Source organism: Streptomyces sp. NPDC014889 (genome assembly GCF_043081205.1).
Classification (GTDB): Bacteria; Actinomycetota; Actinomycetes; order Streptomycetales; family Streptomycetaceae; genus Streptomyces.
On record NZ_JBIBWH010000003.1, the window covers coordinates 57672 to 169936 of the forward strand.

The window sequence follows — 112265 nt, forward strand, 5'->3', positions numbered from 1 at the left end:
CGGCGGCAACTCCTGGGGCAACCAGATGCGCTCCTACGTCCTGCACCCGTACCAGATGGTCAAGGACCTGCGCACCGAGCACGAGGTCGGCAACCCCGAGGCCGTGTTCAACGGCGAGATCGACGGGTTCCTTGAGGCCGGGATTCGCTGGCGCAAGCAGCAGGACCAGGGCAAGTAGCAGTCCGGGACACCGCAAACAGACCCTATGTCGACAAGGCAACTGCCGCTTCTCCAGCGGCAGTTGCCTTTTCTGTTGCCCAATGTCCGGGTTCTACGTCACGCTCACATACTTCAACCCCGTCCAAACAGTGCGCAGTTGGACATCACGTCCGCAAACGACCTTGACGGCCCTTCAAAAAACGGCAAAGGTGAAACGTGGCATGCGCATTTCTGGGGCGCATGTGAACCGGGGGGATCTGCAACTGCGCCAACCACCCCCGTTGATCACTGCCCCGCGCGCCGCTCGAAGACGATTCAGCTACTGGGGGTAGCAACCATATGACGAAGAAGACGCGGGTTCGTGTCGCGCGGATCGCGGCCGGTGCCGTGATCGCCGCCGGCGCCTCGCTGACCGCCGCGGGCGCGGCCTCGGCCCTCGACCTCGGCATCAACGCCGGCGTCGGCGGCACCGGCATCAAGGCGAATGTCTCCCTGACCGCCGGCGATGACGACAACCAGGGCGGCGACGGCGAGGGCGACCCCTGCGACATCGGCGCCGGCCCGGAATGCAACCCGGACGACCCGGGCGACGGCGGCACCGACCCGGGCGACGGCGGTACCGACCCTGGTGACGGTGGCACGGACCCGGGCGACGGTGGCACGGACCCGGGTAACCCCGGTGACGGTGGCACGGACCCCGGCAACCCCGGTGACGGTGGCACCACCCCCGGCAACCCGGGCGACGGCGGCACCACCCCCGGCAACCCCGGCGGTGGCAGCACCCCGGGCAACCCCGGTGGCGGCAGCAGCACCCCCGGCGGCAACGGCGGCGGCAACGGCACCACCCCCAACGGTGGCGGCAACCACACCGTCCCGCAGGAGCAGGGCTCCTCGGCGCTGACCGAGACCGGCTCGGACAGCAAGCCGACCGCGCAGGGCAACGGCCAGGAGCTCGCCGAGACCGGTGCCGCGGAGACCACGTTCCTGCTGATCGGTGCCGCCACGATGATCGCCGGCGGTATCGGCTTCCGGTTCCTGCCGCGCCTCATGGAGGGCCGCGGCGGCGCTGCTGCCTGAGGTGCGGCGGGCCACGTACGCATGGTAAGCACGCGCGCGCGTACGGGTGAGTGAACGACGAGGGGCCCGGAGCGGCAAGCTCCGGGCCCCTTCGCGTTCGGCGTCCTCGGGGTGCGCCCTACACCGTCTGGTGGGCCAGCAGCGCCACCGCGGCGATCAGCGCCACCAGCAGCGCGACCAGCGCCAGCGGGTTCAGGCCCGCGAGGAAGTTCTCCTGCTGCAGCCGCTCGCGGTTCGCACGGCACACGGGGCACCGGCCCTCGCTCACGGGCGCCGCGCAGTTCGCGCACACCAGCCGGTCGTACGTCATGCGCCTCGCCCTCCTCGCACCGGTCCTACTCCGTCAACGCCCACGCGCGCGCGAACGTTCCCTCCCCACAATGCCAGGTTCGCCGGGGCGGCGCGCGGGTCGCTCCACAAGCGCGGGCCCCGCGCGGGCCACGCACCGACTCCGCGCGGCACCGGCTCCGCGAGAATATGCCCCGCACAAAAACACACAACCCACACCCAACCGTGACCGGCGACTGCGCACCCCTACCCGGTTCGCGTAAGGTCACGCTCACCTACCCCCGGCGATCCGTGGTGCATCCGTGATCCGATTCGACAATGTCTCCAAGGTCTACCCCAAGCAGACCCGCCCGGCCCTCAGGGATGTCTCCCTGGAGGTGGAGAAGGGCGAGTTCGTGTTCCTCGTGGGGTCCTCCGGCTCCGGAAAGTCCACCTTCCTGCGGCTGATCCTCCGCGAGGAGCGGTGCAGCCACGGGCAGGTGCACGTCCTGGGCAAGGACCTCGCACGCGTCTCCAACTGGAAGGTCCCGCAGATCCGCCGCCAGCTCGGCACGGTCTTCCAGGACTTCCGCCTCCTGCCCAACAAGACGGTGGCGGAGAACGTCGCCTTCGCGCAGGAGGTCATCGGCAAGTCCAAGGGCGAGATCCGCAAGTCCGTGCCGCAGGTGCTCGACCTCGTCGGGCTCGGCGGCAAGGAGGACCGCAGGCCGGGCGAGCTGTCCGGCGGTGAGCAGCAGCGCGTCGCCATCGCGCGCGCCTTCGTCAACCGGCCCAAGCTGCTCATCTGTGACGAGCCCACCGGCAACCTCGACCCGCAGACCTCCGTCGGCATCATGAAGCTGCTCGACCGCATCAACCGGACGGGCACCACCGTGGTGATGGCGACCCACGACCAGAACATCGTGGACCAGATGCGCAAGCGCGTCATCGAGCTGGAGAAGGGCCGTCTCGTCCGCGACCAGGCGCGCGGCGTCTACGGCTACCAGCACTGACCAGTCCACGACGGAAAGGCTTGACCAGACGCCATGCGCGCCCAGTTCGTCCTGTCGGAGATCGGTGTCGGTCTTCGTCGCAATCTGACGATGACCTTCGCCGTCGTCGTCTCCGTCGCCCTGTCTCTCGCCCTGTTCGGCGGGTCGCTCCTGATGAGCGACCAGGTCAACCAGATGAAGGGCTACTGGTACGACAAGATCAACGTCTCGATCTACTTCTGCAACAAGAGCAACGCCCAGAGCGATCCCAACTGCGCCAAGGGCGCGGTCACCGAGGACCAGAAGAAGACGATCCTCGTCGACCTGAAGAAGATGTCGGTCGTCGAGAACGTCACCTACGAGTCCCAGGACGAGGCGTACAAGCACTACCAGGAGCAGTTCGGCGACAGCCCGCTGGCCAGCACCATCACGCCGGACCAGATGCAGGAGTCGTACCGGATCAAGCTGAAGAACCCGGAGCAGTACAAGGTCATCGCGAGCGCCTTCAACGGCCGGGACGGCGTGTACTCCGTGCAGGACCAGAAGGGCATCCTGGACAACCTCTTCGGGCTGCTGAACGGCATGAACTGGGCCGCGCGGGCGGTGATGTCGCTCATGCTGGTCGTGGCCCTGATGCTGATCGTCAACACCGTGCGCGTCTCGGCGTTCAGCCGCAGGCGTGAGACCGGGATCATGCGTCTGGTGGGCGCATCCGGCTTCTACATCCAGGCGCCGTTCATCATGGAGGCGGCGGTCGCCGGACTGATCGGGGGCGGGGTCGCCTGCGGATTCCTGGTCACCGCGCGGTACTTCATCATCGACCACGGTCTCGCCCTGTCCGAGAAGCTGAATCTGATCAACTTCATCGGCTGGGACGCGGTGCTGACGAAGCTGCCGCTGATCCTCGCGACCAGCGTGCTGATGCCGGCGTTGGCCGCGTTCTTCGCGCTGCGCAAGTACCTGAAGGTGTGACGCACGCCAAAGAGGTCGTACGGTCGAGCAACCGTGCGGCCTCCGGGCGTTGTCCTAGACTCACCGCCATGTCAGGCCGTGACCTGTTTCGTCAGCCCCGCCGCGGCCGCGCCGGGGCCGCCCTGACATTGGTCTTCGCGAGCGTGCTGGTGGCGGGCGCGGCGACGGGCTCCCTGCCCGGCCACGACGACCGCAAGTCCCGGCCGGACCAGGCCCGTTCGGTCCGGCCCGTCGGCCGGCCGGAGGAAGTGACCCGGGCGGCGGCCGAGGCCATGGCCGACGGCGAGTCCCCCATGCAGGCCGCCGAACGCGCCGTCAGCCGCAGCGGCGACCGCTGGGGCGCCGTCTACTCCCGCGGCGAGTACGAGGAGTTCCAGGAGGCCCTGGACGGCCAGTACACCGGCGTCGGACTGTCGACGCGGCGCCGGCAGGACGGCCGGGTCGAGGTGGCGAAGGTCCAGGCGGGCTCGCCCGCGGCGGCCGCCGGCATCCGCCGGGGCGACCGGCTGCGCACTGTCGACGGCGAGCGGACCGACGGGCTTCCGGTCACCGACGTGGTCGCGCTGCTGCGGGGCGACGCCGAGGAGGCGCCCGCCGGCACCCCCGTCACCCTGGGGCTGCAACGCGGCAAGCGCGCGTGGTCCCGGATGCTGCGCCGGGCCCGCCTGTCGACGGACCCGGTCACGGTACGGCGGTCGGCGGACGGTGTGACCGTCATCAGGATCGCCGCGTTCTCGAAGGGCGTGGGCGAGGAGGTCCGCACCGCCGTACGCCGCTCCCCGGCCGCCGGCGGGATCGTCCTCGACCTGCGCGGCAACTCCGGCGGCCTGGTCACCGAGGCCGTCACCACCGCCTCCGCCTTCCTCGACGGCGGCCTGGTCGCCACCTACGACGTCGACGGCGACCAGCGCGCCCTGCACGCCGGCTCCGGCGGCGACATCACCCGGGCGCTGGTCGTGCTCGTCGACGGCGGCACGATGAGCGCGGCCGAACTGCTCACCGGCGCCCTCCAGGACCGCGGCCGCGCGGTCGTCGTGGGTTCCCGCACCTTCGGCAAGGGCTCGGTGCAGATGCCGAGCCGGCTGCCCGACGGCTCGGTCGCCGAACTCACGGTCGGGCACTACCGCACCCCCGGCGGTCACACCGTGGACGGCCACGGCATCACCCCGGACCTGGACGCCGGGCAGGACGCGCTGCGGCGCGCGCAGACGGTCCTGACGGGCCTGGGCGACTCGACCTGAGGCTGTTTTAATGCGCTTCCCACACACCGCCTCCGTAGTGCGAAAATGGGCTGCACTATGGCTAAGGAAAAAGGGCGCAAGCTGATCGCGCAGAACAAGAAGGCGCGGCACGACTATCACATCATCGACACCTACGAGGCCGGTCTGGTGCTGATGGGGACAGAGGTGAAGTCGTTGCGTCAGGGGCGGGCGTCGCTGGTCGACGGCTTCGTACAGCTCGACGGGCACGAGGCGTGGCTGCACAACGTGCACGTGCCGGAGTACAGCCAGGGCACCTGGACCAACCACAGTGCCCGCCGCAAGCGGAAGCTGCTGCTGCACCGGGCGGAGATCGACAAGCTGGAGTCGAAGTCCCAGGAGACGGGTCACACGATCGTGCCCCTGGCGCTGTACTTCAAGGACGGCCGGGCCAAGGTCGAGATCGCGCTGGCGAAGGGCAAGAAGGAGTACGACAAGCGGCAGACGCTCCGCGAGAAGCAGGACCGCCGCGAGACGGACCGCGCGGTGGCGGCGGTGCGGCGCAAGCAGCGGGCGTAGCGGTAGGTCCGGGACGCGGTCCGCGACGCGGGGAATACGCTGGCACGGACCTGCGTTGGTCACGTACGATGACACCAGCACCGCGAGGCCGGTGCGGATCCCTCCTCGGAGGGCTTTGAAAAATCCACATGGGGATGATCGGTTTCGACAGCGGCTGTCGAAGCAGGGGAAGCGTGTCGAGGAAGCGGCCATGATCTCGTAAACCACAGGCCGAAAAAATAATCGCCAACACCAAGCGCGATTCCTCCCAGCAGGCCTTCGCCCTCGCTGCCTGATCTCAGGTAGCAGAGCGAGCCTCCTACTAAGGGAGTGTCAGCCCGGGGCTGTTCCCGACCCGGATCCTGGCATCAGCTAGGGGACTAAACCTTGATCCCGGTCACGGGGTGAAGAGGGAAACCAAACAGTGACTGAGCCCGTCGGAGACTTGTCCGCGTGATCTCCGGGGCCGAGAAAATCGAAGCGGACTGCACACGGAGAAGCCCTGGTTCCGCACCGTTGGACGCGGGTTCGATTCCCGCCATCTCCACTCATCCCATGCGGGCAGAGCCCCGTCGCTTCGAGCGGCGGGGCTTTTCTCGTTGCGCGCCTGGCCGGCCGCGGTCGCGCGGTCAGTCAGGCGCGAGGACCGTCGTGCACATTGTGCTGGCTCAGTTCCACCGCGAACCGGGCCGCCGTGACGAAGTCGGCGTCGTCATGGAGCACGACGAGTCCGTGGTGCGCGGCCGTCGCGCAGATCTGGAGGTCGACGGAGGACAGAGCCCTGTGTGCCCCCTGATCCGCCGCCCGTTCCTGGAAAGCACTGATCCACAGGCACGCGCTCTTGGGCAGGGAGACGTCGTCGTAGAGATCGGTGAACATGTCGCTGAACGCCCTGTACTCCTTGGCGTCACGCGCGGACCGGAGGAACTCGGCCCGTTGCGGGTAGCACGAGAGCACGTAGCCGTCCGTGACCACCGGTCGCCACGCCTCGTGCAGGTCGCGGTCCCGGAGCAGGCGCCACAGCGCCGACGAGTCGAGCAGGTAGCGCATCACCGGCGTGCCGCGTCCTTGTCCGCTCGATGCGCCTCTTCGGCTCTCTCGATGTCCCAGCCCTGGGCCATCTCGAAGTACTTGTCGTAGGCGGCGTCGCGAGCCAGGCGCTTGTTGTACATCTCGAGCGCCGCCGCGACGGCGGCCGTCTTGGTCCGATGTCCGCCCAGGCGCTTCGCCGTATCCAGGGCTTCGTCGTCGATATCGATGTGGGTGAGTGACACCGGGTCCTCCCGGATGTACATAGCGGCGCATGAATCAGATGCATTATTGTACATCCCGCTGCTTCTCACCTGGCGGAGAGGCCTGCGCCCGTGGCGGCCTCAGGGCAGCAGGGGCAGGGTGGCCGTCACGGAGAAGGTGCGGTCCTTCGGGGTGGTGTGGAGGGTGCCGCCGAGGGCGACGACCCGGCCTCTGAGGCCGGACAGGCCCGTGCCGCGGCCTGGTGCGGCAGAGGGCGAGGCGGTGGGGACGCCGTCGTTGCGGACGGTCAGGCGGATGTCGTCCGGGTCGGCGTGGAGTTCGATCTCGCAGAACGTGGCACGGCTGTGTTCCAGCAGGTTGCCCACCGCCTCGTGGAGCACCGACCGCAGGCACTCCGTCACCGCGTCGTCCAGTTCGAGGCGCGGCGGCAGCGAGGCGTGCACCCCTATCCCCGAGGTGGTCAGCAGTCGCTGTGCCCGGGCGAACTCGTCGGCCAGCGAACGGATCGCCCCGGGGCTGCTGATGCGCCGTACGTCCTCCTGCGTCCGCCGGGCCATCTCGACGACCTCGGTCAGCGCCGCCCTCGCGGACTCGACGGAGGCCTCCCCGCGCAGGGCGTTCTCCGCCCGCACCACGATGGCCACCAGCGACGAGCCCACCAGATCGTGCAGGTCCTGGCGCATACGCGCCTGGGCGCGCTGCTCGGCGAGCCGGGCCGTCTGCTCCTTGCTGCCGTGCAACCGGGAGGAGAGCAGGGCGAGATGGGTGACCGCGAAGACCGTGCTCGCCGTGATCGCCGCACTGAGCAGGGCGACCAGCGAACCGCGACTGCTCTCGACCACTCCCGTGTGAATGAGCAGCGGCCCGCTGGCGACGACCCCCACGGCGACGGGAACGGAGTTGGCGGGAGGCAGGGTGAGCATCACGGCGCCGGCGAGGAAGCCGAGCAGTGTGAACCACCGGTGCTGGAAGACCACTAAGGGCACGTAGGTGAGCACGGCCTGCACCAGCAGCAGGCCCCACCTCCACCGGTACGGCAGCCGGTAGGGCGGAGGCGCGTACTGGCCGAGCAGCACGGCCGGCGTCAGCACCAGCACGGTCAGACCGGCGGCGACGGTGCGCTTGTGGAACGGCGAGGCGGCGACATCCAGCGCCACCAGCCCCAGTGATCCGATCACCACCACGGCCAGCGCGCCCAATGCGACCCGCGCTCCCGGTGGAGCCGTCACGCCCTTCACTGCTTTGCTGCGCATCCCTGCCCCGCTCCATTTTCGATCATCAACGGTCGATTATGGACCGGTCCGGGAGAGGTGATCGGACCCCGCCAGAGGCGTCAAAGCGCGCTCTGACCTGCATATTCGAGCAGTTTCACAAGATCTTTGCAGCTTGTGAACTCTTCACTTCTTCGGCCGTGGTGCCCCTGATTTGATCACGTCTGCGTCATGTCCATACCAAGGAGAGATGACTGAACGTGTCGAAGAGAACACGCCCGACCGGCGGGTGGGAAAGTTCGACGGTCGCCCTGCAGAGGCACAGACGGTTGCTGCCGCGGATCGCGGTCTTAACCGCCATGGTGCTCGCGGCGGAGACGGCGCTGGTGGTTGCCAACACCGGCCAAGCGGTGGCACTCACGCGCGAGAAGATACAGCAGACGGCCGCCAAGGACACGCCCAAGAGCCCCGACACCGCTGCGGACATCCCGTCGGCGAAGGTCGCGGCCCGGCTCGGCGGCAAGCGTGTCGAGGCGCTCTCGGAGCGTACCGAGACCTCGACGACCTGGGTGAACAAGGACGGCTCGCTCACCACGGAACTCGCCGCAGGGCCGGTACGGTTCACGGACGAGGAGACGGGAGAGTGGCGCGAGGTCGACCTGGACCTCGTCCAGGGCGCCGACGGGACCGTCGAACCCAAAGCCCACCCGGGCGGGCTGCGCCTGTCCGGCAGGTCCGGGACGCCGGCGAAGTCGCTGACGGCCGCTCAGCAGGCCGAGGCCACCGACCTGGTGACCCTGGGCGAGGGCGATGAGCAGATCACCCTTCAGTGGAAGGGCGGCCTGCCCAAGCCGAAGCTGGACGGCACCCGGGCGGAGTACGTCGACGCCTTGCCCGGCGCGGACGTGGTCGTGGAGGCGACCAGGACCGGCTTCGAGCAGTACGTCGAACTCAAAGAGCGTCCCGGGACCGGTGACGCGGGCGACTACTCCTACACCCTGCCGCTGAAGGCCGAGGGCCTGAAGGCAAAGCAACTCGCGGACGGCAGTGTGCTGTTCACCGACAAGAAGAACAAGAAGCGGGCCGTGATGCCCGCGCCGGTGATGTGGGACGCCACCGTCGACGAGCGCTCCGGCGAGCACACCCGCAAGGCCGCGGTCGGCCTGAAGGTGGTCCAGAAGGGCGCCCTGGTCGACCTGGTGATCACCCCGAACGCCGAGTTCCTCGCCGACCCGGACACCACGTACCCGGTCACCATCGACCCGTCCACCTCCTCGCTCTCGAACGTCTTCGACACCTACGTGCAGCAGGGCGTGACGGTCGACCAGTCGACCGACACCGAGCTGGACTGGGGCAACCCCGGCACCAAGAACGCCGACGGCACCCCGCGCACCGCGCAGACCTTCATCTCCTGGAACACCACGCCCATCCAGGACGCGCTGGTCCTCGACGCGAAGCTGTCGCTGTGGAACTTCCACTCGGGCAACAACGTCGACTGCAAGGCGTACCCGTGGGAGGTGTGGTCCTCCCCGGCTGCCTCCACCTCCAGCCGGTGGAGCAACCGTCCCACGATGACGGCGAGGAAGGCCACCTCCACCGAGACCCGCGGCAACAGCGACTGCACCACTCAGCCCAAGGGCTGGATCAACGCCAATGTGACCACGCTGGTGCAGGAGTGGGCCTCGGCCAAGACCACCCGCGGCCACATGGGCATCCGCGCCACCGACGAGTCGGTCGTGGCGCAGTGGAAGCGCGTCAACTCCGCCAACGCGGCCACGAACCCGCCGAAGCTGGTGGTCAACTACAACTACCGCCCGCGCACCGGCACCAAGCAGGAAGCCGGCCCGCCGTACTTCTCCTACGGCGGCGACTACATGGTGAACACCACCACGCCCACCCTGCGGGACACCTTCGTCGACCCCGACGGTGACAAGGTCAACGGCACCTTCCAGATCTACGACAACGCCACCAACACCCAGGTCGGCAACGTCCTGGTGTCGAAGTACGTGGCATCGGGCCAGCCCGCCTCGGTGACCGTCCCGGCCGGGCTGCTCGCGGACGGCAAGACGTACAAGTTCCGCACCAGCCCCTACGACGGCACGCACTACAACACCGGCTGGTCGGCGTGGAAGACGTTCACCGTCGACACCAAGGCGCCCTCCGCTCCCACGAAGATCGTCTCCACGGACTACCCGTCGGACAAGTGGGTCAAGGGCACAGGCAAGGCGGGCACCTTCACCGTCACACCCCCGGCTGCCGACCACAACTGGCTCGAGTGGTCGCTGGACGGCGTCACCTGGACCAAGGTCGCCACCGGCGGTGCCGCCGGCGACAAGGCCCTCTCAGTCACCCCGCCCAAGGACGGCACCCACACCCTCCAGGTACGGGCCGTCGACAAGGCCGACAACAAGTCCGAGCCCATCGAGTACACGTTCCACGCCGGCCCCGGCGGCTTCGTCCAGCCGTCCGAGGGCGAGCGCACCGCCCGTCGCCTGCCGCTGGCCGTCGAGGTCGAGGCGGCCAAGTACAACGCGGTGTCCTTCTCCTGGCGGCGCTCTGAGGCGGACCCCTGGGTGAAGATCCCGGTCGGTGACGTCACTTCGGGCGGCAACCGGCTGACCGCCTGGCCCGTCCCACTGACCAACGGCAAGAATGCCCCGCTGGTCTGGAACGCCACTGACACGGTCGACCCGGACGGCACGATCCAGATCAAGGCCGACTTCACCGGACCGGGCAGCGCGGCCGGCAGCACCGAACCGCTCACGGCGGTCGTCGACCGCAACGCGTCGGGCGCGGCATCGAGGGAGGTGGGCCCCGGCACCGTCAACCTGCTGACCGGCGACTTCCTGCTGTCGGAGGGCGACGCCTCGTACTTCGGCCTCTCCGTGGGCCGTACCGCCTCCTCCCGGGAGCCCAACGCGCAGACCGACGGCCAGGTGCCGATCTTCGGCAAGGAGTGGTCCAGCAGCGCCGTAGCCGACAATGCCGGATCGGACTACGTCCAGATCGAGAAGGTCTCGGCCACGGCCCTCTCCGTCGTCGAGGAGGGCGGCAAGGCGATCGCCTTCACCGCCAACGCCGCGCAGAACGGCTGGATTCCGGAGCCGGGCTCCGAGGATCTGACCCTCAAGGGCACTTTCGCCACCAGCTTCACGCTGACCGACAGCGACGGCGTCGAGACCCTCTTCACCAAGCCGGACGCCTCGGCGACCACCTGGGTCGTCGACACGTCCAAGCTCAACGGCCTGGCCTCCAGCACCTCCAACGTCGTCTCCGAGACGGTCGTCGTCGGCGGCAAGGTCCTGGCCCGCCCGAAACGCATCATCGCACCGACCTCGGCCGTGTCCAACGCCACGTGTGCGGCGACCCCGGCCACCGTCGGCTGCCGCTCACTGGAGTTCGTCTACGCGACCTCGACCACCGCCACCGCCGCCTCCGACGGCGACTACAGCGGTCAGGTCAAGGAGATCCGGCTGTGGGCCACCGAGGCCGGCGCCAACGTGGCGACGTCCAGGGCGGTACAGAGCTACCTGTACGACACGGCCGGCCGTCTGCGGCAGGTGTGGAACCCGCAGATCACGCCGTCCCTGAAGACGACGTACACCTACGACGCCGCAGGCCGGGTCACCCAGTTGACGCAGCCGGGTCAACTGCCGTGGACGCTCACCTATGGCAAGGCCGGAAACGCTGCCACCGCCGGTGACGGCATGCTGCTCAAGGCGAGCCGGCCCGGCCTGAAGCGTGGCACGGCCGACGTGGCCGAGGACACCAACGCCACCACGCTCGTCTATGACGTCCCGCTGACCGGGTCGGCCGCCCCGTACAAGATGGGCGCGTCCGATGTACGGGCCTGGGGCCAGACCGACGCGCCGACCGACGCCACGGCCGTGTTCCCCGGTGACGTCACTCCGCCGTTGAACTCCGGCTCCGGCCTCGCCGCCGCCGACTACAAGCGCGCGGACGTGTACTACCTCGGCGTCTCGGGACATGAGGTCAACACGGCGCAGCCGGGCGGTCACATCAGCACCGAGGAGTTCGATCGCTTCGGGAACACGGTTCGCAGCCTGACCGCCGGTAACCGCGCATTGGCCCTGGGCACGGCGCCGGGGGCGGCCGAGACGCTCCTCGACCTCGGCATCAACGCCCTCACCACCTCCGAGCGGGCCATGGAGCTGTCCAAGCTCACGTACTACAGCGCCGATGGCTTGCGCGAGACGGAGAGCTTCGGCCCGCTGCACCGGGTCGAACTCACCCAGGACCTCAAGAACGGCTCGACCGTCCTGGTGCCCGGCGGCGATTCGGTCCCGGGCCGCGAGTGGGCGGTCAGCGAGTACGACACCGGGCGTCCCACCGACGGCAGCGCCGTCGTCAAGGACCAGCTCACGCTCACCGTCAGCGGTGTCCGGGTCCGCGGTTACGACTCGAACATGGGCGAGAAGTACGTCAACGAGACGCTGTTCGACTGGGCCAAGGGCCTGCCGAAGATGTCCATCACGGACTCGGGGGGCCTCAACCTCGTCACCTCCACGGCGTACGACGCCCAGGGCCGCGTCACCGATGTGAGCCAGCCCGGATCCACCGGCTCCGACCCGGCGACCCGTGTCTCCGTCTACTGGTCGGGTTCCGGTACCGGCTGGTGCAAGGGCCGCCCGGAGTGGGCCGACGCGGTGTGCTGGACGGGTCCCGCGGGTGAGATCACCGGCGGCGGCTCGGAGCCCAAGCAGGTGGTTGACAATAGCTACGAGTACGGCTTCTTCGGTCAGAACACCAAGCGGATCGAAACGGCGAACGGGGCGAGCCGCACCACCACTGTCACGTTCGACAACGCCGGCCGCCAGCTGAAGACCACGGTGACCGGGCCGGGCCAGGCGGTCCCGGACTCCACCCGTGTGTACGACTCGGCCACCGGCCTCCCGGCCGGTACGACCTCGTCCACCGGGGGCACGACCACCAAGGCGTACGACAAGCTCGGCCGTCTCATCTCCTACACGGACGCCGACGGTGGTGTCACCAGGACCGAGTACGACCTGCTCGACCGCCCGGTCAAGGTGTCCGACTCCGTCCCGTCCTCCGTCACGTACACCTACGACACGACGGCCGAGCCGCGCGGACTTCCGGTCTCCACCACCGACTCGGTGGCGGGCACCTTCTCCGCCGGGTACGACGCCGACGGCACTGTGATCAGCCAGAGACTGCCCGGCGGTTACACGCTCGCCCAGGAGGTCGACACGGCCGGCGCGATCACCAGCCGCGTGTACACGCGGAACAGTGACGGTGCCACGGTCATGTCGGACAGCGTGAGCAAGTCCGCACACGACCAGGTCGTCCGGCACTCCGGCTGGTCAAGCCAGACCTTCGGGTACGACAAGGCCGGCCGCCTGACGTCCGTCGACGACATCGCCTCGGACGTCTGCACTCGCCGTACCTACACGCTGGACAAGCGTTCCAACCGGACTTCGGTCACCAGCGCCACCGCGGTTTCCGGCGCCGACTGCCCGACGACCGGTGGCACCGCCAGGACGAGCGCGTACGACAGCGGCGACCGGATGGTGGACAGCGGCTACGTGTACGACGCCTTCGGCCGCACCACGGCACTGCCGGGCAGCACGGTCGGTTACTACGCCAACGACCGTGCCTACCAGCTTACTTCCGGCACCCAGCGGCAGACGTGGCAGCTGGACTCCGCCATGCGCTTCCGCTCCTGGAAGACCGAGAGCGGCAGTGGCAGCACCTGGACGCAGACCGGGTCCAAGCTCAATCACTACGACGGTGACGGCGACAGCCCCCGCTGGATCGTGGAGGATACCGGTACCGGCGCTCTCACCCGCAACGTCACGTCCCTCGGCGGTGATTTCCTCGCCACCACGAGCAAGACCGGTGAGGCCGTCCTGCAGTTGGCCAACGTGCACGGTGACGTCGCCCTTCAGCTCCCGCTGGACAGTGAACAGCCCCCGGTGGTGCTGGACAGCGATGAGTTCGGCAACGCCCGCGTCGGTCAGGAGCCTGCCCGGTACAGCTGGCTGGGTGCCAAGCTGCGTTCCGCCGAGACCGTGGCGGGCCTGACCCTGATGGGCTCGCGTCTGTACAACCCCGTGACCGGGCGCTTCCTGAGCCCGGACCCGGTGTACGGCGGCAACGCCAACCCGTACGTCTACCCGGCCGACCCGGTCAACGCCTACGACCTCGACGGCAACAAGAAGCAGAAGAAGCCGCGTTCCTGTAACTTCTGGTGCTCTCTCTTCATTGACGGCCTCGGTATCGTCGTTGCCGCGGTCTGCACCCCGGCCCTGGGGCCGGTCGTTTGTGGTGGCATCGGCGGCGGTCTCGCAGGCTTCGCCAAATACTGGTGGACCCACCGCGGCGGTCACGGGTACACCCACAAAGGCGCTGCCTGGGCGACCCTCCAGGGTGCCGCGATCGGCGGATTCGGCGGAGCGGTAGGAAAGGGCATCCTGAAAATCGGAGGCAAGGTCTTCCGGGGCTACGGTGACCGCGCCTCCATCAAGGCGTGGGACAAGTTCCAGAAGGCCATGAAGAAGTAAGGCCTCGCTTCTCCGGTGCCTGGTGGCTGTCTTGCCACCAGGCACCGGACCCAGTCCGGTTCACCCCTCACACAGAAAACGGGATTCCACCCATGTTCAGCTACTGGCTCGCGGTCGTACGCCGTGCCGCCGGGACCATCGCCGCGATCTTCGTAATCTGTGGCGGTGCCATGGCCGGTGTAACACTCTGGGACGGCGGGACGTGGGCGACCGTGCTGTTCCGGGGGGCGCTGGCCGGCTTCGTGCCTGGCGCTGTCATGGCCGTCGTGGGAGCCACGTCGAACACGTGGAAGGCCGCGCGTGCGGCTTCGCGGCACGGCCTGACGTTGTCCGCGGAGGCCGTGCCCCTGCCATGCACCGCGGAGATCCGTGTTCCCATACGTCCCGGCATCACCGCCTACCAGCTCACCGACAGTGTGCTGCACGCCCTCAAGCAGCTCCCGGCCCCCGAGATCGACGAGGTGAAGGAATTCACCCACGGCAAGCTCACCCTCATCTGCAGGAAGTCGCTGAGCGGACCGGTGAGGTTCCATGTTTCCATCACCACAGACCAGGACTCCGCGACCGTTGCGATGGACGCGCGCCCCACGGCCACCTGGAAGCTCCTTGATGACGGCGCCAGTTGGAGCGTCCTCAAGGCTTTCGAGCCGCATGTCGGCAAGGCCGTCAAGGACGAAGTGGACGGCATGACCGCGACGTGATCGCTTCGGCTCGGTGAGGGACAATCGGTCGGTGATCAGAGTGCTGGTCGTCGAGGACCATGCCGTCGTGCGGTCAGGGCTGACGGCGTTGCTTTCGGGGGAGTTGGGCATCGGTGTCGTCGGCGAGGCCGCCGACGGCTCCTCGGCGCTCACGGAGGCCGAACGACTGCGGCCCGACGTGGTTCTCCTCGATATCGACCTGCCCGTCGTGGACGGCATCGCCGTCGCCTCCGCGCTCGCCGAGCGACTGCCCGAGTGTCGCACCCTGATGCTCACGGCGCTGGACCGGCCCGGGCATTTGGGGCGTGCCATGAGTGCCGGAGCCTCTGGCTACCTCCTCAAGTCCGCGACCCCCGCCGAGACCGCGGATGCGATTCGGCGGGTCGCTGCCGGGGGGAGGGTCATCGACCCACGGATGCGGGGCGGTCGGGCCGACGAGGTCAGTCCTCTGACCGAGCGGGAGGCCGAGGTGTTGCGGCTGGCGTCCTCGGGAGCCCACGCCCGTGAGATCGCCGCCGAACTCTTCCTGAGCCTGGGCACGGTGCGCAACCGGCTCTCGTCCGCAGTCGGCAAACTCCACGCGCGCACCCTCGTCGACGCCGTCCGCATCGCCGAACACCACGGCTGGCTGTAGGCCGTGGGACCGAAGAAATGGGAAACCCATCATGATCAGCTATTGGGGCGCGGTCATACGCCGTGGCGCCGTGGGCCTTGCCGCACTCGTCGTTCTCTGCGGGGGTGCCATGGCCGGTGTCATGATCTGGGACGATGCGACCGCCTGGGTGGCCGCGCTGCTTCAGGGGACGCTCTTCGGGCTTGCGGTGGCTGCCGTCCTGGCTGTCGCCGGCTCCGCGTCGAACGTATGGCAGGCCGCGCGTATGGCTTCGCGGCACGGCCTGACGCTCTCCCCCGAGGCCGTGCCTCTGCCGTGCACCGCGGAGATCCGTGTTCCCATACGTCCCGGCACCACCGCCTACGAGCTCACCGACCGTGTGCTGCACGCCCTCAAGCCGCTCCCGGCCCCCTACATCGAGAAGGTCACGGAATTCACCCACGGCGAGCTCACCGTCATCTGCAGGGGACGGCTGAGTCTCCCGGTGAGGTTCCATGTCTCCATCACGACGGACGGGGACACGGCGACCGTGACCATGGACGCCCGCCCCAAGGCCACCTGGAAAGTCCTTGATGAAGGCTCCAGTTGGTGCGTCCTCAAGACCTTCGAGCCGTACGTCGGCAAGGCCGTCCAGGACCAGGCGGACGGCGCGAGCGCAGGTACGTGAAGATCTCACTTCCGGCATCCCCCGCCGCATGATCGGATCAAGGTCGACCGATGCGCGCCCGCCGCCGCTCGGGCACGGCGCGGCAGGCGTGCGCAGTAGTTGGGGAGTGCACGGTTTCAATGGCGGGGCGGCTGAGCAAGGCGGGGCGCGCGCGGGCCGAGATGATCGGGGTTTGCGCCCTGGCCGTTCTGGTTCACGGATCGGCCGTGGTGGGCTTGGTGATCGGTGGGCTGTGGACGCTCGTATGGTTCCTGCCGGCCATGCTGGGTTCCCTGGTGGCGATCTGGTTCGTCCGTGAAGGCATCCGGGGGGACCAGCAGTGACATCACATCTCTGTCTGTGCGTGCGGGTCCCGGGCGAGTTCGAACCACACCGTCTTGCCGATGCCGCCCTGGCGGGGTTCCGCGCCCCAGTCGTTCGCCAGTGTCTCCACCAGCGCCAGGCCCCGGCCCGACTCGTCCTCCGGTGACGCCTCGCGGGCCGTCGGCAGCGTGCCGTTCGCACTCCAGCTCCCGCTGGACGCGGGCAAGGCGCCAGTCGCCCTGGAATCGGACGAGTACGGCAACTCGCGCCCCGGCCTGGAGCCCACACGCTACAACTGGCTCGGCGCCAAGCAGCGCTCTTCGGAGACTCTGACCGGCGTGGTCCTGATGGGCGTACGCCTCTACAACCCCCAGACCGGCCGTTTCCTCTCCGCCGACGCGGTCTACGGCGGCAATGCCAACGCGTACGACTACGCCCACGCCGGCCCGCTGAACCGCTTTGATCTGGACGGCAAGTGGAGCTGGCGTAAAACGTTGCGAAGGGCGTCGACCATCACAGACTTCGTCGCTGTCGGGGCCTGTTTGGTGGCGACGGCTGGTCTGTGCGGCGTAGCGGCCGGAGCCGCCCTGGCGGCGAGCACGGCATGGAACGGCCGTGGGTACCCGGTTCCGGGGAATCCGGGGAGCTTACAAATACCGTCCCGTCCGCAGGCTTCCGAGCCATCGTGCGCATGGTCGGTATCGGGCCTCGCGTCCCAAGGTGATCACCAGCCCTCGGGTCGGCGTGGCGTCGCCATCCGGCTCGCTCTTCTTTCCGTACCGGAGTCCAGGCCTACTACGGATACAGAGCCTATGACAACGGCTGGTAAGTCCCACTGAGCTGAGCCGCTGTTCCTGCTCGAGCCGGGGGGTGATTCCCCTTCACCACCCCGGTGAGCCCCCAGAAGGAGTACACCGGTGGAAACGGAAGACTGGGGCCTGACTTTTCTGGCGTTGGCAGCATTTGCTGCGGCGTTTGCGCGCGCGGGTCAACCGTGGCGCTACAAATGGATCTTGCCGACCGGATTGCTGGCCGCCGTGGCGGTTGGGCTGCTCTCCGGAAATTCCGACTGGAATTGGTACGGAATTCCTTTCCTGCTCATCGCCGTCGGAGGAGTGCTGGACGGCCTGTGGATATCCGGGATCTGGCGTCCTGGGGGCAAGAGTTTCCGATCGAACGGAAAGCGGCGCCGTCAGGGCTGATCGGACCGGTAGTGACGTCACAACTCTGCCTGTGCTTGCGGGTCCCGGGCGAGTTCGAACCACACCGTCTTGCCGATGCCGCCCTGGCGAGGTTCCGCGCCCCAGTCGTGCGCCAGTGTCTCCACCAGCGCCAGGCCCCGGCCCGACTCGTCCTCCGGTGACGCCTCGCGGGCCGTCGGCAGCGTGCCGTTCGCGTCCGTGACCGAGACGCGCAGGCGGCCCTCCTCGGTCAGTACGCAGCGCGCCCGGATCTCCCTTCCGGGCGCCTTCGCATGGCGGTAGGCGTTCGTCATCAGCTCGCTGAGCAGGAGCACCGCCGTCTCCGTCACCTCGTCGGGCAGCTTCCACGACGTCGCCTGTTCGCGCAGGAGCAGCCTGGCCCGGCCCACGCTCCGCGCGTCGCGGGGGAAGCGGAACTCGATGTCCTGGGGGAGCGCGGTGGGTGAGCGGTGCGGTGTCGGCATACGGGCTGGTTCCTTGCGTGTGATTCTCCGTCGTTCGGCGGGAAAATGCTGCTGGCCTGTGCCTAGCCTCGGAAGTATCGGGTCGGGTACGCAGCGTGGCTGTACACGGTGCGGCGGCGGGAGGCGGGTGAGGGCGCGTGGTTACGGGGGACTCCCAGCAGGCGCAGCAGAACTGGCGTTACTGCGGTGCGCAGATCAAGCTCTGGCGGGAGGAGGCCCAGGTCACCCGGCAGGCCCTGGCCGAAGAGGCCGGTTACGACTACGAGTACGTCAAGTCGATGGAATGCGGACGCCGTCGGCCGACGCTGAGGTTTTTGCAAGTCGCTGATCAACTGTGCCGGGCGGGTGGGAAGTTGGTCGCCGCGCATGAGTTCCTGAAGCCTGAGCCGTTCCCGCAGCGTACACAGCAGTACGTGGCGTTGGAGGCCGAGGCCATCACAGTGCAGTGGTACGAGCCCCTGTTGATCCCCGGTCTGTTGCAGGTCGAGGAGTATGCACGCCAGTTGATCGGCAGTGACTGCCCGCCGCTGGACGAGGAGACTGTGGAGGAGCGCGTAACTGCCCGGCTCAAACGGCAGGAAAAGCTGGTCAGCAAGCCGCTTGCGCAGTTCACCTTCGTCATGCATGAGGCTGCTTTGAAGGCGGTGATCGGTGACAGGGCCGTCATGCGAAGGCAGCTTGAGCACCTGCTGGAAGTCGGCGGACTGCGCAACCTGACGCTCCAGGTGCTGCCGTTCGCGCTGGCTCCCACTGTGGCGCTCAGCGGAGCCCTCATTCTTGTCGAGACTGCCGAGCATGATGTGTACGCACATGTGGAAGGCCAGGAGACAGGGGCGTTGTACGCGGACGGAACCAAGATCAGCGCGCTCGCACAACGCTATGGCATGATCCGCTCGCAGGCGCTTAGCGTTGACGAGTCGGCCCGGTACATCGAGAAGTTGGCGGAGGAGCTATGAGCGAGCAGCTGTCTTGGTTCAAGTCCAGCTACAGCGATTCCTCAGGCGGCGCCTGCCTCGAAGTCGCCGCCTCCCCCCGCACCGTCCACGTCCGGGACTCCAAACTCGACGCCGACAGCCCCCGCCTCGCCGTGGACGCCGACGCCTGGTCAGAGTTCGTCGCGTACGCCGCTCACTGAGATCAGCAGCGCGACCGCCGCCGCCGTCACCGGGACCGCGTAACCCGCCGTCGCCGAGACGTGTTCGACCGTCCAGCCGCCGGTCGCGCTGCCGCAGGCGATGCCCCCGAGCAGGCCGGTCACCGCGAGCGTCATGCCCTCGTTGAGGCGGCCCTCGGGGGAGCGCTGCTGGACCAGGGTCATGTTGGTGACCATGGTGGGCGCCGTCGCCGTACCGGCGACGAGCAGTGCCGCGGACAGCGCGAGCAGGGAGCCGGTCAGGGCGGCGGCCAGCAGCGGCAGGGTCATGAGGGCCGTCATCGCCGCCACGCACCACGGCAGCCGCCGTCCGGCCGGGCCCGCCGGTCTCAAGGAGCCGTACATCAGCCCGGCCACACAGGAACCGGCCGCCTGGAGGCCCAGCGCCACACCCGCCACCGACCGATGGCCCCGCTCGTCCGCGAACGCCACGGTGACGACCTCCATCGCGCCGAACACCGCGCCCATGGCGAGGCACACGGCGAGCTGGGCCGGCATTCCGGGGGCGCGCAGGGGAGCCCGCGCGGGCGTGCGGGGACTCGGCGGCGGCTCGGTCGAGCGCTGCGCGGCGAACAGGAGGATGCCGGTCAGCAGCAGTACGGCGCCGACCAGCGTGCCGGCCTCCGGGAAGAACGTGCCGGTGAGGAAGGCCGCGAGGACCGGGCCGAGCATGAAGCACAGCTCGTCCGCGGCCTGTTCGAAGGAGTTGGCGGTGTGCAGGGCCTCGGGGGCGGACTTCAGCAGATGCGCCCAGCGGGCGCGGGACATGCCGCCGGTGTTGGGGGTGGTCGCGGTGGCGGCGTACGCGGCGAACAGGGTCCAGTCGGGGGTGTCGTAGCGGACGCAGAGCAGGAGGGCGAGGCTGCCCAGGACCGCGCAGACGGTGGCGGGCACGGCGATCCGGGCCTGTCCGTAGCGGTCCACCAGCCGGGCGACCCAGGGGGCGGTCACCGCGGTCGCCGCGAGGCCGGTCGCGGTGACGGCGCCGGCCAGCGCGTACGAGCCGCGCGCACCGGCGATCATGACGACCGCGCTCACGCCGAACATGCCCGACGGCAGCCGGGCTATCAGGTTCCCGGCGGTGAAGGCACGGGTGCCGGAGAGGGCGAACAGGCGGCGGTAGGGGGCGAGGAGGGAAGTACGGCCTTCCACGGCGGCGGCCGGGGCGGGAGGTTTCGGCATGCCGTCACCGTCGCCCCCGCACCGACCTGCGGTCCAACACCTGATCGGATGCGATTGACGCACCAGCGTTGTAAGTTCGGCCGATGCCTGCCCAACCCGGACCGCCGTCCCTGCCGGCCGAGGAGATCGCCCCCCGCCTGCTGCGCGCCTTCGTCGCCGTCTCCGAGGAACTGCACTTCACCCGCGCCGCCGCGCGGCTGTACGTCGCCCAGCAGGCCCTCAGCCGGGACATCCGGCGGCTGGAACGGGAGTTGGGCGCCCAGTTGTTCGTACGGACGACGCGGCAGGTGACGTTGACCGCGGAGGGCACCCGGCTGCTGCCGTACGCCCGCCGGGTGCTGGAGGCGCAGCGCGCGCTGCTCGACGCCTTCGGCCGGGGCGAGCCGGAGCGACCGCTGCTCGTCGACGTCAACAGCCCGGGTCTGTTCGGAGAGCGGGTCCTCGACCGGGCCCGGTCCCGGGTCCCGCACCTGGAACTGATGACCCGCTTCGAGAGCGGCCTGACCGGGGCCGCCGCCGAGATACTGGCCGGCCGGCTCGACGCGTCGTTCGGACGGTTCGCCGGGCTCGACCCCGCGGTCCGGCGGGGACTGCTGCACCAGCCCGTGAGGTACGAGCCCATGGCCGTCATCCTGCCCGAGGGGCATCGGCTCGCGGACCTGGAGCAGGTGCCGCTCGACGCCCTGGCCGGGGAAACCGTGTACGCGGGGGCGGGCAATCCGCGCACGCCGGAGTGGACCGATCTCGCGCGTGAGCTGTTCGAGGGGCGCGGCATCGGCATCGCACCACCCGCTCCGCTCGCGATCGGTGTGGCCGAGTTCCGTCGGATCATGGCCAAGTACCGGAATCCGATTCTCGCCGTGGTCGACTTTCCGGCGATGCCCCGGACGGTTCTTCGGCCTCTTGTCGAACCCGTTCCGTTGTCCCCGGTATCACTGGTGTGGCGCAAAGGCCTGATTCATCCCGGATTGGATGCGCTCAGGTGTTCTGCCGCCGAACTGGCGCACGAGGAAGGATGGTTGCGCAGGCCGGTGGAGGGATGGATTCCGGCCATGGACGCGGTGGTGATGGGTGCACACATCTGAGACCCATCTCCATGGCATGGCCACATGCGATACATTCGGGACCCGGGTGCACCGTGGTAAAGGGGGCGCTCGGGCCGGGTGGGGGTCCTGGCCCGACGACAGTACGTAGGCCCGGATTCGTACGCCTACCTGGAAGTCATGCCCCTGGGGGGGAAGCACGTGCGCGTCGACAAATGGCCAGATCACGCCCAACCGAGCGGCTCCGGATATTCATCCGGGGGCGGCCTGGGGAGGGGTGGGGCCGCGGACCCGAGCGAGTCGTTCATATCCGGCGACGCCCTCGGCCCGGAACCGGAATCAGGCCACCCCTCGGGAGTGGCGCCTGAACCCGGTGACCAGGGCATGTGGCCGGATACCGCCGGGCGGGCGGCGGCCTGGCCGGCGACCGGTCCTGGAGGTGCGGGCGGCGTCGGCGGCGGGCAGAGACACCCGCAGGGCGCCGGCGAGCACCGCGTCCCGGACGCGGGCTCCTGGTTCGACAAGGGCCACCCCGCCGAGCCGGCCCACGGGGCTGAGACGCGGCTGCTGCCTGGATCGGGGCATATGGCGGACTCCTGGATGACGGCCGACCCGTCGGCCGCCGAGACGCGGTTCCTGCCCGGTTCGGCCGCCGCCGAGACGCAGATGCTCCCCGGACCCGCGGCCGCGGCGGAGACCCAGATGCTGCCCGGAACGCCGAACGCCACAGCACCCGGCGGGGGCCGGGCAGGGGCCGGTCCCCTGCGCGTCCAGGTCGAGGACCCGTGGGAGACCCACGACCCGCACGAGGTCACCGTGCAGCTCGACGCCGTGAGCCTGCGGCCGGGTGGCACCCTCGGATCGGCCGGCCCCGCCGGCAAGGAGGCCGACCGGCCCGTCTTCGTCGACGAGTCGGGCCGCCGCAGCCGCCGCTTCCGCCGGCTCGGCATGGCGATCGGCCTCGCCTGCGCGGTCTACGCGGTCGTCATCGTCGTCACCCTGCTGTCCGGCAACGCCTCCGCCCCCTGGGTGCCGGTCCCCGTCCCGGGCGCCGACGACCAGCCGGCGAGCAAGGTCGAGGAGTCCCCGAAGCCGTCGGAGTCCGCCAGCCCGTCCGCGGACGCCGGCACGGAGCCCGAGGCCGGCACCGACCCCTCCGCCCCCGTCGTCCCGAGCGCCGGTGTGAACGCGCCCGCGGGATCCACCGCCGCACCGGGCGCCCCGGTCGTGCCCGCCGGCACGCCCGCCGCGCCGAGCAAGCCCGCGCCTTCCGTGTCGAATACGAAGAAGGCCACGGACGGTCCGTCCACGCCCGCCGAACCCGGCGGCAACGACTCGCCGCCGGACACGAAGACGCCGCCGGACACGAAGACGCCGCCCGACACGAAGCCGACCGGCTCCGGCAGTCCGGACCCCGGCGGCAACGGCACCGCCACCACCAACAACAGCGCCGGGGGAGCCGCCACGGCGCACCCCGTCGCCTCCACCGTCCCGGCCGCCACCGACCGGCCCGGCGCCACATCCGTCCACTCTCCGGAGAACGTCCTCTGATGGCCTCCCGTTCCAACCGTCGCCGCTCCACCAGAGGCGACGGGCGATCCCGGCGTGCCCCGGCCCACGTCAATCTGAGACGCCGCCGGCTGCCCATGCGCTGGGTGCTCCCCGTCATGCTGCTGGTCGCGATGACCGCGATGCTGATGCTGCGCGGCTACGTGCACAGCGAGATCCTCGCCGACTACCGCATCCGGCCCGAGGCCGCGTACGACAAGGTGCCCGAGAAGATCCTCGAGGGCGGCCCGGTCATCGACACCCGCGGCGGCAAGACCGCCAGCCTGAGCGTGCCCAGGCACCGGCTCGTCCTCACCTTCGACGACGGTCCGGACCCCACGTGGACCCCCAAGGTGCTCGACGTGCTCAAGCAGCACAACGCGCACGCGGTGTTCTTCATCACCGGCACCATGGCCTCGCAGTACCCGGACCTGGTCCAGCGCATCGTGCGCGAGGGACACGAGATCGGGCTGCACACCTTCAACCACCCCGACCTGTCCTACAAGTCGCCCAGCGGCATCGACTGGCAGCTCTCCCAGAACCAGATGGCCCTGGAGGGCGCCGCCGGCATCCGCACGTCGCTGTTCCGGCCGCCGTACTCGTCCTTCGCCGAGGCGATGGACAACGCCTCCTGGCCGGTCACCCAGTATGTCGGCTCCCGCGGCTACCTCACGGTCCTCAACAACACCGACAGTGAGGACTGGCAGAAGCCGGGCGTCGACGAGATCATCCGCAGGGCCACCCCGAAGCACGGCGACGGCGCCATCGTCCTGATGCACGACTCCGGTGGCGACCGGCACCAGACCGTCGAGGCGCTCGACAGGTTCCTGCCCGAACTCCAGGCCAAGGGCTACAAGTTCCAGAACCTCACCGAGGCCCTCGGCGCGCCCAGCGCGCACACCCCGGTCACCGGCGCCGAGCTGTGGAAGGGCCGGGCCTGGATCTTCCTGGTCCAGGCCTCGGACGAACTCACCGGAGTGCTGGTCGTCGGCCTCGCCGTCATCGGCACCCTCGTCCTCGTCCGCTTCGGCCTGATGCTCCTGCTCTCCGGGGCGCACGCCCGCCGGGTGCGCAAGAAGAACTTCTGCTGGGGCCCCGAGGCGCCGATCACCCGGCCGGTGTCGGTTCTCGTTCCGGCGTACAACGAGGCCAAGTGCATCGAGAACACGGTGCGTTCACTCGTCGCGAGCGACCACCCCATCGAGGTGCTCGTCATCGACGACGGCTCCAGCGACGGCACCGCGCGCATCGTCGAGAACCTGAACCTGCCGGGCGTGCGGGTCGTCCGGCAGCTCAACGCGGGCAAGCCGGCCGCGCTCAACCGGGGCCTGGCCAACGCCCGTTACGACATCATCGTGATGATGGACGGCGACACCGTGTTCGAGCCGTCCACGATCCGCGAGCTGGTGCAGCCCTTCGCCGACCCGAAGGTCGGCGCGGTCGCCGGCAACGCCAAGGTCGGCAACAAGGACTCGCTCATCGGGGCCTGGCAGCACATCGAGTACGTGATGGGCTTCAACCTCGACCGCCGGATGTACGACATCCTCGGCTGCATGCCGACGATCCCCGGAGCCGTCGGCGCCTTCCGGCGCACCGCGCTCGAACGGGTCGGCGGCATGAGCGAGGACACGCTCGCCGAGGACACCGACGTCACCATGGCGCTGCACCGCGACGGCTGGCGGGTGGTGTACGCGGAGAACGCCCGCGCCTGGACCGAGGCCCCGGAGTCCGTGCAGCAGCTCTGGTCCCAGCGCTACCGCTGGTCGTACGGCACCATGCAGGCGATCTGGAAGCACCGCCGGGCCGTCGTGGAGCGGGGCCCCTCGGGCCGCTTCGGCCGCGTCGGACTGCCGTTCGTCTCCCTGTTCATGGTGGTGGCCCCGCTGCTGGCCCCGTTGATCGACGTCTTCCTGCTGTACGGGCTGGTGTTCGGCCCGACGGAGAAGACCGTCGGCGCCTGGCTCGGCGTACTGGCGGTGCAGGCGATCTGCGCGGCGTACGCCTTCCGGCTGGACCGCGAGCGGATGAGCCACCTCGTCTCGCTGCCGCTCCAGCAGATCCTCTATCGGCAACTGATGTACGTGGTCCTGCTCCGGTCCTGGATGACGGCGCTCACCGGCGGCCGGCTGCGCTGGCAGAAGCTGCGGCGCACCGGCGTGGTGGAGGCGCCGGGTTCGATCCCGCAACAGCGCACGGCGGACAGCGGCAGTGAACGGAGGCCCGTCGGATGACGGCACACGAGTACGGGCGGGCGGACGGCACACCGCCGCCGGGCATGCAGGGGACGTCTCCGGGCCCGGAGCCCGTGTACGGCTCCCCGGCACCCGCCGGCTCGGGGCCGGCCCCGGGGAACTGGCCGTACGGGGACACGACGGGGACGACGGCCGGCGCCGCGGTCGGACACCCGTACGGCCACTCGGCCGGGACCCCGGCCGAGTGGCCGTACGACCGTGCGGGCGCGGGGCGGATCCCCGCCCAGAAGACGGCGGACGCGGTGAGCGGGACGGTCCCGGCGGACACGACCGACTTTGCCGACACGACCGGCCCGACCGGCCCGACCGGTGGGGCCGACGCGGCCGGCGCGGAGAAGAAGCCGGCGGTCCCCGGCCGTGACCGCTACCTGGACCTGCTGCGCTCCATCGCCCTGGTGCGTGTGGTGGCGTACCACCTCTTCGGCTGGGCCTGGCTGTCGGTCCTCTTCCCGTCCATGGGCGTGATGTTCGCGCTGGCGGGCTCGCTGATGGCGCGTTCGCTCAACCGTCCCGCCGTGTCCGTGATCAAGAGCAGGGTGCGCAGGCTGCTGCCCCCGCTGTGGGTGTTCAGCGCGCTGATGCTCGGCCTGCTGTTCCTGCAGGGCTGGAGTCCGGCGAAGGACCCGGACCTCGGGGGCCGCTTCTGGGGCCCGCTCAGCGTGTTCAACTACCTCGTGCCGGTCGGCGCCCCGCCCTACCCCCTGAGCATCGGCTCCGAGTCCGGGTGGCTGGAGAACAGCTGGGCGGACCAGGCGGCGGGTCCGCTGTGGTACCTGCGGGCCTATCTGTGGTTCGTGGTCGCGTCCCCGCTGCTGCTGTGGGCGTTCCGCCGGGTACCGTGGGCGACCCTGCTGTTCCCGCTGGCGCTCACCGCGGTGGTCGGCACCGGACTGGTCACCATCCCCGGCGAGTTGGGCAACGCGGTCGAGGACTTCGCCGTGTACGGCGGCTGCTGGGTGCTCGGCTTCGCCCACCACAACGGCATGCTGAAGCAGATCCCGCGCTATGCGGCGGTGTCCGGCGCGGCCGCGACGATGGCGTTCGGCCTGTGGTGGGCGTCCGGACACCTCGGCCCGGACGGCTGGGACCTGAACGACATCCCGCTCGCGCAGGCGACGTGGTCGTTCGGCATCGTGGTGATCCTCTTGCAGTACTCCCCGTCGTGGCAGACGCTGCCGGGCCGGCTGGCCAAGTGGGACAAGCTCATCACCCTCTCCAACAACCGGGCGGTGACGATCTACCTCTGGCACAACCTGCTCATCATGGCGACGGTGCCGATCCTCGACCGGGCCTACGACCTGCCCTTCATGCAGAGCGACAGGGCCTCCTCGTGGCTGGACTCGACGGAACTCTTCTGGCAGTTCGTGCTCGTCTGGCCGCTGATAGGGCTGGCGATACTCTCCGTCGGCTGGGTCGAGGACCTGGCGGCGAAGCGCAAGCCACGGCTGTGGCCGAACGGGGCGAAGAAGAAGCGGGCGGCCAGGGCTCACTGAGCCGGGCCCGCCGGGCCGGATCCGCTGGGCCGGGCCCGCCGGGCCGGATCCGCTGGGCCGGGTGCCCCGCGTCCTCTGGGCGCGGGGCACCGTCCTTTTGCCCGGCGGGGAGTCGCCGGAGTGCCGCAGGGCTCTGGCCAACGCGCGTAGACGGGCGCATCATGGGGATGCTTTGTGCGCACAACCCTCGCACTGAAATTGTCATGCACGCGTCAAGTTCGACGTGTCATGCACGCCCGTGCACGCGCGTCATTCAGCGACAAAGGGAGACGGCACGATGGCTTGCGGATCGACCAGCCTATGGGCCGGTGAAACGAGCTGGTTCTGTTGCGGATCCTCCTGGGGTCCGTGCGGCAGTGCGGGCGGCGGCGCCTGCGGGAACTGCCGGTCCAGCGCGAATCACGGCGCCTGGCCCAACGCGTCACAGGCATGCTGGAACATCACCCGGCCCGACCTGTGCGGCGAGAACATCCCCAGACGGGGCTGCGGTGCGGTGATGAACATCAGGCACCAGTGCTCCGGCGCCACCGTCTGCATCACGATCACCGACTGCGGACCGCGCACCAAGGACTGGTGCGGCGAGGCCGCCTGCTGCAACGGCGCCTGCCGCACCAACCGCGTCCTCGACCTGACCCCGGCCGCCTTCTCGGCGATCGGCAACCTCAGCTCCGGCAAGCTGCCGGTCTACATCTACGAGTGAGGGGGAGTTCGTCATGACCTACCGTCACAAGGGCGACGGCGGCGGCCTGGGCCGCCGGCGCTTCCTCACCACGGCCGCGCTCAGCGGCGCCACCATCGTCGGCGCGTCCGCCCTCGGCGGCTTCGACGCCGACGCGGCCTTCGCCGCCGAGCCGTCGCTCGACCCGGCGATCCCCAAGTCGGCCTTCGTGGAGGGCCGGATCACCGGCATCACCGGCAGTGTCCTGGAGGTCGCGGGATCCTACGGCGACCACTCGCGGGTACAGATGACCAACGTCACCAGCGTCTGGAAGGTCCGCCCGACCACCGCCGCCGACATCGAGATCGGAGACGGGCTGTACGCGCGGGGCGTTCCGATGCCGGACGGCACCGTCGCGGCCGACGCGGTGTGGGTGAACATCGTGAACCTCGACACCACGATCCGCGGCATCGCGAAGAGCCGGGTGCACCTCTCCCACGGGCAGCACGAGATCGTCGGCCACGTCCACCAGGACACGACGAACGCCTCGTACGCGGGCCGTGCGCTCACCTCGGACCTGTCCCGGCTGCGGATCGGGCAGAGCGCCCAGGTGCTCGGGGCCTGGCGGCCGTCCGACAACTCGGTGGACGTCGTCCGTATCTCCGTCGGGCACTGACGGCCGGATCGGAGGAGGAGAAGGGGAGGGAAGGATGCTCTCACTGACAACGGGCCTCGTACCGCTGGTCCTTGCGGGACTGCTGGGGTGGACCGGCTCGGTCAAGCTTTTCGACCGGGACACCGTGCGCCAGGCGCCGAAGACGGCGCTGGCCCGGATGCTGCGCAGCAGCGAGCGGGCGGCGCTGGTGCTGCGCGGCACCGGCGCCGTGGAACTCCTGCTCGCGGCAGGGCTGTTGGCCGTACCGGCCAACCCGGTGCCGGGCGCGGCCACGGCGGTCCTCGGGGCCGGGTTCCTCGGCTATCTCGGCTACGGCCGGGCGCTGGCGCCGGAGTCCTCCTGCGGCTGTACGGCGAACGAGGACACCCCGATCACCTGGCGCGCGTTCGTGCGCGCCGCGCTGGTGCTCGTGGGCGGTGCGACGGCGGCGGTGGCGCACGTCTCCTGGTGGTCCACGCTCACCGAACGGCCCGGTGGCTCACTGGTGTTCGTGACCGTGGCGGCGGCCGTCCTGGTGGCACTGTCGGTCGATCTCGACCGGTGGTGGCTGCTGCCGCTGCGCCGGCTGAGGCTGCGTGTCTTCGGGCATCCGCTCTTCGGCAGCGAGCCGGGGGACCGGGTGCCGGTCGCCGCCAGCGTGGAACTGCTGGAGAACTCCCTCGCCTGGCAGACCGCCTTCCCGGTGGTCCGGTCGGGTCTTCTGGACCACTGGGAGGAGGACGGCTGGCGGATCCTCCTGTACTCGGGTGTGTACGGCACGGGGGAGAACGCCCGCCCGGTGTCAGTGGTCTTCGCCCTGGACGCCACGGCAAGCCGGGACACCCCCGGCGACCCGGCGGTCCGCGTCAGCTTCATCGACGCGAACACAGCCGAGCCGCTGGCCGCGGACCTGCTGCACGCGGTCCCACCCCGCAGGGCCCTGCCAACCCTCGGCTGACGGACCACCCCCCACGGCTCGCCGCCCCCGCCCCCCACGCGGGGGCGGTGAGCCGTCCGCCTCGCGCTGGTGTGAGTGCGGGTGGTCTCGGTAGCGTGTCGGCTGTTTGTCCTGCCCACCTGCCTCACCGGGAGTCTGCTGTGATCCGCCGCTCAACTCGCCTGCTCACCACAGCCGTCGCCGGCACGGCGGCCGCGCTGCTCCTCGCCGGTTGCGGCGGGGGAGACGGCGACTCGAAGGCCAACGACAAGATCGCAGGCGCGGACACGGAGACGGAGCCGTCGGCGTCCCCGACTCCGTCGGCGACAGCAGGGCGACCGGAGATCGCGTTGCCGCCGGATCTCACCTACACCTTCGAGTGGCCCAAGACGGGCGACAAGGCCAAGGACGCCGTCCTCTACGACAGCCAGCAGTTCATCAAGGCCGTGGACATGGCGATCGCCGAACAGAAGCCGCTCGACAAGGGGTATCGCTTCTACTCAGAAGGCGAGGCGGCGGCGGGAAGCCAGAAGTTCATCCAGGAGTTCGTGGACTACAAGGACCGGATCACCGGCGCCAAGCGGTACTACGCCGCCAAGGTCCAGGTCAACGACGGTGGAACGGCCAGCCTCGTCTACTGCGAGGACCAGAACAAGGCGTACAACAAGAGCCTGAAAACCGGAAAGACGGAGGTGACCCCGCAGTCGAAGGACGACTACGTCCTCTACAGCAGCCGACTGCGGGTCAACAAGCAAGGCATCTGGGTCACTGAGAAGCTGATGTCGCAGCGGGGGAGCTCCGTATGTCAGCCCTGAGCAATCTGCGACGCGCAGGCGTTGTCTCCGCCGCAGCCGCACTGTTGCTTTGCCCGGCACCGGCATGGGCGGGCTACGGCCATGGCGGCAGCGCCAATGGCGAGAGCGACCCCACCGCTTCGGGTGGTGCCGACGGCGACACGATTTCCGCGACGGTCGGTGGCATCGTGTTCGATCGTTCCAAGAACGGCACCGGCCGCTCCGCCGGACCGGTCGCGCCGGTTTCGGCGTGGACTCCGCCTGCCTGCTGGTATGCCCCGAAGTACACGCCGGAGCAACTGCAGAAGTACCTGGAGCCGATCTGGGAGGCCGAGTCCACCGGGTACGAGTGGGACGCCAAGCAGCGCGACCGGTACGTCGACGGCCACCCGTACAAGGACTTCAACAAGGACAAGGCCGGCAAGGGCTACTGGTGGGACTCGTACGTCAACAAGGACTTCCCGCCGGGCTGGGACAAGTGCGAAGAGCCGATCTTCTGGGTCGACCAGGACGCCGCTCCACCCGCGAACATCGAGAACGCCGTGACCCCACGGATCCTCGCCGAACTCGCCTACAACGAGATCCGTGTCCCCGGTACCGAGGTGACGCTCGCGCCGGCCGGGGTGACCAAGGTGAATCTGCCGACCTGGGCCTGGCTGGACGGGGCGCGGTTCCGGCCGGTCTCCGTGACGGCTTCCGTGCCGGTGCTGGGGATTCACGCGACGACCACCGCCGAGCCGGTCTCGTTGAAGATCGATCCCGGTACGGCGGACGCCGAGGTCTACCCCGCGTCGGGAGTCTGCGCGATCGTCGACGGCCGTATCGGTGAGGCGTACGCCAAGGGGAAGGCCGACCGGACGCCGCCCTGCGGGGTGAAGTACCTGCGGTCGTCCGGCGACGGTTCGTACCGGTTGAGGGCCACCATCACCTGGAAGATCCACTGGACGGGTACCGGCGACGTGGGCGGTGACCTGCCCGAGGGAACCTTCGGCGACACGCAGGACGTCATGGTGCAGGAGATCCAGGCCGTGAACCGCTGAGCAGGAGTCGGACAACAGAAAAAAAGGGGGGCGCCGCGGTGAACAGGTGGCGGGTTCGGAAGGTGCTCGAGCAGGTGCGGCAGGGGCAGCGCGTGGAACTGCGCCTCAGCAAGTCGTCCGTGGCGAAGGCCGCCGGACTCGCCTGCCTCGCCGAGCAGTTCGGGTACGAGTACGTGCATGCCGAACGCGTGCGCGACAACAAGATGCTGCTGGTTCTCGCGCCCGACCCCAGCCCGCAGGCCCAGGCGCGGGCCGCGCAGAACTGGGCGCGGTATCCGAACGCCGCGGACGGTGTGTCGCTGCCGCCGCTCGTGCCGGCCGCGTTCGAGGTGATGACGGCGCGCATCAACGTCGACATGTCGGGCGACAGCGACCAGATAGCCATGGCGCTCGTCGGCGTGATCGCGACCTTCGGGTGCGCCTACGTCGCGGTGCAGGCCCCGGGGGACGGGCTCTTCCTCCTCGTCATCGGGGTGCTGTGGGTCTTCTTCCTGGTCGCCTCCGCCGGCGGGTTCCTGTCCCTGCGACGGCGCCACGCCAGGGCCGTGGCCCTGCTCCAGGCCGCCGGGTTCGTGCCGGTGACGGAGGAGCGCGGGAGGGTGCGGTACCGGCCGGGGCCGGCATGGCAGGCCGGACCGTATGGGCAGGGGGTGTACGGACAAGGGGTTTACGGGCAGGGTCCCTACGACCAAGGCCCTTACAGCCAGGGCCCGTACGGCCAGGGACCCTACGGCAATGGGTCATACCCCCCGCAGTAGGCAGCCGCCCCCGCGCCGCCCGGGGTCTACCGGTCCCGCCCGTGGACGGGCACTGTGGGAGAGAACGGATTTCCGGCCTCCGACGATGCCCCGGCGAGGCCTGCCGGGGTGAGCCTAGGCGGTGACAGGCACATGGCACTGGCTGCGGCCACGGTCCCGTACGAGCTGAGGTTCGACTCCGGGCGGGTCTGCCTGGATCTCCTCTCCACCACCCACCCCGCGGAACGGCTCGACTCCCTCCCGCCCCTGCGCGCGTGGATCAGCGGAGCGGGGCTGGTGCCGGCCGGCTGCCCGCTCGCGCACGCCGACCCGCCCTGGCTCACCGGGTTCCGGGAACTGCGGCGGGACATAAGGGAGTTGGTGCGCGGTTACCTCGGTCAGGAGACGCGGGCGTACGACCTCGCGCTCGCCCGCGTCAACGACATCGCCCGTACGGCGCCGCCCGCACCCCGCGCCGTACGCGGCGAGGACGGCGCCCTCGTACGCGAGTTGGCGGGCCCACCCGGCTGCGCCACCCTGCTCGCGGCCGTCGCCCGGGACGCCGTGGAACTGCTCACCGATCCGGTTGCCCGGGCGTGCCTGCGCCAGTGCGAGGGCGACAACTGCCCGATCGTGTACCTGGACACGTCCCGGGGTCGCCGGAGGCGCTGGTGTTCCAGCGAGGTCTGCGGGAACCGCGAACGGGTGGCCCGTCACCGCCGACGCGCCGCTCTCTCAAGGACGTAGAGGAAGCTCCATCAGTAAGTCCCGTGTCCTGTTTGCCGGTTGTGCGTGTTCCGTGTTCAAGTGATTTGCGTAACACTCTGTTTGACTCCCGCCTGACGCGGGCAGCGCGCCCAACCCCCGCGTCTGTGTCGGAAATGTGAAGGCAGGGCGGGGGGAATGTGCGTCCATGTCCTCCCTCGTCATGTCACCCCACAGAAATCCGTCGGCCGGTTTTGAACGCCCCGCCCCCCGGATCCGTACCCGTCGGCGAGCGACCGACTGGGGGGAAGCCCCGGACACCGGAGGTGGGCGTGCGCAAGGATGCGGCCGTGGCCAATGAACGTGGAGCGAGGGCCCGACATCGCATGTCCCAGTCCTCGGAACCTGATGAGGAGTTGATGCGTGCGCTCTATCGCGAGCACGCCGGACCTCTCCTCGCCTATGTCCTCCGGTTGGTGGCCGGTGACCGGCAGCGCGCCGAGGACGTGGTGCAGGAGACGCTCATCCGTGCCTGGAAGAACGCCGGTCAGCTCAATCGAGCCACCGGTTCGGTACGCCCCTGGCTGGTGACGGTCGCCCGGCGCATCGTCATCGACGGCCACCGCAGCCGGCAGGCCCGGCCGCAGGAGGTCGATCCGTCGCCGCTGGAGGTCATCCCCGCGGAGGACGAGATCGACAAGGCGCTGTGGCTGATGACGCTGTCGGACGCGCTCGACGACCTGACCCCGGCCCACCGGGAGGTGCTCGTCGAGACGTACTTCAAAGGGCGTACCGTCAACGAGGCGGCCGAGACACTGGGCATACCCAGCGGCACCGTCCGCTCGCGGGTGTTCTACGCCCTGCGATCGATGAAGCTGGCGCTGGAGGAGCGGGGGGTGACGGCGTGATGAGCGTGTACGGGGGATTCGGAACGGGTGGTGCGGGTATGTCTGGGGCCATGCAGGGAACCCCGGCTCCGAACGAGCACGAGACCGTCGGCGCCTACGCCCTCGGGATCCTTGACGACACCGAGGCAACCGCTTTCGAGGCGCATCTCGCCGGCTGCGAGTGGTGCGCTCAGCAGCTCGACGAACTCGCCGGGATGGAGCCGATGTTCGCCGCGCTCGCGGACCTGCCGGGCTCCGGCACACCCGCGGTCGGGGAGTCCCTTTCGGCCAAGCCCAGCCCGCGCCTGGTGGAGAAGCTCGTCGACGAGGTCGCCGAGCGCCGCGCCCAGAAGCGCCGGCGCGGCTTCTACCTGGTCGCCGCGGCGGCAGCGCTGATCATCGGCAGCCCGCTGACCGTGTTCGCGGTGAGCGGCTCGGACGGCGGAGACAACACCACGGCGGGCGCGAGTCCCGCGCAGTCCGCCTTCGCGTCGATGCCCGACAAGGTCACGGCGACGGACCCGACGACGAAGGTCACCGCGACGGTCGCCGTCGAGAAGAAGGACTGGGGCACGAACGCCGTTCTCGAACTGAGCAACGTCACCGGTTCGCAGAAGTGCTCGCTCATCGCCGTCGGCAAGAACGGCGAGCGTGAGACGGTCACGTCCTGGTCCGTCCCGGAGTGGGGCTACGGCGTCCCGAACGCCAAGACGGAAGAGGCCAAGAACCCCCTCTACGTCCGCGGCGGCGCGGCGCTCGAGCCGAACCAGATCGATCACTTCGAGGTGATGACCTTCGACGGGAAACAACTCGTCGAGGTGCCCTCCTAACTTCCGCCGACGGGCCCCTTTCGCGTACGGTTGACGGCTGCCCAGCACGTCAGAAGGGGGCCCGGTGGCCGCACAGGCTCAACAGGATTCCGCGGTCGGATCGGTCCACGGCGCGGCGCACGAAGCGGCGCACGACTCCGTACGGGACCGTGAGATCAGTGTGGAACAGCAGCACCTGGACCGGGTGTACCGCCGCCTCGAGGAGAAGATCCACGAGGCCGAGTTCCTCATGCGCGACGCGGCGCAGCGCGGCCAGGTGGGCACACCCGGCGCGCTGGCCGAGCGCGACGCGCAGGTCTTCCGGGCGGGCGTCCACCTCAACCGGCTGAACAACGAGTTCGAGGACTTTCTCTTCGGCCGTATCGACCTGCTGCTCGGCAAGGACGGCAGGAAGGGCCCGGACGGCGCCTACACGGCGGTGGAGCCGGCCGAGGGCGCGGTCCGCGAGGACGGCACGGCGGACATCGCCGAGACCCTGCACATCGGCCGTATCGGCGTCCTCGACGAGGACTACTCCCCGCTGGTCATCGACTGGCGGGCACCGGCCGCGGCCCCCTTCTACCGCTCCACCCCGGTCGACCCCGGCCGGGTCGTGCGCCGGCGCGTCATCCGCTCCAAGGGGCGGCGCGTGCTCGGCGTCGAGGACGATCTGATGCGTCCCGAGCTCAAGGCCGTCCTCGACGGCCACGAGCTGCCCGCGATCGGCGACGGCGCGCTGATGGCCGCGCTCGGCCGGTCCCGCGGCCACACCATGCGGGACATCGTCTCCTCCATCCAGGCCGAGCAGGACCTGGTCATCCGCGCCCCCGCTGCCTCGGTGACGTACGTCGAGGGCGGCCCGGGGACGGGCAAGACGGCGGTCGCGCTGCACCGGGCGGCCTACCTGCTCTACCAGGACCGGCGCCGCTACGCGGGCGGCATCCTGATCGTCTCCCCGACGCCGCTGCTCGTGGCCTACACCGAGGGCGTGCTGCCCTCGCTCGGCGAGGAGGGCCAGGTCGCCGTCCGGGCGATCGGCTCGCTCGTCGACGGCGTCGAGGCCACGCTGTACGACTCCCCGTCGGTGGCCCGGGCCAAGGGGTCGCACCGGATGCTGAAGGTGCTGCGCAAGGCGGCGCGGGGCGCGCTGGAGGCGAACGGCACACCGGACCGGCTGCGGGTCGTCGCCTTCGGCCGCCGGCTGGAGCTGGAGGCCGAAGAACTCGACCACGCCCGGCGTACCGCCCTCGGCGGCACCGCGCCGGTCAACCTGCTGCGCCCGCGCGCCCGCAAGCTGCTCCTCGACGCGCTGTGGCAGAAGTCGGGCGCCGGCACCCGGCACACCGACCCGGAGCTCGCCGCTGAGCTGCGCTCCTCCTTCGACGAGGACGTCACCGGCGAGGACTCCTTCGCCGCCTTCCTCGACGCCTGGTGGCCGGAGCTGACCCCGGCCGCCGTGCTCACCGCCATGGCCGACGAGCGGCGGCTGGGCCGCTGGGCGCGCCGGATCCTCAACCCGGGGGAGGTGCGCCGGGTGGCCCGCTCGCTGCGGCGCGGCGGCCACTCGGTGCACGACATCGCCCTGCTCGACGAGCTCCAGGCGATCCTCGGCACCCCGGCCCGCCCGCGCCGCAAGCGCGAACTGGATCCGCTGGACCAGCTCACCGGTCTGGAGGAGCTGATGCCGGTGCGGGAGGAGTCGCAGCGGGAGCGGGCGGAACGCCTCGCGCAGGAGCGCACCGAGTACGCGCACGTCATCGTGGACGAGGCGCAGGACCTCACGCCCATGCAGTGGCGGATGGTCGGCCGCCGCGGCCGGCACGCCACCTGGACGGTCGTCGGCGACCCCGCCCAGTCCTCCTGGTCCGACCAGGACGAGGCGGCCGAGGCGCGCGACGAGGCCCTGGGCACCCGGCCGCGCCGCCGTTTCGAGCTGACCGTGAACTACCGCAACCCCGCCGAGATCGCCGAGCTGGCCTCGAAGGTCCTCGCCCTGGCCATGCCCGGCTCCACCGCGCCGACGGCCGTGCGCTCCACCGGGGTGGAGCCGCGCTTCGCCGTCGTCAGGGGTTCCCTGGAGAAGAGCGTGCGGGCGGAGGCGGAACGGCTCCTCGACCTGGTCGACGGCACGGTCGGCGTGGTCGTCGCCATGAACCGGCGCGAGGAGGCCCGGCGCTGGCTCGCCGGGCTCGGCGACCGGGTGGTGGCCCTCGGCAGCCTGGAGGCCAAGGGTCTCGAGTACGACGCGACGATCGTCGTCTCGCCCGCGGAGATCGCGGACGAGTCACCGGCCGGCCTGCGGGTCCTGTACGTGGCCCTGACCAGGGCCACCCAGCAGCTCACGGTGGTCTCCGCGGAGCGGGACGAGCCGGACGGGGCCGGGGTGCCGGATCTGCTGAGGGACTGAACAACGGGTGAACCTCGGCGACGGGAATGGCCACCGCGGATCCGTTTGTTAGCCTGGATACGGCACCGGCCCGATCCAAGCCCCCGGGCCCAACCTTTGTCGCTACGAGCGACCACTTGCCGCGAGGCGAGCATGGCGGGTCGGTGTCATACAAACTTCGAGAGGCCCACGTCACGGTGTGACGTGGGCCTCTTTTGTCACTCCGGCATCTTCCGCCACCGCGAAGGTTCTCGTATGGTGGAATTCAAATTCCGAAAATGTCACCTCCCGGTGAACACTACGTCCGCAACCCGGGGCGGCTACCACGTACTCAGGGGTAGGTGCGACGATCGGACGGCAGAACTTCGCGACACGGTGAAAGCAGAGGAAGTCGGCCATGGCAACGGCGCCCAGCGTCTCCTACTCGATGACCATCCGTCTGGAGGTGCCGGCGGGCGGAACCGCCGTATCGCAGCTCACCACGGCCGTGGAGTCCTCCGGAGGCTCGGTGACCGGCCTCGACGTCACGGCCTCGGGCCACGAGCGGCTCCGTATCGACGTCACCATCGCGGCCACCTCGACGGCCCACGCCGAGGAGATCGTCGAGAAGCTGCGCGGCATCGAGGGCGTCACGCTGGGCAAGGTCTCGGACCGTACGTTCCTCATGCACCTCGGCGGCAAGATCGAGATGGCGTCCAAGCACCCCATCCGCAACCGTGACGACCTGTCCATGGTCTACACCCCCGGTGTGGCCCGCGTGTGCATGGCGATCGCGGAGAACCCCGAGGACGCCCGGCGCCTGACCATCAAGCGCAACTCCGTTGCGGTCGTGACGGACGGCTCGGCCGTGCTCGGCCTGGGCAACATCGGCCCGAAGGCCGCCCTGCCGGTCATGGAGGGCAAGGCGGCCCTCTTCAAGCGCTTCGCCGGCATCGACGCCTGGCCGATCTGCCTGGACACCCAGGACAGCGACGCGATCGTCGAGATCGTCAAGGCGATCGCCCCCGGCTTCGCGGGCATCAACCTGGAGGACATCTCCGCGCCCCGCTGCTTCGAGATCGAGGCCCGGCTGCGCGAGGCCCTCGACATCCCCGTCTTCCACGACGACCAGCACGGCACCGCGATCGTCGTGCTCGCCTCGCTGACCAACGCGCTGCGCGTGGTCGGCAAGTCGATCGACAGCGTGCGCGTGGTCATGTCCGGCGCCGGCGCGGCCGGTACGGCGATCCTGCGGCTGCTGCTCGCCGCGGGCGTGAAGAACGCCGTCGTCGCCGACATCCACGGTGTGGTGCACGCCGGCCGTGACGACCTCGTCGGTGCCGCCCCGGACTCCCCGCTGCGCTGGATCGCGGACAACACCAACCCGGAGGGCCTGACCGGCACCCTGAAGGAGGCCGTGCACGACGCGGACGTCTTCATCGGCGTCTCGGCGCCCAACGTGCTCGACGGCGACGACGTGGCCGCCATGGCGGAGGGCGCGATCGTGTTCGCGCTCGCGAACCCCGACCCCGAGGTGGACCCGGCAATCGCCCGTCAGACGGCGGCAGTTGTGGCCACCGGCCGCTCCGACTTCCCCAACCAGATCAACAACGTGCTGGTCTTCCCGGGTGTCTTCCGCGGCCTGCTGGACGCACAGTCCCGTACCGTCAACACGGAGATGATGCTGGCCGCCGCGCAGGCGCTGGCCGACGTGGTCACCGGGGACGAGCTGAACCCGAACTACATCATCCCGAGCGTATTCAACGACAAGGTCGCCGGAGCGGTGGCCGGAGCGGTCCGGGAGGCGGCCGCGAAAACGGCGGCTACGGCGTGATGATTGCCACCGTGCCGGGAAACCGGCGCGTCGTGAAGCACCCCGCCGCCGGCGGAGCCTTATCGTGACGGCCAGGCTCGGGCATCTCTTCGTGTGACTCCCAAGGGTGTTCTCACGACTCCTATGGGTGCCGGATTGGCATTCGCGCCGCAGGTGGGGGCAGGATGCCTCCCTGGGCGCGAGGGTTCGGCGACGGACCCGGGTCCGGGGACTCACCGAGGACCCTGGCAGCATCGGCTTCGCTGGCCCAACATGCGGCCTCGCCGCAACGGCAAGAAGAACACGGGAGTAAGAACATGAACCGCAGTGAGCTGGTGGCCGCGCTGGCCGACCGTGCCGAGGTGACCCGCAAGGACGCCGACGCCGTGCTGGCCGCGTTCGCCGACGTCGTCGGCGACATCGTCTCCAAGGGGGACGAGAAGGTCACCATCCCTGGTTTCCTGACCTTCGAGCGCACCCACCGTGCCGCTCGCACCGCTCGCAACCCGCAGACCGGCGAGCCGATCCAGATCCCGGCCGGCTACAGCGTGAAGGTCTCCGCGGGCAGCAAGCTCAAGGAAGCGGCCAAGGGCAAGTGACCCCAGCCGTCTCGTGCGCCGCGGGACGGCGCACGGGGCGCTGAGGGCCGGTCCTTTCAGGCCACCACGACGCCAATGGGGCGGCCCCTCGCCGGGGGCCGCCCCACCGTCGTACCGACTTCCCGGTCAGCCGAGCGCCTGCCCCGGGAGTTCCACCTTGGCGCCCAGCTCCACGAGCTTCTCCATGAAGTTCTCGTAGCCGCGGTTGATCAGCTCGATGCCGTGGACGCGGGACGTGCCCTGGGCGGCCAGGGCCGCGATCAGGTAGGAGAAGCCGCCGCGCAGGTCGGGGATGACCAGGTCGGCACCCTGGAGCCGGGTCGGGCCCGACACCACCGCGGAGTGCAGGAAGTTCCGCTGGCCGAAGCGGCAGTCCGAGCCGCCCAGGCACTCGCGGTAGAGCTGGATGTGGGCGCCCATCTGGTTGAGCGCGGAGGTGAAGCCCAGACGCGACTCGTACACCGTCTCGTGGATGATCGACAGGCCCGTGGCCTGGGTCAGGGCGACGACCAGCGGCTGCTGCCAGTCCGTCTGGAAACCGGGGTGCACGTCCGTCTCCAGCGCTATGGACTTCAACTGGCCGCCCGGGTGCCAGAAGCGGATGCCCTCGTCGTCGATCCGGAACGCGCCGCCCACCTTCCGGTAGGTGTTCAGGAAGGTCATCATCGACCGCTGCTGCGCGCCGCGGACGTAGATGTCGCCCTCGGTCGCCAGCGCCGCCGACGCCCAGGACGCGGCCTCCAGCCTGTCCGAAAGCGCCCGGTGGTCGTAGCCGCCGAGCTTCTCCACACCCGTGATCCGGATCGTCCGGTCGGTGTCCATCGCGATGATCGCGCCCATCTTCTGCAGAACGCAGATCAGGTCCTCGATCTCCGGCTCGACGGCCGCGTTGGACAGCTCGGTGACGCCTTCGGCCAGCACGGCCGTCAGCAGCACCTGCTCGGTCGCGCCGACCGACGGGTACGGCAGCCGGATCTTCGTCCCGCGCAGGCCCTTCGGCGCCTCCAGATACTGCCCGTCGGCCCGCTTCTCGATGACCGCGCCGAACTGCCGCAGCACGTCGAAGTGGAAGTCGATGGGCCGGCCGCCGATGTCGCAGCCGCCCAGGCCGGGGATGAACGCGTGCCCCAGCCGGTGCAGCAGCGGCCCGCAGAACAGGATCGGAATGCGCGAGGAGCCCGCGTGGGCGTCGATGTCGGCGACGTTGGCGCTCTCCACCCGGGTCGGGTCGAGCACCAGCTCACCCGGTTCCTCACCCGGACGGACCGTCACCCCGTGCAGTTGCAGCAGACCCCGCACGACACGCACGTCACGGATGTCCGGAACGTTGCGCAGGCGACTTGGCTCACCGCCCAGCAGGGCGGCGACCATGGCCTTCGGTACGAGGTTCTTCGCACCGCGGACTCGGATCTCGCCCTCCAGCGGGGTTCCGCCATGGACAAGCAGTACGTCGTCAGTGCCGTTGACGGTCATGTATCTCGCGTTCCGATGAGGGTGGTCAGGGGCCGGCCGATCACAGCGGAGGGGGCCGGAGAGACAGGGTAATCGCCGTGCGCCCCCCTGTAGGAAGCCCGTGGGCGGCCCGGGTCGGCCATCGGGCCCGCGCCGACACGCCCCGTTGAGCGCCGGGCACGTGCGGTCACCATCGCCGCCGTGCGCCGGTGACGCTTCCGTGTCCCCTGAGCTGCGCTCACCCCCGCAGCCGGATTGGCTCCCCATGCGAAGGGAAGATGCGGGATCATGTCTGGCATGACCGAGGTGTCCTCGCTCACAGGGCGGCTGCTCGTGGCCACGCCCGCCCTGGCGGACCCGAACTTCGACCGCGCGGTGGTGCTCCTTCTCGACCACGACGAGGAGGGTTCCCTCGGTGTCGTCCTCAACCGTCCCACCCCCGTGGACGTGGGCGACATCCTGGAGGGCTGGGCGGACCTCGCCGGGGAGCCCGGCGTCGTCTTCCAGGGCGGCCCGGTGTCCCTGGACTCCGCACTCGGCGTCGCCGTCATCCCCGGCGGCTCCGGCGAAGGCGCCCCGCTGGGCTGGCGCCGGGTGCACGGCGCGATCGGTCTCGTCGACCTGGAGGCGCCTCCCGAACTGCTGGCCTCCGCCCTCGGCTCGCTGCGGATCTTCGCCGGGTACGCCGGCTGGGGCCCCGGCCAGCTCGAGGACGAGCTGGAGGACGGAGCCTGGTACGTCGTCGAGTCCGAACCCGGCGACGTGTCCTCCCCGGCCCCCGAGAAACTCTGGCGCGAAGTGCTGCGCCGCCAGCGCAACGAGCTGGCGATGGTCGCCACATATCCGGACGACCCTTCGCTCAACTGATGCCCAGGGCCTTCAGTACCCTTGCGGTATGAGCACTCTCGAGCCCGAGCGCGGCACTGGTACGGGTACCCTCGTCGAGCCGACGCCGCAGGTGTCCCACGGCGACGGCGACCACGAGCGCTTCGCCCACTACGTCCAGAAGGACAAGATCATGGCGAGCGCCCTCGACGGTACGCCCGTCGTGGCGCTGTGCGGCAAGGTGTGGGTGCCGGGCCGCGACCCGAAGAAGTACCCCGTCTGCCCGCTGTGCAAGGAGATCTACGAATCCATGAGCGGCGGCGGCGAAGGCGGCGACGACAAGAAGAAGTAACCGGCTCCCCGCTCGGCAGAGACTCGCAGGGCCCCCGAGGCGCGCACAGGCGTGCCCCGGGGGCCTGTGTCGTCGACGGGCCCGTGCACCATGTGCAACGCCCGTTGCGTTGAGTCGCCGCCGACGCTACCCATGGGGCATGACCGATGTGATTCCGGCCCCGCGCGCCGCGGCCGGCTCCCAGGACCGCGCCGTCCCGCTCGACCGGAACACCACGCTGTGGGCCGCGGAGGGCACCGGCGGCACGGAACGCTGGCTGCGCGGCACGCTCGGCGCGGCCCTCGGCCTGCCCCTCCCGCCCGGCGCCGAGGACGACCCGGACTCCGTGCGGCTGCGCCTGGACGACTCCCTGGAGCCCGAGGCGTACCGGCTCGCCGCCGTCGCCGGCCGAGGTGTCGAGATCAGCGGCGGCTCCCCGGCCGGGGTGTTCTGGGGCGCGCAGACCCTCCGCCAGCTCCTCGGACCCGACGCCTTCCGGCGCGCCCCCGTACGGCCGGACGCCGCCCACGCGGTCCCGGCGGGGGTGATCGAGGACGCACCCCGCTTCCGCTGGCGCGGCCTGATGCTCGACGTGGCCCGCCACTTCATGCCGAAGGACGGCGTGCTGCGCTACCTCGACCTGATGGCCGCGCACAAACTCAACGTGCTGCACTTCCACCTGACGGACGACCAGGGCTGGCGCGTCGAGATCAAGCGCTACCCGAGGCTGACCGAGACCGGCTCCTGGCGGGCGCGGACGAGATTCGGCCACCGGGCGTCCCCGCTGTGGGAGGACAAACCGCACGGCGGTCACTACACCCAGGACGACATCAGGGAGATCGTCGCCTACGCCGCCGAACGGCACATCTCCGTCGTCCCCGAGATAGACGTGCCCGGGCACTCGCAGGCCGCCATCGCCGCGTACCCGGAACTCGGCAACACCGACGTCGTCGACACCGCCGCCCTCACCGTCTGGGACGACTGGGGGGTCAACCCGAACGTCCTCGCCCCCACCGACGCCACCCTGCGCTTCTACGAGGGCGTCTTCGAGGAACTGCTCGACCTGTTCCCCGCGGACGCCGTGGCCTCCACCGGATCCGCGGGGTTTTCGGGTTTCTCGGGTTTCTCGGGTTTTTCAGAGTTCTTCCACATCGGCGGCGACGAGTGCCCCAAGGAGCAGTGGCGGGCCTCGCCGGCCGCGCGGGCGCGGATCGCGGAACTCGGGCTGGCCGGCGAGGACGCGCTCCAGTCCTGGTTCATCGGCCACTTCGACGCCTGGCTCACCGCGCGCGGGCGCAGGCTGATCGGCTGGGACGAGATCCTGGAGGGCGGTCTGGCGGCGGGGGCCGCGGTGTCGTCCTGGCGCGGGTACGCGGGCGGGATCGCCGCCGCGCGGGCCGGCCACGACGTCGTCATGTGCCCCGAACAGCAGGTGTACCTGGACCACCGCCAGGCCCCGAGCGCGGACGAGCCCGTGCCGATCGGCTACGTGCGCACCCTGGAGGACGTCTACCGGTTCGAGCCGGTCCCGCCGGAACTGGACGAGGCGCAGGCCCGCCATGTGCTGGGCGCACAGGCGAACGTGTGGACCGAGGTGATGGAGGATCAGGCCCGCGTGGACTACCAGGTGTTCCCCAGGCTGGCCGCCTTCGCCGAGGTCGCCTGGAGCGCCCTGCCCGCCCCGGCGGAACGGGACTTCGCGGATTTCGAGCGGCGGATGAACGCCCACTACGGGCGTCTGGACGCCCTGGGAGTCGGCTACCGGCCTCCCGCCGGGCCGCACCCGTGGCAGCGGCGTCCGGGCGTCCTCGGGCGGCCTCTGGAGGGTCCTCCGCCCTCGCGGTAGCCGCCGAGGCGGTGGGGCGGCCGATTCCGCTCAGGGCCCAGCCCGCCGGTTCCGCCGTCTCGAACAGGTGCCGGAAAAAGACCGTAAGAGTCAGCGAAGAGTGGGAATTCGCCCGCACCGGTGATGATGTGCCAAATCAGGCCATGTCCCCGATGAGGTGGGCGAATGCCACCTAGCGGACCCCTGTCTTCGGGCCCTGCGAAGATGTGCCAGAGTTGCCACGTCCGGCCTGTCAGCACGTACCGTACGGCAGCACAGGTGGGACCAGTGGGGGCAGCGGGAAGGGGCAGCCGGTTTTGACCACGCACGCACCTCGGGCGGCGCAGGCCGTCACACTGCCCACGACACTGAACGAGGCGGTGGCGGCACTGGCCGCCATGCCCGCGGCGGTGCCCGTGGCCGGCGGCACCGACCTCATGGCCGCAGTCAACTCCGGGCAGCTCAGGCCCACCGCGCTGGTCGGGCTCGGCCGGATCAGCGAGATCCGCGGCTGGCAGTACCAGGACGGCCACGCGCTGCTCGGCGCCGGACTCACCCACGCGCGCATGGGACGCCCCGACTTCGCCGCCCTGATCCCGGCGCTGGCCGCCGCCGCCCGCGCCGCGGGCCCGCCGCACATCCGCAACGCGGGCACCCTGGGCGGCAACATCGCCTCCGCCGCTCCCACCGGGGACGCGCTGCCGGTGCTGGCCGCCCTGGAGGCGACCCTGATCATCGCGGGCCCGGGCGGAGCCCGCCGGGAGATCCCGGTGTCGCACCTGCTGGCCGGCGTGGAGATGCTCCGCGCGGGCGAGCTCATCGGCTACGTGCGCGTACCGCTGCTGCACGCGCCGCAGGTCTTCCTCAAGGCGACCGGCCGCACCGGACCGGGCCGCGCGGTCGCGTCCGTGGCGCTGGTCCTCGATCCGGCCCGGCGCGGGGTGCGCTGCGCGGTGGGCGCCATAGCGCCGATGCCGCTGCGGCCGCTGGACGCCGAGCACTGGGTGGCCCAGCTCATCGACTGGGACGCCGGCCGCGTGATCGTCCCCGAGGCGCAGACCGCCTTCGGCGAGTACGTGGCCGCGGCCTGCATCCCCGATCCGGTCCCGGCCGAGGACGGCTCCGTGCAGCAGCTTCCGCCCGCCGTACTGCATCTGCGGCGCACCGTCGCCGCGCTGGCCCGACGAGCACTGGGGAGGGCGCTGTCGTGACCGACGACCAGCACGCGGAGGGCACGCCGGGCAGCGGCGGCCGATGGGACCCGCTGCCGCAGGGCGAGTACGACGACGGCGCCACCGCGTTCGTGAAGCTGCCCGAGGGAGGCATCGACGCCCTCCTGGCCGCCGACAGCCCGCTCGCGGCGCCGGGCCACGGCTACGTGCCGCCGCAGATAGCGGTCACGCCCGCCCCCACGGGGGGCACCGACCCGGCGGCGCCCGGCGGTTGGGGCGTGCCGGGCGCGCCCGCGCAGGGCGCCCAGTGGCCCGACCCCAACGCGGTGCCGCAGGACGCAGGCACGGGTGACCGGTTCACGTACCGTCCGGAGGCCACCCAGCAGTGGAACTTCGACGAGGGCCAGGCGGGCCCGGCCGCTCAGGCCCCGCCCGCGCCCGGGCAGGACGTGACCGGGCAGTGGTCGATCCCCGTCGCCGGGGGTGACATCCCGGACGAATCCGGCGAGTTCACCACGTCGTCGCTGGTCCAGCAGTGGGGCGGCACCCCTCCGTCCACGCTCCCCGGTGGCGCGGCTGCCCCATGGGCCACGGAGGAGGTCGGCCAGGCCTGGAGCCGCCCCCGCCCCGAGCACGGCGGCCCCCAGGCGGGCGGCCCCTACGAGACCGGCCCGGGCTCGCCCGAAGCCGCGTACGGCACGCACGGAGACGGACGGATGCCGGGGGCTCCCGCCGCGGGCGGGCACGGCGCCGGGGCGGGCCAGGGCGCGTACGGGGCGCATGGCGCGCCCGCGGACGTGCGGCCCCCGGGGTCTTCCGCCGCGGACGGTGTAGCCGGTGGCGCGTCTTTGGCCGGGCGGCCGGGCGGAGTTGCGCCCGGTGCCGGGGCGGCCGAAGCGGCGTACGACACGAGCGGAGACGGGCGGCTGCCCGGGGCTTTCGCCGCGGGCGGAGCGACCGGTGGTGCCTTCCCGGCCGGAGGGCCCGGTGCGCGCGCGGAAGCGCAGTCGCCGGGAGCTTCCGCCGCGGAGGGCGTGCCCGGTGCCGGGGCGGCGGAAGGCGCGTACCGGACCGGCGCCGACGGCCGTCCGGAGGAGGCCGGGCACGCGCCCGGGGAATCCGCGCCGGAGGCCGCGACCGCCGGCCCGCTGCCGCCGGCCGTGACCGGAACCGGCGCGGACGCCGCACAGGGGCGGGGCAGCGGCGCCACGGCGGCGGAGGCCCAACTCCGCGCGGAACAGGACTCCCAGGACTCGCAGTCCCGGCCCGAGTCCCCGGCGGAGTCCGGCGCGGACTCCCCACGGCCGGCCTCCGGCGCGGCCGCGGCCGGACGGGACATCCGGGGGACCGGCAAGGCCGCCGAGGGGCCCACCGGGCGCCCCGCGCGGCCCGGCCCGGCCGAGGACACCCAGCCGCCCTCCGGGGCCGCCGAGCAGCCCGTCACGACCTCCGGCTCCGCGACCGCGGACGAAGCATCCACCGCCCCGGGCCCGGACGCCGGACAGACGGACGCCGCCGCCCAGGAGGACCCGCCTGCCGCGCCCCCGCAGGACGAGCACCCGCTCGCCTCGTACGTGCTGCGCGTCAACGGCGCCGACCGGCCCGTCACCGACGCCTGGATCGGCGAGTCGCTGCTGTACGTGCTGCGCGAGCGGCTCGGGCTCGCGGGCGCCAAGGACGGCTGCTCGCAGGGCGAGTGCGGCGCCTGCAACGTTCAGGTCGACGGACGCCTGGTCGCCTCCTGCCTGGTGCCCGCCGTCACCGCGGCCGGCAGCGAGGTGCGCACGGTCGAGGGACTGGCCGTGGACGGACAGCCCTCGGACGTGCAGCGGGCGCTCGCCCGCTGCGGCGCGGTGCAGTGCGGCTTCTGCGTGCCCGGCATGGCCATGACCGTGCACGATCTGCTGGAGGGCAACCCGGACCCGACCGAGTTGGAGACCCGCCAGGCGCTGTGCGGCAACCTCTGCCGCTGCACGGGCTACCGCGGCGTCCTCCAGGCCGTCAAGGAGGTCGTCACCGAACGCGAGGCGCACTCCGCGGCGGACGAGGCCGATCAGGAGGCCGACGAGCCGCGCATCCCGCACCAGGCGGGCCCGGGCGCGGGCGGGATCCACCCCTCCGCGTTCGACACCCCCGCACCGCACGACCCCTACGGCCAGGACGGAGGCCAGGCGTGAGCAACGAAGCCGCCACCGCCGCCGCGGAGACCGCCCCCGCACCCGAACCGCTGCCGCACGGGCTCGGCTCCTCGCTGCCGGCCGCCGACGCCCGCGCCAAGACGGAGGGCACCTTCCCGTACGCGGCCGACCTGTGGGCCGAGGGCCTGCTGTGGGCGGCGGTGCTGCGCTCGCCGCACCCGCACGCGCGCATCGTGTCCATCGACACGGCACACGCGCGCGAGATGCCCGGCGTACGGGCCGTCATCACCCACGAGGACGTCCCGGGCCGCCCGGTCCACGGCCGCGGCACGCCCGACCGCCCGGTGTTCGCCTCCGAGGTCGTGCGCCACCACGGCGAGCCCATCGCGGCCGTGGCCGCCGACCACCCGGACACCGCCCGGATGGCCGCCGCGGCCGTCATCGTCGAGTACGAGGTGCTCGACCCGGTGACCGACCCCGAACAGGCCTTCGAGGCCGAGCCGCTGCACCCCGACGGCAATCTGATCCGGCACATCCCGCTGCGCCACGGCGACCCGGACGCGGCCGGCGAGGTCGTCGTCGAGGGCCTGTACCGCATCGGCCGACAGGACCCCGCCCCCATCGGCGCCGAGGCCGGCCTCGCGGTGCCCCGCCCCGACGGCGGCGTGGAGCTGTACCTGGCCTCCACCGACCCGCACACCGACCGCGACGCGCTCGCCGCCTGCTACGGCCTGGAACCCGAGCGCGTGAAGATCGTCGTCACCGGCGTGCCCGGTGCCACGGCCGACCGCGAGGACCAGGGCTGCCAGCTCCCGCTCGGCCTGCTGGCGCTGAAGACCGGCTGCCCGGTGAAGCTCACCGCGACCCGCGAGGAGTCGTTCCTGGGGCACCCCCACCGCCACCCGACGCTGCTGCGCTACCGCCACCACGCCGACGCCGAGGGCACGCTGGTCAAGGTCGAGGCGCAGATCCTGCTGGACGCGGGCGCCTACGCCGACACCTCCTCCGAGGCCCTCGCCGCCGCCGTGTCCTTCGCCTGCGGCCCCTACGTCGTCCCGAACGCCTTCATCGAGGGCTGGGCCGTGCGCACCAACAACCCGCCCTCCGGCCATGTCCGCGGCGAGGGCGCGATGCAGGTGTGCGCCGCCTACGAGGCGCAGATGGACAAGCTGGCCAAGAAGCTCGGCCTCGATCCGGCCGAGGTGCGCCTGCGCAACGCCATGGCGACCGGCGACGTACTGCCGACCGGCCAGACCGTGACGTGCCCGGCCCCGGTCGCCGAACTGCTCCAGGCCGTACGGGACCACCCGCTGCCGCCGCTGCCCAAGGACGTCCCCGAGGAGGAGTGGCTGCTGCCCGGCGGGCTCGAGGGAGCGGGCGAACCGGGCGCGGTGCGCCGGGGCGTGGGCTACGGCCTGGGCATGGTGCACATGCTCGGCGCCGAGGGCGCCGACGAGGTCTCCACGGCGACCGTGCGGGTGCAGGGCGGTGTGGCGACGGTGCTGTGCGCGGCGGTGGAGTCCGGCCAGGGCTTCACGACGCTCGCCCGGCAGATCGTCCAGGACACCCTCGGCATCGACGAGGTGCACGTGGCACCCGTCGACACCGACCAGCCCCCGGCCGGCGCCGGCTGCCGCGGCCGCCACACCTGGGTGTCGGGCGGCGCGGTCGAACGCGCGGCCAAGATGGTCCGCACCCAGCTCCTCCAGCCCCTCGCCCACAAGTTCGGGATGTCCACCGAACTGCTCCAGATCACCGACGGCAAGATCACGTCGTACGACGGCGTGCTGTCCACCACGGTCACGGAGGCGCTGGACGGCAAGGAGCTGTGGGCGACCGCCCAGTGCCGCCCGCACCCCACCGAGCCGCTGGACGGGGCGGGCCAGGGCGACGCCTTCGTGGGCCTGGCCTTCTGCGCCGTGCGCGCGGTGGTGGACGTGGACATCGAGCTGGGCTCGGTGCGGGTCGTCGAGATGGCCCTCGCCCAGGACGTGGGCCGGGTGCTCAACCCAGCCCAGCTCGCCGCCCGGATCGAGGGGGGCGTCACCCAGGGCGTGGGCATCGCCCTCACCGAGAACCTGCGTACCCCGCGCGGGCTGGTCCGCCACCCCGACCTCACCGGCTACGCCCTGCCCACCGCCCTGGACGCGCCCGACATCCGGATCGTGAAACTGGTCGAGGAGCGGGACGTCGTCGCCCCCTTCGGCGCGAAGGCGGTCAGCGCGGTACCGGTGGTGACCTCCCCGGCGGCCGTCGCCTCCGCGGTGCGCGCCGCCACGGGCCGTCCGGTCAACCGGCTGCCGATCCGGCCGCAGGCCGCGGTCGTGACCACGCAGTGAGAGGTGCCCGCCCGCAGTGAACCGGGCCGGAAGGGAACGCCGGGCGCCCGCCCGGCGTCTTCCGTTTTGGGACGTTGTCAGTGAGGGGGCGTAGTCTTCCGGCAGTGGGGACGAGGGCACTCGCCCGAGACGGAGCGCCCGGACCCGAACAGCCCGGGGCGCGGTCCGCCCCGGAACCTGAACCGAACCGCGCGGGGGAGCGATGAGCACGACCGACACCGTTGTCAGGGTGATCACCCTGCCCGAGATGGCCCGCGAACTGCGCCGTGCGTACGGCGAGTTCGCGGCCCGGCCGGCGGCGGCCGCCACCCGCCCGGCGGCCCGTGTCCGCCCGGCGGTTCTGGCCGTCAGGCCCGGCACGGCCTCCGGGCTCACCCTCGATCTGCGCGCCCGCCTGCTGCACCGCGAGTTCGGTCGCGGCCGGATCGCGCGCTACGAGGACGTCGACTTCCCCGCCGCCCTCACCCACGAGCCCACCCGCCGCTTCCTGCGCGACACGGGCCTGCCCGAGGACGGCGTACTCCTCCAGTCCGACACCGACGTGCCCCTGCCGACGCTCGCCGAGTTCTGCGCCGACGAGTGCCCCGACGACTTCTGGCCGGACGAACTGCCCGCCCGCGCCGACCAGTTGATACGCCTCGGCCGCTTCGCCGGCGGCAGCAGCCTGCTGGTCGACGGCACCACCGGCGAGGTCCTCACCTGGACCGGCCCCGAATCCGCGCCGACCCCCCTCACCAAGGACGTCTCCACCCTCGCCTTCACCCTCTGGCTCCTGCGCCGCCGGGCCGCCCGCCGCTGAACCGCTCGGTCGCACGGCTTAGGACCAAGGTCCCGGCCGTGAGGCGACTCCCGACAGGGGCCAAAGTGGGCTGCGCACCTTACTCTGGCGACCATGAGCGCCCTGGAACCGCGCGACGCAGAGGTCGCCGACATCTCCGACAGACCCGGCCCCCACGACGCGGCGGCCGACACCGTGCTGAGCCGCGACCACCGGGCGCTGAGCATCGGGATCGTCTCCGTCGTCCTGCTGATCGCCTTCGAGGCGACCGCCGTCGGCACGGCCATGCCCGTGGCGGCGCGGGAACTGGACGGGGTGTCGCTGTACGCGTTCGCGTTCTCGGGGTTCTTCACCACCAGCCTGTTCGGGATGGTGCTCTCCGGGCAGTGGTCCGACCGGCGCGGCCCCCTGGCCCCGCTGGCCACGGGGATCGGCTCGTTCGTGGCCGGGCTGCTGCTGGCGGGGACGGCCGGCACGATGTGGGTGTTCATCGCGGGGCGCGCCGTGCAGGGGCTCGGCGGCGGCCTGGTGATCGTCGCCCTCTACGTCGTCGTCGGCCGGGCCTATCCCGAACGGCTGCGCCCGTCGATCATGGCGGCGTTCGCGGCGGCCTGGGTGGTCCCGTCGATCGTCGGCCCGCTCGCCTCCGGCGCGGTGACCGAGCACCTGGGCTGGCGCTGGGTGTTCGTCGGCATCCCGGTGCTCGTGGTGTTCCCGCTGGCCATCGCCCTGCCGCAGATACGGCGGCGGGCGGGCGGCCCGGTGGGCGAGGCTGCCGGACAGTCCTCCTTCGACCTGCGCCGCATCCGGCTCGCCCTCGGCATCTCCCTGGGCGCCGGGCTGCTCCAGTACGCGGCCCAGGACCTGCGCTGGCTGTCGCTGCTGCCCGGAGCGGCGGGCGCCGCGCTGCTGGTCCCGGCCGTGCGGGGGCTGCTGCCGCGCGGCACGTACCGGGCGGCGCGCGGGCTGCCCTCCGTCGTGCTGCTGCGCGGGGTCGCGGCCGGTTCCTTCATCGCCGCCGAGTCCTTCGTGCCGCTGATGCTCGTCACCCAGCGGGGGCTGTCCCCGACGCTGGCCGGGTTCTCCCTCGCGGCCGGCGGGGTGACCTGGGCGCTGGGCTCGTGGGTGCAGTCGCAGCCGCGGATGGCGCCGCACCGGGAGCGGCTGATGACCTCCGGGATGGTGCTGGTGGCCGCGGCCATCGCCGCCGCGCCCAGCGTGCTGATCGCCGCGGTCCCAGTCTGGACGGTCGCCGTCGCCTGGGCCTTCGGCTGCTTCGGCATGGGCCTGGTCATCGCCTCCACCAGCGTGCTGCTGCTGCGGTTGTCCGCCCCGGAGGAGGCCGGCGCCAACTCCGCGGCCCTGCAGATCTCCGACGCCCTGTCCAACGTCGTCCTGCTCGCCGCGGGCGGCGCCGCGTTCGCCGCGCTGGGCGGCGGCACGGTGGCCCACACCACCGCGACCACCGCCTCCGCCTCCCACCCGGCGGCGTTCGCGGTGGTCTTCCTGCCGATGGCGGCGGTGGCGCTGACGGGGGCGTGGGTGACGCGGCGGCTGCGGGTTCACTCCTGAGCGGGATAGGTCTGCTTCCGGCGCCCCGCTACCTTTTGGGCATGGCCATGGACCTGCACCTGCGCGACGACCAGGCGGAGGCACTGAAGCGGTGCGCCGAAGCAGAGGGCGTCAGCGTGCACTCCATCGTGCTGCGTGCCGTGGACGACTACCTGGCCGCCACGGCGCACGCGGCGCTGGTGCGCAAGGCCGCCGAGGAGCAAGCCGCCAAGTGGGCGGAGCTCCTGGAGCGGCTGAAGTGACCGTGTACCTCTCGGCCGAGAACGTCCTGGCCATCACGGAGTACGCCGTCGGCAGCCAAGGCGCCGTCGTGCGTGACGTGGGGCTGGTGGCCGCGGCCGCCCGCCGCCCGTCCGCCCCCGCGCTGCGCGGCGCGGAAGCCTACCCCGACCTGTTCGACAAGGCAGCGGCGCTGCTGCACTCGCTGGCGTTCGACCGTGCCTTCGTCTACGGGAACAGACGCACCGCCTGGCTGTCCTGTGTCGTCTTCCTGGCGCTGAACGGCGTGCAGCTACGTCCGGACACCGACGCCGCCGAGCGCCTGATCAGCGCCGTGGCGACGGGGGCTCTCGAAGAGGTCAAGGTGATCGGTGAGGCGCTGCGTGAGCTCGCGGAGCGAGAGATGTGACCTCAGTCCCATCCCCGGGGGACGCCGTGCCGTCGGCGGGTTGGCACCGTCGGGCCGCCGGTAGGGTGGCCCGGTCGTCATACGTAGCCGAGACCCCCAGCACAGCGAACCGGAGACCGTGACTACCGCCCGCCCGTCACCCGCCACCACCCTCAACGGAGGGCCCTCCGGGCCCACGCCTATGTCTGCCAGCTCGTCCCACTCGCATCATCTCTCGCCCGCCTTTCCCGGTCGTGCCCCCTGGGGTACGGCCGGGAAGCTGCGCGCCTGGCAGCAGGGGGCGATGGAGAAGTACGTCCAGACCCAGCCCCGCGACTTCCTGGCGGTGGCCACCCCCGGCGCCGGAAAGACGACCTTCGCGCTGACGCTGGCCTCCTGGCTGCTGCATCACCACGTCGTCCAGCAGGTGACCGTGGTCGCGCCGACCGAGCACCTGAAGAAGCAGTGGGCCGAGGCCGCAGCGCGGATAGGCATCAGGCTCGACCCGGAGTACAGCGCGGGCCCGCTCGGCAAGTCGTACCACGGCGTCGCCGTCACCTACGCCGGTGTCGGCGTACGGCCCATGCTGCACCGCAACCGCGTCGAGCAGCGCAAGACCCTCGTCATCCTCGACGAGATCCACCACGCCGGCGACTCCAAGTCGTGGGGCGAGGCGTGCCTGGAGGCCTTCGAGCCCGCGACCCGCCGGCTCGCCCTGACCGGTACGCCGTTCCGCTCCGACACCAACCCCATCCCGTTCGTCACGTACGAGGAGGACTCGGCCGGCATCCGGCGCTCCGCCGCCGACTACACCTACGGCTACGGCTCCGCCCTCTCCGACGGCGTCGTCCGGCCCGTCATCTTCCTCTCCTACAGCGGCAACATGCGCTGGCGCACCAAGGCGGGCGACGAGATCGCGGCCAAGCTGGGCGAGCCGATGACCAAGGACGCCGTCAGCCAGGCCTGGCGCACCGCGCTCGACCCGCGCGGCGAGTGGATGCCGGCCGTGCTGCGCGCCGCCGACCAGCGGCTGACCGAGGTCCGCAAGGGCATCCCGGACGCCGGCGCCCTGGTCATCGCCTCCGACCAGGAGTCCGCCCGCGCCTACGCCAAGCTGATCCGCGAGATCACGGGCAGCAGCGCGACGCTCGTCCTGTCCGACGACGCCGGCGCCTCGCAGCGGATCGACGACTTCAGCGGCAACGAGGACCGCTGGATGGTCGCCGTCCGCATGGTCTCCGAGGGCGTCGACGTGCCCCGGCTCGCGGTCGGCGTGTACGCCACCACCATCTCCACCCCGCTCTTCTTCGCCCAGGCCGTCGGCCGTTTCGTACGGTCCCGCAGGCGCGGCGAGACCGCCTCCGTCTTCCTGCCGACCGTCCCTGACCTGCTGACCTTCGCCAACGAGATGGAGGTCGAGCGCGACCACGCCCTCGACAGGCCGAAGAAGGACGGCGAGGAGGACCCGTACGCCGAGTCCGAGAAGGAGATGGACGAGGCGAACCGGGAGCAGGACGAGGACACCGGCGAGCAGGACATGCTGCCCTTCGAGGCGCTGGAGTCCGACGCCGTCTTCGACCGGGTCCTCTACGACGGCGCCGAGTTCGGCATGCAGGCCCACCCGGGAAGCGAGGAGGAGCAGGACTACCTCGGCATCCCGGGCCTGCTCGAACCCGAGCAGGTGCAACTGCTGCTCCAGAAGCGGCAGGCCCGGCAGATCGCGCACAGCCGCAAGCGCCCCGACGCCGAGGCCGACCTGCTCGAACTCCCCGCCGACCGGCGGCCGGTGGTGAGCCACAAGGAGCTGATGGAGCTGCGCCGGCAGCTCAACACGATGGTGGGCGCGTACGTCCACCAGAGCGGCAAGCCGCACGGCGTCATCCACACCGAGCTGCGCCGGGTGTGCGGTGGCCCGCCCAGCGCCGAGGCGACGGCGGGTCAGTTGCGCCAGCGCATCGCCAAGGTGCAGGAGTGGGCGACGCGCATGAAGTGACCCGGGGTGCGACTCCGCGTTCCTGACGCGCGGTCCCCGGGCACCGCCGGAGTACGTATCGGGACGAACTCCGCACTCCGTACCGGTCGATGACCGGATTCTGGACGGAGGCTTCCGCTCAGCGAACTGCTTCCGCTAATGTCCGGCTACGCCGACGCACCGTGGCAGCACCGCCACGGAGCGCGGCCGTGAGGCGACTTCAGTCCGGGGCGGCCCGGAGCGCCGGCCGATCGGGGGCCTCTGCCGCGCGTCACCGACGGGACACGGTCACGCGCGCGATGCGGAGAGGCCGCCGACCTCACCACTAAGGAGTGGGCGTCGTGACCGCGGAGACCTCCCAGACGCTCGACCGGGGACTGAGAGTCCTCAAACTGCTGGCCGAGACGGACCACGGGCTGACCGTCACCGAGCTGTCGCAGAGACTGGGCGTCAACCGGACCGTGGTGTACCGGCTGCTTGCCACCCTGGAACAGCACATGCTCGTCCGCCGTGATCTGGGCGGTCGGGCCAGGGTCGGGCTGGGTGTGCTGAGGCTGGGCCGCCAGGTGCATCCGCTGGTACGGGAGGCGGCGCTGCCCGCGCTGCGGTCGCTGGCCGAGGACATCGGGGCGACCGCGCATCTGACGCTGGTGGACGGCTCGGAGGCGCTGGCCGTCGCCGTGGTCGAACCGACGTGGACCGACTACCACGTGGCCTACCGGGCCGGCTTCCGGCACGCCCTGGAGCGGGGCGCCGCGGGCAAGGCGATCCTCGCGGCCCGCCGCAAGCCGGCCGAGGGACCCGGCTACACCCTGACGCACGGCGAACTGGAGGCCGGGGCCTGCGGGGCGGCGGCACCCCTGCTCGGCGTGACCGGCCTCGAGGGCAGCGTCGGGGTCGTCATGCTGGCGGACGCCGTACCGGAACGGGTCGGCCCCCGGGTCGTCCACGCGGCCCGCGAGGTGGCGGAGGCCCTGCGCTGAACGCTGGGGCGCTCGTGCGGCAACCGTCGCCGGCTGGCCGGATTTCGTGCGGGGGATAGATTGATCCCGTGCTCTCTCGCCTCACACGTTCCCAGGCCCTCGCCGTCTGTGCGCTGCCCGTCGCGGCTCTGATCGCCACCGCGGTGTTCGCGCCGCTGCCGTTCTCGGTGGCGCAGCCCGGGATGACCGCGAACGTGCTGGGGGAGAACAAGGGCACCCAGGTCATCACCATCTCCGGCGCGCCCACCCGCACGACCAGCGGCCAGCTCCGTATGACGACCATCGAGGCCACCGGCCCGGACGCGCGCGTCTCGTTGGGGGACGTGATCGACGGCTGGTTCGCCACCGACCGGGCGGTCATGCCGCGCGACGCGGTCTACCCGAGCGGCAACAACGTCAAGGAGATCGAGCAGCACAACGCGGAGCAGATGAGGCAGTCCCAGGACGCGGCCACCCGGGCCGCCCTGAAGTACCTCGGCATCAGCGACAAAAAGGTCAGGGTCACGCTGAAGCTCGCCGACGTCGGCGGCCCCAGCGCCGGCCTGCTGTTCTCCCTCGGCATCATCGACAAGCTGCACGGCAACGGCAGCGGCGGCGACCTCACCGGCGGCCGCACCGTCGCCGGCACGGGAACCATCAACGCCGACGGCACGGTCGGCGCGGTCGGCGGCGTGGCCCTCAAGACCCAGGCCGCCCACCGGGACGGCGCCACCGTCTTCCTGGTCCCGAGGGCCGAGTGCGCCGACGCCAGGGCGGAGCTGCCGAAGGGGCTGCGCCTGGTCCCGGTGACCACCCTCAAGAGCGCGGTCGACGCCCTGGTCGTCATGGAGAAGGGCCTGGACAAGGTCCCGAGCTGCTAGGCCCCCCTCCGTCGCCCCTAGAGAGCCGCGGCCGCCCTCGGTCCGGTGGCCAGGCGCAGGCCGAGTTCCACGAGGGTCCAGCCCAGCCGGGTGCGCAGGGCGCCGGGTGTGTCGGCCGGGGTGGCCGGCCGGTGCGCCTCGGCCTGGAGTTCGGCGGCGCGGGTGCGGTGCAGTGCGAGGTGGATCTCGGGAAGCATGGGTCGGCCTCTCAGTCCGTGCGGGTGGGGAGGACGTGCGTGTGGATGCGCACCGTCTCGGTGTCCGGGGTGCCGTCCTCGGGGGCCAGGGCCCGGTAGCTCTCCAGGAGTTCGTGCATCTTCTCGATGAGGCCGAGGGCGAGTTCGGGCGTCAGGCGCAGGGTCCAGTCGCTCATGTCCGAGGCGCGGATCCAGTCCTCGGACCAGTCGTGCCTGGTAGCGAGCCAGGTCGACAGCTCCTGCGTGCTCTGGTTGGCGAGTTCGTGCAGGAACAGGTCCGCGGCACCGCGGACTTCGGAATCGGCGTCCTTCAGCAGCGTCTCGTCGAAGCTGACTCCTCCGTGCGTCGCCCGCCACCAGCGCTCCCGCCCCTTGCCGTGCTCGGGCGCGTCCTCGACGAACCCGTGCGCGGCGAGCTGGCGCAGGTGGTAACTGGTGGCCCCGCTGGACTCACCGAGTTTCGCGGCGAGTTGGGAGGCAGTGGCGGGCCCGCCGTGGCGCAGCGTGTTCAGCAGCCGCATGCGCAGCGGGTGCGCCAGACCGCGCAGCGAGCGGGCGTCAAGGGTGCGGACCTGATGGTCCGGGAGCTCGTCCATGCATGCAAAGGTAGCGTTGCAAAGACAGCTTTGCAACGGGTTCTTTGTAAGTCGGTCTCACTCCTCCGAGGCGGCCTGCTCCACCAGCGGGATGATCCGCAGCGGCACGGGGTTCTCCATCACGATCGCCGTCGACGCCCGGTCGATGCCCTCGAAGTCCACCACCCGGTCGATCACCCGCTGGAGATCGGCGTTCGAACGGGCCACCAGCCGGCACAGCATGTCTCCCGAGCCGGTGGTGGTGTGCAGCTCCAGCACCTCCGGCACGGCCGCCAGATGCGCCCGTACGTCCGCGCCCTGCCCCTGCCGGATCTCCAGCGTCGCGAACGCGGTCACCGGATAGCCGAGCGCCGCCGGGTCCACCTCCGGGCCGAAGCCGCGGATCACCCCGCGCGCCTGGAGGCGGTCGAGGCGCGCCTGGACCGTCCCCCGCGCCACCCCCAGCCGCCGCGACATCTCCAGCACGCCGATGCGCGGCTCGCGCGCCAGCAGCACGATGACGCGGCCGTCCAGATGATCGATCGCCATCCCCTCTCCCCAATGGTCATCCTGTACAGAAAGCCCGCACGCTCCCCGCCTGTGCTGAGCACATTGCCCAGTGGATGCGCGAACTATTGCGCACCTTGCGAGACCGGGTGACCCTTCCGCTATGACGCAGACCACACACCTCACTCCCGACGCGACCGCCCGGCAGGCCGACCCCTTCCCGGTCAAGGGAATGGACGCGGTCGTCTTCGCCGTGGGCAACGCCAAGCAGGCGGCGCACTACTACTCCACCGCCTTCGGCATGAAGCTGGTCGCCTACTCCGGACCGGAGAACGGCAGCCGCGAGACCGCGAGCTACGTCCTGGAGAGCGGCTCCGCCCGGTTCGTGTTCACCTCGGTGGTCAAGCCCTCCACCGACTGGGGCACCTTCCTCGCCCAGCACGTGGCCGAGCACGGCGACGGCGTCATCGACCTCGCCATCGAGGTCCCGGACGCGCGCGCCGCGTACGCCTACGCCATCGAGCACGGCGCCCGCTCGGTGACCGAGCCGTACGAGGTGAAGGACGAGCACGGCACCGTCGTCCTCGCCGCGATCGCCACCTACGGGCAGACCCGCCACACCCTGGTCGAGCGGTCCGGCTACGAGGGCCCGTACCTGCCCGGCTACGCGGCCGCCGCCCCCATCGTCGAGCCGCCCGCACAGCGCTTCTTCCAGGCCGTCGACCACTGCGTGGGCAACGTCGAACTCGGCCGGATGAACGAGTGGGTGGAGTTCTACAACAAGGTCATGGGCTTCACGAACATGAAGGAGTTCGTGGGCGACGACATCGCCACCGAGTACAGCGCGCTGATGTCGAAGGTCGTGGCCGACGGCACGCTCAAGGTCAAGTTCCCGATCAACGAGCCCGCCGTCGCCAAGAAGAAGTCCCAGATCGACGAGTACCTGGAGTTCTACGGCGGCGCCGGCGTCCAGCACATCGCGCTCAACACCAACGACATCGTGCAGACCGTACGCGCGATGCGCGCCGCCGGTGTCGAGTTCCTGGACACCCCCGACTCCTACTACGACACCCTCGGCCAGTGGGTCGGCGACACCCGCGTGCCCGTGGAGACCCTGCGCGAGCTGAAGATCCTCGCCGACCGCGACGAGGACGGCTACCTGCTGCAGATCTTCACCAAGCCGGTCCAGGACCGCCCGACCGTCTTCTTCGAGCTCATCGAACGGCACGGCTCCATGGGCTTCGGCAAGGGCAACTTCAAGGCCCTGTTCGAGGCGATCGAGCGCGAGCAGGAGCGCCGCGGCAACCTCTGAGCCCGCCCGCCGCGAGCCCGCCCCGCTCCCGGCACCCCGTCCGTCCGCCCGCCGCGACACCCGCGCGGCGGGCGGGCCGCGTCGCGGTGCTCACCGGGCCGGGACGACGCCCGCCGGCACCTCCTGCGGCGACGGCTCGCCCAGCGCCCGCAGCGCCGCCCACGCCTCCGGCACCCGCAGCGGCGAGAAGGCGGGATTGGTCCGCAGCGCGTTCTCCAGATGCCGCCGCGCCGCCCCCGGCAGCCCGAGGCCCTGCTCGATCACCCCCCGGTGAAAGGCGTACAGCGCGTTGCGCACCCCGCCGCCCTCGGCCGGCTCCGTGGCCCTCGTGGCGAACCGCAGCGCCTCCTCGTCCCGCCCGTCCCGGTGCAGCGCCCACCCCAGGGCGTCGGCCACCACGGTCCCGGGCCGCCGCGCCCACTCGGCGCGCAGCCGCCGCACCGCGGACGCCGGGTCGCCGTGGTCGGCCTCGAACCGGCCCAGCACCACCTCGTCGTCGACCCCCGCCTCCTCGTCCTGCCCGGCCCACGTCCGCAGCAGGCCGTACTGCTCCCGCGCCTCCGGCCGGCTGCCCAGCGACTCGTACAACTCGCCCAGCTCCAGGGCGTATTCGGGCGCCGGCCGGTTGCCGATCGCCTGCCGGTACGCGGTCAGCGCCTCCGCGGTGCGGCCCAGCGCGGCCAGCGCCCGCGCCCGTCCGGCCCGCGCCTCACGCTGGTCGGGGTCGAGGCGCAGCGCCGCGTCGAAGTGACGCAGCGCGTCCTCGCCGTCGCCGCGCTCCAGCGCGATCCGGCCGGCCTGCTCCAGGTACGCGGCCCGCTCGGCGGGCGAGGCCGCGGCGGCCGCCGCGTCCGCCAGCTCGGCCGCCGCGTCCTCGCGCCACCCCCGGTCCCAGTACACGGCCGCCGCCTTGGCCTGTACCGCCGGGGAACGGCCGAGCGTCAGCAGCCTGTCGAGGGTGCGCTGCGCGGCCTTGTCGTCGCCGAGCCCGGTGTAGGCGTCGATCAGCGGCGGATACACCGTCCACCGCCCGGGCGCCTGCTTCACCGCCGCCTCGCCCCACGCACGCGCCGAGGCGAAGTCACGCCGCTCGTTGCCCAGCATCGCCAGCGCGTTCAGCGCGTCCGTGTTCTTCTCCTGCGGCAGCAGCCGCAGCGAGGTCCGCAGCGCCTCCTCGGCCTTCGAACAGTCCGCCGGGTCCGCCGTGCGCCGCCCCCGCTCGACGTAGGCGGCCCCGAGCACCGCCCACGCCCGGGCGTCCGCCGGCCGCGCCCGCAGGTGCCGTTCCCGCTCCGCGATCAGCGCCGTCAGACCGGGCAGCGAGGCCGGCACCCCGGCACCCACCGCGGCCGGCGCCGCCGCCCCGGGAGCCGGCGCCGGCGGCCGGGGCGGCCCGGGCGCCCTCGTCCCGTCCCGCTGCGCCGGCAGCGTCAGCCACACCAGCCCCAGCGCCCCGGCCACCACGAGCAGCGCGAGGAGCACCCGGCGCACCCGGCGGGGAAGGCGTCGCCGGGTCTCGCTGGTCACGGACGTGTCCGGGCTCGGCAGAGGGTTCTCCATGGCGCACACTGTGCGTCAGGACGGCGACCGTCACCCGGCAGGCCGAGGGGCGGGGCCGACGGGGTTCACACCGATGGCCGCGGGTGCGAGGCTGTGATCGTGAGCCGTATTGAAGCCGCACCTGACGAAGCACAGGGCAACCTCCTGACCGATCGGCTCCTCGCGGGCCTGCCGGCCGAGGCTGTCCTCATCGATCCCGATGTCACGGCCTCCTACGCCAACGACATGGCGAGCTTCTGCCCGTCCGGCGTCCCGGCCGTCGTGGTCCTGCCGCGCACGGTGGAACAGGTCCAGCACATCATGCGCACCGCCACCGAGCTGCGTGTCCCGGTCGTGCCGCAGGGCGCCCGCACCGGCCTGTCCGGCGCGGCCAACGCCTCCGAGGGCTGCATCGTGCTGTCCCTGACCAAGATGGACCGCGTCCTGGAGATCAGCCCGGTCGACCGGATCGCGGTCGTCGAGCCGGGCGTCGTCAACGCGGCGCTCTCCCGCGCGGTGAACGAGCACGGCCTGTACTACCCGCCGGACCCCTCCAGCTGGGAGATGTGCACCATCGGCGGCAACATCGGCACCGCCTCCGGCGGCCTGTGCTGCGTGAAGTACGGGGTCACCGCCGAGTACGTGCTCGGCCTGGACGTCGTGCTGGCCGACGGACGGCTGATGTCCACCGGCCGCCGCACCGCCAAGGGCGTCGCCGGATACGACCTGACCCGCCTGTTCGTCGGCTCCGAGGGCTCGCTGGGCATCGTCGTACGGGCCGTCCTGGGGCTGAGGCCGCAGCCGCCGCAGCAGCTCGTGCTGGCCGCCGAGTTCGCCTCCGCGGCCGCCGCCTGCGACGCCGTGTGCCGGATCATGACGGGAGGGCATGTGCCCTCCCTGCTCGAACTGATGGACCGTACGACGGTGAAGGCCGTCAACGACCTCGCCCACATGGGCCTGCCGGAGACCACCGAGGCGCTGCTGCTGGCCGCGTTCGACACGCCGGACCCGGCCGCCGACCTCGCCGCGGTCGCCGAACTGTGCGAGGCGGCCGGAGCCACCCAGGTCGTCCCCGCCGACGACGCCACCGAGTCCGAGATGCTGCTGCAGGCGCGGCGGCTGTCGCTCACCGCGCTGGAGGCCGTCAAGGGCACGACGATGATCGACGACGTGTGCGTGCCCCGCTCCCGGCTCGGCGAGATGCTCGAAGGCATCGAACGGATCGCCGAGAAGTACCAGCTCACCATCGGGGTCTGCGCGCACGCGGGCGACGGCAACACCCATCCGACCGTTTGCTTCGACGCGCAGGACCCCGACGAGTCGCGGCGCGCCCGCGAGTCCTTCGACGAGATCATGGCCCTCGGCCTCGAACTCGGCGGCACCATCACCGGCGAGCACGGCGTGGGCGTGCTGAAGAAGGAGTGGCTGGCGCGGGAGATCGGCCCGGTCGGGGTCGAGATGCAGCGGGCGATCAAACACGCCTTCGACCCGCTGGGCATTCTCAACCCCGGCAAGCTGTTCTGACGTCCCCGCGTTCACCGGGCGAGCAGCCCGGCCAGCTCGTCGTCGAGGCCGAGCAGCTCGCCCTCGCTGCCCGGCGGCACCAGGCGCAGCGTGCGCTCCAGCCAGGCCGCCACCTGCGCGGCCGGCGCCTCCAGCAGGGCCTCGCCGTCGGGCGCGCTCAGCGCCAGCAGGACCATGCTGCGGCCCAGCGCCTTCGACGGCCACACCCGCACGTCGCCGTCCCCGCACGGCCGGAACACCCCCTCCACGAGCAGTTCCCGCGCGAACGTCCAGTGCACGGGGTGCTCGGAGTCGATGTGGAAGACGACGTGCACGGCGTACGGGTCGTCGGTGCGGTAGACGAGCCGCGCCGGGACGGGGAGGCCGCACTCGGGCGACAGGATCAGTCTCAGCTCCAGCTCGCGCTCGACCACGGTGTGCCACATGGGTCCTCTCCTCTCTTACACGGGCCCCTCGGCGGGCCCGTGTGAAGGGAGAGGCCGCCGGACGTCGGCCATTACGCGAGTCGCCCGAACTTTTTCGGTCCGAATGTCTCGTGATCGTGAAGTACGTGTACGAGGTTGCCCGGAAAGGAGTGGGTCCGGCCGGACCGGACGTGTCGCCTGCCTCGGTCTGATAGATGTGGAGGCCCCCAAGACGGCCCCCGAGCAGATACGGGACGACGGACATGAGCGCCCCAACCCCGGCACCCGGTGACGACAGGCCCCGCGAAGGCTACTACCCGGACCCGTCCATCCCTGGCTACGTCCGGTACTGGAACGGCACCGCCTGGGTGCCGGGCACCAGCCGCCCGGCGCCGGCAGACGGCGAGCCGCTCGTCCCGCCGCCGTCGGCGGTTCCCGCGGTCGAGGAGACGGGACCGCACTTCTTCGACGAGGACCCCGTCGCGCCACCGCAGAGCGGTCGGCCCGAACCGGCGTCGCCGTGGGGCGCCGACCGCGGCCGGCAGTCCGGCTTCGACGATCAGGACCGCCGCGTCTCCTGGGGCGCCCCGGCCCCGGCCGACCCGAGGGTCGCCCACACGCCGGACCCCGCCCCGACCGACCCGGACCAGCCGGGCACCGGCCGCTCCGACGGCACCTTCGTCTTCCGCCGCCCCACCGCGGGGGCCTCGGGCACCGCCGGGACTCCGGACACGCCGGGCACGGCCGGGGCTCCGGGTGACGCCGCCCCCGGGGTTCCGGGCCCGGGCGCGCCCGTTGACGAGGGCACGATGACCTTCCGGACGGTGCCTCCCAGGAACCCGGCGGCAGGCACGCCGGGCGTCCCCGGTCAGGGCACGCCCGCGTCCGGCGCCGTGTCCGGGACCCCGTCCGGCGCCGGCCGGCCCGGCTCGTCCGGCGGCGCCGGACCGGCCGGGTCCGCTGGGGCTCCCGCTGCCGGTGGGGCCGCCGCGAGCGGTGCCGGCGGCCCCGGTTTCGGGGCCGGAAAGGCCGCCGCCGCACGGGCCGCAGCAGCGCAGACGCCGGGGCAGCCCGGCACCCGGCCGGACGCTGCTTCCGCGCAGGGGCCGGGTCAGGCCGGTTCCTGGCCGGGCGCCGACTCGGGCCAGGCCGGTACCCGGTCGGGTGCCGCCTCGGGCCAGGTGCCGGGGCAGGGCGGACCCCCGCCGGGTGCCGGCTCCGCGCAGGGGCCCGGTCAGGTCGGATCGGGGCCGGGTGCCGCCGCGGCCCAGGCGGCGGGCCGGGTCGGATCGCAGCCGGGTGCCGCTTCCGGGCAGGGGCCGGGCCAGGCCGGTTGGCCAAGTGCCGCCCCGGGCCAGGTGCCAGGGCCGGGCGGAGCGCGGCCGGGTGCCGCCTCCGCGGGGGCCTCCGCGGAGGCCGTATCCCCTCAGCCCGGTGCGCCGCAGGGTCCCGGTGCGTCACCCATGTCCAGTGGTTCCGGTGGTGGGCAGTCGTCCTGGGCGCAGCAGGTGCACCGGCTCGCCGGGTCGGGTGAGCAGCAGCCCGCCGCGCCCTGGAAGCCGCCGGTCGAGGACCCGTTCCAGGCGGTGGCGCGGCGGCAGGCGTCGGCCCGGCCCGCCGGGCTCGGCAAGCGGCTGGCCGCCCGGCTCGTCGACTCCGTCGTCCTCGGGGGCGTCACCGCCGTGGCCGCCGTACCGCTCGGCACCAAGGCGATCGACCACGTCAACGGCAAGATCGACGAAGCCAGGCTCTCCGGGCGCGCGGTGACGGTCTGGCTCCTGGACGGCACCACGGGGACGTACCTCGCCGTCGTCCTCGCCGTCCTACTGCTCGTCGGCGTCGTCTACGAGGTGCTGCCCACCGCCAAGTGGGGCCGCACCCTGGGCAAGAAGCTGTGCGGACTGGAAGTGCGGGACATCGAGGGGCACGAGCCCCCGTCGTTCGGCACGGCCCTGCGCCGCTGGCTGGTCTGGGGCGTCCCGGGGCTGCTCGGCATCGGCCTGGTGGGCATGGCGTGGTGCCTGTTCGACCGCCCGTGGCGCCAGTGCTGGCACGACAAGGCGGCGCACACGTTCGTGGCGGGCTGAACAGGCCGGCGGGGGCGGCTGCGCCCTCATCCGGACGGCCGCGCACCGGATGCGGGGCGGCCGCGGCCGCGATCCACTCGGCGCATGAGCACCGAACCGCCCCCCGGCTCCGGACCGCGGCCGCCTTCCCCCCAAGGACGGCGACCACCCCACGGCGACGGCACCTGGGGCGGCGGCCAGGGAGCGGGAACGTCCGGAGGCGGCCGGTCCTCCGGCGACCCGCCGGCAGCCGTGCCCCCGCCCCCGGGGGAGCAACCCCCGCCCCCCGGCGAGCAGCCGCCCCCCGGCGGCGGGCCGTACGGCGGTGGTCCGGAGGGCGGCGGCGGCCCCCACGGCCCACAGGGCGGCGGTTACGGCGGCGGCCCCTACGGCGGCGACCCGCTCGCCGGTATGCCCCCGCTCGCCGACAGCGGCAAACGCACCCTCGCCCGGATCATCGACCTGGTCATGGTCGGCATCGTCGTCACCTTGGTCACCTGGGGCCTGCGGGTCAACGAGTACGCGGTCAACGCCGGGAACGTACAGGTCGGCAAGTCCGTGGCACAGTCGGTCGTCGGCCTCGTGCTCTACATGGCCTACGACACCTTCATGATCTCCCGGTACGGGCAGACCCTGGGCAAGAAGTGGCTGGGAATGCGCGTGGCCAACCTCGACGACGGCTCCACCCCGTCCGTCCCGGCCGCGCTGGGGCGCGCGGCGGTGCTCTGGATCCCGTTCTGGTTCTGCTGCGCCTGCCTGTGGCTGGCGATCAGCGGCGGCTGGAGTTTCTTCGACCGCCCCTACAAGCAGGGCCTGCACGACAAGGCGGCCAAGACGGTGGTGGTCAGCACCAGTTGACCGCGCCCCGGGTGCCGGGGCGGTCAGGGCGCCGTCGGCCCCCGTACCGGGTCGGCTCCGGCCGGGACGGGCTCCCGGTGTGCCCGCGCCCGCACCCGTGCCTGCCTGGCGTCGGCCTTCCGGGCTCCGGCCGGCTCGGCCGCGCGCGCCTTCGGCATCGGCACCGTCATGGCGACCAGGAGCCCCAGCGTGAGCGCCGCGAGGGCGATGACCACGATTCCCGGGCCCGAACTCGTCCGGGACAGCAGCAGCATGGCGAGCGTCGAGAGGATCACGGTGCAGGAACCGTAGGCGAGCTGTGCGGCGGTCGGACGAGGCATGGCAATCGGTCCTCGGAAGGTGGGGGTCTCCCCCCGTGCCTCTCGCTGCGGGGGAGGGTGCGGACAGGGATCTGTAGCTGTGACGCGGGTGTCGGCCTGGCTTTCCACCGGGTTCCTGGCGGTCCGCCAATCGACTCTATTCGCCTGTGTGCCCGAGAGGAACGGTTGGTAAGCACGACCTAACCCATGGTGCCGGTGCACAGGGGGCGCACGGAGTCATGCGGTCCACCCAGTGGACGGACGCACGCGCCCGGAGGGGCCGTTCGGCCCTGGCTCGTCCGCGTCCCTGGAACGGCGCCCGCTCCGCATAGTGCACTTGACGGGTCCAAGTCAAGATCTGTTTTTTCTTGCGAACGTCTAGTCGAATGACGTCACTTGACTACACGCGTTCATCGTGCGCGGACCTTTCCATGGCCCATGATCTCCCTTCCGCGCGCGCGGACGCGGCAGGGGAGGACCACAAGTGACCAGTAGACGCTGGACGTTCAGAACGACCGCGATCGGTGTCGCGCTCGCGGCGGCCACCGCCACGTTCTCGACGTTCGCCGTGGCGGAGGCCGCGACGACGGCCGACTCCGCCGCCGTGAACCGGCACGACCCGCAGCCGGTGGCACAGCACTCGCACGACCTGGACGGCCCGCTGAGCAAGACGCAGAAGGCCCAGCGCCAGGAGGCCCTGAACCAGGTCATCGCCGGCAAGGCCAAGGTGCAGGACCGCAAGGGCTCCAAGGTCGTCGAGCTCAAGGGCAAGAAGGGCGACATCAAGTACGTCGAGCTGGGCCGGGAGAAGACCGACAAGATCTTCACCATCCTGGTCGAGTTCGGCGACAAGGCGGATCAGAAGTACGGCGGCACCCCCGGTCCGCTGCACAACGAGATCGCCGAGCCGGACCGTAAGAAGGACAACTCCACGGACTGGCAGAAGGACTACAACCAGAAGCACTACCAGGACCTGTACTTCGGCACCGGCAAGAACGTCGAGTCGATGAAGAAGTACTACGAGACCCAGTCCTCGGGCCGCTACTCGGTCGACGGCACGGTCTCCGACTGGGTCAAGGTGCCGTGGAACGAGGCCCGTTACGGCAACAACGCGTGCGGTTCCAGCACCTGCTCCACCGTGTGGAACCTCGTCAGCGACGGCGTGAACGCCTGGGCCGCCCAGCAGAAGGCGGCCGGCCGGACCGACGCGCAGATCAAGGCGGACCTGGCCCAGTACGACCAGTGGGACCGCTACGACTACGACGGCGACGGCGACTTCAACGAGCCGGACGGCTACATCGACCACTTCCAGATCGTGCACGCCGGTGAGGACGAGTCCGCCGGCGGCGGCGCCCAGGGCACCGACGCGATCTGGGCCCACCGCTGGTACGCCTTCGGCACCGACGCCGGCGCCACCGGCCCCGAGTACAACAAGCTCGGCGGCGCGCAGATCGGCAACACCGGCATCTGGGTCGGCGACTACACCATCCAGCCGGAGAACGGCGGCCTCGGCGTCTTCGCCCACGAGTACGGCCACGACCTCGGCCTGCCCGACGAGTACGACACCGCGGGCGGCGAGAACTCCACCGGCTTCTGGACGCTGATGTCCTCCGGTTCCTGGCTCGGCCGCGGCAAGGAAGCCATCGGTGACCTGCCGGGCGACATGAACGCCTGGGACAAGCTCCAGCTCGGCTGGCTCAACTACGACGTCGCCAAGGCGGGCGTGACCTCCGCGCACAAGCTGGGTCTGTCCGAGTACAACACCAAGCACCGGCAGGCCGTGGTGGTCTCGCTGCCCGACAAGGCGGTCACCACCACGATCGTCACTCCGGCCCAGGGCGCCACCCAGTGGTGGAGCGGCAGCGCCAACAACCTGAAGAACACGCTGACCAGGCCCGTCGACCTCACCGGCAAGAAGTCGGCCGCCCTCACGCTCGACGGCTGGTACGACATCGAGGCCAACTACGACTTCCTCTACGCAGAGGTCTCCACCGACGGCGGCGCCAACTACACCGCGCTCGACGGCACGGTGAACGGGCAGCCGATCCCGCGCGACGGCAGCGGCAACCCGGCCCTGACCGGCTCGGTCAGCGGCTGGAAGAACCTGTCGTACTCCCTGGACGCCTACGCGGGCCAGAAGGTCCTGTTCCGCTTCCGCTACCAGACCGACGGCGGAGTGGCGCTGAAGGGCTTCACGGCGGACCGGATCACGCTGACCGCCGACGGCTCGGTGGTCTTCGCGGACGACGCCGAGAGCGCGGACCCGGCGTGGACGGCGAACGGCTTCTCCCGCATCGGCGCGTCCTTCAGCAAGGACTACAAGCAGTACTACATAGCCGAGAACCGCCAGTACGTGTCGTACGACACCACGCTGGAGACCGGCCCGTACAACTTCGGCTTCGCCGACCGCCCGGACTGGGTCGAGCACTACCCGTACCAGAACGGTCTGCTGATCTGGAAGTGGGACACCTCCGAGGCCGACAACAACACCAGCAAGCACCCGGGCACCGGCCGGATCCTTCCGGTCGACTCGCACCCGGACGCGCTGCGGTGGTCCGACGGCACGCTGATGCGCAACCGCATCCAGACCTACGACTCGACGTTCAGCCTGTACAACACGGACGGCATCACGCTGCACAAGGCGGGCGTCCCGACGAAGATCAAGTCGTCGAAGGGTGTGTCGGTCTTCAACGACCGCACCAACACCTACTACGACCCGGCGAACCCGGCCGGCGGTGTCAAGATCACTGACACCAACACCAAGATCAAGATCACCAAGGAGGCCAAGGACGGCTCCACGATCGAGCTCGAGGTCGGCAGCGCCCTGAAGTAATCGGCGTCTGCGCAGGTCAAACGCGTATCGGCGGCAACCCCCTGGCGGGTTGCCGCCGATCGTGTTTAGGTGCGTCCTGTGACCCGCTTATTGACACCGACCGGAACGGGGAAGTGACCGCATGGCCGCAGGAGGTTTCTGCAAGCTGCCGAACGGCACCGTGGTGGTGGCGCTGAACCTGCCCAGCCCCGCCCTCGACGGCACCGGCGGCGTGCGTGTGCTCGTCCACGCGCAGAACCGCGCCCGGGCCCTGACCCGGCTGCGCAACCTGGGCCTGCGCGCCGTCTACCTGCGGGGCAACGCGGCCCCGCCGACCCCGGACGAGGTCACCGCGGTCCTGCACCACCCCGACGGCCTGATATGGCGCACGTCCCCCGGCGACACCGTGGGCCCCCCGGAGCTGTGGCACCCGATCAGAGCCCTGCTCCGCAGACCCCCGGCCCACCAGCAGACCTCGTGAAAGCCGGTCCCGCGACCGACGGCGTCCGCCCCGGACCGGCCCAGGCGCCGGTCAGGCGACCACCGGCTTGCCGGTGAGGGTCACGCCCGCCTGGCGCAGGTCTTCCAGGGCCCGGTCCGTGGTGGACCGGGAGACCCCGGCGGTGAGGTCCAGGAGGACCTGGGTGCGGAAGCCCTCCTTCACGGCGTCCAGGGCGGTGGCGCGGACGCAGTGGTCCGTGGCGATGCCGACCACGTCCACCTCGTCGATCCGCCGGGCCCTGAGCCAGTCGGCCAGCGGCTCGCCGTTCTCGTCGGTGCCCTCGAAGCCGCTGTAGGCCGCCGAGTACGCGCCCTTGTCGAAGACCGCGTCGACGGCCCCGGAGGCGACCGCGGGGGCGAAGTTCGGGTGGAAGCCCACACCCTCGGTGCCCGCGACGCAGTGCGCCGGCCAGGAACGTACGAAGTCGGGGTTGTCGGCGAAGTGGCCGCCGGGCGCGATGTGGTGGTCCCGGGTCGCCACCACGTGCCGGTAGCCCGCGGGAGCCTGCCCGATGAGCTCGGTGACGGCGGCGGCGACGTCGGCGCCCCCGGCCACCGCGAGGCTGCCCCCCTCGCAGAAGTCGTTCTGCACATCGACGACGATCAAGGCGCGACGCATGGGCGGTGTCCTTCGGCTGTCGGATCGGTGGGCGGAGAAGGCACGGGTCCGGTCGTGAGGCCATGGGCCCGGTAACTCCGCCACTGGGACGGGAGGGGACCTTCGGGGTGTACCGAAGCGGGGGCACGCGCTTCAGGGGGTGTCTGACACATGCCCGCGGCGTCCTCATATGTCAGACACCCCCTAGCTACCCGAGCGCCGGTGCACGTACTCCGTCGGAAGGACGGGTTCCCCTCGGGAGAGCTGGGTCGCCGACAGCGGCAGGTTGGCACGGGCGGCCGCGTGCCGCTCCCGCGCCGCGTCCAGCGGCTCACGCGCGACCACCTCGCCGCCCTTGACCAGCTCCACCAGAAGCTGCCGGTCGGCCAGCGCGTCCGGCACCGGACCGGTGCCCACGACCTCGGCCTCCGCGACCCCGGACGCGTCCAGCCGGCGCGCCGCCCACTTGCGGCCGCCGATGGAGGTCTTGCCGCCGGTGGACTTCTTCGCCACCGGCACCAGCGGCGCCCCGGCGTCGTCGCTCTCGGCGCGCGCGACCAGCTTGTAGACCATGGACGCCGTCGGGTGGCCGGAGCCGGTGACCAGCTGGGTGCCGACGCCGTAGGCGTCCACGGGCGCCGCCGCCAGCGAGGCGATGGCGTACTCGTCCAGGTCCGAGGTCACGATGATCCGCGTGTCCCGGGCGCCCAGCTCGTCGAGCTGCTGGCGCACCCGGTGCGCGACCAGCAGCAGGTCCCCGGAGTCGATGCGCACCGAGCCCAGCTCGGGCCCGGCGATCTCGACCGCCGTACGGACCGCGTCGGTCACGTCGTAGGTGTCCACCAGCAGCGTGGTGTCCCGGCCGAGCGAGTCGACCTGCGCCTGGAAGGCGTCCCGCTCGCTGTCGTGCAGCAGGGTGAAGGCGTGCGCGGAGGTGCCCACCGTCGGGATGTTGTAGCGGAAGCCGGCGGCCAGGTCGGAGGTGGAGGTGAAGCCGCCCACGTAGGCGGCCCGCGAGGCGGCGACCGCGGCCAGTTCGTGGGTGCGGCGGGCGCCCATCTCGATCAGCGGGCGGTCCCCGGCGGCCGAGGACATCCGGGAGGCGGCGGCCGCGATCGCCGAGTCGTGGTTCAGGATCGACAGGATCACGGTCTCCAGCAGCACGCACTCGCCGAACGACCCCTCCACCCGCATGATCGGCGAGCCCGGGAAGTACACCTCGCCCTCGGGGTAGCCCCAGACGTCCCCGCCGAACCGGTAGCCGGCGAGCCATTCCAGGGTCGGCTCGTCCACCACCCCGCGCTCGCGCAGGAAACCGAGGACGCCCGCGTCGAAGCGGAAGTTCTCCACCGCGTCCAGCACCCGCCCGGTGCCGCCCACGACCCCGTAGCGGCGCCCGTCGGGCAGCCGCCGGGTGAAGACCTCGAAGACGCTGCGCCGCCCGGCCGTCCCGGCCTTCAGCGCGGCCTGGAGCATCGTCAGCTCGTAGTGATCGGTGAACAGAGCCGTCGAGGGAACGTCCACCGGCAGCCCAAGGTCCGCAACGCCCACCGAAGCTCTCCTAGCCATCTCGTGCGGGTGCCCCCGACGCCGGCCGGGGGTCCGGGGGCCGTCCCCGGATGATGCCTGGCGAAGAATCGTACTCCCATTTCGTCAGACTGACGATTTGGCCCACCGTTTATGCGAGTACCCCCTCGGGGTGGCAGCATGGGCCGTGTGACGGCAGCCGCACCCATGGAGATCGAGAAGACCGAATCGGCCGAGGAGGTCTTCGCCGTACCCGAGCCCGATGTGCCCTGGGTGACGATCGTCCACAACGACCCGGTCAACCTCATGAGCTATGTGACGTACGTCTTCCAGACGTACTTCGGCTACTCCAAGGACAAGGCCACCAAGCTCATGCTCGACGTCCACCACAAGGGCCGGGCGGTCGTCTCCAGCGGGAGCCGTGAGGAGATGGAACGGGACGTGCAGGCCATGCACGGCTATGGTCTGTGGGCCACCCTCCAGCAGGACCGGAAGTAGCGACTGCCTCCATGCCCGGAACCTTCGAACCGCTCCCCGGCGGCGGCGCGTCCGTCGCCCTCGACGACGTCGAGATCTCCATCATCCGCTCGCTGGCCGTGCAGCTCCTCGAGCTCATCGGTCCCGGCCCCGCCGAGGACGACGCCCCCGCCGACCCGCTCGCCGAGCTGTTCGCCGAGGGCCCGAGCGAACCGCCGTCCGACCCCGTCCTCAAGCGCCTCTTCCCGGACGCCTACCGCGACCCCGAGCAGTCCGGCAACCCGCAGGAGGCCGCCGAGCAGCGCGCCCACTCCGCCGAGTTCCGCCGCTACACCGAGAACGACCTGCGGGCCGGCAAGCGCGAGAACGCCCTCGCGGTGATCCACTCGCTGAACGCGCTCACCCCCGGTGAAGGGGGCCTGGCGGTCCTCGAACTGACGCCGGCCGAGTCCCGGCGGTGGCTCGGCGCCCTCAACGACCTGCGCCTCGCCATCGGCGCCCGGCTGGATATCACCGACGAGGACGACACGGACGACTTCTACCGGCTGCCGGACGAGGATCCGCGCAAGCCGATGGTGATGGCCTACCTGTGGCTGGGCGGCCTCCAGGAGACCCTCGTCTCCACGCTCATGGCGTAGCCCCTGCCGGGGCCCGGCGCTCGCACCCCGTGGCCGTCCGATCGCGTGCCGTAGTCGCGCGCCATGACCACATGCCGTGATCCACCCCGTATATCCGGATTTCGCGTTCGCTCAGAGGACGCTCAAATCCGGATAACGATCCGGTCACTGCGGCGGCCGGGTATGGGTGCGCTCTGCGCGCTTCGTCCGCTTCTTCCCGTGGGATGCATCACACAGCTCCCCGTCGATCAGTGTTGCGGCCGTGATAAATCTTCACGACCGCCCGGCGGACACCACCCATGTCCGGCCGGGTGCGCCACCGAGCCGGCAACAGCCGGCCAGGCACAGCGGATCCGGGGAGACCCGGGCACGCACTCCATCAATCCGGGGGGATCGAAACCCGATCCAGGGCCGACCGAAGGCCCGGGTCGGCATGGAGAAAGGCGCACACCACATGACCTCAGAGCAGGTCACGGAAGCCCCCGAAGAGGGGTACGAGCGCGGTCTCGGCAGCCGCCAGGTCCAGATGATCGCCATCGGCGGCGCCATCGGCGTCGGGCTCTTCCTGGGCGCGGGGGCGAACATCGCCAAGGCCGGACCCAGCCTCATCGTCATGTACGCCCTCGCGGGCCTGATCATCTTCTTCATCATGCGGGCGCTCGGCGAGCTCCTGCTGTACCGCCCCGTCTCCGGCTCCTTCGCGGAGTACTCCCGCGAGTTCCTCGGACCGTTCTTCGGCTTCTTCACCGGCTGGACGTACTGGCTGATGTGGGTGGTGACCGGAATGGCCGAGCTGACGGCCGCCGCGATCTACGTCCACTACTGGTTCCCCGCCATCCCGCAATGGGTGACCGCGCTGGTGTTCCTGGTGGTCCTGTTCGTGGCCAACCTGATCTCCGTGAAGGTCTTCGGCGAGATCGAGTTCTGGTTCTCGATGGTCAAGGTCACCGCCCTCATCGGCATGATCGTGATCGGTCTCGGCGTCCTCACCTTCGGCTTCAGCGCCGCCGGCGACACCGCCGCCGTCAGCAACCTCTGGGAGTTCGACGGCTTCTTCCCCAAGGGCGTCGGCTCCTCCCTGATGACCCTCCAGGGCGTCATGTTCGCCTACCTCGCCGTCGAACTGGTCGGCGTCACCGCGGGCGAGTCCGAGAACCCGGAGAAGACCCTCCCCAAGGCGATCAACACCCTGCCCTGGCGGATCGCCCTGTTCTACGTCGGCGCCCTCACCGTCATCCTGTGCGTGGTGAAGTGGACCGAGTTCGCCCCGGGCGTCAGCCCCTTCGTGAAGGCGTTCGCGGTCATCGGCATCCCGGCCGGCGCGGGCATCGTGAACTTCGTGGTGCTCACCGCGGCCCTGTCCTCCTGCAACTCCGGCATGTACTCCACCGGCCGCATGCTGCGCACCCTCTCCGACAACGGCGAGGCCCCCCGGATCTTCAGCCGCCTGTCCAGCTCCAAGACCCCGGCGCTCGGCATCACCATCTCCGTCGCCTTCATGGGCATCGGCGTGGTGCTCAACTACATCGTCCCGGAGAAGGCCTTCGGCTACGTCACCTCCGTCGCCACCGCCGCCGGCATCTGGACTTGGCTGATGATCCTGATCAGCCACGTCCTGTACCGCCGCGGCGTCGAGTCGGGCCGGCTGCGCGCCTCCTCCTTCCCCGCCCCCGGCGGCGCCAAGTGCTCCTACGTCGCCATCGTGTTCCTGCTCTTCGTCACCTGCCTGATCGCGTACGACGCCGACTCCCGCGTCTGCCTGTACGTGATGGCCGGCTGGGCCGCCGCCCTGGCCATCGGCTGGGCGGTGCTCAAGAACCGCAACCCGCAGGTCGCCGACCGCGAGCCGCAGCTCGAGAAGGTCGGCTGACCCGGCGGTACTCCCGACGGACGTCCCGGCGGGGGCGGGCCCCCCAACCCGCTCCCGAGGCCGCTCAGGATGTCCGCGATGCGGGCCGTTCCGTACCGCACTCCGGTACGGAACGGCCCGCCCGTCGCCCGCCACCGCCCTGCCTGACGCTCCCCCAGGGCTGAACGCCCGGGGGTACCCCCATCGCGCGGCCCTGCTTCTCCCCGCCTGTTTATGCTGGCCGCCATGCTGACCCTTACCCAGGCCCTCCACGACCAGATCGTCGCCCACGCCCGCAAGGACCACCCCGACGAGGCCTGCGGCGTCGTGGCCGGCCCCGTGGGATCCGGGCGGCCCGAGCGTTTCATCCCCATGGTGAACGCGGCCCGCTCGCCCACCTTCTACGAGTTCGGCTCGCAGGACCTGCTCAAGCTCTACCGCGAGATGGACGACCGGGACGAGGAACCGGTGATCGTCTACCACTCGCACACCGCGACCGAGGCCTACCCCTCCCGCACCGACATCAACTACGCCAACGAGCCCGGCGCGCACTACGTCCTCGTCTCCACGGCCGACACCGACGGACTCGGCGAGTTCCAGTTCCGCTCCTTCCGCATCGTCGAGGGCCAGGTCACGGAGGAGGAGGTCAAGGTGGTGGAGGCGTACTGAGCGCGGAACGTCTCGTGACGTGGATGGGAAGTGTCCGAGTCCCGAGATCGCACTCCGGGTCCCGGACCGGGAATCGATACGATGACCGCATGGTTTTCCAGGACGTGAGCGACAAGACGCCGGGCATGCTGCTCGTGGCGCGGCTGCACGTCGACCTGTGCAGGCTGAACAGCGCCATCTGTTGACGTTCCGCGCCGCCGCACGGCCGTGAGGGCCGCGGCGCTCCCCAGTGCCGAAAGCCTGGGGGTCACCCCCTTCCGCGCGCCCGGCCGCGTCCGAGCCGGGGGAACCACACCCCGACGACATCCTTACCGACAGGAGCCCGCAACCATGGCCATCGAGGTCCGCATCCCCACCATCCTCCGCCAGTACACCGACGGCCAGAAGGCCGTGGACGGCAACGGGGAGACCCTCGCCGAGCTCTTCGCCGACCTCGAGACCCGGCACCCGGGCATCCAGGCCCGCATCGTCGACGGCGAGCAGCTCCGCCGCTTCGTCAACGTCTACCTGAACGACGAGGACGTGCGCTTCCTGGACGGCATCTCCACCAAGCTCGCCGACGGCGACAACGTGACGATCCTGCCGGCCGTCGCCGGCGGGATGCGCTGATCGGCCGCTGAGCAGCGATGCGTTACGACTCCCCGCTGGCCGCGGTGGGCAACACCCCCCTGGTGTGCCTGCCGCGGCTGTCGCCGTCGGCCGAGGTCCGTCTCTGGGCCAAGCTGGAGGACCGCAACCCGACCGGCTCGATCAAGGACCGGCCCGCCCTGCACATGATCGAGCAGGCGGAGAAGGACGGCCGCCTCACCCCGGGCTGCACGGTCCTCGAACCCACCTCCGGCAACACCGGCATCTCGCTGGCCATGGCCGCCAAGCTCAAGGGCTACCGCATGGTGTGCGTGATGCCCGAGAACACCTCGCAGGAGCGCCGGGACCTGCTGGGCATGTGGGGAGCGGAGATCATCCCCTCCCCGGCCGCGGGCGGTTCCAACACCGCCGTACGCGTGGCCAAGGAACTGGCCGCCGAGCACCCGGACTGGGTGATGCTCTACCAGTACGGCAACCCGGACAACGCCGGCGCCCACTACGCCACCACCGGCCCCGAGATCCTCGCCGACCTGCCCTCGATCACGCACTTCGTCGCCGGCCTCGGCACCACGGGCACCCTCATGGGCGTCGGCCGCTACCTGCGCGAGCACAAGCCGGACGTGCGGATCGTCGCCGCCGAGCCGCGCTACGACGACCTGGTCTACGGACTGCGCAACCTCGACGAGGGCTTCGTCCCCGAGCTCTACGACGCCTCCGTGCTCACCACCCGCTACTCGGTCGGCTCCGCCGACGCGGTCACCCGCACCCGTGAACTCCTCCAGCGGGAAGGCATCTTCGCGGGCGTCTCCACCGGCGCCGCCCTGCACGCGGCGATCGGCGTCGGCAAGAAGGCGGTCAAGGCGGGCGAGAGCGCCGACATCGTGTTCGTCGTCGCCGACGGCGGCTGGAAGTACCTCTCCACCGGCGTCTACACCGCGGCCACCACCGAGGAGGCCATCGAGGCCCTCCAGGGCCAGCTCTGGGCGTAGGGGCCGCCGCCCGCATCGTCCATGTCCGCACACCGGGGCCCCGGCCGTCGAATCGGCCGGGGCCCCGGCGTGCGGGGGCGACGGGATCCTGATGTGCTGGAGAAACGTCACACCGGTAGGTCGTACCGGTACGTCACACGGGCAGAAGTACAGGAGCACGGCACCCCGGGCACAGCAGAAAGGCGGCCGCCCCCATGCGCCGTTCGACGCTTCACGCCGGCATCGTCACCGCCGCCGCGGCGACCCTGCTCCTCGTCGGCTGCGGCGCACAGCCCGACGGCGCGGGCTCCGGCAAGGACGGCGACCCCTCCCGGCCGACGACCACACCGGCCTCCCCGCCTGCCTCCCAGCGCGCATCGGCGCCGCCGCCCGCATCCGCCCCCGGCTGCACGGACCGCGCCGAACTCACCGCCGCCGACTCCGGCCGCACCCTCTGCCTCACCGTCGGCGGGCAGATACGGCTCACCCTGGACGGCACCGAGGACCGCCCCTGGACACCGGTCAGGTCCAGCGGCACCGCCCTGCGCGCCGCCAACGCCGGCATCGTGATCCTGCCGGGCGACGCCGTCGCCGCCTTCGACGCCGTCACGCCCGGAACGGCCCGGCTCACCTCCACCCGCCCGCTGTGCGCGGCAGGCCACGGCCGGACCGCGTGCCAGGGCATCCGTCAGTGGACGGTCACCGTGCGGGTGACGGGGTGACGGGGCCATGATCCCGACACGCCCGGGCCCACGGACACGGCAGCGGCACACCCGTCCCGTTCGGCGTGTTCGTCCCGTTCGGCCCGGGCGCGCCCGTCCCCGTCAGCCCGCCAGGTACCGCACCTGGTCCCAGAGCACCGGGTCCACGATCCCCACCCGGCGGCGGAAGTCCCACAGCGGCACCTCCCGGACCTCGTCCGTCTCCACGAAGCTGGTCCGCCCCTGCGCGTCCCCCACCGAGCCCGGCGGCAGCGGGATCACTCCGGAGCGCTCGTCGTGGTACCTGCTGCTGATCTTCGCGACCCGGGCGCGCTTGCCGTGCACCGCCAGCACCAGACAGGGCCGGTCCTTCGCCCCCGGACCCTCGCCGTGGGGCACGCTGGCCCACCAGATCTCCGCGGGCTGCGGACGCGCCGCGGCACGGCGGCCCGCCGGGCGGCCGGGACGCAGCCTGTTCCGCGGGGGCCGGTGGCCCCGTCCCCAGCCGTCGACGAGCGTGGCGACGAGAGCGAGCAGCACCACCGCCGCGAGTGCCAGCCACCAGGACGTGTCCACAACCACGACGTTACCGGCGCGCGACCCTCGGTGCGCGCCCTTGAGCGCTCCTCCTGAGCCCCAGGTCCAGCCGAACCGGTGACACCACAGGTGAGTTCGCCCACAACAGCCCTTGCCGGAGGAGCGACCGGACGTATCCCGCCTTACTCTCGACGGACCGCACGACCCCCGTCACCTTCCTCTTTTTGAAGTTTTCCCGCCAGCGGAGGTTTCTGCTTCATGAAGCTCACCGTCGTCGGCTGCTCGGGGTCGTTCCCGTCCGCGGAATCGGCCTGCTCGAGCTACCTCGTCGAGGCCGACGGCTTCCGGCTGCTTCTCGACCTGGGCAACGGCGCCCTGGGCGAGTTGCAGCGCCACTGCGGTCTCTACGACCTCGACGCCATCTTCCTGAGCCATCTGCACGCCGACCACTGCATCGACATGCTCGGCTACTTCGTCGCGCGCTACTACCGGTACGACGGAGGCCGTTGCGACCCCATCCCGGTGTACGGGCCCGAGGGCACCGAGCACCGGCTGACCACGGCCTACGCCGACACCCCCACGGCCTCCTCGATGAGCGAGGTGTTCGACTTCCACACGGTCAAGCCCGGCACCTTCGAGATCGGCCCCTTCACCGTGCACACCGAGCGGGTGGCCCACCCCGTGGAGGCCTACGCCATCCGCGTCGAGCACGGCGGGCGGGTGCTGACGTACTCCGGGGACACCGGGGTGAGCGACGCGCTGGTGGAACTCGCCCGGGACAGCGACCTCTTCCTGTGTGAGGCCGCCTTCACGGACGGCAAGGAGAACATCCCCGATCTGCACCTCAACGGCCGCGAGGCAGGTGAGACCGCCGCGCGCGCCGGAGTCCGCCGCCTGGTCCTCACCCACATCCCCCCGTGGACCGACCCGCAGATCAACCTCACCGACGCCCGCGCGGCCTACGCGGGCACGGTGGAACTCGCGGCGCCCGGAGCGTCGTACGACGTCTAGGCCCAGGACAGCAGGTCCAGGAAACGAAAGGCCCCCGGAGTCACGGAACTCCGGGGGCCCTGTCATGCCGTGGCCCGGCTCATGCCTTGATGAGCGACTCGGTCTCCTCCTCGGGCTCGCGGCCCGGGGTGGGGAGGTTGAACTTGATGATCGCGAACCGGAACGTCACGTAGTAGACGGCCGCGAAGACCAGGCCGATCGGGATGATCAGCCATGGCTTGGTCGCCAGGTTCCAGTTGAGGGCGTAGTCGATGAAGCCCGCGGAGAAGGTGAAGCCGGCGTGTACGCCGAGCGCCCAGGTGATCGCCATGGAGGCGGCGGTCAGCACCGCGTGGATCGCGTAGAGCACCGGCGCGATGAACATGAACGCGAACTCGATCGGCTCGGTCACACCGGTCACGAAGGAGGTCAGCGCGAGCGAGACCATCATGCCCGTCACGACCTTGCGCCGCTCGGGACGGGCGCAGTGGGCGATCGCGAGGGCGGCGGCCGGCAGGCCGAACATCATGATCGGGAAGAAGCCGGACATGAACTGACCGGCGGTCGGGTCACCGGCGAAGAAGCGGTTCAGGTCGCCGTGGACCATGTCGCCGGCCGCGTTCTTGTAGTCGCCGATCTGGAACCAGGAGACCGTGTTGACGAACTGGTGCATGCCGACCGGGATCAGCCCGCGGTTGATCAGACCGAACAGGCCGGCGCCGAGAGCGCCGAGGCCGGTGATCCACTCACCGAGGTTGGAGATCCCCTCACCGATCGGCTTCCAGACCAGTCCGAAGAAGACACCCATCGCGGTGCCGACGAACGCCATGATGATCGGCACGAGTCGACGGCCGTTGAAGAAGCCGAGCCAGTCCACGAGCTTCTTGCGGTGGTAGCGCTGCCACAGCACCGCCGACAGCAGACCCATCAGGACGCCGCCGAGCACCCCGGGGTTGTTGTAGGTGGCCTCGACTATCTTCCCGCCCTCGATGTGCTGCTCGGTCAGGGGGAAGGCCTTCAGGACATTGCTGTAGACCAGGAAACCGACCAGCGCGGCCAGCGCCGTGGAGCCGTCCGACTTCTTGGCGAAGCCGATCGCGACACCCAGGCAGAACAGCATCGGCAGATTGTCGAAGATCGCGCCGCCGGCTGTGGCGAACACCGCCGTGACCTTGTCGGGCAGGTGCAGCTTGTCGTGCACGTCGCCCTGGCCCAGACGCAGCAGGATGCCCGCGGCCGGCAGTACGGCGATCGGCAGCTGAAGACTGCGGCCGACCTTCTGAAGGCCCTGGAACAGGCCGGAACCCCGCTTCTTCGCGGGCGCCGCCGTCGATGTCGCGCTGGCGGTGGTCATGACGTCCTCCATCGGGTGGTGGTCTACACCACTCACTGGTGTAGACCTGTTGTAGCACGATGAAGGGGGCGTAAGGAACCCGCGATTCCGGCGACCGAACCACTACACACCGTGTGAAATCGAGGTTGGAGTTGTGATGTGAGGCAGGGAACGGTAGGCGTCGAGCCGCGTTTGGTCCCCGCGCCTACGCTGGTGTAGACCAGTCGGCGGACGGTTCCGCTGCCGTGAGCGCACCATTCTGCACCCATGGCACGGCCCCTCGCAAAGACGGTCCAACTATGGGTTACTGCGACAAAGCGGATCGGATCAGGGAGAAGGACATGGCCACCAAGGCTGAGAAGATCGTCGCCGGGCTCGGCGGCATCCAGAACATCGACGAGATCGAGGGCTGCATCACCCGGCTCCGCACCGAAGTGCACGACGCCTCCCTGGTCGACGAAGCCGCCCTCAAGGCCGCAGGCGCCCACGGCGTCGTCAAGATGGGCACCGCCATCCAGGTCGTCATCGGCACCGACGCCGACCCGATCGCCGCGGAAATCGAAGACATGATTTGAGTGATCCCCTCCCTGTAGGGAGGGGATCCCTGGCTCAGGCTGCCTCCTGGAGCAGCGCTCCAGGAGGTCTTGCGCCCTCGACACCAGCCGGGTCCAGACCTGCCCGGACGAGCATCACGCGGGCGGAGTTCTTGTCCCTGGGACAGACGGCTCCGCATGCGGTGCAGGTATAGGTGCGTTCCGACAGCGGCAGTGCGTGCTTGGCTCTCGCTCCGCACCGCGCGCAGTCCATCGTGGTGTACGCGGGATGCACCAGACGCACATCCCGCCCATGCTTGCGGCCCATCTCGATCAGCGCCTGCTTCGTGGCGCCGATCGCGGCGTCCGCCGCCCTGCGGGCCATCGACGTCCGGGCGAGGAACTTGGGCCGGAAGTCCTCCACCGCGATCACGTCATGGTCGCGCACGACTCTCTTCGCCCACTTACGGGCGGTGTCCTGGCGCTGCCGGGCGATCTTCGCGTACGTCTTCGCCCGCCACTTCTTCGCCTCCCGGTAGCCCTTCGACGCGGCCTGCCCCTTCTTCGGCCTGCGGCGGGCCATCATCCGGTCGTACCGGCCCAGCTCGGCCTGGGACTTCTGGCCGTGCTGGGCATGAGGGAGGTCGTGGGCGTCGGAGGTCGTGGTGGTGGTCTCCCTCACGCCCCAGTCGACGCCGATCACGCGGCCGGTGGCGGGGAGAGGTTCCAGCGGGGCAGGGATGACGAACGAGCAGTACCAGGTGCCGAGACAGTCTCGGTACACCCGCACCGAGGACGGCTCGGCCGGCAGAGGACGGGACCACACCACGGTCAGGACGATTCCGCCCGCCAGGTGCAGGCGCCCGCCCTTGAGCCGGAAGCTGTGCCGAGTGTAGTTCAGCGTCGGATCGGCCCCGCGTTTCCTCTTGTGCCGGGGCATTCCGGCCCGCTGCTTGAGCGGCAGCCGGTTCTTGACGTCCTTCAGGGCCTTCGTGCGGGATGCGGCGAAGTCGCGGACGGTCTGCTGCTGAGGCACCGAGGCACCCGCGGCCAGCCACGGTGTCACCGCGCGGGCCTGGGTGAGCATCCGGTACAGGCGGGCCGGACCGCACGCCTCGCCCTCGGCGTAGGCCTTCTTGGAACGGGCCACGCACTCGTTCCAGAGCCACCGGCAGCGGTCCCACTCCGTCTCCAGCCCGGTCCGGGCCGTGGCCGACACCCGCAGCCGGTACGTGTACCGGGCGTGCCCGCCCCCATCGGCCTCGCGCACCACCGCCATGCCCGTCACCCCCCAGGACTCGCCCCGATCACCCGGCACCCGCCATGCGACCGTACGCACGACACCCGAACGCCCGCACCCTTCTTTCGGCGCGACCACCCCGATCAGTGAACGCCAGCACGCGCGTTCGCGTTCGCCCTGCTCCGCAGGGCCTGCCGTCAGAGCACTTCGCGCCGCCGCCGAAGGATGCGATTCCCACCCGGCCTGGATGCCGGGCCCTCCTCGCAGGAGAGCAGGCTCTTCCCGATGCGGGACGAGCCCCTTGCGCATGGGGGACTACGCTCGACGCCATGTCTCGTATCGACGGCCGCACCCCCGAACAACTCCGCCCGGTCACCATCGAACGCGGGTGGAGCAAGCACGCCGAGGGCTCCGTCCTCGTCTCCTTCGGCGACACCAAGGTCTTCTGCACCGCCTCCGTCACCGAAGGCGTCCCGCGCTGGCGCAAGGGCAGCGGCGAGGGCTGGGTCACCGCCGAGTACTCCATGCTGCCCCGCGCCACCAACACCCGTGGCGACCGCGAGTCGGTCAAGGGCAGGATCGGCGGCCGCACCCATGAGATCTCCCGCCTCATCGGCCGCTCCCTGCGCTCGGTCGTCGACTACAAGGCACTCGGCGAGAACACCATCGTCCTGGACTGCGACGTCCTCCAGGCCGACGGCGGCACCCGCACCGCCGCCATCACGGGCGCCTACGTGGCACTGGCCGACGCCGTCGCCTGGGCCCGCGGCAAGAAGCTGATCAAGGCCGGCCGCCAGCCGCTCACCGGCACGGTCAGCGCCGTCTCCGTCGGCATCGTCGGCGGCGTGCCGCTGCTCGACCTCTGCTACGAGGAGGACGTCCGCGCCGACACCGACATGAACGTCGTCTGCACCGGGGACGGCCGCTTCGTCGAGGTCCAGGGCACCGCCGAGGCCGAGCCCTTCGCCCGCGAGGAGCTGAACAGCCTCCTCGACCTCGCCGTGGCCGGCTGCGCCGAACTCGCGGCGATCCAGCGCACGGCACTCGAGACGGCCCTGGCGAAGTAGAAGTAGAGGAGAAGCCCCGTATGACCCGCTTGATCCTCGCCACCCGCAACGCCGGCAAGATCGTCGAACTCAGGGCGATCCTGGCCGACTCCGGCCTGCCCCACGAACTCGTGGGCACCGACGCCTACCCGGACGTCCCCGACGTCAAGGAGACCGGCGTCACCTTCGCCGAGAACGCCCTGCTGAAGGCCCACGCCCTGGCCCAGGCCACCGGCCTGCCCGCGGTCGCGGACGACTCCGGGCTCTGCGTCGACGTCCTCGGCGGCGCCCCCGGCATCTTCTCGGCCCGCTGGGCCGGCCGCCACGGCGACGACAAGGCCAACCTCGACCTGCTCCTGGCCCAGCTCTCGGACATCGCCGACGACCACCGCGCCGCCCACTTCGCCTGCGCGGCGGCCCTCGCCCTGCCCGACGGCACGGAGCGGGTGGTGGAGGGCCAACTCCGCGGCACCCTGCGCCACGAGCCCGCGGGCACGAACGGCTTCGGCTACGACCCGATCCTCCAGCCCGACGGCGACACCCGCACCTGCGCGGAACTGACCCCCGAGGAAAAGAACGCGATCAGCCACCGCGGCAAGGCGTTCCGCGCCCTGGTACCGGTGGTACGGGAACTGCTGGGATAAGAGAAGGGCCGCCCGGCTGGGCGGCCCTTCTTCTGTGCGGCCGGTGGGATTCGAACCCACACGGGCTTTCGCCCAAGGGCTCCTAAGACCCTCGCGTATGCCGTTCCGCCACGGCCGCGCTGGCGACATGGTACCGGTCGTTTGGCGCTGCGCTACGTGGAGTTACGGCGCCCCCCTCGGCACCAGGTGTCGGTAATCGCATGACAGTTGGGACACAACAGCCGAAGGTTCTCCCGCCGGTCGTCGCTCCAGTCCCCGTTGATGTGGACGATCTCCAGAGTCATCGGTCTCCCGAGCCATGCGGGGCCGACGCCGCACTCGGCGCACTTCTCCGGTCTTCCCACCTCGTGGAGCGCACGGCGCAGCACGTGGGTTCTCGTCCTGCGTCGGCCATCGTGCTTGACCAGGACGTCCTCGGCGCGCTTGATCTGATCCGTGCGGGTCTTGCCCCGTTGATGGGCCTGCCCCAGGAAGTGCGCGGTCGAGATGTCGTCCTCGGCGACCCACTGACGCAACAGCGCGCGCTGTGTAGGTGGAGCGTGAGTCGCTCATGCTGCGCCACCCTGAGCACGGCGCTTGCCGCGACCGCGGTAATTGTCGGTCGTCGAGTGGCAGTTCGGGCAGAGAAGCTGCAGGTTCTCGATCCGGTTGTCGCGCCAGTCGCCGTCGATGTGATCGACCTCCAGCGGGAGTGGACGGCCACGCCATACCGGCTCCGTGCCGCAGCCGGCGCATCGCTCCGGGACGCCGGTAGCCCTCATCGCCCACTTGAGCCGGTCGCCAGGGATGCGCCGAGCCCGGTCGGTTTGCTGCTCGACGAGCAGGGCCTCCGGCGTGCGTGGGCGCCATGGCTTTCCACGGCGCGTCGGCACCCGGAAGTGCGAGTTGTCGATGCCGTACGCCTTGATCCGGCGGCTGATGTGGGTGTGGTGGCCGCCGACGACTTCCAGGCCGAGACGGCGGAGTACCTCGCACATGTTCGTGGATGCCGCGACCGCGCGCTCAAGAACCTCCTTCGTCCACTTCGCCCCCTCCTTTTCGAAGTGGGAGACGTCCACTCCGAGCTTTCGCATGCGTCCAAGCAGGTACCGCCGCGTAGGACTCTTCGGATCCACCCCCAACCTCTCCAGCGCCTCCGACAGCGTTCGCGATCCGCGGGCCGCCTCCTCCAGGCGCTCCTTCGTGTACGCGCTGGCCCCCATGGGTCCCCTCCGTTCTCGGCCATGTGTTCATGGCTCACACGGAGTAACGAACGGGTTATCCGACAGTCACGTACGGGTATGCGGAACGGCCCGCGCCGGGTGTACCGGGGCGGGCCGTGCTGGTGGGGGAGCGGGTCTCAGATCCCCAAGTCCTTGATGATCTTGGCCACGTGGCCGGTGGCCTTGACGTTGTAGAGGGCGCGTTCGACCTTGCCCTCCTCGTCCACGACGATCGTGGAGCGGATGACGCCGACCACGGTCTTGCCGTAGAGCTTCTTCTCGCCGAAGGCGCCGTAGGACTCCAGGACCTTCTTGTCGGGGTCGGCGAGCAGGGTGACCTTGAGGGACTCCTTGTCGCGGAACTTCGCCAGTTTCTCCGGCTTGTCGGGGGAGATGCCGATCACGTCGTACCCCGCGCCCGCGAGCAGGTCCAGGTTGTCGGTGAAGTCGCAGGCCTGCTTGGTGCAGCCGGGGGTGAGGGCGGCCGGGTAGAAGTAGACGATGACCTTGCGGCCCTGGTGGTCGGCCAGCGACACCTCCTTGCCGTCGGCGTCGGGGAGGGCGAAGGCGGGGGCCACGTCCCCGGGCTGGAGTCGCTCGGTCATCGAAGCTCTTCTCCTCGTGCGTGCGCGTCGGGTGTGCGAATACCGTGTCGCTCCGAGGGTAACCGGGGGTGCCGACAGTGCGGTCGGAGTAAGAACTGACAGACTGTCCCGAACAGGCATCAGTTGACTTCGGAGGCGGCACGGTGGCGGACACCGCGGACACCAGGACACCGGCTGAGATCGAGGCGGACATCAAGCGCCGCCGCGAGGCGCTGGCCGAGACGCTCGACGAGATCGGGGTGCGGGTGCACCCGAAGACCATCGTCGGGGACGCCAAGGCCAAGGTCGCCGCCAACATCGACCACACGCTCGGCCGGGCCTACGTGCAGGTCAACCGGGTCGTGAGCGATGTGCGGGCGCAGTTCGTGGACGAGGACGGCGCCCCGCGCCTGGAGCGGGTCGTGCCGGTCGCGCTCGTCGCCGTCGGGCTGGTCGGACTGCTCGCTCTGGGCACCCGCCGGCGCCGCCGCTGAGCGGCACGCCGCCCCACCGCGTGACGATGCGCCGAAGGCAGGTAGGTTCGAGGCGTGAGCGCCAAGAGAAATGAGCACAGCAGCCCGCACGACAAGCTGCCCATCCGGATGCTGCACGACCGGGTGCTCGTCCGGCAGGACACGAGCGAGGGCGAGCGGCGTTCGGGCGGTGGCATCCTGATTCCCGCGACAGCGGCGGTGGGACGCCGGCTGGCCTGGGCCGAGGTCGTCGCGGTGGGGCAGAACGTGCGGACCGTCGAGACGGGCGACCGGGTGTTGTTCGATCCGGAGGACCGCGCCGAGGTCGAGGTGCGCGGAGTCGCGTACGTGCTCATGCGCGAGCGTGATCTGCACGCGGTGGCCGCGGACCGCTTCGAGGGCTCGGAGGACTCCACCGGCCTGTATCTGTAGGGGTACGTATTGAGGAGAGGGGCTGGTGACCTTGGTCACCAGCCCCTTTGTCGTTCCTTTGCTAGCCTCGGGAGCCACCCGACGAGACGCGCCGTACCGGGATGAACGCAAAGACGACGCACCCCCGTTCCGTCACGTCGTCCCGGAGGTGCCCGTCATGGCCTGGGTCCTGCTCGTTCTCGCCGGTCTGCTGGAGGTGGGCTGGTCGATCGGCATGAAGTTCACCGACGGGTTCACCCGCCCCCTGCCCAGCGTGCTCACCGGCGCGGGGATCGTGACCAGCATGGTCCTGCTGTCGTACGCCGCCCGTTCCCTGCCCATCGGCACCGCCTACGGCGTGTGGGTGGGCATCGGGGCGGCCGGTGCGGCGGTGATCGGCATGGTGGCGCTGGGGGAGCCGGCGACCGCCGCCCGGATCTTCTTCGTGTGTCTGCTGCTGGTGGCCGTGGTGGGGCTCAAGGTGACGTCCGGCCACTGAACACGCCCTGCAGGCCGGTGTTCGTGCCGCCGTCGCCCGAGGCGCCGGCCCCCGCGCTGCCGCCCGGGGTGGTGCCGCCCGCTCCGCCGGGCACACCTCCCGGGCCGCCCGGCTGGGTGCCGCCGACGTCGCCGGACTCCCCGCCGGTGGGACCGCCGGGCGGGGTGCCGCCGTCGGTCCCGCCGGTGGTGGGGTCGACGCCGTCGTCGCCCGTGCCGCCGTCGCCTTGGCCCTGGCTCTGCCCCTGGTCCTGTCCCTGGTCCTGTCCCTGGTCCTGGCCGCCGGTGTCGGTGCCGGGAGTGGCGCCGTCGTCCGGAGCGCCGTCGCCCGGGTGGTTGCCGGGCTCCGAGGGCGGCGACTGGATCTGGTCGGCACCCGGCTGGAGCTGGAGGTCGAAGTCGGTGGCCAGGGTGTTCTTCAGGGCGGCCGCGGTGTACTGCGCCCAGATCTGGGTGGGCGGCCCGCCGCCGTTGATGCGGGGGAGGCCCAGGGCGCCGTAGAGCGACTTGTGGTGGGCGGTGTCCGGGTCCTGGCCCATGACCGAGACGACGGTGGCGAGGTCGGGCGTGTAGCCGGCGAACCAGGCGGCCTGGTCCTCCTCGGCGGTGCCGGTCTTGCCGGCGGCGGGCCGGCCGGCGCCCTGGGCGGCGGTGGCGGTGCCGGTCTGGACGACGCTGCGCAGTATCGAGGTGGTGGTGTCGGCGGCCTCGCGGCTGACCGCCTGGGACTCGGTGCGCTGGGGCAGCTCGATGGTGTCGGCGCCGTCCTTGGTGATCTTCTTGATCATCGTGTACGGCATGTGCTTGCCGTGGTTGGCGAGCGTGGCGTAGGCGTCGGCCATGTCGACGACGCCGGCGGTCGCCGTTCCGAGTGCGATGGCCGGGGCGGGGTACAGCTCCGGGGTGTCGGCCGGCAGGCCGAGGGCGACGGCGGTGTCCTTGACCTTGTCGGAGCCGACGTCGGCGGCCATCTGCGCGTACACCGCGTTGACGGACTTGTCCGTGGCCTCGCTGACGGTGATGTTGCCGTAGGACTGCTGGTCCTCGTTCTCGGGCGCGTAGGAGCCGCTCCAGCCCTGGACGGGGCGCTTGTTGGTGCCGTCGTAGTAGGTGTTCGGGGTGATCGGGCGGCCGTCCTGGGTGGCGGAGCCGTTCTGGACGGCGGAGGTGAACACGAACGGCTTGAAGGTGGAGCCCACCTGGAAGTCCCGGCGGGTGGCGTTGTTCGTGTACTGCTTGACGTAGTCGATGCCGCCGTACATGGCCACGAGCTCGCCGGTCTTGGGGTCGACGGAGGCGGCGCCGGCCCGGACGTAGTTGTCGACCTTGCGGTTCTTCCGGTCGAGCTTGCTCATCACCTGGTCGTCCACGGCCTTGACCAGGGCGTCCTGGTTGTTCTTCTGCAGGGTCGTGGTGATCTGGTAGCCGCCGGCGTCGAGCTGCTCCTCGGTCAGGATCTTGTTCTTGGCCAGGTAGTCCTTCACGGCGCGGACGATGTAGCCGCGCTGTCCGGACATGCCCGTGGGGGCGGTGGCGTCCTTCGGCATCGGGAACTTCATCCCGGCCCGCTGCGAGGCGCTCAGCCAGCCCTTCTTGACCATGCCGTCCAGGACGTAGTTCCAGCGGGCCAGGGCCGCGGACTTGTTCTCCGGGTGGGCGACGACGTCGTACTCGCTGGGCGCGTTGACGAGCGCGGCCAGGTAGGCGGCGCGGGCCGGGTCGAGGTCCTTGGCCTTGACGCCGTAGTACGCCTGGGCGGCGGCCTGGATGCCGTAGGCGTTGCGGCCGAAGTAGCTGGTGTTGAGGTAGCCCTGCAGGATCTCGTCCTTGGACTGGGTGCGGTCCAGCTTGATCGAGATGAAGAACTCCTTCACCTTGCGGGTGACGGTCTGCTCCTGGCCCAGGTAGTAGTTCTTCACGTACTGCTGGGTGATCGTCGAGCCGGACTGCTTGCCCTTGCCGAGTGCGGTGTTCCAGCCGGCGCGCAGCATCGCCTTGGGGTCGACGGCGGACTCGGTGTAGAAGTCGCGGTCCTCGGCGGCGAGCACGGCGTGCTGGGCGTCCCTGGAGACCTGGGCGAGCGTGACGTTCTCCCGGTTGATCTCGCCGTCCCGGGCGATCTCGGAGCCGTCGGCGTACAGGTAGACGTTGGCCTGCTTGACGGCCATGGCGTTGGCCGACGGGATCTTCACCAGGGAGTAGCCGAGGAGGAACGCACCGATGACCAGGAGCATGGCGGTGAGGAAGCCGCCGAGCACCATCCGCCAGGTCGGCACGGCGCGGCGCCAGCCGGTGCGCCGGGGCCGTCCGGTCTTCTCGGGGCCCCGCGCGTCGGCCGTCTCGTCCGCTGACTCGTTCGCCGGCACGTTCCCCGTCGCGTGCGCGGTCCGAAACTGCGTTGCGGGTGCCGGTTGTGCGGGTGCGGGCGCGGGCGCGGTGGCGTTCGCGTTCGTGTTCGCCGTCCGGCTCCCCGCCGCGTTCTCCGTCTCGCGCCCGGTCTCGTTCTCCGCGTCGTTCTCCGCCTCGTTCGTCGTCCCGCTCTCCGTCCCGCTCTCCGCCTCGCCCCTGGTCTCGGGTGCCGCCGGTGGCTGGTGGTCGGCCACGCCCTGGTTCGGCTGCTGCGGCTCGTCACTCATGTCGTGCTCGGACTCCTGTGTCACGTCGTACGTCCCCGTACGATCCACGTCGTACGTCCCCGTACGCCCTCATGCGCCATCGGCGCCCCCAGATGAAGACTCTCGCAGCAACCGTTCCGTTCCCGGTCCAGGGCATTGGTCCGGAGCGGAAAATGCGTGGCATGTCACGCCCGGCGCGCACTAGGCTCCCTCGCTTTCGGTGTCGTGGCCTGGGAGGCGGTGCGCGTGGGCGCTGGACGGTTGTACGCGGCCGTCGCGGCGGGGGGATTCAGACGGTACGCGACGTATCGGGCGGCGACGGCGGCCGGGGTGTTCACCAATACGGCATTCGGGCTGATCCTGGTGTACACGTACCTTGCGTTGTGGGATGTCCGGCCGCATCTGGGTGGTTACGACCAGGCACAGGCGGTGACGTACGTGTGGCTCGGGCAGGCGTTCCTGGCGGCCCTGGCGATCGGCGGGGGCGGCGTCGAGGACGAGCTGATGGAACGCATCCGAACGGGTGACATCGCGGTCGACCTGTACCGGCCGGCCGATCTCCAGCTGTGGTGGCTGTCGGCGGACGCGGGCCGGGCGATGTTCCAGCTCCTCGGCCGCGGGGTGCTGCCCTTCGTGTTCGGCGCGCTGTTCTTCCCGGTGTACCTGCCCTCGGATCCGCTGACCTGGGTGGCGTTCCTCGGCGCGGTGCCGCTGGCGCTGCTGGTGGGCTTCGGGATCCGGTTCCTGGTGGCGATGAGCGCGTTCTGGCTGCTGGACGGCACGGGTGTGGTGCAGATGGCCTGGCTCGCCGGGTTCTTCTGCTCGGGGATGCTGCTGCCGCTGAACGTCTTCCCGGGTGCGCTGGGCGAGGTGGTCCGGGCGCTGCCGTGGTCGTCGCTGCTCCAGGCCCCCGCCGACATCCTGCTGGGCCACGCGGACCCGCTCGGCACGTACGTCTTCCAGGGGGCGTGGGCGGTGGCGCTGCTGGCGTCGGGGCGGCTGGTGCAGTCGGCGGCGACGCGGCGGGTGGTGGTGCAGGGTGGCTGACCTCACCGCGGACCCGGCCGGCAACCGGCTGGCGGAGGGGCTGCGCGCCTACCGCCTGATCGCCGCGATGTGGATCCGCTCCACGATGGCCTACCGGGCCTCCTTCGTCATGACCACGGCCGGGAGCTTCGTCGCGACCGCGCTGGACTTCGTGGCGATCCTGCTGATGTTCTCCCGTGTGGACGCGCTCGGCGGCTACGCGCTGCCCGAGATCGCCTTCCTGTACGGGCTGTCGGCCACCTCCTTCGGGCTCGCCGACCTGGCGATCGGTTCCATGGACCGGCTGGGGCGGCGGGTGCGCGACGGCAGCCTCGACACGCTGCTGGTCCGGCCGGCGCCGGTGCTGGCGCAGGTGGCCGCGGACCGGTTCGCGCTGCGCCGGCTGGGCCGGGTGACGCAGGGGGCGCTGGTGCTGGGCTGGGCGCTGATGCGGCTCGACGTCGACTGGACGCCGCTGAGGCTGTTGCTGATGCCGGTGATGGTGGTCAGCGGCTGCGTGATCTTCTGCGCGGTGTTCGTGGCGGGGGCGGCCTTCCAGTTCGTGGCGCAGGACGCCTCCGAGGTGCAGAACGCGTTCACCTACGGCGGCACCACGCTGCTCCAGTACCCGCCGACGGTGTTCGCCAAGGAGCTGGTGCGCGGGGTGACGTTCGTCCTGCCGCTGGCCTTCGTCAACTGGCTGCCGGCGCTGTACGTGCTGGGGCGGCCGTATCCGCTCGACCTGCCCCGGTGGACCGCGTTCGCGTCGCCGCTGGTCGCGGTGGCGTGCTGCGCGCTGGCGGGGGCGGCCTGGCGGGTCGGCCTGCGGTCGTACCGGAGCACCGGGAACTGAGACGGCGAGGGCACGAAGGGCGAAGGGGCGTACAGGGCGCATGGCGATGACGGCGGACGGCGTGGAGGGCAGGGACAGCGTGGACGGCGCGGGTGGTGTGGACGGCGCGGGTGGTGGTCTCATCGAGCTCGACCGGGTCGAGAAGGTCTTCGACGTACGGAAGAAGACCGGGTTCCTCAAGCGGGAGCGGCGGCAGGTGCGGGCGGTCGACTCGATCTCCTTCAGCGTGGCGCGCGGTGAGATGGTCGGCTACATCGGCCCGAACGGGGCGGGCAAGTCGACGACGATCAAGATGCTCACCGGCATCCTGACGCCCAGCGGCGGCCGGCTGCGGGTCGCCGGCATCGACCCCTCCCGCGAGCGGACCCGGCTCGCCCGGCGTATCGGGGTGGTGTTCGGGCAGCGTACGACCCTGTGGTGGGACCTGCCGCTGATCGACTCCTACCGGCTGATGCACCGCATGTACCGGATCCCGGACGACCGTTACCGCGACAACCTCGACCGCTGCGTCGAACTCCTCGAACTCGGCGACCTGTTGGACGTGCCGGTCCGGCAGCTCTCGCTGGGCCAGCGGATGCGCGGCGACATCGCGGCGGCCCTGCTGCACGATCCGGAGGTCCTGTACCTGGACGAGCCGACCATCGGCCTGGACGTCATCAGCAAGGCCAGGGTCCGTGCGTTCCTGCGCGACCTGAACGCCGAACGCGGTACGACGGTGCTGCTGACCACGCACGACCTCCAGGACATCGAGCAGCTCTGCTCGCGGGTGATGGTCATCGACCACGGGCGCCTGATGTACGACGGCCCGCTCACCGGCCTGCACGAGGCGGGCGAGAGCGAGCGCACCCTGGTGGTCGACCTGGAGCGCGAGATGCCGCCGGTCGAGCTGCCGTCCGCGCGCGTGGTGCGGGTCGAGGGGCCCCGGCAGTGGCTGGCCTTCCCGGCGGCCGAGTCGGCGGCGCCCCTGGTGGCGCGGATCGCGGCGGAGTACCCGCTGGTGGACCTGTCGGTGCGCGAGCCCGACATCGAGGCGGTCATCGCGAGGATGTACGCCGGGAAAGCGGTCTCGTAGGCTGCTGCCATGACCGAGGACCTGCCGGAGCTCCGCGCTTCCGACGCCGATCGTGAACGAGTCGCCGAGCAGTTGAGGGACGCCCTCGCCGAGGGGCGGCTCGACATGAGCGAGTTCGAGGAGCGGCTCGACGCGACGTACCGGGCGCGCACGTACGGCGAACTCACGCCGATCACCAGGGACTTGCCCGTGGCCGGCGTGGCCGCCCCGGCGGTGAACATGGTCAAGCAGCCCGCCCAGGACGGCAGTTGGGCGTCGCGGGTGGTCGGCGGCGGGGGGACCTCGTCGTGGGCCGTCGCCATCATGGGCGGGTTCGAGCGCAAGGGGCGCTGGACCGTCCCCAAGAAGTTCACCTGCTTCACCTTCTGGGGCGGCGGCGGCATCGACCTGCGCGACGCCGACTTCGCCGATCACGAGGTCGAGATCAACTGCGTCGCGATCATGGGCGGCGTGGACGTGATCGTTCCGCCCGGCGTCGAGGTGGTGGTGCGCGGCATCGGCATCATGGGCGGCTTCGACCACCGCGAGGAGGGCGTCCGCGGCGAGCCGGGGGCCCCACGCGTGATCGTGACGGGCGTGGCCTTCTGGGGCGGCGTGGGCATCAGGCGGAAGCAGACCGAAGCGGAGCGCCGCCGTCTGAAGGAGCAGCGCCGCCAGGAGAAGCTGGAGCGCAGGGAGGAACGCCGCAGGCTCGAATAGCCACGGCGGTTCGACTCCCTACAACTGCGCCTGCCCGGCGCCCTTCAGGAGCCCCAGCTCGAACGTCTCCGCCATCGTCCGGTACCCCAGGTCACTGGGGTGCAGATGGTCCCCGGAGTCGTACGCGGCGCGCAGCCTCCGCGGATTCTGGGGGTCCCGCAGCGCCTGGTCGAAGTCGACCACGGCGTCGAACACCCGTCCGTCCCGGATCTCCGCGTTGACCTGCTGCCGTACTGCCTCCCGGGCGGGCGTGGACGCGCGGTACCCCTCGAACGGCATCAGCGTCGCCCCGACGACGTTCAGCCCGCGTGCGTGCGCCCGCGTCACCAGGGCGCGCAGCCCGCCGGTGATCAGCTCCGCGTCGCCGCGTCGCGGATTGCGCAGGATGTCGTTGACGCCGAGGTCGACCACGACGACCTTCACCCCGGTCCGCTCCAGCACGTCCCGCTCGAACCGGCTCAGCCCGCCGGGGTTGTCCGAGGGCCGTCCGAGCCCGTCGGCCAGTACCTGGTTGCCGCTGATGCCCTCGTTGACGACGCTGTAGCGGGGGACGTCCTCGCCCGCCTCGACCGCGGCCCGCAGCCGGCCGGACAGGACGTCGGTCCAGCGGCGGTCGGCGCCGACGGTGGAGGTGATGCCGTCGGTGATCGAGTCGCCGAGGACGACGGCCGTTCCGTCGGCCTCGTCGCTGAGCACGTCCAGCGCGCTCAGATAGCGCCAGACCGTCGTCTGCTCGGTGTACGGCGCCCCGGTCACGTCCTCGGTGCGGTCGCCCTGGGCGACGTAGGAGATCTGGCGGGCCTGCGGGTGGTAGGTGACCGGGCCCGACGGGGTGGGGGAGTAGGTGGTGACCAGGACGTCGGCGCCCCGCGGCACGGCGATGGACGCGGAGTCGCTCATCACCTGCCCGCCGGGCGGTACGACGACGGAGGGGGCGCCGGCGAAGGTGAGCCGCCGCATGGTGCGCGTGGCGGCGGCCGCGGTGGCGTCGCCGGCCGCGACGGCGATCGAGGCGTGGGTGACGCGCAGCTGCGAGTGGCCGTAGAGGTTGGACAGCGTGATACGGGCACTCGTCCCGGCGACGCTCGTGTGCACGACGTTGCGCACCGAGCGACCCGCCAGGCCCGTGGTCTCCGTGCCCGGTTCGGCGGCGGCCGGGGATGCGGCCCAGGTGGCGACCCAGGCGCCGGAGGACGCCGGGGCGGCGGAATGGCCCGGCGCACGGCCCGCGGCCGGAGCGGCGGCCAGACGGCCGGTGCCGGAGGCGCCCCCGGCGCAGAGGGCGGCGAAAACGACGACGATCAGTGCGACGATCGCGGTCAGCAGGACGTAACCGTGCCGTCTGGTCATGCTGGTGATGCTCTCCTCGGGCGGAGCCGGCCGGAGCCCCGGGGCTCCGAACTGATGGGCACATGGTGGGGCATGGGCCCGGGGAGAATCGGCAGGATCCTGCCGAACCCCCCTCCGGACAGACGCCGGGAACTCTTGTTCCGTTCCGGGAGTCGGTCAGGAAGGGACAATTGTGTGCGGGATCACCGAACGGGTGGAGTGGATGGAACAGACGACCCAGGCCGGTCCGGACACGGCGGACGCCGTCTCCCACCGCGCGATGACCGTGTTCAGCCCCGCCGACGAGGAGCGGCGCCGCGGGGTGCGCCGCATGAAGCTGACCGCCACGGGGCTGCTGCTGTTCGTCGCCGTGGTGTACGTGCTCGCCAAGTGGGGCGAGCACGCGGGCGCCGGCGCCTGGACGTCGTACGTCGCCGCGGCCGCCGAGGCCGGCATGGTCGGCGCGCTCGCCGACTGGTTCGCGGTCACCGCCCTCTTCCGCCACCCCCTCGGCCTGCCCATCCCGCACACCGCGATCATCCCCACCAAGAAGGACCAGCTCGGCATCTCGCTGGGCGAGTTCGTCGGCGAGAACTTCCTCTCCGAGGACGTCGTACGGCAGCGGCTGCACGCCGTCGGCATCGGCAACCGCCTCGGCGCCTGGCTCGCCCAGCCGGAGCACGCCGACCGGGTGACCGCGGAACTGGCCACCGCGCTGCGCGGCGCCCTGGCCGTCCTGCGCGACTCCGACATCCAGGCCGTCGTCGGCGAGGCGATCACCCGCAGAGCCAACACCCAGGAGATCGCGCCCGGCATCGGCAAACTGCTGGAGCGGGTCGTCGCCGACGGCGGCCACAAACGGGTCGTCGACCTGGTCGTCTCCCGCGCACACGACTGGCTGGTGCTGCACGGCGACTCCGTGATGGACGCGGTGCAGGGCGGCGCGCCCGGCTGGACGCCGAGGTTCGTCGACCGGAAGGTCGGCGAGCGGGTCTACAAGGAACTGCTGCGCTTCATCACCGAGATGCGGGACATGCCCTCGCACCCGGCGCGCGGCGCGCTCGACCGCTTCCTCACCGACTTCGCCTCCGACCTCCAGTCCGACACCGACACGCGCGCGCGTGTCGAGCGGCTCAAGGGCGAGGTGCTGCGTCGCGGCGAGGTCCAGGACCTGATCGCCTCCGCCTGGACGGCCGTACGATCCATGATCGTCGCGGCGGCCGAGGACGAGCGCAGCGAGCTGCGTCTGAGGGTCCGCGCCTCGCTGCTGTCCCTGGGCGCCCGGATGGCCGAGGACTCCAAGGCGCAGGGCAAGGTCGACTCCTGGGTCGAGGGCGCGGCGGTCTACGTGGTGACGACCTACCGCAAGGAGATCACCTCCCTGATCACCGACACCGTCGCCGGCTGGGACGCCGAGCACACCACCCGCAAGATCGAGGCCCACATCGGCCGCGACCTGCAGTTCATCCGCATCAACGGCACGGTGGTGGGGTCGATGGCGGGAGTGGTGATCTACGCGGTGACACGGGTTCTGGGAGCGTAGGGCCGGCGCGGGGGCGGCGGTGGCGCTGGGCCGGTCGGCCGTGCGCGGGGCGTGATCCACGCGGTTGGGGGGAACCCGCTTGACGTTCCGCTCATGTCGTCCGTGTCGTCAGCGTTGCCCGTGTCGTCGTGGAGGGAGCCCATGGCCACCGCCGAGTCCGAGACCGGCCGTACCGTGACCACCGACATCCCCGCCCGCCTGGACCGCCTTCCGTGGTCGCGCTGGCACTGGTCGATCGTCGTGGGTCTCGGCACCGTATGGATCCTCGACGGCCTGGAGGTCACGGTCGTCGGCAACATCGCCAGCCGGCTCTCGGAGCCCGGCAGCGGCCTGTCGATCAGCTCCGCACAGGTCACGGGCACCGCGGCCGCCCTCTATGTGGCGGGCGCGTGCGTCGGCGCCCTCTTCTGGGGCCGCCTGACCGACCGCTACGGCCGCAAGAAGCTCTTCATGATCACCCTCGCGGTGTATCTGGCGGCCACCGCCCTGACCGCGGTCTCCTTCGAGGCCTGGTGGTTCTTCCTCTTCCGCTTCCTGACCGGCTTCGGCATCGGCGGCGAGTACGCGGCCATCAACTCCGCGATCGACGAGCTGATCCCCGCCGCGTACCGCGGCCGCGTCGACCTGATCATCAACGGCAGCTTCTGGGTGGGCGCCGTCGGCGGCTCGCTGCTGTCGATCCTCGCCCTGAACACCGGCATCCTCGCCGCCGACGTCGGCTGGCGGCTGACGTTCGCGCTCGGCGCTGTCCTCGCCCTCGTCATCCTCCTCGTCCGCAGGCACGTCCCGGAGAGCCCGCGCTGGCTGCTGATCCACGGCAGGGACCGGGAGGCGGAGGAGGTGGTGACCGGCATCGAAGACCGGGTCGTGGCCGAGCGGGGCGAACCGCTTCCCGAGCCGCGCGGCGAGATCACCATCCGCCAGCGCCGCAGCGTGAGCTTCGTCGAGATCGGCCGCACGGTCTTCGCCGACTACCGCAAGCGCGCGGTCCTCGGCTTCTCCCTCTTCATCGGCCAGGCCTTCCTCTACAACGCCATCACCTTCGGCTTCGGCGCGATCCTGACCAAGTTCTTCCATGTGCCCGCCGACCACACCGGCTACTACTTCGCCGTCATCGCGGCCGGCAACTTCCTGGGCCCGCTGCTGCTGGGCCGCCTCTTCGACACGGTCGGCCGCCGGGTGATGATCTCCTCCACCTATCTGCTGTCCGGCCTGCTCCTGTTCGGCACGGCCTGGCTGTTCGACCGCGGCACGCTGAGCGCCGGCACGCTGACGGCCTGCTGGTGCGTGGTGCTGTTCTTCGCCTCGGCCGGCGCCTCCAGCGCCTATCTGACGGTCTCCGAGATCTTCCCGATGGAGACCCGGGCGATGTCCATCGCGTTCTTCTACGCCCTCGGCACCGCGGCCGGCGGTATCAGCGGCCCGCTCCTCTTCGCCGACCTCACCAGCACCGGCAGGGTCGGCGACACGGTCCTCGCCTTCCAGGTCGGCGCCGCGCTGATGTGCGCGGCGGGACTGGTCGCCGCGTTCCTCGCGGTCAGGGCCGAACGCCGCTCCCTGGAGGACATCGCCACACCGCTGACGGCGGTGGCGAAACCGGAGACGGAGGCGCTGCCCTAGGAGGGCGGATGCCGCCTGGGGCAGCCCTACGGGCAGCCGCCGCGGATCAGCCGTAGAAGTACCGCGTGCCCTTCTTGATGAAGTGGGACGCGTAGATCCCGCCGATGAAGGGCCTGCCGCGGTACATGCCCACGTGGTGCTGCCCGCAGTCGACCACCACCGGCCGGGCCAGGCAGGCGAACCGGTTGCGCTGCTGCTCCTCCGCCCAGCGCACGGCGTCCGGATCGACGTCGTCGCTGACCAGGACAGGGAAGGCGCCGACCCCGGTCTGCAGGCCGACGGGCAGTCCGCCCTTGGTGTCCTTGGCGTACTTCAGGACTCCGTAGGTGAAGCCGCTGATGGCCTCCACCGTGATCCGGGGAACCGCCGCGGCGACCGTGAACAGGTGCAGGTTCGTGGCCGCCCAGCGCATCCGGAAGTCGGAGCGGCGTCCGACGAGCACGGGCATTCCCTGCCAGTCCTCCCAGCGGGTGCCGCACCCGTCGGCCCGCAGCCGGCCCTCCAGCGTGGTGAGGTAGGCCGCTGCCGCCGACTGCTGCTGTCCGAACTCGTGCTCGTGCATGGGCGGGATCCTATGCGGCGCCGGGCGTCGCGCGTCAGGCTCCCGTCGTGGAGCCCGGCCTGACGATCATCAGCACCGTCACGGCGGCCCACAGCAGGTTGAACACGCCGGTGAACATGGCCAGCCGTACGGTCGCGGCGCGGGCGTCACCGCCCTGCCCCGCGCGCTGTTCCCCGTCGAGCGCCTCGGCTATGGCGGTCTGCCGGGGCAGCACCAGCGCGACGAGGACGACGGCGGCCAGCACGGTGAGTGCGATCGACGCGATCAGCCAGGTGTCGCCGAGCACGCCCATGTTCTTGGCCGTGGCCAACCCGAACACCGGGACGGCGACCCCGACGACGGCGTAGACCCGGCAGACGCGCAGCAGCACCCGCACGGTCTCCACCGCCCGCGGATCCTCGGGCGCGGCCAGAGCCTGGCGCGCGGCGGGTGGGAACATGCTGGCGGCGACGGTGACGGGCCCGATCGCGACGATCGCGGCCAGGACGTGCACGGCGAGAAGGAACTTGGTCACGCCCCGACGCTAGAGACCGCGCCGATCTTGAAGAAGTGGCGAGAGTGACAGGGGTCAACGGATTCCCGCCACCGTCGACAGGGAGCGGCCCGGCCGGGGGCGCCCTCCGAAGCCGGACCGAGGCCTACCGGGCGTCGCGTCGGTCGGCGACGGCCCAGGAGGTGAGGGCGACCGCGCCCGCGACGGTGAACACGGACGGCCAGGCGCCCATCTTCTTGGCCAGCGGATGCGACCCCGCGAAGGCGGCGACGTAGGCCGCGGTGAGCGCGCCCGCCGCCTTCCCGCCGGCCCGCTGCCGCCACTGCCACGCGGACGCGGCCCCGGCGACCGTCAGCACGGCCCCGCCCAGTTCCCGCTTCCCGGTCCACCGGGCCACGCCGTACCCACCGACAAGCCCGCTCGCGGCGACCACTGCCGCAGGAACCCTCGCCATCACTGCCTCCCGCACTCGTGGGACAAAACAGGCTAACCCGCACGTCCACGCGCCGGACCGACGGGCTGACCGCTTCCGCCGAGCGGTGAGACGCAGGTCACAGGAATCGCTCCGGCGGGTCTGTCACACATCGCGGACCGCTTCCGTCGTAGGTATGTAAGCGAAACCAAGCGAAGTAGATCGAACGAGAATTAAGCAGACCGAAGCGGAACGAAGCAGCAGCAACCGCCTCGAACGACTGTGAACAACCACAAGGAGCCCAGGATGGAAGCCCGTCTCAACCTCTTCGGCAACGCCCTCGCGGCCAAGTTCCTCCGTCAGATCAACGCCGCGGGCAAGACGGTGACGGACTCGCCGCTCCCGGCGTCGACCCAGGAACTGGTGAAGATCCGCGCCAGCCAGATCAACGGCTGCGGCTTCTGCCTCGACATGCACACCAAGGACGCCGCCCACGCCGGCGAGACGGCCGTACGCCTCAGCATGGTCGCCGCCTGGCGCGAGGCCAAGGTCTTCACCGAGGCCGAACGCGCCGCCCTGGAACTGGCGGAGCAGGGCACTCGCATCGCCGACGCGGCGGGCGGCGTCAGCGACGAGGCGTGGGCCAACGCCGCCAAGCACTACGACGAGGACCAGTTGGCGGCCCTGGTCACCCTCATCGCCATGATCAACGCCTACAACCGCCTGAACGTGATCGTCCAGCAGCCGGCGGGCGACTACGAACCGGGCATGTTCGGCTGACCTGCTCGGCCCGGGCGAGCCCTGAAGGGGGGCGCCCGGGCCGTAGGGGGTGCTGCCGTCAGCTCGTCAGACGCGGGTCCGAGTGCTTGGTCCGTGTGACGCCGGTGACGGACGCGGGCGAGGGGACCTGCCGGTAGAAGATGTCGATGTCCACCTCTTCGCCGCCGACGGTCAGGGTGTCCCAGGCGCCGCTCGCGAGCAGGACGCGAACGGTTTCGGGCTTCAGTTTCCGCAGGTGGTCGCGGAGGGTCGCGTCGTCCGGCATGCCCGGCACCCGTGGTGCGAGGCGGTCGCGGATCTCCCGCAGCCGGTCCATGAACGCATCGAGGTCCGCTTCGTTCGCCTTGTCCGCCGCGCCGTCCGCAGCCTCCGGCGCGGACGCCTCGATGCTCTGCGCGATCGTGTCCTTGATCGCGCAGGTGTCGCCGTGTTCGTCGGTGGTGACCATCGCGTTCCAGGCGCGGCTCTTGTGCCGGTACTGGAGCATCGACATCGCCGCCTCGTGACGGACGAAGTCGGCGTCGCGGAAGGCCTTCCCCCGCCAGGAGTTGCTGAGGGAGCGTGCGAGCGAGATGGCCGACGCGAGACCGCTGTTGAGCCCGCGTCCCGGCCAGAAGTGAATGGCGTTGGCGGCGTCCCCGAGCAGGAACCCGTACGTCCCCGGGGTGTTGGACGTCGCGGAGTGGAGCCGCGCGGTGAAGCGCGGCCGCTGCACCATGTCCAGGCGGAAACCGGTGACGGCGCTCAGGTTCTCCTCGGTGACGCCGAAGAGGACCAGGCCCTCCAGCACGCGCTTCCACAGGGCCGAACCCCTGACCAGGGCGGGCAGGAACAGCGTGCCATGGGTCGAGCAGCGGAAGTCGCCCTCGTCGTTGCGGCCCATCAGGCAGGGCCGCGAGGCGACACACTGCTCGAACACGTGCCGCACGGGGTCGACCCCGATGACCTCCTGGGCCTCGGCGTCGGTCAGGCGCATGTTCAGGAAGCCCTCTCCCCGCAGGGAGTTGAGCAGAAAGCGGTTCTGGGCCACCGTCAGCAGCACGGCCATGGGGTCCGGCAGGTCGGACTTCACGCGCAGGCCGAGCACGACGTCCTGGACGTGCCGGCCGCTCAGGGAGTAGATCGACGCGTCGGGAGCGCCGAACTTGTCGGCGAGGTGGTCCCGGGTCCGCGAACGACCGCCCTCGCAGATGGCGAGCACATGGTCCTTGACCACCGCCTCGCGCTGCTCGGCCGGGTCGAAGCGGGTGGGAACGAGCCGGATCCGGTCGGACTTCTCGTTCGCCATCTCGAGGAGCACGTCCTCGACGTAGGCGATCCGGACGTTCCGCGGACCGTGACCCTGCACGGAGTCCGGCCCGGCCGGCCACATCTCGGTGTACGCGCCGGCGCCGAACAACCGCTCCTGGACCTCCTCGGGGAGGCTCAGATACTGGCGGCTCTGGACGGTCACGACCTGCTGCCGCCGGACATTGCCCTGCGCCTCGTTCTTCCACACGACCCGCGAACCGTCCTCGGTCCAGCGGCCGTCGTACAGCGTGACGGCCACCCGACGGCCCATCAGATGCTCCAGCAGCAGGGCGAAGCTCAGCCCCACGGGACCGCCGCCGGAGACGGTGACGTTCAGGACCGGCCCCGGCGCGGCGGTCACGAGCGGGTTCGGGACATCCGTGATCGTCTCCATCGCCTCGGGAATCTCGAAGCAGAAGACCTCGTCGCCGATCGTGATCTCGTCGCCGGAGGCGAGGACGTGGGACGTCACCTTCGTGCCGTTGACCAGCGTCCCGTTGCGGCTTCCGCGGTCGTACAGGACGTAGCGGCCGGCCTCGCGCAGCACCTCCGCGTGCAGGCGCGAGGCCCGCCCACTGGCGATCACCACACTGCTCTCACCGCTGCGCCCGAAGGTGACCGGCGCGGCACCGACGGGAAACCGCCGCCCCGCCAGCGGCCCCACACGCCCCGTGATCGAAGCCGGCATGGCCACTCCCCCCTGGAGCTGTCCGTACTGCCCCCACGCCCGTTGCGGCAGCCCGCGACAGGCGCCTACCAGATTCACCCCGAGCCCGCCCCCGCGCAAGGCCGCACAACAGGAAGGTGCAGATCAGGAGTGGTGGGGCGGGAGAGGGGGCGGAGAACTCAGGGGAGTTGTCGGGGGAGGAGGGGAGGATGGTCTGCCCCTTCCGAGGAACACCTTCGAACACCTTCCGAGGAACATGGCAACCCGCCGCCTCAAAGATCCCCAGCGCCGAAGTCGCTACTGCTGCTCGATGCTGATCGCGGCGGTGGCCCCGGCGGTGTCCATGCTGATCGTGGCCTTGCCGAGTTCGAGGTGTTCCACCTGCATGCCTGCCTTGCCGAGCATGGCGGGCAGCTTGGTCTGGATCCAGGCGCCGACCTTGGCGTTGTCGATGCCGTCGAGACCGGCGGCGGTGACGCAGTCGGTGAAGATGGCGACCTGCTCGGAAGAGCTGCCCTTGGGGATGCCGGCGGCGTCGCAGGACAGGCTGAGGATGCCTCGGTGGGTGTCGGTGATGCCGTGGGCGACGAAGGAGGGCGCGCTGAAGGTGGCGCTCTTGGCTTCGCCGAACCAGTCGCGGGTGGGCGGAAGGCCGGCGATGCTCTCCTTGGTGCCCTGCTTCTCCCAGGTGACACCGTGGCTGGTCATCTTGTCGACCCAGGAGGTGATGTCGCCGCCGAGGGTGGAGGTCGTGGTTCCGGCGAGATCGTCGGCCTTGACGTCTCTGCTCGGGGCGCTGCTCTTGGCGGAGCTGGTCTTGTCGTCGTTCTTGCTGTCTCCGTCGCCGACGATCGCGCCGACGATGCCGCCGATCACGAGGAACAGAGCGAAGGCACCGAGGCAGCCGAACCCGACAAGCTTCCCCGTGCTGCGCTTCTTCGGTGGCTGGGGCATGGGCGCCCCCGGCTGCTGCGGGCCGGCCCAACTGGGCTGCTGGGACTGTTGCGGGTACTGCTGGCTCATTGGTTCCCCTGGTGCATGTCTTACGTGTTGCCCTCGTGTGACTGGTGAAAGGCATGTGCAGTTGCACCGAAACGGCGAAAGTCACATGATCGTGACTAAAGTTGCCCATGGCGCAGTGGAGATGAGCGGGGCTCAGGCCGTCGCACTCGTGCAGCGGATCATGGACGTGGAATTACGCCTCTGATGAGGAGGCGAGCGACTGGCTTGACATGCTCGACAGAGCCCTGGCCTGTCCAACCGGGTGGGTCAGCGGCTTGATCTACTGGCCGCCAGAGCGGGAACTCTCGGCCGACGAGGTGGTCGATCAGGCCTTGGCGTATCGACCGATCGCTTTGTGAAGGGCCCCGTTCGTCGACGCCCGGCCCGCCGCGTCACGAGACTGCACCGGGCGACAGACGGCGCTCACGCAGCGGGGAAGTGGCGGCGGCTGGCGAATCGGCTGTGCCGTGCGCCGGCGACGAAGTCCGTCCATGCCTCGGGTGACACGGTGAGATGGGGACGCTCGGGCCGCTTGGAGTCCCGCACGAGCACGCCGGACGGGACGAAGGCGGTCTCTATGCACTCGGTCCCACTGCCGCCGCTGTACGACGTCTTGAACCAGTGCAGTTCTGACGATGCTGTCATCAAAGCTCCTTGCTGATTCGGTCGATGAGCTCGGCCGTGGATTCGAACCGATGAGGTCTGCGTACACAGCGTCGAGTTCGGGAGCTTGTCCATGGAGGACGGTGAAGCTGCCGACGGCTGCCGCGTGTGCACCGCATGCGAATTCGTTCCCTGACGGTTACGGGCTGACCGGTGCGGTTGGCGTCACGCCATGACGTCTCGTATCGAAAACGCCTGGCGCGCGCCAGTCATGAAACCTCTCCAGGCCTCCGCTGACACGGTGAGGTGGGGATGCGTGGGCTGCTTGGAGTCGCGGACGAGCACGCCGGACGGGACGAAGGCGGTCTCTATGCACTCCGTTGCGTTGCCGCCGCTGTACGACGACTTGAACCAGGCGAGGTCGGAGACGGGCCGGGGACGGACAGACATTCACAGCTCCTTGCGGGCACGATGGATCACGGCGGAGGAGGCCTCCATGTCCAACGCTTGTGCGCGGAGGTACTCGAACGCAAGTCTGTATCGCTCCAGTTCCTCGTCCTTCTCCATGAAGAGCGATCCGGCGTGGAAGTCGACGTACACGACATCGAGGGCTGACTCGGTACCGCCGAGGATCACAAAGCTGCCAAGGGCGGCGGAGTGGGCGCCCTTGGAGAACGGCAGCACCTGAAGCGTGATGTGAGGTGACTCGTTCGCTTCCAGGAGTCGGCCCAACTGCTCCTTCATGGTCTCGGGAGATCCGACGACCCGGCGGATGACGGACTCGTCGAGGATCGCCCACAGGCGAGGAGGCTTCGGCCGGTTGAGGATCTCCTGGCGTTTCATGCGGATGTCCACCAGTCGTTCGATCTCGGACGGCTGCAGCGGAATCTCGTTGGCCTTCTGCAGGGCGGTGCTGTAGGCGCGTGTCTGGAGAAGACCAGGAACGTAGACACACGAGAAGTGGTCCTCGCGTACAGCCTCGTCTTCCAGCGTGAGCAGGAGGTTCATGCTCTCCGGGATGGAGTCGGCGAAGGAACTCCACCAGCCTTGCTGCTTTGCATCCTTGGCCAGCCTGACCACAGCTTCCCGCTCGGAGTCGGAGGCTCCGTACTCGCGGCACAGTGCGTCTACGACGATCCACTTGACCGGGCCCGCCTGGGTCTCATACCGGCTGACCGTCGCCTTCGAGACGCCAACCAACTGGCCGGCCTCCTCCAGGGTCATCCCCTTGCGAGCACGCAACTTGCGCAACATGGCACCCAGTTGGCGGCGACGTGTGGTGGTCCTTACGGACATGGGGCTCCTCTGTGGGTAACCCCGGGCAGTGGTGGCTCGGGGCCTGAACAGGCTAGGCAGCGGGGCCGCCCGCCCACCACGGGATTCACTCGATAGATTCGCGTGAGAAGTTACATGGTGAGAGTTCTCTGTGCCATCCTCGCTTCCAGATCGCTACGCAATGCAGCCGAACGGACACGGCAGGCGCAGCATGCGCGTGGCACGGGAGGGAGGAATGCTCATGCCTACTAGCAGCGCTAGGGACCACCAGCACCGCTGTGTTCTGCCCTTTGAAGCACTGCCGGCGGAGGTCCGGCTGCTACGGAGGGCTGCCGCCGCGCAGTTGGACCAGTGGGGCGTGCCGAATGCCTGCGACGAAACGGAGCTGCTCGTCACGGAGCTGGCGACGAACGTCATCAAGCACGTTGGCGAGGGCGTGTCGGCCACCCTGATCCTTGAGTGGAAGCGCGAGCGGCTGCGGATCGAGATGCACGACAAGAGCTGCGCGCCGCCTTTCATGCACATCGCTGATTGTGACGAGGAGTGCGGTCGCGGCCTGCATCTGCTCGCGGCCATGGCGCTGGACTGGGGGACCGTTGCTACTGCGCTCGGCAAGGCGGTGTGGTGCGAGATTGCACTGGGCTCCGAGTCCGCCTGCCGACGCGTGGAGCGTGCCGTCGAAGCCCTTGAGGGCTACCAGGGGTCCAGTGGCGCCGTCCTGGAGGGACGACAGCGCGCGGCGGTGTTGGAGGAGGCGGCAGTCGAGCTGATCGCCGACCTGCTGCACTGGACGTCGGCGCGTGGCCTGGACCCGGATGATGTGTTGGACCGGGCCCAGATGCACTACGAGGCCGAGGCGAAGGTTGCTTAGAGGCCTCCTGTATGGCGCCGCCCTGGTCCACCAAGGTCGGCGCCGTACACCCGATGACGAACCCGACCGATGCGAGTCAACTCGCAGTGATGGCCGAGTACGTCCACACGTCCGCCGGGAGATCGTGCTGCAAGTGCCAGGTGATCGCCATCGGCTTGCTTCCCGTGTGGGACTGGTACGTGGCCGGGCCGAGGAGCATCCACGGCTGGGGCTTGCCTATGTCGGTGTCTTTGTAGCGCCGCATGAAGAGCAGGACGTGGCGGCCACGCTGCTCATGCTGCCGGTAGCGCATCCCGGTTCGGGAACTCTCGGCCGTTGAGTTCTGCGACTCCCAGTGGAAGAGCGACGGGCTCAGCGCGTAGTCCTTGTACCGGACGGTGGGCGAGAAGTCCTTCTCGTTCTTCTCCAGCGTGATGAGCAGGGCGTCCGTCTGGAGCTCCTCGACCCACTGGACTCCTTGAGCGAAGGAGCGGGGCATCTGCCCACCGAAGCGTGCCACACCGAGAGCGGCGAGGATTTCCGAGCGGTTGTAGGCGCTGTGGATCTTCAGCGGGACCTGGCTGAGGCGGTCGGACAGGGGGATGGGGACGTGGTCGGCCTGCTCGATGACGTGTGACAGCACCTGTCGCAGCTCATCCCGGAACGCTTGCTGAGAGCGAAGGGACGCAAGGCCGTCTTGGAAGCTGGTGAAACCTCCGGCGTTGTCCCACAGGTTGAAGAACAGCATGCGGGCGTACGACTGATCGGTCGGGCCCAGTTCCTCGTACGGCGGAGCATCGTCCTGGAGGAGGCGGAGGTAGGCGTCCGCGCGCTCCGGGTCGTCCACATGGAGGAAAGCGTGGACTCGCTTCAGTAGCGCCGCTTCCTCAGCCGGTGCGGACTCCTCGATCAGACCAGCCCGGCGCAGGATGGCCGTCCAGGAGTTCTCGTTCCGGTAGAGCTCCTTGATCTCCCGACGGCTCTCCCGGAGGTAGTCGGCAAGGCGCGGCGTGCTGTAGGCCTGGACCTCCCTCACCAGCGTCTTGACCGTGGAGTTCACTTGTGTGCGGATGTTGTCGAGGACGAGGTCCTTGGACTTGCCCTCCAGAATGATCTGGCAGCCGGACGGCAGTTGCGGGAAGTCGTGCTCGATGTGATCGATGAGTCGGTTCCGGGACAGGTTGGTCAGTGCCCGGAACTGCTCCTCGAAGCGGAAGTCCGCCCTGTGCTGTCCGATGAAGTCGAGAACCGTGAGCACCGGTTTCGTCTCGGTGCGCCTCAGCCCACGGCCCAGCTGCTGGAGGAAGACGGTGGCACTGCTCGTGGGGCGGAGCAGGAGCAGGGTGTCGACGTCCGGGATGTCGAGGCCCTCGTTGAACAGGTCGACGGAGAAGATCACTTGCAGGTTTCCGCCGTGCAGGTCAGACAAGGCCTGGGCGCGCACGTCAGCGGGTGAGTCGCTGTCGAGTGCCACGGCTTTGAAACCAGCCTCGCGGAAGAAGTCCGCCATGAAGTGTGCGTGTGCCTTGGTCACGCAGAAACCGAGCGCGCGCATGGCTCCCGGGTTGGAGACCTTGTCCCGGATCTGCTTTACCACGATCCGGGCGCGGGCATGGTTGCCTGTGTAGAGGTTGCCGAGTTCCTGGTCGGCGTACGAGCCTCTCTGCCAGCCCAGGTTCGTCAGATCGGTGCCGTCAGGGATACCGAAGTAGTGGAAGGGGCACAGAAGGTCGTTTTCCAGGGCTTCCCATAGCCGCATCTCGGCGGCGATCCGGCCCTCGAAGAACTCGTCCTGTACGTTGCGCCCGTCCATCCGCTCAGGAGTCGCCGTCAGGCCGAGGAGTTCCTTCGGGGCGAAATGGTCGATGACCCGCCTGTACGTGGTCGCGGTCGCATGATGGAACTCGTCGATGACGATGATGTCGAAATGTTCGGGGGCCAGTTGCTCAAGGCGCTGCACGTTGAGCGATTGGACGCTGGCGAAGACGTGGTTCCACTCGCGCGGGTCTTGCCCGGCGTGCAGCAACTCGCCGAACGACGCGTCGTCCAGCACCTCTCGGTAGGTGCGCAGAGACTGCTTGAGTATCTCCTTGCGGTGAGCCACGAACAGCAGCCTCGGCCGGCTGCCGTCCGACTTCTTGCACAGGTTGCGGTAGTCCAGGGCAGCCATGACCGTCTTCCCGGTACCGGTCGCCGCGACCAGCAGGTTCCGGTGCCGTCCACGGAGCTCACGCTCGACCGTGAGCCGCTCCAGCATGTCCTGCTGGTGCGGGAAGGGGCGTACCTGGAGGCCGGAGAGATTGATCTTCAGGTCGGTGTTGGAGCTGGTGCCACTCGCCTGGGCGAGCGCCCCATCGAGGCGTTCGCCGTGCAGGTCCGGGTCGTATGACTCGAAGGCGGTGTCGTTCCAGTACGCGTCGAACGTCGCCTCGAACTTGTCCAGCACCGCGGGTGTGGCGACGGACGACAGCCGTACGTTCCACTCCAAGCCGTCGAGCAGCGCGGCCCTGGACAGGTTCGAGCTGCCGACGTAGGCGGTGTCGAAGCCTGTCTTGCGCCGGAACAGCCAGGCCTTGGCGTGCAGGCGTGTGGACCGGATCTCGTAGTTGACCTTGACGGTCGCGCCGAAGTCCCGCACCAGCCGGTCGAGCGCGTGGCGGTCAGTGGCGCCCATGTACGTGGTCGTGATGACCCGAATCGGTACGCCGCGCTCCTTGGCGGCGCGTAGAGCGTCCTCCAGCACCCGGATGCCGTACCACTTCACGAACGCGCAGAGCAGGTCGATCCGGTCCGCGGTTGCGAGCTCGGCGCGCAACTCGGCACCCAGGCTGAGATCCTCCGGCGAGTTCGTGAGCAACGAAGTCTCGGACAGCGGAGTGAGGGGGCGGATCGCGTAGGCTCCCGGCGCTTCCCGTTCGGCGAGGGCGAGCAGCTGGCGGGGACCGTCGACGACCGTGCTGATGGGCTCGGCGTCGATCTGGCTGATGGCCAGGGATTCCAGGACCTTGTTGACGAACGGGACCCGTTGATCAGCGGGGAGCTGGTTGAGCGTACGGGCGACCACCTCGCCGACATGCCGGGCCAGAACATGAGGTGAGGACTCCTTGCTCACCTCGGCATCGATGGCCTTCCACCCCATGGCCTCGAGCTGCCCCAGCTCATCGCGCACGTCCTCAGTGATCAGCTTCTCGTACACCCCGGCGCTGGGCTGCTCCAGGTCCCGTGCCTTTGCCACCATGCCCCCGATCAACGTTGATGGTTCTGTTCTAACAAGGCCTACTGACACCGAGTCTTCGGCACCGCCCGAGCTCCCCGCAGGAGGAAGCCCTTTCCGCTTACTTCACCTTGCCGGTGAAGATCGCCCTCTCTGATTCCATGTCGGGAGACACTTCGACCTGGATGACCTTTTCTCCCTTGGGGAGCTCGCAGCCCCACGGCACGTTGATAGACCTTCCGGCGAGGAGCTTGGTGTCGGGGCCTCCACCGAGGCTGTGATCACTGTCGTAGATCGATTCGCTGCTGCGTCCGTCTTCGCCATAGGAGCAGTTGACGGTGAGTCCAGTGGTGTCGAGGGTCTTCCTGCCCCCATTCTTGATCTTGACGGTGAACTGCACGTAGTTGGTGTTCTCGGGGGCCGCGTACTGACCGGACACGGACCGCTGGAACCCGGAGAGGCTGACGGCGACATCGTTCTCGTAGGTGACAGTGTCGGTCAGGGCGTAGACGTCATCGCTGTCGTCCTCGTCCGCCAACTCGTCCGTGGAATCCGTCGTGTCGTCGGCCGTCGTGTCGGTGTCGCTCGCGATTTCCGTGACGGTGACGGTGGGTGCAGCTCCGGTGCCGCCGCTTCCGGTGGCGCCAGCAGTGATGGCGGCGGAGACGGCCGCGGCAACGACGGCTGCGGCCACGGCGATGATGGCTGTCCGGTGCTTCTTTGCCTGCGGCTGCGGGACGGGCGGCATGGGCGGCCCGTAGCTCGGCATAGGTGGCGGCGTGATCCTGTCACTCATGGGCCCCCCGGGGAATTGATTGAGTCATGCATCTTCTCGTGGCCACGGAGGCTTGTGGAGATCCTGTGATGCAATCGTGTCCATGGCGGGGTGAGGATCCACTGTTCGGTGGGCGCATCGGGGGGTAACTGGCGGCCTGGGTGCTCGAATTGGCGCCAGAGGTCAGGTGAGTGATCGTCCGGCGGCTGTTCGGAGCGACGTCGCGGGTTCGATCGTCATGGCAAGTGACTATGCGGCGCGTTGAGGGTGCTTGGGCCTCCAGCGTTTCCACGGTCGTGGAGGCGCACGCTGCCCCTGATGCCTACGCTGCCCGAAGCGCAAACATCAGCCAACGGCACAGCAGATCGGCGATGGGTGATGCGGACGAAACGACCTGGCTAAGGGCTGTCCCGCAATTGATCTTTGAAGGGCGAGGGGCGGCTTGATGGCAGGCGCGGCTCAGTCTGCTAAGCAGACTGGAGGAGGTTGTGCAGGCGGGCGATGCCGAGCATGGCCCGGTGGACTCCGTCGCCCTTGAGGCGGCAGTCGCGCAGGATCTTCCAGGTCTTCATCCGCGCGAAGACGTGCTCGATGCGGGCGCGAACCTGCTTGTGGGAGCGATTGTGCTCGCTCTTCCACCCGCCCAGCTCGCCGCCGGCGGGCGGCGGTGAGGAATGATCAACCCGGTGTCCGGGTAGCCGCCGTCGGCGATCGTGGTGGTCTTGCCGACGGCGGCCATCGCGCCGGACTCGGACCAGGCCTTGCAGTCGTTGCGATTGCCGGGCACCGGGCGACCGATGACAACGACCCGCCGGTTGTCGGCGTCGATATGGTTGGTGGAGTACCGATAGTTCTTCGACTGCTCGGCGACGGTGTGGTCACGGGTGGGCACGAGTGTGCCGTCCACGATGAGCACCGTTCCCTTGCGGAACCGCTGCCGCTGCTTGAGTGCAAGCAGCGGTCCCGTGTGGTCGACGATCCGGTCGGCCGCGGACTTCGAGACGCCGAACAGCGGGCCAAGCTGGCGCAGGGTCAGGTTCGTGCGCCAGTATGCGGCTACCAGCAGGACCCGGTCCTCCAGCGGCAGCGACCACGGACGTCCCGGACGGGCACCGTCGGCACCTTCATTGCGGAGCACTGTGATCAGTTTGCGGAAGAGTTGGGGGCTCAGCCCGGTGAACGGGGCTATCCACGAAAGCTCCGAAGCCGTAATGACGCCAGACATAGCAAGATCATGACAGGCCACGGATGGCGTCCTGATGCAGTTCAGGAGGCCTCAAGGGCTGGAGGGAGGTTCGCCCTCGTATACGCGGCCGCGATGCTGAACACACTCGCGCACGCCGGGCACTCCGCAAGGCCAAAGACGTGCCTGATCCCCTCGGCAAGTTCCTGTTGCTCGTCCCGGACGGCTGTGGCATGCATCCATCGGCCCGGGTCGCGAAGCTCCTCGGCCGGGGCGGGCCGCAGCGCCCGCCGCTCGATGTCGCCAAGATCCCAGTCGCGTATGGCCGAGTAGCAGCCGTAGTCGCCGACGGCGATGGTCACCTCCGCTTCGCAGTGCGGGCAGGACACGGTGTAGAAGTCGTCGGTGAAGTCCCCCAGGGCGGTGCTCCAGTGGTACTGCCCTTCAAGCGCGAGCAGATCGCCAAAGATCCGGTTGTAGTTAGCAGGACGCGTCCGAAGCTGCTTGTCCACAAGTTCCCGCAGTCGAGCGATCGCATCCGCGCAGCCCGCGAGCAGAACTTCACCGTCAGGATGCTGCAAGGCGCCACGCATGATGGCGCTGGCAAGTTCCAGCGCCTGCGCACTCGTGGGAGCCAGGATTGCCAAGCGCGGAAGAGCGTTGAAGCTCGCAGGGGAGACCGTCTCGCCGTGCAGGCACAGACGGTCCCAAAGCTCTTCCCAAGCCTCCGGAGCTTCCTCTCGCTCGACCTGATCCAGGAGCGCTGGCACTCGCCCAGTCGCCCCGTGGGCATCGACTACCTGCGTCCAGTCCCTCACCAGGGCATTCAACCGTTCCAGAGCCCCCGGTACCAACATGCAGGACGACAGAGCCACGGGGCTCCTTGATCATTGCGGGGCAGCCCTTAGGCCGCCCGCCAGACCGTCATGTCCGCCATCACGAAGCCGATCTCCGGCAGCGCGGTCGACTTCACGTTGATCAAGAACACCGCGATGTCTCCGGAGGGATGCTTGACGCAGATCTCGCTGCCGGTCGCCGTTGCGGCCAGCGGTATGCGGCGATGGTCGCCGGGGTGGCCGTCGGCGCCGGCGAGAAGGACACGGCAGCCCTCGAAGGAGGCCCCGGGATCGCCGAACCACAGGACCATCGTGCTGGTGTCGCTTTCCAGCTCGCAGTCGGCTTCCTTGCAGCCGAAGCGGATGTCCCCCTTGCGGTCGCTGCGCTCGACCCCCTTCTTGATGTCCAGTGAGTTCTTCCGGTCCAGCCATATGCCGGTGTACGGGGTGGCTCGCGGCGGCTTGGGCACCGTGGAGGAGGGGTGCGACGGTCCAGGTGTCCGGTCACCGGCCGCTGAGGTCGGCGTGGCTGCCGGTGAGGACGCCGAGGACCGTCCGGATGCTTCCGGAGGGGGCGTCGAGGAGGCGGTCGCACCACGGCCCGCAGCCGAGTGGCGGAGCCGGTTCGCCGCGTCGAGGGCCGTCCATGTCAGGCCCGCCAGCAGCAGCGCGCCCGCCGTTACGGAGGCGGTCGCGATCAGGGCAGTGCGGCGTCTGCGGGTGCGCCGCTCGTCCGGGTCGGGAGGCGTCGGCGGTTCCGGCCACGCGACCTGCGGGACCGGACCCGACGGCTGCGGCCAGCCGGCCGAAGGGAGGGTGTACCACTGGGTGGGGTGGGGGGCCGGAGGCGGGACCGTCACCTCCGGTCCCGCGATCTCCCGCCAGACGGCCGGCCCGCCGCCCGCGTCGGCGTCCTTGCCCAGCCGTTGCCGGCACCACTCGACGACCTCCGCAGGAGTGGGGCGTTCCTCCGGATCGGTGGCCAGGCATCGGGCGAGCAGCGGACGGAGCTGCTCGGGCAGCAGGGAGAGGTCGGGTTCCTCGTTGACGATCCGGTAGAGCAACATGACCGCGGGGCCGGTCCCGTACAGCGGCTCGCCCAGCGCCGCGAACGCCGCCGTCTGGCCGAGCGCGAAGACGTCGGTCGCCGCCGTGACCTCGCCCGCGGACGCCTGCTCGGGAGCCATGAACGACGGTGTGCCGATGGCGGCGCCCGTGGTGGTGTGCGAGGTGGCGTCCGAGGCCAGCGAGATGCCGAAGTCGATCACGCGCGGGCCGTCGGTGGCCAGCAGCACGTTCGACGGCTTCAGGTCCCGGTGCACGATGCCCGCGTCGTGGATGGCCTGCAGCGCCTCGGCCACCCCCGCCATCAGCCACAGCACCGCCGCGACCGGCAGCGGTCCGCGCCGGGCGACGGCGTCGGAAAGGGAGGGGCCGGGTACGTACAGCGTGGCCAGCCAGGGCGGTACGCCGTCGGCGGCGGCGTCGATCAGCTCGGCCGTGTACGCGCCCCTGACCCGCCGAGCCGCGGCGATCTCCCGGCGGAACCGTCGCCGGAAGGCCGGGTCGTCTGCCAGCTCGGGGCGGACCACCTTGATCGCCACCGGTCTGCCGCCCTGCGTGTGCGACAGGTAGACCCGGCCCATGCCGCCCGCGCCGAGCCGGGCGGCGAGGCGGTAACCGCCCACCACGGGTGGGTCGTCCGGCTGAAGGGGCTGGAACACCTCGGTCGCACCCGCGTTGTTCATCGGCCCCTCGTCCCCCCCCGAATCCCCTGATCTG

Annotated in this window: 108 protein-coding genes, 1 tRNA gene, 1 other RNA gene, 3 pseudogenes and 1 riboswitch (1 of these 114 only partly in view); of the genes and pseudogenes, 75 read left to right on the top strand and 38 right to left on the bottom strand. The window is 70.5% G+C overall.

All coding sequences use genetic code 11. The features are described from left to right. Both prfB and ACF09J_RS06330 read left to right on the top strand, forming a co-directional pair. On the top strand, window positions 1-178 hold the end of the coding sequence (gene prfB / locus ACF09J_RS06325) for a peptide chain release factor 2 (protein WP_392304218.1). 935 nt of this gene lie to the left of the window's left edge; the window shows 178 of its 1113 coding nt (coding positions 936-1113); the start codon falls outside the window, past its left edge; it ends in the stop codon at window positions 176-178. Between the two features lie 320 nt (window positions 179-498). Next, window positions 499-1236, top strand: coding sequence for a hypothetical protein (locus ACF09J_RS06330; protein ID WP_392304219.1), 738 nt, complete (start codon window positions 499-501; stop codon window positions 1234-1236). A 118-nt stretch (window positions 1237-1354) separates the two neighbouring features. Here the strand turns inward: ACF09J_RS06330 and ACF09J_RS06335 are convergent, their stop codons facing one another. Then, window positions 1355-1546: a hypothetical protein gene (locus ACF09J_RS06335; RefSeq protein WP_392304220.1), complete on the bottom strand. Its 192-nt coding sequence runs from the start codon at window positions 1544-1546 to the stop codon at window positions 1355-1357. Between the two features lie 280 nt (window positions 1547-1826). Here ACF09J_RS06335 and ftsE point away from each other — a divergent pair, with 280 nt between their 5' ends. The 5 genes from ftsE (at window position 1827) to ssrA (ending at window position 5774) form a co-directional block, all read left to right on the top strand. Beyond that, window positions 1827-2516: a cell division ATP-binding protein FtsE gene (ftsE, locus tag ACF09J_RS06340; protein ID WP_361414983.1), complete on the top strand. Its 690-nt coding sequence runs from the start codon at window positions 1827-1829 to the stop codon at window positions 2514-2516. Window positions 2517-2549: 33 nt separating this feature from the next. Next, window positions 2550-3467, top strand: a complete 918-nt coding sequence (gene ftsX / locus ACF09J_RS06345; protein WP_392304221.1) for a permease-like cell division protein FtsX — start codon at window positions 2550-2552, stop codon at window positions 3465-3467. 68 nt (window positions 3468-3535) lie between these two features. After that, window positions 3536-4708 carry a S41 family peptidase gene (locus ACF09J_RS06350; RefSeq protein ID WP_392304222.1) on the top strand — a complete coding sequence of 391 codons (1173 nt, stop codon included), beginning with the start codon at window positions 3536-3538 and terminating at the stop codon, window positions 4706-4708. Between the two features lie 57 nt (window positions 4709-4765). Continuing rightward, window positions 4766-5245, top strand: a complete 480-nt coding sequence (smpB, locus tag ACF09J_RS06355) for an SsrA-binding protein SmpB (protein WP_392304223.1) — start codon at window positions 4766-4768, stop codon at window positions 5243-5245. Window positions 5246-5375: 130 nt separating this feature from the next. After that, window positions 5376-5774: a transfer-messenger RNA gene (gene ssrA / locus ACF09J_RS06360) on the top strand. A gap of 83 nt (window positions 5775-5857) precedes the next feature. Here the strand turns inward: ssrA and ACF09J_RS06365 are convergent. From ACF09J_RS06365 to ACF09J_RS06375, 3 genes are all read right to left on the bottom strand, one after another. Further along, entirely contained in the window at window positions 5858-6274 is a 417-nt protein-coding gene (locus ACF09J_RS06365) for a PIN domain-containing protein (RefSeq protein ID WP_392304669.1), read from the bottom strand. Continuing rightward, a complete protein-coding gene (locus ACF09J_RS06370; RefSeq protein ID WP_392304224.1) occupies window positions 6274-6498 on the bottom strand; it encodes a type II toxin-antitoxin system VapB family antitoxin in 225 nt (74 codons plus the stop codon). The genes ACF09J_RS06365 and ACF09J_RS06370 overlap by 1 nt, the downstream gene beginning before the upstream one ends. A gap of 99 nt (window positions 6499-6597) precedes the next feature. Further along, window positions 6598-7731, bottom strand: coding sequence for a sensor histidine kinase (locus tag ACF09J_RS06375; RefSeq protein ID WP_392304225.1), 1134 nt, complete (start codon window positions 7729-7731; stop codon window positions 6598-6600). A 317-nt stretch (window positions 7732-8048) separates the two neighbouring features. Between ACF09J_RS06375 and ACF09J_RS06380 the strand changes: the two genes are divergently transcribed. From ACF09J_RS06380 to ACF09J_RS06400, 5 genes are all read left to right on the top strand, one after another. Next, complete coding sequence (locus ACF09J_RS06380; RefSeq protein WP_392304226.1) at window positions 8049-14231, top strand: RHS repeat-associated core domain-containing protein; 6183 nt, start codon at window positions 8049-8051, stop codon at window positions 14229-14231. Window positions 14232-14323: 92 nt separating this feature from the next. Next, window positions 14324-14932: a hypothetical protein gene (locus ACF09J_RS06385; protein ID WP_392304227.1), complete on the top strand. Its 609-nt coding sequence runs from the start codon at window positions 14324-14326 to the stop codon at window positions 14930-14932. A gap of 31 nt (window positions 14933-14963) precedes the next feature. Then, complete coding sequence (locus tag ACF09J_RS06390) at window positions 14964-15566, top strand: response regulator (protein ID WP_392304228.1); 603 nt, start codon at window positions 14964-14966, stop codon at window positions 15564-15566. 31 nt (window positions 15567-15597) lie between these two features. Further along, window positions 15598-16212, top strand: a complete 615-nt coding sequence (locus ACF09J_RS06395; protein ID WP_392304229.1) for a hypothetical protein — start codon at window positions 15598-15600, stop codon at window positions 16210-16212. A 119-nt stretch (window positions 16213-16331) separates the two neighbouring features. Continuing rightward, window positions 16332-16535, top strand: a complete 204-nt coding sequence (locus ACF09J_RS06400) for a hypothetical protein (protein ID WP_392304230.1) — start codon at window positions 16332-16334, stop codon at window positions 16533-16535. Between the two features lie 2 nt (window positions 16536-16537). On the opposite strand, the gene ACF09J_RS06405 is transcribed toward ACF09J_RS06400, so the two are convergent. Further along, complete coding sequence (locus ACF09J_RS06405) at window positions 16538-16741, bottom strand: ATP-binding protein (RefSeq protein WP_392304684.1); 204 nt, start codon at window positions 16739-16741, stop codon at window positions 16538-16540. Between ACF09J_RS06405 and ACF09J_RS06410 the strand changes: the two genes are divergently transcribed. Both ACF09J_RS06410 and ACF09J_RS06415 read left to right on the top strand, forming a co-directional pair. Then, window positions 16704-17354, top strand: coding sequence for an RHS repeat-associated core domain-containing protein (locus ACF09J_RS06410; RefSeq protein ID WP_392304231.1), 651 nt, complete (start codon window positions 16704-16706; stop codon window positions 17352-17354). The genes ACF09J_RS06405 and ACF09J_RS06410 overlap by 38 nt on opposite strands. A gap of 78 nt (window positions 17355-17432) precedes the next feature. Continuing rightward, complete coding sequence (locus tag ACF09J_RS06415; RefSeq protein WP_392304232.1) at window positions 17433-17717, top strand: hypothetical protein; 285 nt, start codon at window positions 17433-17435, stop codon at window positions 17715-17717. Between the two features lie 17 nt (window positions 17718-17734). Here ACF09J_RS06415 and ACF09J_RS06420 read toward each other — a convergent pair whose 3' ends face one another. Further along, window positions 17735-18181, bottom strand: coding sequence for an ATP-binding protein (locus ACF09J_RS06420; RefSeq protein WP_392304233.1), 447 nt, complete (start codon window positions 18179-18181; stop codon window positions 17735-17737). A 137-nt stretch (window positions 18182-18318) separates the two neighbouring features. On the opposite strand from ACF09J_RS06420, the gene ACF09J_RS06425 reads away from it, so the two are divergent. Continuing rightward, window positions 18319-19137, top strand: coding sequence for a helix-turn-helix domain-containing protein (locus ACF09J_RS06425; RefSeq protein WP_392304234.1), 819 nt, complete (start codon window positions 18319-18321; stop codon window positions 19135-19137). Continuing rightward, window positions 19134-19316: a DUF397 domain-containing protein gene (locus ACF09J_RS06430; protein WP_392304235.1), complete on the top strand. Its 183-nt coding sequence runs from the start codon at window positions 19134-19136 to the stop codon at window positions 19314-19316. The genes ACF09J_RS06425 and ACF09J_RS06430 overlap by 4 nt, the downstream gene beginning before the upstream one ends. Here ACF09J_RS06430 and ACF09J_RS06435 read toward each other — a convergent pair. Continuing rightward, on the bottom strand, window positions 19287-20516 hold the full coding sequence (locus ACF09J_RS06435) for an MFS transporter (protein ID WP_392304236.1): 1230 nt from the start codon (window positions 20514-20516) through the stop codon (window positions 19287-19289). The genes ACF09J_RS06430 and ACF09J_RS06435 overlap by 30 nt on opposite strands. A gap of 83 nt (window positions 20517-20599) precedes the next feature. Between ACF09J_RS06435 and ACF09J_RS06440 the strand changes: the two genes are divergently transcribed. From ACF09J_RS06440 to ACF09J_RS06515, 16 genes are all read left to right on the top strand, one after another. Beyond that, entirely contained in the window at window positions 20600-21601 is a 1002-nt protein-coding gene (locus tag ACF09J_RS06440) for a LysR family transcriptional regulator (RefSeq protein ID WP_392304237.1), read from the top strand. 315 nt (window positions 21602-21916) lie between these two features. Continuing rightward, complete coding sequence (locus ACF09J_RS06445) at window positions 21917-23110, top strand: hypothetical protein (protein ID WP_392304238.1); 1194 nt, start codon at window positions 21917-21919, stop codon at window positions 23108-23110. Then, complete coding sequence (locus ACF09J_RS06450) at window positions 23110-25338, top strand: glycosyltransferase (RefSeq protein WP_392304239.1); 2229 nt, start codon at window positions 23110-23112, stop codon at window positions 25336-25338. Before ACF09J_RS06445 ends, ACF09J_RS06450 begins: the two co-directional genes overlap by 1 nt. Further along, a complete protein-coding gene (locus ACF09J_RS06455; RefSeq protein ID WP_392304240.1) occupies window positions 25335-26852 on the top strand; it encodes an acyltransferase in 1518 nt (505 codons plus the stop codon). The genes ACF09J_RS06450 and ACF09J_RS06455 overlap by 4 nt, the downstream gene beginning before the upstream one ends. Window positions 26853-27348: 496 nt before the next feature. Then, complete coding sequence (locus tag ACF09J_RS06460) at window positions 27349-27552, top strand: RlpA-like double-psi beta-barrel domain-containing protein (protein WP_392304241.1); 204 nt, start codon at window positions 27349-27351, stop codon at window positions 27550-27552. Between the two features lie 13 nt (window positions 27553-27565). After that, window positions 27566-28186, top strand: coding sequence for a cell wall protein (locus ACF09J_RS06465; protein WP_392304242.1), 621 nt, complete (start codon window positions 27566-27568; stop codon window positions 28184-28186). Window positions 28187-28220: 34 nt separating this feature from the next. Then, entirely contained in the window at window positions 28221-29123 is a 903-nt protein-coding gene (locus tag ACF09J_RS06470) for a MauE/DoxX family redox-associated membrane protein (RefSeq protein WP_392304243.1), read from the top strand. 140 nt (window positions 29124-29263) lie between these two features. Next, window positions 29264-29917 (top strand): hypothetical protein, encoded by a 654-nt coding sequence (locus ACF09J_RS06475; protein WP_392304244.1) that lies wholly within the window; start codon window positions 29264-29266, stop codon window positions 29915-29917. After that, window positions 29905-30936 carry a hypothetical protein gene (locus ACF09J_RS06480; RefSeq protein WP_392304245.1) on the top strand — a complete coding sequence of 344 codons (1032 nt, stop codon included), beginning with the start codon at window positions 29905-29907 and terminating at the stop codon, window positions 30934-30936. Before ACF09J_RS06475 ends, ACF09J_RS06480 begins: the two co-directional genes overlap by 13 nt. Window positions 30937-30998: 62 nt before the next feature. Beyond that, window positions 30999-31694 (top strand): hypothetical protein, encoded by a 696-nt coding sequence (locus ACF09J_RS06485; protein WP_392304246.1) that lies wholly within the window; start codon window positions 30999-31001, stop codon window positions 31692-31694. A gap of 132 nt (window positions 31695-31826) precedes the next feature. Next, entirely contained in the window at window positions 31827-32420 is a 594-nt protein-coding gene (locus ACF09J_RS06490; RefSeq protein WP_392304247.1) for a CGNR zinc finger domain-containing protein, read from the top strand. Window positions 32421-32764: 344 nt separating this feature from the next. Beyond that, window positions 32765-33286 carry a sigma-70 family RNA polymerase sigma factor gene (locus ACF09J_RS06495; RefSeq protein ID WP_019056398.1) on the top strand — a complete coding sequence of 174 codons (522 nt, stop codon included), beginning with the start codon at window positions 32765-32767 and terminating at the stop codon, window positions 33284-33286. Continuing rightward, window positions 33286-34095 carry an anti-sigma factor family protein gene (locus tag ACF09J_RS06500; RefSeq protein ID WP_392304248.1) on the top strand — a complete coding sequence of 270 codons (810 nt, stop codon included), beginning with the start codon at window positions 33286-33288 and terminating at the stop codon, window positions 34093-34095. Before ACF09J_RS06495 ends, ACF09J_RS06500 begins: the two co-directional genes overlap by 1 nt. 64 nt (window positions 34096-34159) lie before the next feature. Next, complete coding sequence (locus tag ACF09J_RS06505) at window positions 34160-36481, top strand: HelD family protein (protein ID WP_392304249.1); 2322 nt, start codon at window positions 34160-34162, stop codon at window positions 36479-36481. 376 nt (window positions 36482-36857) lie between these two features. Then, window positions 36858-38273, top strand: coding sequence for an NAD-dependent malic enzyme (locus ACF09J_RS06510; protein WP_392304250.1), 1416 nt, complete (start codon window positions 36858-36860; stop codon window positions 38271-38273). Window positions 38274-38569: 296 nt separating this feature from the next. Continuing rightward, window positions 38570-38851, top strand: coding sequence for an HU family DNA-binding protein (locus ACF09J_RS06515; RefSeq protein ID WP_003990598.1), 282 nt, complete (start codon window positions 38570-38572; stop codon window positions 38849-38851). Window positions 38852-38977: 126 nt separating this feature from the next. On the opposite strand, the gene murA is transcribed toward ACF09J_RS06515, so the two are convergent. After that, window positions 38978-40324 carry a UDP-N-acetylglucosamine 1-carboxyvinyltransferase gene (gene murA, locus ACF09J_RS06520; protein ID WP_392304251.1) on the bottom strand — a complete coding sequence of 449 codons (1347 nt, stop codon included), beginning with the start codon at window positions 40322-40324 and terminating at the stop codon, window positions 38978-38980. Between the two features lie 276 nt (window positions 40325-40600). On the opposite strand from murA, the gene ACF09J_RS06525 reads away from it, so the two are divergent. From ACF09J_RS06525 to ACF09J_RS06585, 13 genes are all read left to right on the top strand, one after another. Continuing rightward, the gene (locus ACF09J_RS06525) at window positions 40601-41170 is read left to right on the top strand and encodes a YqgE/AlgH family protein (protein ID WP_392304252.1); all 570 of its coding nucleotides are present in this window, start codon (window positions 40601-40603) and stop codon (window positions 41168-41170) included. Between the two features lie 28 nt (window positions 41171-41198). After that, on the top strand, window positions 41199-41480 hold the full coding sequence (locus ACF09J_RS06530) for a DUF3039 domain-containing protein (protein WP_141360526.1): 282 nt from the start codon (window positions 41199-41201) through the stop codon (window positions 41478-41480). 139 nt (window positions 41481-41619) lie between these two features. After that, window positions 41620-43305: a beta-N-acetylhexosaminidase gene (locus ACF09J_RS06535; RefSeq protein WP_392304253.1), complete on the top strand. Its 1686-nt coding sequence runs from the start codon at window positions 41620-41622 to the stop codon at window positions 43303-43305. A gap of 296 nt (window positions 43306-43601) precedes the next feature. Further along, on the top strand, window positions 43602-44495 hold the full coding sequence (locus ACF09J_RS06540; RefSeq protein ID WP_392304254.1) for an FAD binding domain-containing protein: 894 nt from the start codon (window positions 43602-43604) through the stop codon (window positions 44493-44495). Continuing rightward, the gene (locus tag ACF09J_RS06545; RefSeq protein WP_392304255.1) at window positions 44492-46633 is read left to right on the top strand and encodes a 2Fe-2S iron-sulfur cluster-binding protein; all 2142 of its coding nucleotides are present in this window, start codon (window positions 44492-44494) and stop codon (window positions 46631-46633) included. The genes ACF09J_RS06540 and ACF09J_RS06545 overlap by 4 nt, the downstream gene beginning before the upstream one ends. Next, window positions 46630-48933, top strand: a complete 2304-nt coding sequence (locus ACF09J_RS06550) for a xanthine dehydrogenase family protein molybdopterin-binding subunit (RefSeq protein ID WP_392304256.1) — start codon at window positions 46630-46632, stop codon at window positions 48931-48933. Before ACF09J_RS06545 ends, ACF09J_RS06550 begins: the two co-directional genes overlap by 4 nt. A 202-nt stretch (window positions 48934-49135) precedes the next feature. Then, on the top strand, window positions 49136-49732 hold the full coding sequence (locus tag ACF09J_RS06555) for an SUKH-4 family immunity protein (RefSeq protein ID WP_392304257.1): 597 nt from the start codon (window positions 49136-49138) through the stop codon (window positions 49730-49732). 93 nt (window positions 49733-49825) lie between these two features. After that, entirely contained in the window at window positions 49826-51283 is a 1458-nt protein-coding gene (locus ACF09J_RS06560; protein ID WP_392304258.1) for an MFS transporter, read from the top strand. 41 nt (window positions 51284-51324) lie between these two features. After that, window positions 51325-51525, top strand: a complete 201-nt coding sequence (locus ACF09J_RS06565; protein ID WP_392304259.1) for a CopG family transcriptional regulator — start codon at window positions 51325-51327, stop codon at window positions 51523-51525. Then, window positions 51522-51911, top strand: coding sequence for a type II toxin-antitoxin system death-on-curing family toxin (locus ACF09J_RS06570; protein WP_392304260.1), 390 nt, complete (start codon window positions 51522-51524; stop codon window positions 51909-51911). Before ACF09J_RS06565 ends, ACF09J_RS06570 begins: the two co-directional genes overlap by 4 nt. Window positions 51912-52092: 181 nt before the next feature. Beyond that, window positions 52093-53883 carry a DEAD/DEAH box helicase gene (locus ACF09J_RS06575; protein ID WP_392304261.1) on the top strand — a complete coding sequence of 597 codons (1791 nt, stop codon included), beginning with the start codon at window positions 52093-52095 and terminating at the stop codon, window positions 53881-53883. A gap of 320 nt (window positions 53884-54203) precedes the next feature. Beyond that, window positions 54204-54845 (top strand): IclR family transcriptional regulator, encoded by a 642-nt coding sequence (locus ACF09J_RS06580; protein ID WP_392304262.1) that lies wholly within the window; start codon window positions 54204-54206, stop codon window positions 54843-54845. Between the two features lie 68 nt (window positions 54846-54913). Continuing rightward, window positions 54914-55705 carry a S16 family serine protease gene (locus ACF09J_RS06585; RefSeq protein WP_392304263.1) on the top strand — a complete coding sequence of 264 codons (792 nt, stop codon included), beginning with the start codon at window positions 54914-54916 and terminating at the stop codon, window positions 55703-55705. A gap of 17 nt (window positions 55706-55722) precedes the next feature. Here the strand turns inward: ACF09J_RS06585 and ACF09J_RS06590 are convergent, their stop codons facing one another. The 3 genes from ACF09J_RS06590 to ACF09J_RS06600 are packed head-to-tail and all read right to left on the bottom strand — an operon-like array spanning window position 55723 to window position 57026. Continuing rightward, window positions 55723-55902, bottom strand: a complete 180-nt coding sequence (locus ACF09J_RS06590; protein WP_392304264.1) for a hypothetical protein — start codon at window positions 55900-55902, stop codon at window positions 55723-55725. 11 nt (window positions 55903-55913) lie between these two features. After that, window positions 55914-56498 (bottom strand): ArsR/SmtB family transcription factor, encoded by a 585-nt coding sequence (locus ACF09J_RS06595; protein ID WP_392304265.1) that lies wholly within the window; start codon window positions 56496-56498, stop codon window positions 55914-55916. Window positions 56499-56555: 57 nt separating this feature from the next. Further along, window positions 56556-57026, bottom strand: a complete 471-nt coding sequence (locus ACF09J_RS06600) for an Lrp/AsnC family transcriptional regulator (protein ID WP_392304266.1) — start codon at window positions 57024-57026, stop codon at window positions 56556-56558. Between the two features lie 121 nt (window positions 57027-57147). Here ACF09J_RS06600 and hppD point away from each other — a divergent pair, with 121 nt between their 5' ends. After that, complete coding sequence (gene hppD, locus ACF09J_RS06605; RefSeq protein ID WP_392304267.1) at window positions 57148-58296, top strand: 4-hydroxyphenylpyruvate dioxygenase; 1149 nt, start codon at window positions 57148-57150, stop codon at window positions 58294-58296. 90 nt (window positions 58297-58386) lie between these two features. Here hppD and ACF09J_RS06610 read toward each other — a convergent pair whose 3' ends face one another. Next, window positions 58387-59856, bottom strand: coding sequence for a tetratricopeptide repeat protein (locus tag ACF09J_RS06610; RefSeq protein WP_392304268.1), 1470 nt, complete (start codon window positions 59854-59856; stop codon window positions 58387-58389). Window positions 59857-59949: 93 nt separating this feature from the next. On the opposite strand from ACF09J_RS06610, the gene ACF09J_RS06615 reads away from it, so the two are divergent. Next, a complete protein-coding gene (locus ACF09J_RS06615; RefSeq protein ID WP_392304269.1) occupies window positions 59950-61359 on the top strand; it encodes an FAD-binding oxidoreductase in 1410 nt (469 codons plus the stop codon). Between the two features lie 11 nt (window positions 61360-61370). Here the strand turns inward: ACF09J_RS06615 and ACF09J_RS06620 are convergent, their stop codons facing one another. After that, window positions 61371-61784 (bottom strand): SsgA family sporulation/cell division regulator, encoded by a 414-nt coding sequence (locus ACF09J_RS06620; protein ID WP_392304270.1) that lies wholly within the window; start codon window positions 61782-61784, stop codon window positions 61371-61373. Between the two features lie 242 nt (window positions 61785-62026). Between ACF09J_RS06620 and ACF09J_RS06625 the strand changes: the two genes are divergently transcribed. Next, window positions 62027-63850, top strand: coding sequence for an RDD family protein (locus ACF09J_RS06625; protein ID WP_392304271.1), 1824 nt, complete (start codon window positions 62027-62029; stop codon window positions 63848-63850). Between the two features lie 84 nt (window positions 63851-63934). Further along, complete coding sequence (locus ACF09J_RS06630; protein WP_392304272.1) at window positions 63935-64687, top strand: RDD family protein; 753 nt, start codon at window positions 63935-63937, stop codon at window positions 64685-64687. 23 nt (window positions 64688-64710) lie between these two features. Here ACF09J_RS06630 and ACF09J_RS06635 read toward each other — a convergent pair whose 3' ends face one another. Further along, the gene (locus ACF09J_RS06635; protein ID WP_392304273.1) at window positions 64711-65007 is read right to left on the bottom strand and encodes a hypothetical protein; all 297 of its coding nucleotides are present in this window, start codon (window positions 65005-65007) and stop codon (window positions 64711-64713) included. Window positions 65008-65470: 463 nt separating this feature from the next. On the opposite strand from ACF09J_RS06635, the gene ACF09J_RS06640 reads away from it, so the two are divergent. Continuing rightward, entirely contained in the window at window positions 65471-67819 is a 2349-nt protein-coding gene (locus tag ACF09J_RS06640; protein WP_392304274.1) for an immune inhibitor A domain-containing protein, read from the top strand. A gap of 121 nt (window positions 67820-67940) precedes the next feature. Continuing rightward, the gene (locus ACF09J_RS06645) at window positions 67941-68279 is read left to right on the top strand and encodes a hypothetical protein (RefSeq protein ID WP_392304275.1); all 339 of its coding nucleotides are present in this window, start codon (window positions 67941-67943) and stop codon (window positions 68277-68279) included. A 51-nt stretch (window positions 68280-68330) separates the two neighbouring features. On the opposite strand, the gene ACF09J_RS06650 is transcribed toward ACF09J_RS06645, so the two are convergent. Beyond that, a complete protein-coding gene (locus ACF09J_RS06650) occupies window positions 68331-68918 on the bottom strand; it encodes an isochorismatase family protein (RefSeq protein ID WP_392304276.1) in 588 nt (195 codons plus the stop codon). A 183-nt stretch (window positions 68919-69101) separates the two neighbouring features. Continuing rightward, window positions 69102-70448 (bottom strand): nicotinate phosphoribosyltransferase, encoded by a 1347-nt coding sequence (locus tag ACF09J_RS06655; protein WP_392304277.1) that lies wholly within the window; start codon window positions 70446-70448, stop codon window positions 69102-69104. Window positions 70449-70604: 156 nt separating this feature from the next. Here ACF09J_RS06655 and clpS point away from each other — a divergent pair, with 156 nt between their 5' ends. From clpS to ACF09J_RS06695, 8 genes are all read left to right on the top strand, one after another. After that, a complete protein-coding gene (gene clpS / locus ACF09J_RS06660) occupies window positions 70605-70922 on the top strand; it encodes an ATP-dependent Clp protease adapter ClpS (RefSeq protein WP_392304278.1) in 318 nt (105 codons plus the stop codon). Between the two features lie 11 nt (window positions 70923-70933). Further along, the gene (locus tag ACF09J_RS06665; protein ID WP_392304279.1) at window positions 70934-71539 is read left to right on the top strand and encodes a DUF2017 domain-containing protein; all 606 of its coding nucleotides are present in this window, start codon (window positions 70934-70936) and stop codon (window positions 71537-71539) included. A gap of 433 nt (window positions 71540-71972) precedes the next feature. Further along, on the top strand, window positions 71973-73388 hold the full coding sequence (locus ACF09J_RS06670) for an amino acid permease (protein WP_392304280.1): 1416 nt from the start codon (window positions 71973-71975) through the stop codon (window positions 73386-73388). 225 nt (window positions 73389-73613) lie between these two features. Continuing rightward, window positions 73614-74036 carry a Mov34/MPN/PAD-1 family protein gene (locus ACF09J_RS06675; RefSeq protein ID WP_392304281.1) on the top strand — a complete coding sequence of 141 codons (423 nt, stop codon included), beginning with the start codon at window positions 73614-73616 and terminating at the stop codon, window positions 74034-74036. An 89-nt stretch (window positions 74037-74125) separates the two neighbouring features. Beyond that, the gene (locus ACF09J_RS06680) at window positions 74126-74221 is read left to right on the top strand and encodes a putative leader peptide (RefSeq protein ID WP_392304282.1); all 96 of its coding nucleotides are present in this window, start codon (window positions 74126-74128) and stop codon (window positions 74219-74221) included. 145 nt (window positions 74222-74366) lie between these two features. Further along, complete coding sequence (locus tag ACF09J_RS06685; protein WP_390829113.1) at window positions 74367-74645, top strand: MoaD/ThiS family protein; 279 nt, start codon at window positions 74367-74369, stop codon at window positions 74643-74645. 17 nt (window positions 74646-74662) lie between these two features. Continuing rightward, window positions 74663-75613 carry a PLP-dependent cysteine synthase family protein gene (locus ACF09J_RS06690; RefSeq protein WP_392304283.1) on the top strand — a complete coding sequence of 317 codons (951 nt, stop codon included), beginning with the start codon at window positions 74663-74665 and terminating at the stop codon, window positions 75611-75613. 194 nt (window positions 75614-75807) lie between these two features. Next, entirely contained in the window at window positions 75808-76314 is a 507-nt protein-coding gene (locus ACF09J_RS06695) for a hypothetical protein (RefSeq protein ID WP_392304284.1), read from the top strand. A gap of 102 nt (window positions 76315-76416) precedes the next feature. On the opposite strand, the gene ACF09J_RS06700 is transcribed toward ACF09J_RS06695, so the two are convergent. Continuing rightward, window positions 76417-76869 carry a type II toxin-antitoxin system PemK/MazF family toxin gene (locus ACF09J_RS06700; protein ID WP_392304285.1) on the bottom strand — a complete coding sequence of 151 codons (453 nt, stop codon included), beginning with the start codon at window positions 76867-76869 and terminating at the stop codon, window positions 76417-76419. A gap of 219 nt (window positions 76870-77088) precedes the next feature. On the opposite strand from ACF09J_RS06700, the gene ACF09J_RS06705 reads away from it, so the two are divergent. Further along, entirely contained in the window at window positions 77089-77841 is a 753-nt protein-coding gene (locus tag ACF09J_RS06705; protein WP_392304286.1) for an MBL fold metallo-hydrolase, read from the top strand. A gap of 79 nt (window positions 77842-77920) precedes the next feature. Here ACF09J_RS06705 and ACF09J_RS06710 read toward each other — a convergent pair whose 3' ends face one another. Further along, window positions 77921-79174: a PTS transporter subunit EIIC gene (locus ACF09J_RS06710; protein ID WP_392304287.1), complete on the bottom strand. Its 1254-nt coding sequence runs from the start codon at window positions 79172-79174 to the stop codon at window positions 77921-77923. Window positions 79175-79452: 278 nt separating this feature from the next. Between ACF09J_RS06710 and ACF09J_RS06715 the strand changes: the two genes are divergently transcribed. Beyond that, a complete protein-coding gene (locus ACF09J_RS06715) occupies window positions 79453-79728 on the top strand; it encodes a glucose PTS transporter subunit EIIB (protein WP_392304288.1) in 276 nt (91 codons plus the stop codon). Window positions 79729-79762: 34 nt separating this feature from the next. Here ACF09J_RS06715 and ACF09J_RS06720 read toward each other — a convergent pair whose 3' ends face one another. Next, window positions 79763-80965, bottom strand: coding sequence for an RNA-guided endonuclease InsQ/TnpB family protein (locus ACF09J_RS06720; RefSeq protein WP_392304289.1), 1203 nt, complete (start codon window positions 80963-80965; stop codon window positions 79763-79765). A gap of 290 nt (window positions 80966-81255) precedes the next feature. Between ACF09J_RS06720 and rph the strand changes: the two genes are divergently transcribed. Both rph and rdgB read left to right on the top strand, forming a co-directional pair. Beyond that, window positions 81256-81993: a ribonuclease PH gene (rph, locus tag ACF09J_RS06725; protein WP_392304290.1), complete on the top strand. Its 738-nt coding sequence runs from the start codon at window positions 81256-81258 to the stop codon at window positions 81991-81993. Window positions 81994-82013: 20 nt separating this feature from the next. After that, a complete protein-coding gene (rdgB, locus tag ACF09J_RS06730) occupies window positions 82014-82616 on the top strand; it encodes an RdgB/HAM1 family non-canonical purine NTP pyrophosphatase (RefSeq protein ID WP_392304291.1) in 603 nt (200 codons plus the stop codon). 35 nt (window positions 82617-82651) lie between these two features. Here the strand turns inward: rdgB and ACF09J_RS06735 are convergent. From ACF09J_RS06735 to bcp, 4 genes and pseudogenes are all read right to left on the bottom strand, one after another. Then, window positions 82652-82734 (bottom strand) — tRNA-Leu (locus tag ACF09J_RS06735). A gap of 34 nt (window positions 82735-82768) precedes the next feature. Beyond that, window positions 82769-83143: pseudogene (locus ACF09J_RS06740) on the bottom strand (HNH endonuclease); the annotation flags it as partial. A 21-nt stretch (window positions 83144-83164) separates the two neighbouring features. Then, window positions 83165-83818 (bottom strand): HNH endonuclease signature motif containing protein, encoded by a 654-nt coding sequence (locus ACF09J_RS06745; protein ID WP_392304292.1) that lies wholly within the window; start codon window positions 83816-83818, stop codon window positions 83165-83167. Window positions 83819-83955: 137 nt separating this feature from the next. Then, window positions 83956-84423 (bottom strand): thioredoxin-dependent thiol peroxidase, encoded by a 468-nt coding sequence (gene bcp / locus ACF09J_RS06750; RefSeq protein ID WP_392304293.1) that lies wholly within the window; start codon window positions 84421-84423, stop codon window positions 83956-83958. Window positions 84424-84566: 143 nt separating this feature from the next. On the opposite strand from bcp, the gene ACF09J_RS06755 reads away from it, so the two are divergent. The 3 genes from ACF09J_RS06755 (at window position 84567) to ACF09J_RS06765 (ending at window position 85785) form a co-directional block, all read left to right on the top strand. Then, window positions 84567-84896 (top strand): DUF3618 domain-containing protein, encoded by a 330-nt coding sequence (locus ACF09J_RS06755; protein WP_392304294.1) that lies wholly within the window; start codon window positions 84567-84569, stop codon window positions 84894-84896. A 54-nt stretch (window positions 84897-84950) separates the two neighbouring features. Beyond that, window positions 84951-85307, top strand: coding sequence for a GroES family chaperonin (locus tag ACF09J_RS06760; protein WP_392304295.1), 357 nt, complete (start codon window positions 84951-84953; stop codon window positions 85305-85307). A gap of 55 nt (window positions 85308-85362) precedes the next feature. Beyond that, window positions 85363-85430: riboswitch (guanidine-III (ykkC-III) riboswitch) on the top strand. 34 nt (window positions 85431-85464) lie between these two features. Further along, a complete protein-coding gene (locus ACF09J_RS06765) occupies window positions 85465-85785 on the top strand; it encodes a DMT family transporter (RefSeq protein WP_392304296.1) in 321 nt (106 codons plus the stop codon). On the opposite strand, the gene ACF09J_RS06770 is transcribed toward ACF09J_RS06765, so the two are convergent. Beyond that, the gene (locus ACF09J_RS06770; RefSeq protein ID WP_392304297.1) at window positions 85763-88420 is read right to left on the bottom strand and encodes a transglycosylase domain-containing protein; all 2658 of its coding nucleotides are present in this window, start codon (window positions 88418-88420) and stop codon (window positions 85763-85765) included. The genes ACF09J_RS06765 and ACF09J_RS06770 overlap by 23 nt on opposite strands. Before the next feature lie 225 nt (window positions 88421-88645). Here ACF09J_RS06770 and ACF09J_RS06775 point away from each other — a divergent pair, with 225 nt between their 5' ends. From ACF09J_RS06775 to ACF09J_RS06790, 4 genes are read left to right on the top strand one after another with little or no spacing between them, the layout of a single operon-like run. Continuing rightward, on the top strand, window positions 88646-89446 hold the full coding sequence (locus ACF09J_RS06775) for an ABC transporter permease (RefSeq protein WP_392304298.1): 801 nt from the start codon (window positions 88646-88648) through the stop codon (window positions 89444-89446). Next, the gene (locus tag ACF09J_RS06780) at window positions 89439-90278 is read left to right on the top strand and encodes an ABC transporter permease (RefSeq protein WP_392304299.1); all 840 of its coding nucleotides are present in this window, start codon (window positions 89439-89441) and stop codon (window positions 90276-90278) included. The genes ACF09J_RS06775 and ACF09J_RS06780 overlap by 8 nt, the downstream gene beginning before the upstream one ends. 40 nt (window positions 90279-90318) lie before the next feature. Then, on the top strand, window positions 90319-91350 hold the full coding sequence (locus ACF09J_RS06785) for an ATP-binding cassette domain-containing protein (protein ID WP_392304300.1): 1032 nt from the start codon (window positions 90319-90321) through the stop codon (window positions 91348-91350). A 9-nt stretch (window positions 91351-91359) separates the two neighbouring features. Continuing rightward, window positions 91360-92049 carry a DUF1707 domain-containing protein gene (locus tag ACF09J_RS06790; protein WP_392304301.1) on the top strand — a complete coding sequence of 230 codons (690 nt, stop codon included), beginning with the start codon at window positions 91360-91362 and terminating at the stop codon, window positions 92047-92049. 18 nt (window positions 92050-92067) lie between these two features. On the opposite strand, the gene ACF09J_RS06795 is transcribed toward ACF09J_RS06790, so the two are convergent. Further along, window positions 92068-93399, bottom strand: coding sequence for an SGNH/GDSL hydrolase family protein (locus ACF09J_RS06795; RefSeq protein WP_392304302.1), 1332 nt, complete (start codon window positions 93397-93399; stop codon window positions 92068-92070). 202 nt (window positions 93400-93601) lie between these two features. On the opposite strand from ACF09J_RS06795, the gene ACF09J_RS06800 reads away from it, so the two are divergent. Both ACF09J_RS06800 and ACF09J_RS06805 read left to right on the top strand, forming a co-directional pair. After that, a complete protein-coding gene (locus tag ACF09J_RS06800; RefSeq protein ID WP_392304303.1) occupies window positions 93602-94921 on the top strand; it encodes a DUF445 domain-containing protein in 1320 nt (439 codons plus the stop codon). Between the two features lie 141 nt (window positions 94922-95062). Continuing rightward, the gene (locus tag ACF09J_RS06805; RefSeq protein WP_392304304.1) at window positions 95063-96541 is read left to right on the top strand and encodes an MFS transporter; all 1479 of its coding nucleotides are present in this window, start codon (window positions 95063-95065) and stop codon (window positions 96539-96541) included. A gap of 46 nt (window positions 96542-96587) precedes the next feature. Here ACF09J_RS06805 and ACF09J_RS06810 read toward each other — a convergent pair whose 3' ends face one another. The 3 genes from ACF09J_RS06810 to ACF09J_RS06820 form a co-directional block, all read right to left on the bottom strand. Further along, a complete protein-coding gene (locus ACF09J_RS06810) occupies window positions 96588-97103 on the bottom strand; it encodes a levansucrase (RefSeq protein ID WP_392304305.1) in 516 nt (171 codons plus the stop codon). A 34-nt stretch (window positions 97104-97137) separates the two neighbouring features. Beyond that, on the bottom strand, window positions 97138-97617 hold the full coding sequence (locus ACF09J_RS06815; protein WP_392304306.1) for a DUF2269 family protein: 480 nt from the start codon (window positions 97615-97617) through the stop codon (window positions 97138-97140). Window positions 97618-97741: 124 nt separating this feature from the next. Next, window positions 97742-98050: a hypothetical protein gene (locus tag ACF09J_RS06820; protein WP_392304307.1), complete on the bottom strand. Its 309-nt coding sequence runs from the start codon at window positions 98048-98050 to the stop codon at window positions 97742-97744. A gap of 264 nt (window positions 98051-98314) precedes the next feature. Between ACF09J_RS06820 and ACF09J_RS06825 the strand changes: the two genes are divergently transcribed. Continuing rightward, window positions 98315-98788 (top strand): carboxymuconolactone decarboxylase family protein, encoded by a 474-nt coding sequence (locus ACF09J_RS06825; protein WP_392304308.1) that lies wholly within the window; start codon window positions 98315-98317, stop codon window positions 98786-98788. 58 nt (window positions 98789-98846) lie between these two features. Here ACF09J_RS06825 and ACF09J_RS06830 read toward each other — a convergent pair whose 3' ends face one another. Beyond that, entirely contained in the window at window positions 98847-100766 is a 1920-nt protein-coding gene (locus tag ACF09J_RS06830; protein WP_392304309.1) for an FHA domain-containing protein, read from the bottom strand. A 276-nt stretch (window positions 100767-101042) separates the two neighbouring features. Further along, window positions 101043-101768 carry a hypothetical protein gene (locus ACF09J_RS06835; RefSeq protein ID WP_392304310.1) on the bottom strand — a complete coding sequence of 242 codons (726 nt, stop codon included), beginning with the start codon at window positions 101766-101768 and terminating at the stop codon, window positions 101043-101045. A 121-nt stretch (window positions 101769-101889) separates the two neighbouring features. Here ACF09J_RS06835 and ACF09J_RS06840 point away from each other — a divergent pair. Then, a pseudogene (locus tag ACF09J_RS06840) lies at window positions 101890-102106 on the top strand (e9imm peptide). A 64-nt stretch (window positions 102107-102170) separates the two neighbouring features. On the opposite strand, the gene ACF09J_RS06845 reads toward ACF09J_RS06840, so the two are convergent. The 3 genes from ACF09J_RS06845 to ACF09J_RS06855 form a co-directional block, all read right to left on the bottom strand. Then, a complete protein-coding gene (locus ACF09J_RS06845) occupies window positions 102171-102392 on the bottom strand; it encodes a DUF397 domain-containing protein (protein ID WP_392304311.1) in 222 nt (73 codons plus the stop codon). 183 nt (window positions 102393-102575) lie between these two features. After that, window positions 102576-102800, bottom strand: a complete 225-nt coding sequence (locus tag ACF09J_RS06850) for a DUF397 domain-containing protein (RefSeq protein WP_392304312.1) — start codon at window positions 102798-102800, stop codon at window positions 102576-102578. Further along, window positions 102801-103646, bottom strand: coding sequence for a helix-turn-helix domain-containing protein (locus ACF09J_RS06855; RefSeq protein ID WP_392304313.1), 846 nt, complete (start codon window positions 103644-103646; stop codon window positions 102801-102803). Between the two features lie 220 nt (window positions 103647-103866). Here ACF09J_RS06855 and ACF09J_RS06860 point away from each other — a divergent pair, with 220 nt between their 5' ends. Further along, entirely contained in the window at window positions 103867-104496 is a 630-nt protein-coding gene (locus ACF09J_RS06860) for an ATP-binding protein (RefSeq protein WP_392304314.1), read from the top strand. A gap of 76 nt (window positions 104497-104572) precedes the next feature. On the opposite strand, the gene ACF09J_RS06865 is transcribed toward ACF09J_RS06860, so the two are convergent. From ACF09J_RS06865 to ACF09J_RS06885, 5 genes and pseudogenes are all read right to left on the bottom strand, one after another. Further along, window positions 104573-107713: a DUF3427 domain-containing protein gene (locus ACF09J_RS06865; protein ID WP_392304315.1), complete on the bottom strand. Its 3141-nt coding sequence runs from the start codon at window positions 107711-107713 to the stop codon at window positions 104573-104575. 97 nt (window positions 107714-107810) lie between these two features. Next, a complete protein-coding gene (locus tag ACF09J_RS06870; RefSeq protein ID WP_392304316.1) occupies window positions 107811-108485 on the bottom strand; it encodes a hypothetical protein in 675 nt (224 codons plus the stop codon). A gap of 446 nt (window positions 108486-108931) precedes the next feature. Next, window positions 108932-109689 (bottom strand): annotated as a pseudogene (locus tag ACF09J_RS06875) (transposase). 41 nt (window positions 109690-109730) lie between these two features. Continuing rightward, complete coding sequence (locus tag ACF09J_RS06880; RefSeq protein WP_392304317.1) at window positions 109731-110522, bottom strand: hypothetical protein; 792 nt, start codon at window positions 110520-110522, stop codon at window positions 109731-109733. Between the two features lie 29 nt (window positions 110523-110551). Beyond that, window positions 110552-112231 carry a protein kinase gene (locus ACF09J_RS06885; RefSeq protein ID WP_392304318.1) on the bottom strand — a complete coding sequence of 560 codons (1680 nt, stop codon included), beginning with the start codon at window positions 112229-112231 and terminating at the stop codon, window positions 110552-110554. Between the last annotated feature and the right edge of the window lie 34 nt (window positions 112232-112265).

Coding starts and splice junctions, on each gene's coding strand:
- ACF09J_RS06565 (WP_392304259.1), top strand. CDS start 51,325: ATGGCCATGGACCTGCACCTGCGCGACGACCAGGCGGAGGCACTGAAG.
- ACF09J_RS06675 (WP_392304281.1), top strand. CDS start 73,614: ATGCTGACCCTTACCCAGGCCCTCCACGACCAGATCGTCGCCCACGCC.
- ACF09J_RS06620 (WP_392304270.1), bottom strand. CDS start 61,784: ATGTGGCACACCGTGGTCGAGCGCGAGCTGGAGCTGAGACTGATCCTG.
- ACF09J_RS06525 (WP_392304252.1), top strand. CDS start 40,601: ATGACCGAGGTGTCCTCGCTCACAGGGCGGCTGCTCGTGGCCACGCCC.
- ACF09J_RS06670 (WP_392304280.1), top strand. CDS start 71,973: ATGACCTCAGAGCAGGTCACGGAAGCCCCCGAAGAGGGGTACGAGCGC.
- ACF09J_RS06845 (WP_392304311.1), bottom strand. CDS start 102,392: ATGACAGCATCGTCAGAACTGCACTGGTTCAAGACGTCGTACAGCGGC.
- ACF09J_RS06455 (WP_392304240.1), top strand. CDS start 25,335: ATGACGGCACACGAGTACGGGCGGGCGGACGGCACACCGCCGCCGGGC.
- ACF09J_RS06385 (WP_392304227.1), top strand. CDS start 14,324: ATGTTCAGCTACTGGCTCGCGGTCGTACGCCGTGCCGCCGGGACCATC.
- ACF09J_RS06830 (WP_392304309.1), bottom strand. CDS start 100,766: ATGCCGGCTTCGATCACGGGGCGTGTGGGGCCGCTGGCGGGGCGGCGG.
- clpS (WP_392304278.1), top strand. CDS start 70,605: ATGGGCCGTGTGACGGCAGCCGCACCCATGGAGATCGAGAAGACCGAA.
- ACF09J_RS06790 (WP_392304301.1), top strand. CDS start 91,360: ATGACCGAGGACCTGCCGGAGCTCCGCGCTTCCGACGCCGATCGTGAA.
- ftsX (WP_392304221.1), top strand. CDS start 2,550: ATGCGCGCCCAGTTCGTCCTGTCGGAGATCGGTGTCGGTCTTCGTCGC.
- ACF09J_RS06865 (WP_392304315.1), bottom strand. CDS start 107,713: ATGGTGGCAAAGGCACGGGACCTGGAGCAGCCCAGCGCCGGGGTGTAC.
- ACF09J_RS06435 (WP_392304236.1), bottom strand. CDS start 20,516: ATGCCGAAACCTCCCGCCCCGGCCGCCGCCGTGGAAGGCCGTACTTCC.
- ACF09J_RS06795 (WP_392304302.1), bottom strand. CDS start 93,399: ATGACCAGACGGCACGGTTACGTCCTGCTGACCGCGATCGTCGCACTG.
- ACF09J_RS06855 (WP_392304313.1), bottom strand. CDS start 103,646: ATGTCCGTAAGGACCACCACACGTCGCCGCCAACTGGGTGCCATGTTG.
- ACF09J_RS06745 (WP_392304292.1), bottom strand. CDS start 83,818: ATGGGGGCCAGCGCGTACACGAAGGAGCGCCTGGAGGAGGCGGCCCGC.
- ACF09J_RS06575 (WP_392304261.1), top strand. CDS start 52,093: ATGTCTGCCAGCTCGTCCCACTCGCATCATCTCTCGCCCGCCTTTCCC.
- ACF09J_RS06490 (WP_392304247.1), top strand. CDS start 31,827: ATGGCACTGGCTGCGGCCACGGTCCCGTACGAGCTGAGGTTCGACTCC.
- ACF09J_RS06500 (WP_392304248.1), top strand. CDS start 33,286: ATGAGCGTGTACGGGGGATTCGGAACGGGTGGTGCGGGTATGTCTGGG.
- ACF09J_RS06810 (WP_392304305.1), bottom strand. CDS start 97,103: ATGCACGAGCACGAGTTCGGACAGCAGCAGTCGGCGGCAGCGGCCTAC.
- ACF09J_RS06635 (WP_392304273.1), bottom strand. CDS start 65,007: ATGCCTCGTCCGACCGCCGCACAGCTCGCCTACGGTTCCTGCACCGTG.
- ACF09J_RS06590 (WP_392304264.1), bottom strand. CDS start 55,902: ATGCTTCCCGAGATCCACCTCGCACTGCACCGCACCCGCGCCGCCGAA.
- ACF09J_RS06870 (WP_392304316.1), bottom strand. CDS start 108,485: ATGAGTGACAGGATCACGCCGCCACCTATGCCGAGCTACGGGCCGCCC.
- smpB (WP_392304223.1), top strand. CDS start 4,766: ATGGCTAAGGAAAAAGGGCGCAAGCTGATCGCGCAGAACAAGAAGGCG.
- ACF09J_RS06395 (WP_392304229.1), top strand. CDS start 15,598: ATGATCAGCTATTGGGGCGCGGTCATACGCCGTGGCGCCGTGGGCCTT.
- ACF09J_RS06510 (WP_392304250.1), top strand. CDS start 36,858: ATGGCAACGGCGCCCAGCGTCTCCTACTCGATGACCATCCGTCTGGAG.
- ACF09J_RS06400 (WP_392304230.1), top strand. CDS start 16,332: ATGGCGGGGCGGCTGAGCAAGGCGGGGCGCGCGCGGGCCGAGATGATC.
- hppD (WP_392304267.1), top strand. CDS start 57,148: ATGACGCAGACCACACACCTCACTCCCGACGCGACCGCCCGGCAGGCC.
- ACF09J_RS06825 (WP_392304308.1), top strand. CDS start 98,315: ATGGAAGCCCGTCTCAACCTCTTCGGCAACGCCCTCGCGGCCAAGTTC.
- ACF09J_RS06805 (WP_392304304.1), top strand. CDS start 95,063: ATGGCCACCGCCGAGTCCGAGACCGGCCGTACCGTGACCACCGACATC.
- ACF09J_RS06535 (WP_392304253.1), top strand. CDS start 41,620: ATGACCGATGTGATTCCGGCCCCGCGCGCCGCGGCCGGCTCCCAGGAC.
- ACF09J_RS06645 (WP_392304275.1), top strand. CDS start 67,941: ATGGCCGCAGGAGGTTTCTGCAAGCTGCCGAACGGCACCGTGGTGGTG.
- ACF09J_RS06835 (WP_392304310.1), bottom strand. CDS start 101,768: ATGAGCCAGCAGTACCCGCAACAGTCCCAGCAGCCCAGTTGGGCCGGC.
- ACF09J_RS06555 (WP_392304257.1), top strand. CDS start 49,136: ATGAGCACGACCGACACCGTTGTCAGGGTGATCACCCTGCCCGAGATG.
- ACF09J_RS06665 (WP_392304279.1), top strand. CDS start 70,934: ATGCCCGGAACCTTCGAACCGCTCCCCGGCGGCGGCGCGTCCGTCGCC.
- ACF09J_RS06350 (WP_392304222.1), top strand. CDS start 3,536: ATGTCAGGCCGTGACCTGTTTCGTCAGCCCCGCCGCGGCCGCGCCGGG.
- ACF09J_RS06495 (WP_019056398.1), top strand. CDS start 32,765: ATGTCCCAGTCCTCGGAACCTGATGAGGAGTTGATGCGTGCGCTCTAT.
- ACF09J_RS06630 (WP_392304272.1), top strand. CDS start 63,935: ATGAGCACCGAACCGCCCCCCGGCTCCGGACCGCGGCCGCCTTCCCCC.
- ACF09J_RS06330 (WP_392304219.1), top strand. CDS start 499: ATGACGAAGAAGACGCGGGTTCGTGTCGCGCGGATCGCGGCCGGTGCC.
- ACF09J_RS06850 (WP_392304312.1), bottom strand. CDS start 102,800: ATGTCTGTCCGTCCCCGGCCCGTCTCCGACCTCGCCTGGTTCAAGTCG.
- ACF09J_RS06515 (WP_003990598.1), top strand. CDS start 38,570: ATGAACCGCAGTGAGCTGGTGGCCGCGCTGGCCGACCGTGCCGAGGTG.
- ACF09J_RS06885 (WP_392304318.1), bottom strand. CDS start 112,231: ATGAACAACGCGGGTGCGACCGAGGTGTTCCAGCCCCTTCAGCCGGAC.
- rph (WP_392304290.1), top strand. CDS start 81,256: ATGTCTCGTATCGACGGCCGCACCCCCGAACAACTCCGCCCGGTCACC.
- ACF09J_RS06335 (WP_392304220.1), bottom strand. CDS start 1,546: ATGACGTACGACCGGCTGGTGTGCGCGAACTGCGCGGCGCCCGTGAGC.
- ACF09J_RS06480 (WP_392304245.1), top strand. CDS start 29,905: ATGTCAGCCCTGAGCAATCTGCGACGCGCAGGCGTTGTCTCCGCCGCA.
- ACF09J_RS06715 (WP_392304288.1), top strand. CDS start 79,453: ATGGGTTACTGCGACAAAGCGGATCGGATCAGGGAGAAGGACATGGCC.
- bcp (WP_392304293.1), bottom strand. CDS start 84,423: ATGACCGAGCGACTCCAGCCCGGGGACGTGGCCCCCGCCTTCGCCCTC.
- ACF09J_RS06530 (WP_141360526.1), top strand. CDS start 41,199: ATGAGCACTCTCGAGCCCGAGCGCGGCACTGGTACGGGTACCCTCGTC.
- ACF09J_RS06430 (WP_392304235.1), top strand. CDS start 19,134: ATGAGCGAGCAGCTGTCTTGGTTCAAGTCCAGCTACAGCGATTCCTCA.
- ACF09J_RS06800 (WP_392304303.1), top strand. CDS start 93,602: ATGGAACAGACGACCCAGGCCGGTCCGGACACGGCGGACGCCGTCTCC.
- ACF09J_RS06600 (WP_392304266.1), bottom strand. CDS start 57,026: ATGGCGATCGATCATCTGGACGGCCGCGTCATCGTGCTGCTGGCGCGC.
- ACF09J_RS06470 (WP_392304243.1), top strand. CDS start 28,221: ATGCTCTCACTGACAACGGGCCTCGTACCGCTGGTCCTTGCGGGACTG.
- ACF09J_RS06560 (WP_392304258.1), top strand. CDS start 49,826: ATGAGCGCCCTGGAACCGCGCGACGCAGAGGTCGCCGACATCTCCGAC.
- ACF09J_RS06690 (WP_392304283.1), top strand. CDS start 74,663: ATGCGTTACGACTCCCCGCTGGCCGCGGTGGGCAACACCCCCCTGGTG.
- ACF09J_RS06680 (WP_392304282.1), top strand. CDS start 74,126: ATGGTTTTCCAGGACGTGAGCGACAAGACGCCGGGCATGCTGCTCGTG.
- ACF09J_RS06465 (WP_392304242.1), top strand. CDS start 27,566: ATGACCTACCGTCACAAGGGCGACGGCGGCGGCCTGGGCCGCCGGCGC.
- ACF09J_RS06720 (WP_392304289.1), bottom strand. CDS start 80,965: ATGGCGGTGGTGCGCGAGGCCGATGGGGGCGGGCACGCCCGGTACACG.
- ACF09J_RS06695 (WP_392304284.1), top strand. CDS start 75,808: ATGCGCCGTTCGACGCTTCACGCCGGCATCGTCACCGCCGCCGCGGCG.
- ACF09J_RS06685 (WP_390829113.1), top strand. CDS start 74,367: ATGGCCATCGAGGTCCGCATCCCCACCATCCTCCGCCAGTACACCGAC.
- ACF09J_RS06785 (WP_392304300.1), top strand. CDS start 90,319: ATGGCGATGACGGCGGACGGCGTGGAGGGCAGGGACAGCGTGGACGGC.
- ACF09J_RS06625 (WP_392304271.1), top strand. CDS start 62,027: ATGAGCGCCCCAACCCCGGCACCCGGTGACGACAGGCCCCGCGAAGGC.
- ACF09J_RS06770 (WP_392304297.1), bottom strand. CDS start 88,420: ATGAGTGACGAGCCGCAGCAGCCGAACCAGGGCGTGGCCGACCACCAG.
- ACF09J_RS06380 (WP_392304226.1), top strand. CDS start 8,049: ATGGTGCTCGCGGCGGAGACGGCGCTGGTGGTTGCCAACACCGGCCAA.
- ACF09J_RS06820 (WP_392304307.1), bottom strand. CDS start 98,050: ATGGCGAGGGTTCCTGCGGCAGTGGTCGCCGCGAGCGGGCTTGTCGGT.
- ACF09J_RS06450 (WP_392304239.1), top strand. CDS start 23,110: ATGGCCTCCCGTTCCAACCGTCGCCGCTCCACCAGAGGCGACGGGCGA.
- ACF09J_RS06440 (WP_392304237.1), top strand. CDS start 20,600: ATGCCTGCCCAACCCGGACCGCCGTCCCTGCCGGCCGAGGAGATCGCC.
- ACF09J_RS06375 (WP_392304225.1), bottom strand. CDS start 7,731: ATGCGCAGCAAAGCAGTGAAGGGCGTGACGGCTCCACCGGGAGCGCGG.
- ACF09J_RS06710 (WP_392304287.1), bottom strand. CDS start 79,174: ATGACCACCGCCAGCGCGACATCGACGGCGGCGCCCGCGAAGAAGCGG.
- ACF09J_RS06365 (WP_392304669.1), bottom strand. CDS start 6,274: ATGCGCTACCTGCTCGACTCGTCGGCGCTGTGGCGCCTGCTCCGGGAC.
- ACF09J_RS06595 (WP_392304265.1), bottom strand. CDS start 56,498: ATGGACGAGCTCCCGGACCATCAGGTCCGCACCCTTGACGCCCGCTCG.
- ACF09J_RS06650 (WP_392304276.1), bottom strand. CDS start 68,918: ATGCGTCGCGCCTTGATCGTCGTCGATGTGCAGAACGACTTCTGCGAG.
- murA (WP_392304251.1), bottom strand. CDS start 40,324: ATGACCGTCAACGGCACTGACGACGTACTGCTTGTCCATGGCGGAACC.
- ACF09J_RS06420 (WP_392304233.1), bottom strand. CDS start 18,181: ATGCCGACACCGCACCGCTCACCCACCGCGCTCCCCCAGGACATCGAG.
- ACF09J_RS06860 (WP_392304314.1), top strand. CDS start 103,867: ATGCCTACTAGCAGCGCTAGGGACCACCAGCACCGCTGTGTTCTGCCC.
- ACF09J_RS06460 (WP_392304241.1), top strand. CDS start 27,349: ATGAACATCAGGCACCAGTGCTCCGGCGCCACCGTCTGCATCACGATC.
- ACF09J_RS06705 (WP_392304286.1), top strand. CDS start 77,089: ATGAAGCTCACCGTCGTCGGCTGCTCGGGGTCGTTCCCGTCCGCGGAA.
- ACF09J_RS06610 (WP_392304268.1), bottom strand. CDS start 59,856: ATGGAGAACCCTCTGCCGAGCCCGGACACGTCCGTGACCAGCGAGACC.
- rdgB (WP_392304291.1), top strand. CDS start 82,014: ATGACCCGCTTGATCCTCGCCACCCGCAACGCCGGCAAGATCGTCGAA.
- ACF09J_RS06765 (WP_392304296.1), top strand. CDS start 85,465: ATGGCCTGGGTCCTGCTCGTTCTCGCCGGTCTGCTGGAGGTGGGCTGG.